Origin of the sequence: Prescottella equi, assembly GCF_020171745.1 — a bacterium.
Taxonomy (GTDB): domain Bacteria; phylum Actinomycetota; class Actinomycetes; order Mycobacteriales; family Mycobacteriaceae; genus Prescottella; species Prescottella equi_A.
On the sequence record NZ_JAIVAH010000028.1, the window covers coordinates 56,649 to 171,388 of the forward strand.

General features: G+C 69.0%; 116 protein-coding genes and 1 riboswitch (2 of these 117 cut by a window edge). Of the genes, 47 read left to right on the forward strand and 69 right to left on the reverse strand.

Annotated features, from left to right (window positions below):
* A protein-coding gene (locus tag LCL87_RS26000; protein WP_225023662.1) for a LuxR C-terminal-related transcriptional regulator crosses the window boundary here: on the reverse strand, positions 1-813 show its beginning. It extends 1,578 nt beyond the left edge of the window; the window shows 813 of its 2,391 coding nt (coding positions 1-813); its start codon is at positions 811-813; its stop codon lies beyond the left edge, outside the window.
* 447 nt (positions 814-1,260) lie between these two features.
* On the opposite strand from LCL87_RS26000, the gene kstD reads away from it, so the two are divergent.
* The 4 genes from kstD to LCL87_RS22480 all read left to right on the forward strand — a co-directional run bounded on the left by kstD (position 1,261) and on the right by LCL87_RS22480 (position 6,288).
* Positions 1,261-2,952, forward strand: coding sequence for a 3-oxosteroid 1-dehydrogenase (gene kstD / locus LCL87_RS22465; RefSeq protein WP_225023663.1), 1,692 nt, complete (start codon positions 1,261-1,263; stop codon positions 2,950-2,952).
* Positions 2,953-2,964: 12 nt separating this feature from the next.
* Positions 2,965-3,825, forward strand: coding sequence for an enoyl-CoA hydratase ChsH3 (gene chsH3, locus LCL87_RS22470; protein ID WP_225023664.1), 861 nt, complete (start codon positions 2,965-2,967; stop codon positions 3,823-3,825).
* 105 nt (positions 3,826-3,930) lie between these two features.
* Positions 3,931-5,784, forward strand: a complete 1,854-nt coding sequence (locus LCL87_RS22475; RefSeq protein WP_225023665.1) for a cholesterol oxidase substrate-binding domain-containing protein — start codon at positions 3,931-3,933, stop codon at positions 5,782-5,784.
* Positions 5,785-5,916: 132 nt separating this feature from the next.
* Positions 5,917-6,288: a CD225/dispanin family protein gene (locus LCL87_RS22480; RefSeq protein ID WP_225023666.1), complete on the forward strand. Its 372-nt coding sequence runs from the start codon at positions 5,917-5,919 to the stop codon at positions 6,286-6,288.
* 6 nt (positions 6,289-6,294) lie between these two features.
* Here the strand turns inward: LCL87_RS22480 and LCL87_RS22485 are convergent, their stop codons facing one another.
* The 7 genes from LCL87_RS22485 to LCL87_RS22515 all read right to left on the reverse strand — a co-directional run bounded on the left by LCL87_RS22485 (position 6,295) and on the right by LCL87_RS22515 (position 12,499).
* Positions 6,295-7,752: an MFS transporter gene (locus LCL87_RS22485; RefSeq protein WP_225023667.1), complete on the reverse strand. Its 1,458-nt coding sequence runs from the start codon at positions 7,750-7,752 to the stop codon at positions 6,295-6,297.
* Positions 7,749-8,585 carry a mycofactocin-coupled SDR family oxidoreductase gene (locus tag LCL87_RS22490; RefSeq protein ID WP_225023668.1) on the reverse strand — a complete coding sequence of 279 codons (837 nt, stop codon included), beginning with the start codon at positions 8,583-8,585 and terminating at the stop codon, positions 7,749-7,751. The genes LCL87_RS22485 and LCL87_RS22490 overlap by 4 nt, the downstream gene beginning before the upstream one ends.
* 166 nt (positions 8,586-8,751) lie before the next feature.
* On the reverse strand, positions 8,752-9,087 hold the full coding sequence (locus LCL87_RS22495) for a DUF202 domain-containing protein (RefSeq protein ID WP_225023669.1): 336 nt from the start codon (positions 9,085-9,087) through the stop codon (positions 8,752-8,754).
* On the reverse strand, positions 9,084-9,446 hold the full coding sequence (locus LCL87_RS22500) for a DUF202 domain-containing protein (protein ID WP_225023670.1): 363 nt from the start codon (positions 9,444-9,446) through the stop codon (positions 9,084-9,086). Before LCL87_RS22500 ends, LCL87_RS22495 begins: the two co-directional genes overlap by 4 nt.
* Before the next feature lie 34 nt (positions 9,447-9,480).
* Positions 9,481-10,746, reverse strand: a complete 1,266-nt coding sequence (locus tag LCL87_RS22505) for a DUF1214 domain-containing protein (RefSeq protein WP_225023671.1) — start codon at positions 10,744-10,746, stop codon at positions 9,481-9,483.
* A 10-nt stretch (positions 10,747-10,756) separates the two neighbouring features.
* Positions 10,757-11,674 carry a TauD/TfdA family dioxygenase gene (locus LCL87_RS22510; protein WP_225023672.1) on the reverse strand — a complete coding sequence of 306 codons (918 nt, stop codon included), beginning with the start codon at positions 11,672-11,674 and terminating at the stop codon, positions 10,757-10,759.
* Positions 11,675-11,860: 186 nt separating this feature from the next.
* Positions 11,861-12,499: a TetR/AcrR family transcriptional regulator gene (locus LCL87_RS22515; RefSeq protein WP_225023673.1), complete on the reverse strand. Its 639-nt coding sequence runs from the start codon at positions 12,497-12,499 to the stop codon at positions 11,861-11,863.
* A 179-nt stretch (positions 12,500-12,678) separates the two neighbouring features.
* On the opposite strand from LCL87_RS22515, the gene LCL87_RS22520 reads away from it, so the two are divergent.
* The 3 genes from LCL87_RS22520 to LCL87_RS22530 all read left to right on the forward strand — a co-directional run bounded on the left by LCL87_RS22520 (position 12,679) and on the right by LCL87_RS22530 (position 17,590).
* Positions 12,679-15,018 (forward strand): arylsulfatase, encoded by a 2,340-nt coding sequence (locus LCL87_RS22520; RefSeq protein ID WP_225023674.1) that lies wholly within the window; start codon positions 12,679-12,681, stop codon positions 15,016-15,018.
* 176 nt (positions 15,019-15,194) lie between these two features.
* Positions 15,195-16,400: a hypothetical protein gene (locus tag LCL87_RS22525; RefSeq protein WP_225023675.1), complete on the forward strand. Its 1,206-nt coding sequence runs from the start codon at positions 15,195-15,197 to the stop codon at positions 16,398-16,400.
* A gap of 398 nt (positions 16,401-16,798) precedes the next feature.
* A complete protein-coding gene (locus tag LCL87_RS22530) occupies positions 16,799-17,590 on the forward strand; it encodes a mycofactocin-coupled SDR family oxidoreductase (RefSeq protein WP_225023676.1) in 792 nt (263 codons plus the stop codon).
* Positions 17,591-17,657: 67 nt separating this feature from the next.
* Here the strand turns inward: LCL87_RS22530 and LCL87_RS22535 are convergent, their stop codons facing one another.
* The gene (locus LCL87_RS22535) at positions 17,658-18,560 is read right to left on the reverse strand and encodes an alpha/beta hydrolase (RefSeq protein WP_225023677.1); all 903 of its coding nucleotides are present in this window, start codon (positions 18,558-18,560) and stop codon (positions 17,658-17,660) included.
* Between the two features lie 338 nt (positions 18,561-18,898).
* Here LCL87_RS22535 and LCL87_RS22540 point away from each other — a divergent pair, with 338 nt between their 5' ends.
* Positions 18,899-19,786 carry an SDR family NAD(P)-dependent oxidoreductase gene (locus LCL87_RS22540; RefSeq protein WP_225023678.1) on the forward strand — a complete coding sequence of 296 codons (888 nt, stop codon included), beginning with the start codon at positions 18,899-18,901 and terminating at the stop codon, positions 19,784-19,786.
* Positions 19,787-19,849: 63 nt separating this feature from the next.
* On the opposite strand, the gene LCL87_RS22545 is transcribed toward LCL87_RS22540, so the two are convergent.
* From LCL87_RS22545 to LCL87_RS22570, 6 genes are all read right to left on the reverse strand, one after another.
* Positions 19,850-21,019, reverse strand: coding sequence for a lipid-transfer protein (locus tag LCL87_RS22545; protein ID WP_225023679.1), 1,170 nt, complete (start codon positions 21,017-21,019; stop codon positions 19,850-19,852).
* A complete protein-coding gene (locus LCL87_RS22550; RefSeq protein ID WP_225023680.1) occupies positions 21,016-21,426 on the reverse strand; it encodes a MaoC family dehydratase in 411 nt (136 codons plus the stop codon). The genes LCL87_RS22545 and LCL87_RS22550 overlap by 4 nt, the downstream gene beginning before the upstream one ends.
* Before the next feature lies 1 nt (position 21,427).
* Positions 21,428-22,420 (reverse strand): bifunctional MaoC family dehydratase N-terminal/OB-fold nucleic acid binding domain-containing protein, encoded by a 993-nt coding sequence (locus LCL87_RS22555; RefSeq protein WP_225023681.1) that lies wholly within the window; start codon positions 22,418-22,420, stop codon positions 21,428-21,430.
* The gene (locus tag LCL87_RS22560; protein WP_225023682.1) at positions 22,417-23,565 is read right to left on the reverse strand and encodes an acyl-CoA dehydrogenase family protein; all 1,149 of its coding nucleotides are present in this window, start codon (positions 23,563-23,565) and stop codon (positions 22,417-22,419) included. Before LCL87_RS22560 ends, LCL87_RS22555 begins: the two co-directional genes overlap by 4 nt.
* Positions 23,550-24,623: an acyl-CoA dehydrogenase family protein gene (locus LCL87_RS22565; RefSeq protein WP_225023683.1), complete on the reverse strand. Its 1,074-nt coding sequence runs from the start codon at positions 24,621-24,623 to the stop codon at positions 23,550-23,552. Before LCL87_RS22565 ends, LCL87_RS22560 begins: the two co-directional genes overlap by 16 nt.
* Before the next feature lie 312 nt (positions 24,624-24,935).
* Positions 24,936-27,116 (reverse strand): acyl-CoA dehydrogenase family protein, encoded by a 2,181-nt coding sequence (locus tag LCL87_RS22570; RefSeq protein ID WP_225023684.1) that lies wholly within the window; start codon positions 27,114-27,116, stop codon positions 24,936-24,938.
* 93 nt (positions 27,117-27,209) lie between these two features.
* On the opposite strand from LCL87_RS22570, the gene kstR reads away from it, so the two are divergent.
* Together kstR and otsB are read left to right on the forward strand one after the other, a co-directional pair.
* Positions 27,210-27,848, forward strand: coding sequence for a cholesterol catabolism transcriptional regulator KstR (gene kstR, locus LCL87_RS22575; protein WP_225023685.1), 639 nt, complete (start codon positions 27,210-27,212; stop codon positions 27,846-27,848).
* Between the two features lie 68 nt (positions 27,849-27,916).
* The gene (gene otsB, locus LCL87_RS22580; RefSeq protein WP_225023686.1) at positions 27,917-30,481 is read left to right on the forward strand and encodes a trehalose-phosphatase; all 2,565 of its coding nucleotides are present in this window, start codon (positions 27,917-27,919) and stop codon (positions 30,479-30,481) included.
* Here the strand turns inward: otsB and LCL87_RS22585 are convergent.
* The gene (locus LCL87_RS22585) at positions 30,478-31,569 is read right to left on the reverse strand and encodes a LacI family DNA-binding transcriptional regulator (RefSeq protein ID WP_225023687.1); all 1,092 of its coding nucleotides are present in this window, start codon (positions 31,567-31,569) and stop codon (positions 30,478-30,480) included. The two genes, otsB and LCL87_RS22585, sit on opposite strands and share 4 nt — an antisense overlap.
* A 169-nt stretch (positions 31,570-31,738) precedes the next feature.
* Here LCL87_RS22585 and LCL87_RS22590 point away from each other — a divergent pair, with 169 nt between their 5' ends.
* The 6 genes from LCL87_RS22590 to LCL87_RS22615 all read left to right on the forward strand — a co-directional run bounded on the left by LCL87_RS22590 (position 31,739) and on the right by LCL87_RS22615 (position 36,746).
* Entirely contained in the window at positions 31,739-32,692 is a 954-nt protein-coding gene (locus LCL87_RS22590; RefSeq protein WP_225023688.1) for a metal ABC transporter solute-binding protein, Zn/Mn family, read from the forward strand.
* Positions 32,689-33,534 (forward strand): metal ABC transporter ATP-binding protein, encoded by an 846-nt coding sequence (locus LCL87_RS22595; protein ID WP_225023689.1) that lies wholly within the window; start codon positions 32,689-32,691, stop codon positions 33,532-33,534. Before LCL87_RS22590 ends, LCL87_RS22595 begins: the two co-directional genes overlap by 4 nt.
* Positions 33,531-34,430 (forward strand): metal ABC transporter permease, encoded by a 900-nt coding sequence (locus tag LCL87_RS22600; RefSeq protein ID WP_225023690.1) that lies wholly within the window; start codon positions 33,531-33,533, stop codon positions 34,428-34,430. The genes LCL87_RS22595 and LCL87_RS22600 overlap by 4 nt, the downstream gene beginning before the upstream one ends.
* Positions 34,431-34,550: 120 nt before the next feature.
* Positions 34,551-35,327 (forward strand): thioesterase family protein, encoded by a 777-nt coding sequence (locus LCL87_RS22605; protein WP_225023776.1) that lies wholly within the window; start codon positions 34,551-34,553, stop codon positions 35,325-35,327.
* 55 nt (positions 35,328-35,382) lie between these two features.
* Positions 35,383-36,141, forward strand: a complete 759-nt coding sequence (locus tag LCL87_RS22610) for a 5-oxoprolinase subunit PxpA (protein ID WP_225023691.1) — start codon at positions 35,383-35,385, stop codon at positions 36,139-36,141.
* Positions 36,141-36,746 carry a 5-oxoprolinase subunit B family protein gene (locus LCL87_RS22615; protein ID WP_225023692.1) on the forward strand — a complete coding sequence of 202 codons (606 nt, stop codon included), beginning with the start codon at positions 36,141-36,143 and terminating at the stop codon, positions 36,744-36,746. Before LCL87_RS22610 ends, LCL87_RS22615 begins: the two co-directional genes overlap by 1 nt.
* 123 nt (positions 36,747-36,869) lie before the next feature.
* Here LCL87_RS22615 and LCL87_RS22620 read toward each other — a convergent pair whose 3' ends face one another.
* The gene (locus LCL87_RS22620; RefSeq protein ID WP_225023693.1) at positions 36,870-37,559 is read right to left on the reverse strand and encodes a ZIP family metal transporter; all 690 of its coding nucleotides are present in this window, start codon (positions 37,557-37,559) and stop codon (positions 36,870-36,872) included.
* Positions 37,560-37,605: 46 nt separating this feature from the next.
* On the opposite strand from LCL87_RS22620, the gene LCL87_RS22625 reads away from it, so the two are divergent.
* Positions 37,606-38,469, forward strand: a complete 864-nt coding sequence (locus LCL87_RS22625) for a 5-oxoprolinase subunit C family protein (RefSeq protein ID WP_225023694.1) — start codon at positions 37,606-37,608, stop codon at positions 38,467-38,469.
* Between the two features lie 3 nt (positions 38,470-38,472).
* Here the strand turns inward: LCL87_RS22625 and rlmB are convergent, their stop codons facing one another.
* From rlmB to carD, 5 genes are read right to left on the reverse strand one after another with little or no spacing between them, the layout of a single operon-like run.
* The gene (gene rlmB / locus LCL87_RS22630; RefSeq protein WP_225023695.1) at positions 38,473-39,471 is read right to left on the reverse strand and encodes a 23S rRNA (guanosine(2251)-2'-O)-methyltransferase RlmB; all 999 of its coding nucleotides are present in this window, start codon (positions 39,469-39,471) and stop codon (positions 38,473-38,475) included.
* Complete coding sequence (cysS, locus tag LCL87_RS22635; RefSeq protein WP_225023696.1) at positions 39,471-40,877, reverse strand: cysteine--tRNA ligase; 1,407 nt, start codon at positions 40,875-40,877, stop codon at positions 39,471-39,473. The genes rlmB and cysS overlap by 1 nt, the downstream gene beginning before the upstream one ends.
* 11 nt (positions 40,878-40,888) lie before the next feature.
* Entirely contained in the window at positions 40,889-41,365 is a 477-nt protein-coding gene (gene ispF / locus LCL87_RS22640; RefSeq protein WP_225023697.1) for a 2-C-methyl-D-erythritol 2,4-cyclodiphosphate synthase, read from the reverse strand.
* 13 nt (positions 41,366-41,378) lie between these two features.
* A complete protein-coding gene (ispD, locus tag LCL87_RS22645; RefSeq protein WP_225023698.1) occupies positions 41,379-42,062 on the reverse strand; it encodes a 2-C-methyl-D-erythritol 4-phosphate cytidylyltransferase in 684 nt (227 codons plus the stop codon).
* Between the two features lie 2 nt (positions 42,063-42,064).
* On the reverse strand, positions 42,065-42,553 hold the full coding sequence (carD, locus tag LCL87_RS22650) for an RNA polymerase-binding transcription factor CarD (RefSeq protein ID WP_005515676.1): 489 nt from the start codon (positions 42,551-42,553) through the stop codon (positions 42,065-42,067).
* A 320-nt stretch (positions 42,554-42,873) separates the two neighbouring features.
* Between carD and LCL87_RS22655 the strand changes: the two genes are divergently transcribed.
* Together LCL87_RS22655 and radA are read left to right on the forward strand one after the other, a co-directional pair.
* Positions 42,874-43,473: a copper chaperone PCu(A)C domain-containing protein gene (locus LCL87_RS22655; protein WP_225023699.1), complete on the forward strand. Its 600-nt coding sequence runs from the start codon at positions 42,874-42,876 to the stop codon at positions 43,471-43,473.
* 77 nt (positions 43,474-43,550) lie between these two features.
* Positions 43,551-44,939 carry a DNA repair protein RadA gene (gene radA / locus LCL87_RS22660; protein WP_225023700.1) on the forward strand — a complete coding sequence of 463 codons (1,389 nt, stop codon included), beginning with the start codon at positions 43,551-43,553 and terminating at the stop codon, positions 44,937-44,939.
* 3 nt (positions 44,940-44,942) lie between these two features.
* Here the strand turns inward: radA and LCL87_RS22665 are convergent, their stop codons facing one another.
* Positions 44,943-45,503, reverse strand: a complete 561-nt coding sequence (locus LCL87_RS22665; protein WP_225023701.1) for a PaaI family thioesterase — start codon at positions 45,501-45,503, stop codon at positions 44,943-44,945.
* Positions 45,504-45,588: 85 nt separating this feature from the next.
* Here LCL87_RS22665 and disA point away from each other — a divergent pair, with 85 nt between their 5' ends.
* The gene (gene disA, locus LCL87_RS22670) at positions 45,589-46,683 is read left to right on the forward strand and encodes a DNA integrity scanning diadenylate cyclase DisA (protein ID WP_225023702.1); all 1,095 of its coding nucleotides are present in this window, start codon (positions 45,589-45,591) and stop codon (positions 46,681-46,683) included.
* A gap of 22 nt (positions 46,684-46,705) precedes the next feature.
* Here the strand turns inward: disA and LCL87_RS22675 are convergent, their stop codons facing one another.
* Positions 46,706-47,380: a hypothetical protein gene (locus LCL87_RS22675; protein ID WP_225023703.1), complete on the reverse strand. Its 675-nt coding sequence runs from the start codon at positions 47,378-47,380 to the stop codon at positions 46,706-46,708.
* Between the two features lie 175 nt (positions 47,381-47,555).
* On the reverse strand, positions 47,556-48,182 hold the full coding sequence (locus tag LCL87_RS22680) for a carbonic anhydrase (RefSeq protein WP_225023704.1): 627 nt from the start codon (positions 48,180-48,182) through the stop codon (positions 47,556-47,558).
* 89 nt (positions 48,183-48,271) lie between these two features.
* On the opposite strand from LCL87_RS22680, the gene LCL87_RS22685 reads away from it, so the two are divergent.
* The gene (locus tag LCL87_RS22685) at positions 48,272-49,162 is read left to right on the forward strand and encodes an HhH-GPD family protein (RefSeq protein ID WP_510850841.1); all 891 of its coding nucleotides are present in this window, start codon (positions 48,272-48,274) and stop codon (positions 49,160-49,162) included.
* Between the two features lie 6 nt (positions 49,163-49,168).
* Here the strand turns inward: LCL87_RS22685 and LCL87_RS22690 are convergent, their stop codons facing one another.
* Positions 49,169-49,915: an alpha/beta fold hydrolase gene (locus LCL87_RS22690; RefSeq protein ID WP_225023706.1), complete on the reverse strand. Its 747-nt coding sequence runs from the start codon at positions 49,913-49,915 to the stop codon at positions 49,169-49,171.
* Positions 49,916-49,985: 70 nt separating this feature from the next.
* Between LCL87_RS22690 and mhuD the strand changes: the two genes are divergently transcribed.
* From mhuD to LCL87_RS22705, 3 genes are all read left to right on the forward strand, one after another.
* Complete coding sequence (gene mhuD, locus LCL87_RS22695; protein WP_225023707.1) at positions 49,986-50,300, forward strand: mycobilin-forming heme oxygenase MhuD; 315 nt, start codon at positions 49,986-49,988, stop codon at positions 50,298-50,300.
* A 244-nt stretch (positions 50,301-50,544) separates the two neighbouring features.
* The gene (locus tag LCL87_RS22700; protein ID WP_225023708.1) at positions 50,545-50,739 is read left to right on the forward strand and encodes a CbtB domain-containing protein; all 195 of its coding nucleotides are present in this window, start codon (positions 50,545-50,547) and stop codon (positions 50,737-50,739) included.
* Positions 50,730-51,533, forward strand: a complete 804-nt coding sequence (locus tag LCL87_RS22705) for a CbtA family protein (protein ID WP_225023709.1) — start codon at positions 50,730-50,732, stop codon at positions 51,531-51,533. The genes LCL87_RS22700 and LCL87_RS22705 overlap by 10 nt, the downstream gene beginning before the upstream one ends.
* A 1-nt stretch (position 51,534) precedes the next feature.
* On the opposite strand, the gene LCL87_RS22710 is transcribed toward LCL87_RS22705, so the two are convergent.
* From LCL87_RS22710 to LCL87_RS22725, 4 genes are all read right to left on the reverse strand, one after another.
* Positions 51,535-52,293: a DsbA family oxidoreductase gene (locus LCL87_RS22710; protein ID WP_225023777.1), complete on the reverse strand. Its 759-nt coding sequence runs from the start codon at positions 52,291-52,293 to the stop codon at positions 51,535-51,537.
* Between the two features lie 61 nt (positions 52,294-52,354).
* Positions 52,355-54,037 carry a class I adenylate-forming enzyme family protein gene (locus tag LCL87_RS22715; RefSeq protein WP_225023710.1) on the reverse strand — a complete coding sequence of 561 codons (1,683 nt, stop codon included), beginning with the start codon at positions 54,035-54,037 and terminating at the stop codon, positions 52,355-52,357.
* A 242-nt stretch (positions 54,038-54,279) separates the two neighbouring features.
* Positions 54,280-54,942, reverse strand: a complete 663-nt coding sequence (locus LCL87_RS22720; protein WP_225023711.1) for a response regulator transcription factor — start codon at positions 54,940-54,942, stop codon at positions 54,280-54,282.
* A gap of 42 nt (positions 54,943-54,984) precedes the next feature.
* A complete protein-coding gene (locus tag LCL87_RS22725) occupies positions 54,985-56,199 on the reverse strand; it encodes a sensor histidine kinase (RefSeq protein ID WP_510850842.1) in 1,215 nt (404 codons plus the stop codon).
* A 197-nt stretch (positions 56,200-56,396) separates the two neighbouring features.
* Between LCL87_RS22725 and LCL87_RS26005 the strand changes: the two genes are divergently transcribed.
* From LCL87_RS26005 to LCL87_RS22755, 7 genes are all read left to right on the forward strand, one after another.
* Positions 56,397-57,005 carry a DUF4352 domain-containing protein gene (locus LCL87_RS26005; protein WP_225023713.1) on the forward strand — a complete coding sequence of 203 codons (609 nt, stop codon included), beginning with the start codon at positions 56,397-56,399 and terminating at the stop codon, positions 57,003-57,005.
* A gap of 377 nt (positions 57,006-57,382) precedes the next feature.
* Positions 57,383-57,577, forward strand: coding sequence for a CbtB domain-containing protein (locus LCL87_RS22735; protein ID WP_107984711.1), 195 nt, complete (start codon positions 57,383-57,385; stop codon positions 57,575-57,577).
* A complete protein-coding gene (locus LCL87_RS22740) occupies positions 57,568-58,389 on the forward strand; it encodes a CbtA family protein (RefSeq protein ID WP_225023714.1) in 822 nt (273 codons plus the stop codon). Before LCL87_RS22735 ends, LCL87_RS22740 begins: the two co-directional genes overlap by 10 nt.
* 67 nt (positions 58,390-58,456) lie before the next feature.
* Entirely contained in the window at positions 58,457-58,888 is a 432-nt protein-coding gene (locus LCL87_RS26010) for a hypothetical protein (RefSeq protein ID WP_510850843.1), read from the forward strand.
* Positions 58,885-59,184 carry an SH3-like domain-containing protein gene (locus LCL87_RS26015; RefSeq protein ID WP_510850844.1) on the forward strand — a complete coding sequence of 100 codons (300 nt, stop codon included), beginning with the start codon at positions 58,885-58,887 and terminating at the stop codon, positions 59,182-59,184. The genes LCL87_RS26010 and LCL87_RS26015 overlap by 4 nt, the downstream gene beginning before the upstream one ends.
* A 9-nt stretch (positions 59,185-59,193) precedes the next feature.
* Entirely contained in the window at positions 59,194-59,868 is a 675-nt protein-coding gene (scnC, locus tag LCL87_RS22750) for a thiocyanate hydrolase subunit gamma (protein WP_225023715.1), read from the forward strand.
* A complete protein-coding gene (locus LCL87_RS22755; RefSeq protein WP_225023716.1) occupies positions 59,865-60,197 on the forward strand; it encodes an SH3-like domain-containing protein in 333 nt (110 codons plus the stop codon). Before scnC ends, LCL87_RS22755 begins: the two co-directional genes overlap by 4 nt.
* A 50-nt stretch (positions 60,198-60,247) precedes the next feature.
* Here LCL87_RS22755 and LCL87_RS22760 read toward each other — a convergent pair whose 3' ends face one another.
* Entirely contained in the window at positions 60,248-60,682 is a 435-nt protein-coding gene (locus LCL87_RS22760) for an OsmC family protein (RefSeq protein ID WP_225023717.1), read from the reverse strand.
* Positions 60,683-60,762: 80 nt separating this feature from the next.
* Between LCL87_RS22760 and LCL87_RS22765 the strand changes: the two genes are divergently transcribed.
* The gene (locus LCL87_RS22765) at positions 60,763-61,410 is read left to right on the forward strand and encodes a hypothetical protein (protein ID WP_225023718.1); all 648 of its coding nucleotides are present in this window, start codon (positions 60,763-60,765) and stop codon (positions 61,408-61,410) included.
* 12 nt (positions 61,411-61,422) lie between these two features.
* Here the strand turns inward: LCL87_RS22765 and LCL87_RS22770 are convergent, their stop codons facing one another.
* Positions 61,423-63,015 carry an MFS transporter gene (locus LCL87_RS22770; protein ID WP_225023719.1) on the reverse strand — a complete coding sequence of 531 codons (1,593 nt, stop codon included), beginning with the start codon at positions 63,013-63,015 and terminating at the stop codon, positions 61,423-61,425.
* Between the two features lie 90 nt (positions 63,016-63,105).
* On the opposite strand from LCL87_RS22770, the gene LCL87_RS22775 reads away from it, so the two are divergent.
* Positions 63,106-63,759, forward strand: coding sequence for a nucleoside/nucleotide kinase family protein (locus tag LCL87_RS22775; RefSeq protein WP_225023720.1), 654 nt, complete (start codon positions 63,106-63,108; stop codon positions 63,757-63,759).
* Here LCL87_RS22775 and LCL87_RS22780 read toward each other — a convergent pair.
* Positions 63,689-64,663 carry a WYL domain-containing protein gene (locus LCL87_RS22780; RefSeq protein WP_225023721.1) on the reverse strand — a complete coding sequence of 325 codons (975 nt, stop codon included), beginning with the start codon at positions 64,661-64,663 and terminating at the stop codon, positions 63,689-63,691. The two genes, LCL87_RS22775 and LCL87_RS22780, sit on opposite strands and share 71 nt — an antisense overlap.
* Before the next feature lie 97 nt (positions 64,664-64,760).
* Here LCL87_RS22780 and LCL87_RS22785 point away from each other — a divergent pair, with 97 nt between their 5' ends.
* Complete coding sequence (locus LCL87_RS22785; protein WP_225023722.1) at positions 64,761-65,354, forward strand: TIGR03086 family metal-binding protein; 594 nt, start codon at positions 64,761-64,763, stop codon at positions 65,352-65,354.
* Positions 65,355-65,419: 65 nt separating this feature from the next.
* Here the strand turns inward: LCL87_RS22785 and LCL87_RS22790 are convergent, their stop codons facing one another.
* The 22 genes from LCL87_RS22790 to LCL87_RS22895 form a co-directional block, all read right to left on the reverse strand.
* On the reverse strand, positions 65,420-67,975 hold the full coding sequence (locus LCL87_RS22790; RefSeq protein WP_225023723.1) for an ATP-dependent Clp protease ATP-binding subunit: 2,556 nt from the start codon (positions 67,973-67,975) through the stop codon (positions 65,420-65,422).
* Between the two features lie 267 nt (positions 67,976-68,242).
* Positions 68,243-69,106, reverse strand: a complete 864-nt coding sequence (locus tag LCL87_RS22795; protein WP_225023724.1) for an RNA polymerase sigma-70 factor — start codon at positions 69,104-69,106, stop codon at positions 68,243-68,245.
* A complete protein-coding gene (locus LCL87_RS22800; RefSeq protein WP_225023725.1) occupies positions 69,103-69,681 on the reverse strand; it encodes a carboxymuconolactone decarboxylase family protein in 579 nt (192 codons plus the stop codon). Before LCL87_RS22800 ends, LCL87_RS22795 begins: the two co-directional genes overlap by 4 nt.
* 85 nt (positions 69,682-69,766) lie before the next feature.
* Positions 69,767-70,948 carry an acyltransferase family protein gene (locus tag LCL87_RS22805; protein WP_225023726.1) on the reverse strand — a complete coding sequence of 394 codons (1,182 nt, stop codon included), beginning with the start codon at positions 70,946-70,948 and terminating at the stop codon, positions 69,767-69,769.
* Positions 70,945-72,795 carry a hypothetical protein gene (locus LCL87_RS22810; protein ID WP_225023727.1) on the reverse strand — a complete coding sequence of 617 codons (1,851 nt, stop codon included), beginning with the start codon at positions 72,793-72,795 and terminating at the stop codon, positions 70,945-70,947. The genes LCL87_RS22805 and LCL87_RS22810 overlap by 4 nt, the downstream gene beginning before the upstream one ends.
* A 55-nt stretch (positions 72,796-72,850) precedes the next feature.
* Positions 72,851-73,597, reverse strand: a complete 747-nt coding sequence (locus LCL87_RS22815; protein WP_225023728.1) for a lipase family protein — start codon at positions 73,595-73,597, stop codon at positions 72,851-72,853.
* Positions 73,598-73,664: 67 nt separating this feature from the next.
* The gene (locus LCL87_RS22820) at positions 73,665-74,018 is read right to left on the reverse strand and encodes a histone-like nucleoid-structuring protein Lsr2 (RefSeq protein ID WP_225023729.1); all 354 of its coding nucleotides are present in this window, start codon (positions 74,016-74,018) and stop codon (positions 73,665-73,667) included.
* A gap of 128 nt (positions 74,019-74,146) precedes the next feature.
* The gene (gene lysS, locus LCL87_RS22825) at positions 74,147-75,658 is read right to left on the reverse strand and encodes a lysine--tRNA ligase (protein WP_225023730.1); all 1,512 of its coding nucleotides are present in this window, start codon (positions 75,656-75,658) and stop codon (positions 74,147-74,149) included.
* Between the two features lie 194 nt (positions 75,659-75,852).
* Positions 75,853-76,275 carry a rhodanese-like domain-containing protein gene (locus LCL87_RS22830; RefSeq protein ID WP_225023731.1) on the reverse strand — a complete coding sequence of 141 codons (423 nt, stop codon included), beginning with the start codon at positions 76,273-76,275 and terminating at the stop codon, positions 75,853-75,855.
* Positions 76,272-76,859: a cysteine dioxygenase gene (locus LCL87_RS22835; RefSeq protein ID WP_225023732.1), complete on the reverse strand. Its 588-nt coding sequence runs from the start codon at positions 76,857-76,859 to the stop codon at positions 76,272-76,274. Before LCL87_RS22835 ends, LCL87_RS22830 begins: the two co-directional genes overlap by 4 nt.
* A 152-nt stretch (positions 76,860-77,011) precedes the next feature.
* A complete protein-coding gene (locus tag LCL87_RS22840) occupies positions 77,012-77,824 on the reverse strand; it encodes a type III pantothenate kinase (protein ID WP_225023733.1) in 813 nt (270 codons plus the stop codon).
* A gap of 4 nt (positions 77,825-77,828) precedes the next feature.
* Positions 77,829-78,251 carry an aspartate 1-decarboxylase gene (panD, locus tag LCL87_RS22845; protein ID WP_107984728.1) on the reverse strand — a complete coding sequence of 141 codons (423 nt, stop codon included), beginning with the start codon at positions 78,249-78,251 and terminating at the stop codon, positions 77,829-77,831.
* Between the two features lie 34 nt (positions 78,252-78,285).
* The gene (gene panC, locus LCL87_RS22850) at positions 78,286-79,230 is read right to left on the reverse strand and encodes a pantoate--beta-alanine ligase (RefSeq protein ID WP_510850845.1); all 945 of its coding nucleotides are present in this window, start codon (positions 79,228-79,230) and stop codon (positions 78,286-78,288) included.
* Positions 79,227-80,153, reverse strand: coding sequence for a DUF2520 domain-containing protein (locus LCL87_RS22855; RefSeq protein ID WP_225023735.1), 927 nt, complete (start codon positions 80,151-80,153; stop codon positions 79,227-79,229). Before LCL87_RS22855 ends, panC begins: the two co-directional genes overlap by 4 nt.
* A gap of 135 nt (positions 80,154-80,288) precedes the next feature.
* Entirely contained in the window at positions 80,289-81,269 is a 981-nt protein-coding gene (locus LCL87_RS22860) for a DUF6779 domain-containing protein (RefSeq protein WP_225023736.1), read from the reverse strand.
* A gap of 93 nt (positions 81,270-81,362) precedes the next feature.
* Positions 81,363-81,830 carry a DUF3180 domain-containing protein gene (locus tag LCL87_RS22865; protein ID WP_225023737.1) on the reverse strand — a complete coding sequence of 156 codons (468 nt, stop codon included), beginning with the start codon at positions 81,828-81,830 and terminating at the stop codon, positions 81,363-81,365.
* A 5-nt stretch (positions 81,831-81,835) separates the two neighbouring features.
* The gene (folK, locus tag LCL87_RS22870) at positions 81,836-82,342 is read right to left on the reverse strand and encodes a 2-amino-4-hydroxy-6-hydroxymethyldihydropteridine diphosphokinase (protein WP_225023738.1); all 507 of its coding nucleotides are present in this window, start codon (positions 82,340-82,342) and stop codon (positions 81,836-81,838) included.
* Positions 82,339-82,740: a dihydroneopterin aldolase gene (gene folB, locus LCL87_RS22875; RefSeq protein WP_225023739.1), complete on the reverse strand. Its 402-nt coding sequence runs from the start codon at positions 82,738-82,740 to the stop codon at positions 82,339-82,341. The genes folK and folB overlap by 4 nt, the downstream gene beginning before the upstream one ends.
* A 25-nt stretch (positions 82,741-82,765) precedes the next feature.
* Entirely contained in the window at positions 82,766-83,575 is an 810-nt protein-coding gene (gene folP, locus LCL87_RS22880) for a dihydropteroate synthase (protein ID WP_225023778.1), read from the reverse strand.
* 32 nt (positions 83,576-83,607) lie between these two features.
* Positions 83,608-84,225 carry a GTP cyclohydrolase I FolE gene (gene folE / locus LCL87_RS22885; protein ID WP_225023740.1) on the reverse strand — a complete coding sequence of 206 codons (618 nt, stop codon included), beginning with the start codon at positions 84,223-84,225 and terminating at the stop codon, positions 83,608-83,610.
* Positions 84,226-84,309: 84 nt separating this feature from the next.
* Positions 84,310-86,640, reverse strand: coding sequence for an ATP-dependent zinc metalloprotease FtsH (gene ftsH / locus LCL87_RS22890; protein ID WP_225023741.1), 2,331 nt, complete (start codon positions 86,638-86,640; stop codon positions 84,310-84,312).
* A gap of 261 nt (positions 86,641-86,901) precedes the next feature.
* Positions 86,902-88,254: an amidase family protein gene (locus LCL87_RS22895; RefSeq protein ID WP_225023742.1), complete on the reverse strand. Its 1,353-nt coding sequence runs from the start codon at positions 88,252-88,254 to the stop codon at positions 86,902-86,904.
* A 99-nt stretch (positions 88,255-88,353) separates the two neighbouring features.
* On the opposite strand from LCL87_RS22895, the gene LCL87_RS22900 reads away from it, so the two are divergent.
* The gene (locus tag LCL87_RS22900) at positions 88,354-90,696 is read left to right on the forward strand and encodes a serine/threonine-protein kinase (protein ID WP_225023743.1); all 2,343 of its coding nucleotides are present in this window, start codon (positions 88,354-88,356) and stop codon (positions 90,694-90,696) included.
* Here the strand turns inward: LCL87_RS22900 and hpt are convergent.
* Genes hpt through dacB form a run of 4 tightly spaced genes read right to left on the reverse strand, consistent with a single transcriptional unit; the run spans position 90,657 to position 94,696 of the window.
* Complete coding sequence (hpt, locus tag LCL87_RS22905) at positions 90,657-91,211, reverse strand: hypoxanthine phosphoribosyltransferase (RefSeq protein WP_225023744.1); 555 nt, start codon at positions 91,209-91,211, stop codon at positions 90,657-90,659. The genes LCL87_RS22900 and hpt overlap by 40 nt on opposite strands.
* A 12-nt stretch (positions 91,212-91,223) precedes the next feature.
* On the reverse strand, positions 91,224-92,207 hold the full coding sequence (gene tilS / locus LCL87_RS22910) for a tRNA lysidine(34) synthetase TilS (protein WP_225023745.1): 984 nt from the start codon (positions 92,205-92,207) through the stop codon (positions 91,224-91,226).
* Positions 92,204-93,253, reverse strand: coding sequence for an Rv3626c family coenzyme F420 biosynthesis-associated protein (locus LCL87_RS22915; protein ID WP_225023746.1), 1,050 nt, complete (start codon positions 93,251-93,253; stop codon positions 92,204-92,206). The genes tilS and LCL87_RS22915 overlap by 4 nt, the downstream gene beginning before the upstream one ends.
* A 33-nt stretch (positions 93,254-93,286) precedes the next feature.
* Positions 93,287-94,696 (reverse strand): D-alanyl-D-alanine carboxypeptidase/D-alanyl-D-alanine endopeptidase, encoded by a 1,410-nt coding sequence (dacB, locus tag LCL87_RS22920; RefSeq protein WP_225023747.1) that lies wholly within the window; start codon positions 94,694-94,696, stop codon positions 93,287-93,289.
* Between the two features lie 179 nt (positions 94,697-94,875).
* Here dacB and LCL87_RS22925 point away from each other — a divergent pair, with 179 nt between their 5' ends.
* The 3 genes from LCL87_RS22925 to LCL87_RS22935 all read left to right on the forward strand — a co-directional run bounded on the left by LCL87_RS22925 (position 94,876) and on the right by LCL87_RS22935 (position 97,092).
* A complete protein-coding gene (locus LCL87_RS22925; protein ID WP_005515761.1) occupies positions 94,876-95,367 on the forward strand; it encodes an inorganic diphosphatase in 492 nt (163 codons plus the stop codon).
* A gap of 134 nt (positions 95,368-95,501) precedes the next feature.
* Positions 95,502-96,164 carry a transcriptional repressor LexA gene (gene lexA, locus LCL87_RS22930; protein ID WP_225023748.1) on the forward strand — a complete coding sequence of 221 codons (663 nt, stop codon included), beginning with the start codon at positions 95,502-95,504 and terminating at the stop codon, positions 96,162-96,164.
* Between the two features lie 49 nt (positions 96,165-96,213).
* Positions 96,214-97,092 carry a hypothetical protein gene (locus LCL87_RS22935; protein WP_225023749.1) on the forward strand — a complete coding sequence of 293 codons (879 nt, stop codon included), beginning with the start codon at positions 96,214-96,216 and terminating at the stop codon, positions 97,090-97,092.
* A 24-nt stretch (positions 97,093-97,116) separates the two neighbouring features.
* On the opposite strand, the gene LCL87_RS22940 is transcribed toward LCL87_RS22935, so the two are convergent.
* The 4 genes from LCL87_RS22940 to LCL87_RS22955 are packed head-to-tail and all read right to left on the reverse strand — an operon-like array spanning position 97,117 to position 100,509.
* Positions 97,117-98,793 carry an MDR family MFS transporter gene (locus LCL87_RS22940; RefSeq protein ID WP_225023750.1) on the reverse strand — a complete coding sequence of 559 codons (1,677 nt, stop codon included), beginning with the start codon at positions 98,791-98,793 and terminating at the stop codon, positions 97,117-97,119.
* A 32-nt stretch (positions 98,794-98,825) separates the two neighbouring features.
* Positions 98,826-99,656: a crotonase/enoyl-CoA hydratase family protein gene (locus tag LCL87_RS22945; RefSeq protein ID WP_225023751.1), complete on the reverse strand. Its 831-nt coding sequence runs from the start codon at positions 99,654-99,656 to the stop codon at positions 98,826-98,828.
* A 42-nt stretch (positions 99,657-99,698) separates the two neighbouring features.
* Positions 99,699-100,136, reverse strand: a complete 438-nt coding sequence (locus LCL87_RS22950) for a carboxymuconolactone decarboxylase family protein (RefSeq protein ID WP_225023752.1) — start codon at positions 100,134-100,136, stop codon at positions 99,699-99,701.
* Between the two features lie 19 nt (positions 100,137-100,155).
* Positions 100,156-100,509 carry a VOC family protein gene (locus LCL87_RS22955; RefSeq protein WP_225023753.1) on the reverse strand — a complete coding sequence of 118 codons (354 nt, stop codon included), beginning with the start codon at positions 100,507-100,509 and terminating at the stop codon, positions 100,156-100,158.
* A gap of 221 nt (positions 100,510-100,730) precedes the next feature.
* On the opposite strand from LCL87_RS22955, the gene LCL87_RS22960 reads away from it, so the two are divergent.
* Positions 100,731-101,252, forward strand: a complete 522-nt coding sequence (locus tag LCL87_RS22960) for a 2-oxo-4-hydroxy-4-carboxy-5-ureidoimidazoline decarboxylase (protein ID WP_225023754.1) — start codon at positions 100,731-100,733, stop codon at positions 101,250-101,252.
* Here the strand turns inward: LCL87_RS22960 and LCL87_RS22965 are convergent.
* The gene (locus tag LCL87_RS22965) at positions 101,246-101,878 is read right to left on the reverse strand and encodes a TetR family transcriptional regulator (protein ID WP_225023755.1); all 633 of its coding nucleotides are present in this window, start codon (positions 101,876-101,878) and stop codon (positions 101,246-101,248) included. The two genes, LCL87_RS22960 and LCL87_RS22965, sit on opposite strands and share 7 nt — an antisense overlap.
* Before the next feature lie 72 nt (positions 101,879-101,950).
* Between LCL87_RS22965 and LCL87_RS22970 the strand changes: the two genes are divergently transcribed.
* From LCL87_RS22970 to LCL87_RS23000, 7 genes are all read left to right on the forward strand, one after another.
* Entirely contained in the window at positions 101,951-103,051 is a 1,101-nt protein-coding gene (locus LCL87_RS22970; RefSeq protein ID WP_510850846.1) for a hypothetical protein, read from the forward strand.
* Positions 103,052-103,066: 15 nt separating this feature from the next.
* A complete protein-coding gene (locus LCL87_RS22975; protein WP_225023756.1) occupies positions 103,067-103,540 on the forward strand; it encodes a YbaK/EbsC family protein in 474 nt (157 codons plus the stop codon).
* A 122-nt stretch (positions 103,541-103,662) separates the two neighbouring features.
* Positions 103,663-104,217: a flavin reductase family protein gene (locus LCL87_RS22980; RefSeq protein WP_225023757.1), complete on the forward strand. Its 555-nt coding sequence runs from the start codon at positions 103,663-103,665 to the stop codon at positions 104,215-104,217.
* 79 nt (positions 104,218-104,296) lie between these two features.
* Positions 104,297-105,082, forward strand: a complete 786-nt coding sequence (locus tag LCL87_RS22985) for an alpha/beta fold hydrolase (protein ID WP_225023758.1) — start codon at positions 104,297-104,299, stop codon at positions 105,080-105,082.
* A gap of 92 nt (positions 105,083-105,174) precedes the next feature.
* Positions 105,175-106,203, forward strand: coding sequence for a serine hydrolase domain-containing protein (locus tag LCL87_RS22990; RefSeq protein WP_225023759.1), 1,029 nt, complete (start codon positions 105,175-105,177; stop codon positions 106,201-106,203).
* A gap of 64 nt (positions 106,204-106,267) precedes the next feature.
* Positions 106,268-107,053: an oxidoreductase gene (locus LCL87_RS22995; protein ID WP_225023760.1), complete on the forward strand. Its 786-nt coding sequence runs from the start codon at positions 106,268-106,270 to the stop codon at positions 107,051-107,053.
* A gap of 20 nt (positions 107,054-107,073) precedes the next feature.
* Entirely contained in the window at positions 107,074-107,832 is a 759-nt protein-coding gene (locus LCL87_RS23000) for a methyltransferase domain-containing protein (protein ID WP_225023761.1), read from the forward strand.
* A 9-nt stretch (positions 107,833-107,841) separates the two neighbouring features.
* Here the strand turns inward: LCL87_RS23000 and LCL87_RS23005 are convergent, their stop codons facing one another.
* From LCL87_RS23005 to LCL87_RS23020, 5 genes are all read right to left on the reverse strand, one after another.
* The gene (locus LCL87_RS23005) at positions 107,842-108,477 is read right to left on the reverse strand and encodes an LLM class flavin-dependent oxidoreductase (RefSeq protein ID WP_225023762.1); all 636 of its coding nucleotides are present in this window, start codon (positions 108,475-108,477) and stop codon (positions 107,842-107,844) included.
* 43 nt (positions 108,478-108,520) lie between these two features.
* On the reverse strand, positions 108,521-108,604 hold the full coding sequence (locus LCL87_RS26020; protein WP_510850847.1) for a putative leader peptide: 84 nt from the start codon (positions 108,602-108,604) through the stop codon (positions 108,521-108,523).
* 65 nt (positions 108,605-108,669) lie between these two features.
* Entirely contained in the window at positions 108,670-109,986 is a 1,317-nt protein-coding gene (locus LCL87_RS23010) for an aminotransferase class V-fold PLP-dependent enzyme (protein WP_225023763.1), read from the reverse strand.
* A 53-nt stretch (positions 109,987-110,039) separates the two neighbouring features.
* A riboswitch (SAM riboswitch) is annotated at positions 110,040-110,154 on the reverse strand.
* Between the two features lie 71 nt (positions 110,155-110,225).
* On the reverse strand, positions 110,226-111,440 hold the full coding sequence (locus tag LCL87_RS23015; RefSeq protein WP_225023764.1) for an RNA polymerase sigma factor: 1,215 nt from the start codon (positions 111,438-111,440) through the stop codon (positions 110,226-110,228).
* A gap of 28 nt (positions 111,441-111,468) precedes the next feature.
* A complete protein-coding gene (locus LCL87_RS23020) occupies positions 111,469-112,173 on the reverse strand; it encodes a YciI family protein (protein WP_225023765.1) in 705 nt (234 codons plus the stop codon).
* 202 nt (positions 112,174-112,375) lie between these two features.
* On the opposite strand from LCL87_RS23020, the gene LCL87_RS23025 reads away from it, so the two are divergent.
* Positions 112,376-114,740 carry the 5' portion of a Pls/PosA family non-ribosomal peptide synthetase gene (locus LCL87_RS23025; protein ID WP_225023766.1) on the forward strand. 1,556 nt of this gene lie beyond the right edge of the window, so 2,365 of the gene's 3,921 nt are visible here — the first part of the coding sequence; its start codon is at positions 112,376-112,378; its stop codon lies beyond the right edge, outside the window.

Sequence of the window (114,740 nt, forward strand, 5' to 3'; positions counted from 1 at the left end):
CAGGGGGCGAATCGGAGTCGTCTTCCTGACTCGCCGCATCAGAGACTCCCTCAGCGCCGGCACCATCCGCCATTCCCGCGTGCCGGGCGAGGTCGCACGGGAGATCACGCCCGCATACTCGAGATCGATCAGGCGAGCTTCCGAGACCGAATCCCCCGTGAGCACCGACAGCACTTCCGGAGTGAGATCTACTGCCGTCGAACAGATCACGACGAGCTCCGACACCCCTTCGAGCATCGGGTCCGCAAGAATCGCGTCCTCGACATACGCATCCACGGCGCGCTCGACCGCATCCGCGGCCACACCCCGGCTGGACCCGAACTCCCCGCCGAACAGGCGAGCCACCGACACCGCCATGCGCGCCAGAACCGACCAGCCCCCGACGAGTTCATGGATCGCGTCGGTGGTCGCTCGATCTGCCGAAAGTCCGGCCAGGGCGAACACCTGCGCCGTCTCGTCCGTGGTGAACTCCAGGTCGAGCGGAGTGATCACCTGGCAGTCGAGTTCCAGATCTGCCATCCCCCGGAAACACTCGGACGTGCGCACACACAGGACAACCCGGACGTGGTCCAGATCAACCACCAGGTCGGCGAGATGCGCGTACAGGAGTCGGTCGGCGACCCGATCGGGGTGATCGAGAACCAGCACGACGGGGGAATCGACCGTCCCGAGAATTCTGTGGACGCGCGCTCGCGACGCCTCGTCCGGCGAGTCCGCGGCGAGAACGTCACCTACCCCCGACGCCGAAACGACGGCCGCCGCCACGGACCGCCAGTATCTGTCGGGCGCGCATCCGCGGGACGGCGCAGCCACGCGAACGATCGTTCGTCCTTCGGCACGCTCGAGCCATTGGGAGACGAGGACACTCTTCCCGGAGCCGCGCGGGCCGCGGACGACCGTGACCGCAGCGTCCCTATCGAGCATCTCGCGCAGTCGTGGCCGATCGAGCAAGGTGCGGCGCGAACGCGGCGACGACGGCACGCCACGGGTCCCAGTCCCCTCGTCCATGCTGCTCCGCGCAACCCTTCCACCCCGTGATCGACGTCTCGAGTCTAGCCAGGGCAGGCGCGGGCAGGCGCTCCATGTGCGCCCCGACCTCGGCATCTTCGGCAATTCCGGCGGTGTCTGGACTGCAGTCCCACCGAGCTGTCGACACTGAAACGCGTGTTCGTTTGCCACCCGCCCGGGAGCGGGGCCCCGGGAATACTTCCTGGCAGAAAGCATGGACTGGCACGCACCTAGTTCTATAACGTGTTCTACATGAGCAAGCAGGAATACGACATCGTCGTCGTCGGCAGCGGTGCTGCAGGCATGACCGCAGCCCTGACCGCGGCGCACAAGGGGCTGAGTGTGGTCGTGGTCGAGAAGGCCGCCCACTACGGCGGCTCGTCCGCACGGTCGGGCGGAGGTGTCTGGATCCCGAACAACGAGGTGCTGAAGCGGGACGGCGTCACCGACACGGTCGACGCCGCGCGCACCTACCTCCACAACATCATCGGCGACGTCGTCGATCCCGCGAAGATCGACACCTACATCGACCGCGGCCCCGAGATGCTCTCGTTCGTCATGGAGAACAGCGCGCTCGAGCTGCAGTGGGTGCCCGACTACTCCGACTACTACCCGGAGGCCCCGGGCGGGCGACTCGGCGGCCGCTCCGTCGAGCCGGTCCCGTTCGACGGCAACCGCCTCGGCGACGACCGCAAGAACCTCGAGCCCGACTACGTCAAGGCGCCGCGGAACTTCGTCATCACGCAGGCCGACTACCGCTGGCTCAACCTGCTCATGCGCAACCGCCGCGGCCCGCTGCGCGCGATGAAGGTCGGCATGCGATTCCTGGCGGCCAAGGCCCGCGGCAAGGACCTCCTCGTCCGCGGCCAGGCCCTGATGGCCGGCATGCGAATCGGCCTGCGCGACGCCGGGGTCCCGATCCTGCTGAACACCCCCCTCACCGAGCTGTACACCGAGGACGGCGCGGTCCGCGGCGTGAAGGTGCTCGTCGACGGTGAGGAGCAGATCATCCGCGCCCGCCACGGCGTCGTCCTCGGCGCGGGCGGATTCGAGCACAACGACGAGATGCGTAAGAAGTACCAGCGCGGCCCGATCGGCACCGAGTGGACCGTCGGAGCCAAGGCCAATACCGGTGACGGCATCGCCGCCGGCCAGAAGCTGGGTGCGGCAGTCGAGTTCATGGAGGACTCGTGGTGGGGTCCGTCGATCCCGCTCACCGGCGGTCCGTGGTTCGCACTGTCCGAGCGCACACTGCCGGGCTCCATGATGGTCAACACGCGCGGCAAGCGCTTCGGTAACGAGGCCGCGCCGTACGTCGAGGCGACGCACATGATGTACGGCGGCAAGTACGGCCACGGCGAGGGCCCGGGCGAGAACATCCCCACCTGGATGATCCTCGACCAGCGCTACCGCAACCGGTACACGTTCGCAGGTATCACGCCGCGCTCGCCGTTCCCCGGACGCTGGCTCAAGGCCGGGATCATCGTCAAGGCGAACACGATCGCCGAACTGGCCGAGAAGACCGGCCTTCCGGCCGACACCCTCGCCGAGACCGTGGCGCGATTCAACGGCTTCGCCCGCAACGGCAAGGACGAGGACTTCGGTCGCGGCGACAGCGGCTACGACCGCTACTACGGCGATCCCCGTCTGAAGAACCCGAGCCTCGCCGAGATCGACAAGGCGCCGTTCTACGCGATCAAGATGGTGCCCGGCGACCTCGGCACCAAGGGCGGCATCCGCACCGACGTCGACGGGCGCGCGCTGCGCGAGGACGGCTCGGTCATCGAGGGCCTGTACGCGGCCGGTAACTGCAGCTCGCCGGTCATGGGCCACACGTACGCCGGCCCCGGCGCGACCATCGGTCCCGCGATGACCTTCGCGTACCTCGCGGTACTCGACATCGCCGACCGTGCCCGCGCCGCAGCGCCGTCCGTGACGAACTGACAGGAGACGCCAGTGCCCATCGATCCGTCGATCGCGATCGGAGCCGAGTTGCCGGCCCAGGAGTTCTCCTGGACGCCCTCGGACGTCCAGCTCTACCACCTCGGAATCGGTGCCGGCGCACGCCCGCTCGACCCGCGGGAGCTCGCCTACCTCGACGACGCAAAGCCGCAGGTGCTGCCGACGTTCGCGACGGTCGTCGCGAACATCCACGCGACCGAGGCGCCGCGGGTCTCGTTCCCGGGCGTCGAGATCGACCTCGCGAAGGTCGTCCACGGCAGCCAGGAGGTCACCGTCCACGCACCGATCCCCGCCAGCGGGTCGGCGCGGACCACGACTCGGATCGTCGAGGTGTGGGACAAGGGCAAGGCGGCGGTGATCGTGCAGGAATCCGCGACGGTCGCGCTCGACGGGTCGCCACTGTGGACGGCGCGCTCGTCCATCTTCGCGCGCGGCGAGGGTGGATTCGGGGGTGAACGCGGACCGTCCGAGTCCGTCGTACTCCCCGACAGGGCACCGGATTTCGAGTCGATCTCGCAGGTCCTGCCGCAGCAGGCGCTGCTGTACCGGATGTGCGGCGACCGGAACCCGTTGCACTCAGATCCGGCATTTGCGACCGCGGCGGGCTTCCCGGCGCCTATTCTGCATGGACTGTGCACCTACGGGATCGTCTGCAAGGCTGCCACCGACACCGTCCTCGACGGTGATGCCAGCCGCGTCAAGGGATTTCGCGCTCGTTTCGCCGGGGTAGTCTTTCCCGGTGAAAATCTTCGGACGCGAATGTGGCGCGACGGTGACCAGCTGCTGATCTCTGCAACCGTTCCCGAGCGCGACGACTCACCGGCGCTGGCCGACGTCGTACTCACTGTCGCCTAGCGACGTCCGCACACAGCTGTACCGGTCGGGTCGGCCCTGACACCGACCCGACCGGGAATATCGCACCCGTACTTCTTTCCCCCTCACACACCTTGGAGTACACGTATGACGCTCAACGACGAGCAGTTGCGGCTGTCCCGGCGAGGATTCCTCACCGCGGGTGCCGCCGGCGCAGGCGTGCTGGCGGCCGGCGCTCTCGGCGGCTGGACCCCGGCCTTCGCCGTTCCGGCCGGTTCCGCAGGCTCCCTCGGGTCGCTCGGATCGACCGGCCCGGTGGCACCGCTCCCGACGCCGCCGAACTTCCCGCAGGGCATCGCTCTCTTCCAGCAGGCGTACCAGAACTGGTCCAAGGAGATCATGCTGGACGCCACCTGGGTGTGCTCGCCCAAGACGGCGGATGACGTGGTCACCATTGCCAACTGGGCGCACGCCAACCAGTACAAGGTTCGTCCGCGCGGCGCGATGCACGGCTGGACCCCGCTCACCGTCGAGAAGGGCGCCAACGTCGACAAGGTGATCCTCGTCGACACGATGACCCACCTGAACGCCATCACGGTGAACCCGGGCGGCACCGTCGCCACCGTCACCGCGGGCACCGGCGCGAGCATCGAAGCGATCGTCACCGAACTGCAGAAGCACAACCTCGGCTGGGCCAACCTGCCCGCGCCGGGTGTGCTGTCGATCGGCGGCGCCCTCGCGGTCAACGCCCACGGCGCCGCGCTCCCCGCGGAGGGTGAGACGACGCTGCCGGGCCACACCTACGGGTCGCTCAGCAACCTGGTCACCGCACTGACCGCGGTGGTGTGGAACGCGAACACGAACGCGTACGAGCTGAAGACGTACCAGCGCAACGATCCCAAGATCTCCCCGATGCTCACCAACCTCGGACGCTGCTTCCTGACGTCGGTGACGATGCAGGCCGGCCCCAACCTCCGGCAGCGCTGCCAGAGCTACACCGACATCCCGTGGCAGGAGCTCTTCGCCGCGAAGGGTGCCAGCGGCCGGACGTTCGAGAAGTTCGTCGCCGAGTGCGGTGGCGCCGAGGCGATCTGGTACCCGTTCACCGACAAGCCGTGGATGAAGACCTGGACCAACACGCCGGTCAAGCCGGAATCGGCGAACGGAAGCCTCGGCTCGCTCGGCTCGCTGGGCTCGCTCGCGGGCATGCCCCCGCAGTCGCGTGAGGTCACGGGCCCGTACAACTACATCTTCTCCGACAACCTGCCGGAGCCCATCACCGACATGATCGGTGCGATCAACGCCGGGAACCCCGGTATCGCACCGCTGTTCGGCCCCGCGATGTACGGCATCACCGTCGCCGGCCTGGCCGCGACGAATGCCAACGACATCTGGGGCTGGTCGAAGGACGTCCAGTTCTACATCAAGGCCACGACGCTGCGGCTCACCGAAGGCGGCGGCGCCGTCGTCACGCGACGCGACAACATCGCGACCGTGATCCACGACTTCACGCAGTGGTTCAACCAGCGCATCGAGTACTACCGCGCGAAGGGCGAGTTCCCGCTCAACGGTCCGGTCGAGATCCGCTGCTGCGGACTCGATAAGGCGTCCGACGTCCTGGTGGACTCGGCCGGCCCGTCGACCATCTCCGCGACCCGTCCGCGTCCCGACCATCCGGACTGGGACGTCGCCATCTGGCTGAACGTTCTCGGCGTCCCGGGCACCCCCGGCATGTTCGAGTTCTATCAGGAGATGGAGCAGTGGATGCGGGGACACTACAACAACAACGACGCCACGTTCCGTCCCGAGTGGTCGAAGGGCTGGGCCTTCGGTCCGGACCCGTACACCGATGACGACATCGTCGAGAACAAGATGCGGGCCACCTACATGGAAGGCGTCGCGAACGTCCCCAACTGGGACACCGCCAACGCTCGGTACAACGAGATCGACCCGCACCGCGTGTTCTCCAACGGATTCATGGACAAGCTGCTCCCGTCATAAGGGACTGCAGAATCCACACGCCGACGCCGGTGGTGCCGCTCAGGCACCGCCGGCGTCGGCGTCTGCCGGGCACCCGCAGTCGGCGTACCGTCGAAAGTGATCGGTGACAGTCGCGAACGAGGGAGTGCTGTCATGACATCGACGAATCCGGATCCCGTTCCTCCCCAGCCGCCGTCCGGCCCGACGCAGCCGCAGCAACCCCAACAGCCCCCGGCGCCGCCTCCGGCCAACGCCGGCTGGGCGGTCGCGGCCCTGGTCGCGTTCTGGCCCCTCGCGTTCGCGGCGTTCAGCAACGCGTTCGAGGTGTATCCCAGGTGGGCGCGCGGCGACTACGCGGGCGCGCAGTACGCGTCCGATCGGGTGCGCAAACTCGGCCAGCTGTCGCTGTGGATCCTCGGTGGAATCCTCGTGCTGCTCGCGATCGCCTACATCGTCATCGCCGCGGTGTGGATCTCACACGGTGGGTACGACGACAACTGGCACCGCGGCCGGATGGACTGGTAGCCGGGCTCAGCCCGCGGGGACCGCATCACGCCCCGGATCGACGACGCCCGGGCGCGGCGGATTCCGATCTTCCCGGATCGGAATCGACGCCACGAGCAGCGCGACGGCGGACACCGCGGCGCCCAACCAGAACAACCTGTCGAGACTGTCGAGTGCCGGTACCGTCACGGTCCCGACCACGACGGCGGACGCCGCGAGGACCGCCGACCCCACCGCGCTCGCACCCGACGTCCCGATCGCACGAACCAGGCTGTTGACGCTGTTCGCCGACGCAGTCTGATCGAGCGGGACCGCGGTCGTGATCAGCACTGGCATCGCGGCGAGGGCGAACGCGACGCCCATCGACACGACGAAGGCGCTGACGCCGACAACGAGGACACTGCTGCCGAGCACACCTCGCTCGACGAATCCGAGACAGATCGCACCCGCACCGATCGCCAGGACCACCCGCGCTCCCCAATTCCGGATCATCGCCGCCGACACCGGGGCCAGGACGATCATCACCACCCCACCCGGCAACATCACGAGCCCGGCGGCCGTCGCACTCAAGCCCAGACCGTGACCAGCCGATGCCGGTACCTGGAGTTCCTGGGTGGAGGAGTACGAGCTGAGGAACATCGCGAAACCGAGGAGCAACGCACACAGATTCGACACCAGCACCGGACGCCGGACCGAGGTGCGGAGGTCGACGAGAGGATGGGCGACCTTCAGCTGCAGGGGAACCCACACCATCAGACCGATCAGGCCGGCGGCCGCGAGCCCGAGCGTCGACACGCTCCCCCACCCCCACGCGCCGCCCTTCGAGATCGCGAGCAGCACGGCGGTCAACGCGGATGTCAGCAGCACAGCACCCGCGTAGTCGAATCGTCCCGCGGCACGGGTGTCAGACTCGGGCACCACGAACGGCAACAGCACCGCCATCGCGACGGCGAATCCGGCCGGCACCCAGAACAACGCCTGCCAGCCGAGGCGGTCGTGGAGGACGCCGGCGAGCGGCATCCCCATCACGCTGCCGACACCGATCGTCGCGCTCATCAGCGCGACACCGCTGCCGAGTCGCTCGGGCGGCAGGACGTCGCGCATCATGCTGATCCCGACCGGCATCAGTGCCATCGCGAAGCCCTGTAACCCTCGTCCGGCGACCACCGACGCGAATCCGGGCCCGAGGGCCGCGAGCAGCGAGCCCGCCACCACCAGTCCGAGGCACAGCAGCATCATCGCCCGCTTGCCGAACATGTCGGCGAGCTTGCCGATCAGGGGTGTACCCACCGCACCGGTGAGCAAGGTGATCGTCACCAACCACGATGCGCTGGTCGGAGGAACACCCAGATCGGCGGCGAATGCCGGGAGGACCGGCACCATGAGTGTCTGGAGAAGTGCGACCAGGATCCCGCTGAGGCTCAGGACCCCGATGACGAGCCCGCTCCGCGCAGTGCGCGGAGCGGGCTGCGAATCGACTGTCACCCCGTCACGCGGGCGGCATTACCGGCATCGATCGGAAGGACGGTTCCGCTGATGTGGGCACTGCCCTCGGCGGCGAAGAAGAGCACGGCGCGGGTGATCTCGAACGGGTCGAGCCACGGCACGGGCTGCGCGTGCAGCGACTGGAAGACCGGCGCGACGTCGTCCATCGTCGGCTCTTCCAGGTCCGGACGCATCATCGAGTACAGGGCCTTGTTGTGGATCATCCCGGTCGAGATGTTGCCCGGTGCGATCGCGTTGACCGTGATGCCCTTCTGGGCGAGATCCAGTGCGGCGCTCTTGGTCATGCCGATCACGCCCCACTTCGACGCGGCGTAGGCGACCATGTTGGTGTTGCCGGCACGGCCGAGCATCGAGGAGATCGTGACGATGCGGCCGTAGCCACGTTCGATCATGCCGGGCGAGACGGCGCCGATCGTGTTGAAGACGCCGGTGAGGTTGGAACCGATGGCCTCGTCCCACTGCGCCGACGACATCGACTGCACCGGAGCGGCGACCGAGACGCCCGCGTTCGCGACCGCGATGTCGACGCGCCCGAGCTCGGACTCGGCGCGCGCGACGAGGGCGTCCATCGCGGCGCGATCGGCGGTGTCGGCCTTGACGGCAATGCACTTGCGGCCGGTCGCCTCGACGAGGCGCACGGTCTCGGCCATGTCCTCCTCGGTACCCAGCGGGTAGAACACCGAGTCGCTGTCCTCGCACCGGTCACAGATGACGATGTCGGCACCGCGCTCGGCGAACGCCACGGCATGCGACCGGCCCTGTCCCCGGGCTCCACCGGTGATCAGTGCGACCTTGCCTTCGAACTCCTCCATGCTGCTGCTCTCCTCGAGATCGGGGACCGTGACGACACACGGGTCCGCAACTATCACTACCCGCCCGGGATGTGACTACAGCCACAAGTCCCGCCCAGCGGGAGCCATCTGCACGTCTCCCACCGAAGCACATTCGGCGTCCCGATCGGGAAATGCGACGCGATCGTCACCGCCCCTCGACGAGAATTACGACCGCAGACACCGCGGCGAGTCCGACGACGGTGACGGCCAGCCCGAGCATCAACACGAACGGGTACACGACGCGACCTGCGTCGAAGTGACCGCTGACTCGCTCGTACCGGCGCCGGGCCGTCACCACGACGACGGACGCCGACACGATCGCCCACGTCCCGAGCACCTGGATCACCACCGACGAGCCCGGCACGTAGCGCAGGCAGAGGAAGGCGACCGCGGCGAGGCTCGCGGCCGTGCGCACCCACGCGAGCGTCGTGCGCTCGGGTTGCAGGCCGGGATCCCGGTTCGCCGCGGCCGCGGTGCTCACCGCAGCACCACGATGAGCAGGGTGATGCCCGCGCCGGCGATCACGCCCGCCAGGACGGCCGCGATGGCGGGCACCGGGAGGCTGCGACCGGTGCGCATCGCCGCCTCCACCCCCATCCACCGGAGGAAGGCGAAGACGACCAGCAGCACCGCGCCGACGAGGAGTCCGACCACGAGGACGGTGTGCATGGTGGGGCCCACGACGTCGGTCCCGAAGGCCTCGAGGCCGACCGCGGCAGCGATCAGTCCGAGGCCCGTCCGCACCCACGCGAGATAGGTGCGTTCGTTCGCGAGCGTGAAGCGCGGGTCCGGATCGTCCCCTTCCCGAAAGGCCTTGGGCCGCCACCCACGCGATGTCATCGAGATGACTCCTCCTCCCGCACCGGCGAGCACGTCACCGGACGTAGCGCTTCAGCACAGCCGCCCGCCTGCGCGCCAGCGTGGCGCGGCGCTCGGCCGCACCGATTCGCTGCGTCGCCGCCGGCAGTTCGGCCAGGACCTCGTCGAACCTCACCTTACGCACCGTGGGCGTCGGCAGATCGGTATCGGTGGCGAGCCACCACCGGTACACGCACCGGGTGAACTCGTTGCCCGCGGTGTCCAGCCAGTTCGCGACGCCGGGATCACGGTGCGCCACCACGGCGCGGAACACGCCGTCGGCGTCGAGCACCGCCTGGTGCCCGTTGAGCGACGTCTGCCGGTAGGTGTAGTCGAGCGACTGTCCCCAGTAGTCGCCGAGGTGGATGTTCCAGAAGTGGCAGTCCGGCGGCGTCACCTCGAGAATCAGCGCCTCGTCGGCGGCGATCTCGAAATTGCCACCGCCGTAGGCGATGTGCCCGCCGTCGCTCGCGTACGACGAACTCACCGTCGGCTGGGTGCGAAGCACGTTGCGGTCACCGTCGCGCAGGCTGTACATCGCGGCCCAGTACTCGGCGAAGCCGTCGACGAAACGTCCGACGGACTCCACCTGCGCGGTCACGGCCACCGGTTCGGTGACCGGGCCGGGGCCGTCGACGTCGATCCGCTCGATCGACAGATGGTACGGATCCTCGGCGTCCCAGTCGTAGAAGTACTGGCGAGTGATGATGTCCTTCGTGGTCGGCGGCATCGGCAGCCAGTTGCCGTCGTGCGGTTCGGCGCTGATGATCACCTCGAAATCACCGTTGTCACGCAACGTGATTCCGCCGGGGTTGGAGATCGCCCCGAGCGTCGATCCGGTGGCCGCCTTGAACGCGGCCCGGAAGTCCTTCGGCCGGTCGTCGTCGGACTGCGCCTTCTCGTACAGACTCACGGTGTCGTACAGCGTGAGCCCGATGTACCGGGCGCGTCCGCCGGTTCCGGTGAGTCGGTACGTCCCGGCCGGATCGAGGACCGCGTGACCGAACAGGCAGTCCGGCGACTCCGTCGCGTACCGCTTGGTGTTGTCCTGCAGGTGCCCCACCTCCGGATAGTCCGGGTCGGCACTGAACACCACCTGTTCGAGGCCCGCGTTGAGCAGGTTGAGCAGGTAGCGGTATCCGGCAGCCCGCATCGCGGGATCGTCCGACCGCGGATCACCCGCGATCACCTTCGAGGCACGGGACAGGTTGTCGCACAAGCCCTGCCACGCGGCGTCGAGATCGTCGTTGCGCTGCCGACGGTCGTCGGAGGGATGCATCATCGCTGCCCCCTCAGGCCGGCACGTCACCGAGGATGGCGACGCGTTCCATCACGCGGCGGTGCGGGAAGTAGTCACTGGCCGCGTAGTGCTGCGTGGCACGGTTGTCCCAGAACGCGATCGAGTTGGGCTGCCACCGGAACCGGCACTGGAAGTCCGGCACCTTGGCCTGGTCGAAGAGGTGGCGCAGCAGCACCTCGCCCTCGGCCGGATCCATGTCCGGGATGTGCGTGGTGAACAGGCTGTTGACGAACAGCGTCCGGCGCCCGGTCTCGGGGTGGATCCGGACGATCGGATGCTCCACCGGTGGGAACTGCTCCTTCATCGCCGCAAGCTTCTCCGGCCCCATCGACCGACCGAACGACGGCACGAAGTCGTGGATCGCGACGCGACCCTCGATCTGCGCCTTGACCTCGTCGGACAGGCAGTCGTAGGCATTGCCCATGTCGGCCCACAGCGTGTCGCCACCGGCCGGCGGCACGTCCAGCGCGCGCAGGACGGACCCGAGCGGCGGACGCTTCTGCCAGGTCACGTCGACGTGCCAGATGTTCTCGGTGCCAGGGCTGTCCTCGCCGCGCTCGAAGTGCACCACCTCGGGTACCTCACCCTGCGGCAGCAGCGGATGCACCTCGAGTTCACCCCAGTGGCGGGCGAAGTCGCGGTGCTGAGCTCCGGTGATCTGCTGGTCGCGGAAGAACACGACCTTCCATTCGAGGAGGGCCCGACGCAGTTCCTCGATCGCCTCCGGACTCGGGTCCCGCAGATCCACCCCGTGGATCTCCGCGCCGATGAACGGCGTCACCGGCCGCACCTCGAACTGCGTGTAGGGCTCCGGTTCGAATCCGTCAGCGCACCTGCGCATTCCGCGCGGCCCGAACTCGATCGAATGACCGCCGATCTCGACGGTTCGACTACTGGTCAGCGTTGCCATGCAAGCCTCCTGCTTCAGGGGATCCAGCTCCGAACACACCACCACCGACGCATCTCCCGCTCGACCGAGCGGGAGAGAGCGCCTCCGGCAAGCTATCAGTCAGTGACTTAAACCGTCAAGACACTGACTTAATCGACGAAAACAGCTGCCCTGAAGGGGTGTTGACGAAGCCGGAACCGCCTGGAGCTAGGGCCGGTTCGACGTCGAGTCGGGAGCCTCGAGCGCCCCCACCGACATGTCGATCAGATGACGCACGGTCTCGTCGAAGTCGGCATCGACGACCGGATTCCCGGTGTTGCGCCGCTGCTCGTAGACCGCGAGCGCGGACACCGCCATGTTGAGCATCAGGTCGACGCGGATCACCGCGACGCGACGCGACAGGTGCCCGAGCGCCCGCATCAACCGTGTCGACACTTCACGACTGGCCTGCGTGACCTCGGAGAGGTCGGCGTTCAGGATGTCGACCGACGGGGACACGCGAGCGATGAACTGCGCGTAGTACGAATCGGCCCCGGACGTGCGCAGATAGTCGGCGAGCGGCAGCACGACCGCCTCGACGAGTCCGCGGACGTCGCCGCCACGCCCCTCCTCGTCGAGCCGTTCGAGGAAGGCGGCGCGACTGAGGTTGATCTCCTTCATTCGCCGCCGGAACACCTCGAGCACCAGACCGTCACGCCCACCGAAGTGGTACTGCACGGCCGAGTTGTTCTTCTGGCCCGCCGCGGCCGCGACGTCGCGCATGGAGACGCCGTCGATGCCACGCTCGGCGAACATCCGCTCGGCGACCTCGATCATGGCGCTCTTCGCGTTTCCGGGATTCGACACGCCGAAAGCGTAGTAAGGCGGCGCTTTAATGGTCAAGGCACAGCGGGTACGCTCCCCCGCAGATCCGGCGACGTCGAATCCTTCCGCTGGAAGGCCCGTCGACCGTGCGCTCCCAAACGAACTCCGCCGCAATGGAAACGAACGAGTCGTACCCGCCCCATCACCCAGAGAGGTGCACCATGAACCGTCATTCGATCCCGATCGTCCGGACCGATCCCCCGGTCTCCGCCGCGGTCGACTACCGCAACCAGACGGAGCCGTTCAACCGGCCTCAGCCCGTGCGTCCGCCGGCGGGCGCGCCCAACGTGCTGCTGGTGATGCTCGACGACGTCGGCTTCGGCGCCCCGTCCGCGTTCGGCGGACCGTGCCGCACCCCCACCGCGGAACGACTGGCCGCCGACGGCGTCAAGTACACCCGCTTCCACACCACCGCGCTGTGCTCGCCGACCCGGGCCGCAACGCTCACCGGACGCAACCACCACAGCGTCGGATTCGGCGTCATCGCCGAACAGGCCACGGCAGCACCGGGCTACAACGGCACCCGGCCCGACTCCGCGGCCACGGTGGCCCGGATCCTGCAGGGCAACGGGTATGCGACAGGTGCGTTCGGCAAGATGCACCAGACGCCGACGTGGGAGATCAGCGAGGCCGGCCCGTTCGACCGCTGGCCCACCAGGGAAGGCTTCGACCGCTTCTACGGTTTCCTCGGCGCCGAGTCGGATCAGTTCGCTCCGGTGCTGTACCGCGATTTCACCGTCGTCGATCCGCCGTGCACGCCCGAGGAGGGCTACCACATGTCGGAGGACCTGGTGGACCGCGCGATCGAGTGGATCGAGTCCGTCGGGACGATGGATCCGGACAAGCCGTGGTTCTGCTACCTGCCGTTCGGCGCGTGCCATGCGCCGCTGCAGGTTCCGGACAGCTATCTCGACAAGTACCGCGGCGAGTTCGACCACGGCTGGGACCGGCAGCGGGAGATCACGCTCGAACGTCAGAAGCAGCTGGGCGTGGTCGCACCGGAGACCGAACTGGCGCCGTGGTCCGGCGATCTGCCGCACTGGGACGAGCTGGACGACGACCAGAAGAAGGTCTCCGCCCGGCTGATGGAGCTGTACGCGGCGTTCCTCGAGCACACCGACGACCAGGTCGGCCGGCTCGTCGATCGACTGCAGGAACTGGGCGCGCTCGACAACACGCTCGTGCTCTACATGCTCGGTGACAACGGCGCCTCCGCCGAGGGCGGCATGGAGGGTTCGTTCAACTACCTCGCCGGGCTCAACGGCTACAAGCAGACCACCGCGGAGGTGCTCGAGCGCTTCGACGAGCTGGGTACCCCGACGAGCTACCCGCACTACCCGGCGTCGTGGGCGCTGGCGCTCGACACGCCCTACCAGTGGGCCAAGCAGGCCGCGTCGCACTACGGCGGCACCCGCAACGGCCTGATCGCGCACTGGCCCAACGGAATCAGCGACGCCGGGCTCCGCCACCAGTGGCATCACTGCGTGGACATCACCCCGACGATCCTCGCGGCCGCCGGCGTTCCCGCGCCGGACACCGTCGACGGGGTGCCGCAGAAGCCGATGGAGGGTGTCGCGATGAACTACACGTTCACCGACGCGGAGGCCGCGGACCAGCACACCACGCAGTACTTCGAGATCTACGGCAACCGCGGCATCTACGATCACGGCTGGACGGCGGTAACCCTGCACCGCGCGCCGTGGTTGATGGCGACGTACGGGCTGAAACTGCCGACGTTCGACGAGGATCGGTGGGAGTTGTACGACACGAGCGTCGACTGGTCGCAGGCCCGCGACCTCGCCGACGAGTTCCCCGAGAAGCTCGCGGAACTGAAGCAGAAGTTCCTCGTCGAGGCAGCTCGCTACCAGGTGCTGCCGCTCGACGACCGCACCGTGACCCGCAACGCCGCGCCCAAGGACCGGCCGCCACACCCGCTGCGCGGTCGAACGAGCATCACGCTGTACCCCCACATGAACGGGCTACCGGAGAAGGCGGCGCCACCGTTCTTCAACCGGTCCTACGTCATCACGGCGTCCCTCGAGACCGGTGGCGAGCCGTGCGAAGGTGTGCTGGCGAGCGTCGGCGGCAGCTTCGGTGGCCTCGCCCTGTACGTCGCCGACTCGAAGCCGGTGTTCTGCTACAACTTCAGCGGCGGCGGCACGACGTTCGTCCGGCCCGACGTCGAACTGACCGCGGACACCCGCGAAGTGCGCCTCGAATTCGATTACGACGGGGGCGGTATCGGACTGGGCGGAGTGGCGCGACTGTTCGTCGACGACGTCGAGGTGGGCAGCGGCCGCATCGAGCAGACGACCCGCGCGATCTTCAGCATGAACGAGCAGCTCGACATCGGCGCCAACCGCGGCAGCCCGGTGTGCGACGACATCGTGGGCCGCTTCGCCTTCACCGGACGCCTGCACCACGTCCGCGTCGACCTGCCGGGCGAGGGCCGGCCGGAGACCGCCACGGAGCGGCAGCGGGTGGCGCTGGCGACGCACTAGGCGCTCCGCGCCCGTGCGCCTTTTCGGTAGTTCCCGCTACCGGAAAGGCGCACGGCGCCGGGATGCTGTCACCCGTACGACCGATACCCGTCCCGGCTGTTGCGGCATAGGTTACAACCGTTTTCCCCGACTTCACCGGGGGAGATTTCGACCGCTGCCCGACCGAGGAGGTTTCGATGACCAACGACACCCCGAACCCAGTCAGTCCGACCTCCGACGATCCGTACCAGGGGACAATCAACCGGACCCGACCCGCTCCGGTCCAGTCTCCGGTGGTCGTGGATCTCCAGCCGCCCGTCGCTCTCGGTGCACTGGCACTGCTGTCGTTGATCGCCACGATCGTCTCCGACAACCATCTGGGATGGTTCCTCACCGCGGTCGCCTTCGCTTACGGCGCATGGTTCGTCCGTCAGCGCGGAGTTCAGTGGCCGAACGACGTCCAGTCGCTGCTCGCAGCTGTGAGATTGGGCCCGCGTCCGGGTACACGGCACTCGAGCGATCCCGACGCGACCGGAACACGATCAGAGGATCGTCCTTCACGATCCCTGATCCCTCTGCGGCCCTTGACGTTCCCCGAGCTGTTCACTTCGGCAGCGAAAGTCGTGGTCCGGAACTGGCCGTCGCTCATCGGAATCCCGGTCCTCGTCTGTATCGGGTTCTTCGTCGTGCTCCTCATGGTGTTGGCGGCCGCCCTGGCGGCGGTCACAACGGTTCCATCCGAGGTAGTCGGCGGATTCATGCTCTCCACGATCTCCAGTCCGGCAGCATTCCTGGCATCGATAGTCGCGACGGTGCTGGTGATAGCGCTCATCGGACTTCCTGCCGATGCACTCCTCATCGGTCTATCCGTCACCGCAACCGATCGAGCCGTCAGAGGCGAACCGGTACGACTGTCCGCACTCGTGTCCCACACAGCCCGCCGATTGTTCGCGATCTGCCGCCTGACCGGCTTGTACTATCTCCTGTCCTTCGCACCGCCACTGCTGTTCTGGGTCATCGTGGTCGCGACAGGATTCGAGGGCGTCGCCGTGGCGGCAGTCGTGATGTTGCCGATCTACGTCGCTCTCTTCATCGCCGGCATCATGTTCAGCCTCGCGCCGGTTGTGATGATCGTGGAGGAACGTGGTGCGATCGATTCCTTCCGACGTGCCGCGCAGCTCGCCCGGCCGGCCTTCGGGCGGCTGTTCGCCATCCACGCACTGTGGGTGGCCGGCATTCTCGGACTGTCCATTCCAGCCGGCATTCTCGGCATGCTCGGGCTTCCGTCCGTCTTCTACTTGATCCTGCTGGGAGGCCTGGTCGCCATGTTCCGGGCACTGCAGATGCTCATCTACATCGACCTGCGAATGCGCCAGGAGAACTACACGCCCGATCTGGGTTGATCGAGATCGGGGGAAGGGACGAACGGGAGTTCACGGCACGGGTTCACGAACGAACCGTGCCGTGAACTCCCGTTCGGCGCTGCGGTGGCGAACGGCGAAGTTCCGAGAACGCCGTATTGAACCTTCATTCGATGAAGTCGACGATGCTATTGCAGACCTCCATCGGTGCAACTCGCGCAACTCGTACTTGAACTTTTCCAGACTTTGAACGATCATTCATTTCGGCATTGCCGCACCCGGAGCACTAGCCATGGAACCCTCGATCGAGCAACACCGCACGGCAGAACAGGACCCTGACCACGCGGATTGCTAGCGCGATAGCGGGCGATCAAACATTTCAATACGCCTACGCCCACCCAGTGGGACGAAATCAGTTCAGCTTGGAGGAATTAATGAAGATGCAAGGGAAAGTTGTACTTGTTACCGGGGCTGCCCAGAGTCAAGGACGCAATCACGCGGTGGCGATGGCAGCCGCGGGCGCAGACATCATTGCGATCGACATCTGCCGTCAGATCGATCTCGTCCCCTCCCCGATGGGAACCCCCGAGGGACTGGCCGAGACCGCGCGCCTGGTCGAGGCGACGGGGCGGCGCGTGTATGCCGCCGAGGTCGACGTCCGGGACCGGGCCGCCCTCGAGCGGTGCATCGCGAAGGGCGTCGAGGAACTGGGGCGGCTCGACGTCGTCGTCGCCAACGCCGCGATCTGCACGGTACAGCGACACGAGGATGTGACCGACGAGATCTGGCGGACGACACTCGACGTCAACCTCACCGGAGTGTGGAACACCTGCGCCGCGTCCATTCCGCACATGGAGGCGGCCGGCGGGAACATCGTCATCACCGGTTCGACGGCGAGCACGGTCGGGCTGCCGTTCTACACACCGTATGTGGCGGCCAAGCATGCACTCACCGGCCTGTGCCGTTCCCTGGCGCTCGAGCTGTCCGATCGGAACATCCGGGTGAACATGATCAACCCCACCGGCGTCGACACGCCCCAGGGTCATTCGCAGGTGCTTCCCGCCCTCCTCGCGGAGCGGCCCGATCTCGCGCCCGTCTTCCTCAACTCGCTGCCGGTCGAGCGAATCGATGCGTCGGATGTCACCAACGCGTTGATGTACCTCGCGTCCGACGACGCACGGTACGTCACCGGCATCGCGCTCCCGGTCGACGCCGGCTCGACCATTCGCTGAATCCCCCGTCTGCCTGCCCTCCGACACGGGCAGGCAGACGACGGGCGTCGCTACAGCTCGACTGCGGCTAACCGACCTTCAGCACGTCGCGGATCATCTGCCACAGCTCGAGACGTGCCGGACCGGTGAGCGACAGCTTCGGAAAGGTGAGGAAGCCGTGGAACAGACCGTCGAAGCGGTGCGCGACGACCGGCACCCCGTCACCTGCCAGACGTTCCGCGTAGGCTTCGCCGGCCGAGCACGGCGGATCGAGTTCGGCCGTCACGACGAGCGTCGGAGGCAGCCCCGCGAGCGTCGTGGCGCGGGTGGGGACCACGAACGGGCTCGTCCGGTCCTCGGGCGCGTACTGGTCCCAGTACCAGCGCATCGCGTCGGTGGTGTTGTAGTAGCCCACACCGTATTTCGTGTAGGACTCGGTCGTGAAGTCGTCGTCGATCACCGGATAGACGAGGATCTGCGCCGCAACCTGCGGAGCACCCCGATCCCGCGCGGCCAGCGCCACCGTGGCAGCCAGGTTTCCGCCCGCGCTGTCGCCGGCGAGAGCGATCCGGTTCGGGTCGCCTCGGTACTCGCCGACATTGTCCGCGGCCCACAGCAGGGCGGCGTAGACGTCCTCCATCGCGGCGGGCGCCTGGTGCTCCGGCGCCAGCCGGTAGTCGACCGACACGACCACGGAGTCGACCGCATCCGCCATCGAGCGACAGAACTCGTCATGGGAATCCAGGTCGCAGAAGACGAAACCGCCGCCGTGCGCGAAGACGATCACGGGCAGCGGATCGTTCGACTCCGAATGCGGGACATACACGCGCAGCGCCAGATCCCCACCCGGGCCGTCGATCACGATGTCGCGGGCAATCGCCATGTCCGGCTGGTGAGCGAGCGGTGCCCGACGAGAGGCGATCACCTCACGAAGCTCCGCCGCAGGGAACTTCGTGACGTCCGGAAATCCTGCCTCGAGAACAGCAAGCATCGACTCCACGTCCGGGTGCAAGTCAGCTCGGCGATCCACTGCCACGTCACAGTTCCTCTCTCGTACCGAATACGGTCCGACTCGGCGGCAGTCGCACAGGCCCCTGGCCCCGGCTGAACCGAGTCGTCGCGACGCCACCTTGCAGGAGGCCGTCGACTGCCGCAATACCGTCGTCCCAGCGTGCGGGAGGTTTTCCCGAGTGCACCGATCGGGGTACGCGGCCTCCGTCCATTCAGTGGGCAGACTGGATGACCTGCGGAACGGCGTTGGTAATACTGCGGGACAACGTATTTCGATTCACACCTATCCCAGCCGATAGTTCAGGAGGACAGCACACGATGGCGAACAGACTGACCGGTAAAACGGCATTGGTGACGGGAAGCAGCCGGGGAATCGGTCGCGCGGTCGCGCAGCGGCTCGCGGCGGAGGGAGCCACCGTCGTGGTGACCGCCAGATCCCGGCAGGCATCCGAGTCGATCCGCAACGGGCGGGCGTCGACCATTCCCGGAAGCCTCGACGAGACCGTCGAATTGATCGAGGCCGCCGGCGGGCACGCGATCGCGATCCCCGCCGACATCGACGACCCCCAGGATCTGGATCGGCTCGTCGGCGAAGCCGTCGAGCACACGGGACGCCTCGACATCCTGGTCAACAATGCGGGCTTCGCCGACTACGCCCCGATCGAGCAGATGCCCGCGACCACCTTCGACCGCACGGTCAACCACTATCTCCGAGTCCCTTTCCTACTGTCGCAGATGGCAATTCCGCACATGCGCAAGCAGGGGCGCGGGTGGATCGTCAACATCGGATCGTCGACGGGGATGTCGCCCATCCGCCCGTTCCGGGAGTACAACAAGACCTCCGGCGACGTCGTGTATGCGTCGATGAAGGCGGCGCTGCATCGCTTCACGCAAGGCCTCGCCGCCGAGACCCTCGACGACGACATCGCGGTCAACGCCGTGGGGCCGTCCACCGCGATCATGACGCCCGGAGCCGCCGAGCTCCTTCCCGACGGCTACGAGACCGAACCGGTGGAGTATCTGGCGGAAACGGTTCTGGCGATGTGCCACCTGCCCGCCGCGGACCGAACCGGGCATGTCGCGTTCAGCCTCCACTACCCGTGGAGCACCGGGCTGCCGGTCATGACGCTGGACGGCGGGACGGAGTTGCCGCGGCGACAGCCCCCGGAGTGGGCGAACCCCAACATTCGGCCCGAAGGCCTCTGACGCAAAACCTGGGAGCCCCGACCGGTTCGGTCGGGGCTCCCAGGGATTCGACACTCGCGCGTACTACGCCGTCAGCACCAGTCCCGAAGTCGGAACACCGGTTCCGGCGGTGACGAGGACGTTCTCGACGTCCGGCACCTGGTTGACGGAGGTGCCGCGGATCTGGCGGACGCCCTCGGCGATGCCGTTCATGCCGTGGATGTACGCCTCACCGAGCTGCCCGCCGTGCGTGTTGATCGGTAGCCGGCCACCCAGCTCGATCGCGCCGTCGGCGATGAAGTCGCGGGCCTCACCGCGGCCGCAGAAGCCGAGTTCTTCCAGCTGCATCAGCACGTACGGCGTGAAGTGGTCGTAGAGCACCGCGGTCTGCATGTCCGACGGCCGCAGCCCCGACTGCTCCCACAGCTGATCGCCGACCAGCCCCATCTCGGGCAGACCCGTCAGGCCGTCGCGGTAGTAGCTGGTCATGATGTACTGATCCGGCCCACTCCCCTGCGCCGCGGCCGCGATGATCGCCGGCCTGTTCGGCAGATCCTTGGCCCGCTCCGGCGAGGTGACGACGATCGCGATGCCGCCGTCGGTCTCCTGGCAGCAGTCCAGCAGGTGCAGCGGTTCGGCGATGAACCGCGAATTCTGGTGATCCTCGAGCGTGATCGGCTTGCCGTAGAAGAAGGCGTTGGGGTTCACCGCCGCATGCTTGCGGTCGGCGACCGCGACGCGGCCGAAATCCTCACTCGTGGCGCCGTACACGTGCATGTACCGCTGCGCGACCATCGCCACGAACGACGCCGGCGTCCCCAGCCCGTGCGGGTAGGAGAACGCGTTGTCCGTGCCCGACGAGTTCACCTGCTGCACCAGACCGGTGTTGACCTGACCGAAACGGGCACCCGAACGCTCGTTGAACGCGCGGTACGCCACCACGACGTCCGCGACACCGGTCGCCACAGCCATCGCGGCCTGCTGGATGGTGGCGCACGCCGCACCGCCGCCGTAGTGGATCCGGCTGAAGAACTTCAGGTTCGGAATCCCCACCGAACGAGCCACGGCCGCTTCGGTGTTGGTGTCCATCGTGAACGACGTCAGCCCGTCCACGTCGGACGGCTTCAGTCCCGCGTCGTCCAGTGCAGCCTGGACCGCCTCGGCGGCCAGACGCAGTTCGCTGCGGCCCGAGTCCTTGGAGAAGTCGGTGGCACCGATGCCGACGATCGCAGCCTTGCCGGACAGCCCGCTCATGCGTCGTCTCCGTTCATGACGAGGGTTACCGTGGACGTGATGTGGTCGCCGAGGCTGTCCTTGCCGACCACCTTGACCGTGACCAGCCCGTCCTCCGCCGCGACGACCTCGCCGGACAGGTGCAACGTGTCGTACGCGTACCACGGCACGCCCAGGCGCAGCTTGATCGACGTGAGCCGGGCTCGCGGCCCCGCCCAGTCGGTGACGAACCGCTGCACCAGACCGGTGTCGGTGAGGATATTGACGAAGATGTCCTTGGACCCGCGCTGCTGCGCCTTGTCCCGGTCGTGGTGCACGTCCTGGAAGTCCCTGGTGGCCAACGCCGTCGAGACGATGAACGTGGGATCACCGTGGATCGAGAGGCCCGGCAGCTGGTCGCCGACGCTGATGTCGAGTGCGCTGGTCATCTCACGACTCCTTCACCGGACGCCACGCGTACAGCGTCCAGGGCTCGTTACCGGTCTCGTCATCCCCAGGGAAGTCCAGGAACTGGGCCTGCACCGGCATGCCGACCGCGACCTCGGACGGGTCGACATCGCGCAACTCGCCGAGCATGCGCACGCCCTCTTCGAGTTCGACGAGCGCCACCACGAACGGCAGCGAACGGCCCGGCACCTTGGGGGCGTGGTGGACGACGAAACTGAACACCGTGCCGCGGCCGGACGCCACGACGTAGTCGGTGGTCTCGGTCTTGTCCTTCCACAGCGCCGGCACCGGCGGGTGCTGCAGCGAGCCGTCCGGCCGCTGCTGGATCCGCAGCTCGTGCGCGGCCACACCGTCCCAGAAGAACTGGGTGTCGCGAGACGGCGTCGGCCGCATCATCCGTGTCGGATCGAGATCCTCCGGGACCGAGCCTGTTTCGGCGGCGGGCGCGACCTTCGCAGGCGGCATGAACTTGAGGATCCGGAACATCATCTCGGCGACGATCTCGTCGCCGACCTTCCAGAAGTTGCGGGTCGTGAAGAACCAGCCCTCACCGAGTCCGGTCTTCTTGGGGCCGACGACCTCCTCGAGCGTCGACTCGATCGTCACCTCCTCGCCGGGCCGCAGGTAGCGGTGGTAGATCTGGTCGCAGTTGGTGGCGACCACCGACGTGTAACCGGCGTCGTCGAGGATCTGGGTCATCCGGCCCAGCGGATCGTCCTCCTCGCGGACCGCACCGAGACCGCGCATGGTCCACACCTGCGCCATCGCGGGCGGCGCGACGATACCGCCGTGGCCCGCCGCGACAGCGGCATCGTCGTCAACGTAGATCGGGTTCTCGTCACCGATAGCCTCGAGCCAGTTGCGGATCATCGGCATGTTGATCGGGTCGCGGCCGGCGCGGGCCTTGCTCGCCCCACCAGCCTTGATCTGCTCCGCGCCCGCGAGAATCTGCGCGGTCGTATCTTTTTCGGTCATCGCGGCACCTTCGGCAGTCCCAGTCCGGCCACCGCGATCAGTTCGCGCATGACCTCGTTGACGCCACCACCGAAGGTGATGACGACGTTGCGCTTGACCTGGACGTCGAGCCAGCGCATGAGCGCTGCCGTCTCGGGATCGCCCGGGTCGCCGTGCGCGCCGACGATCTCGTCCGCGATCCGGCCCACCCGCTGAATGCGTTCGGTCGCAAAGACCTTGGTGGCCGACGCGTCCGCGATGTCGACGTCACCGGTGGCGGCCGCGACCTGCCAGTTGAGCAGTTCGTTGAGCCGGTAGGTGGCGTGGATCTCGCCGAGGCCGCGACGAACGTCGTCCAGCCCCAGCAGGTCCCGCTTCGCGGCCCAGTCGTACACCTTCTCGTACAGGCCGGCGACGCGGCCGGCCGGGCCGAGCATGACGCGCTCGTGGTTGAGCTGCGTGGTGATGAGCCGCCAGCCCTTGTTCTCCTCGCCGACGAGCATGCTCGCCGGCACCCGGACGTCGGTGTAGTACGTGGCGTTGACGTGGTGCGCGCCGTCGGCGGTGATGATCGGGGTCCACGAGAAGCCCGGATCCTTGGTGTCCACGATCAGGATCGAGATGCCGCGGTGCCGGGACTCGGCGTCGCCGGTGCGGACCGCGAGCCAGATGTAGTCGGCGTCGTGCCCGCCGGTGGTGAAGATCTTCTGTCCGTTGATCACATACTCGTCGCCGTCGCGAACGGCGGTGGTGCGAAGCGCCGCCAGATCGGTGCCGGCGTCGGGCTCGGAGTAGCCGATTGCGAAGTGCACCTCGCCGGCGAGGATCGCGGGCAGGAACTTGCGCTTCTGCTCCTCGGTTCCGTACGTCTGCAGCGTCGGGCCGACGGTCTGCAGCGTCACCGACGGCAGCGGAACATCCGCGCGCACAGCCTCGTTGACGAAGATCTGCTGCTCGATCTCGCCGAAGCCGCGGCCGCCGAACTCGACCGGCCAGCCGACGCCGAGCCAGCCGTCCTTACCCATCCGGCGGATGACCTCGCGGTAGGTGGGGCCGTGCCGCTCGGTGAGCATGATCTCGGCCTCGGCCGGCGAGATCAGCCCGGAGAAGTAGCGGCGCAGTTCCGCCTGCAGCTCACGCTGCTCGGGTGTCAGATCGATGAACACCGGGCCCCCACGAGGTCGAGTCGGTACGAGGCGCCGCCGACGAGGCGCGCCAGGTCTTTGGCAATGGAGAAGTAGCGGTGCATCGGGTACGTGACGTCCACGCCGATGCCACCGTGCAGGTGGTGCAGCGTGCGCATCGCCGCCGGGATCTCGGTCGCGATCCAGTACGCCAGCACGTCGAGATCGTCTGCGGCGTCGAGACCTTCGGTCACCCGCCACGCGGACGCGAGCGCCGAGACGTGCAGCGTCCGCGACGTGACGTAGACGTCGGCGATCTGCTGCGCAACGGCCTGGAACGCCGCGAGCGGCTTGCCGAACTGTTCACGCGTGGTGAGGTGGTCGGCGGCAAGGGCGGTGGCGCCCGCCAGCAGACCGTCGGCGTACGCACCGATGCTCGCGAGCGCGATCCGGTACAGCGTCGCGACGCCGTCGAGGCCGCCACCGAGGACGTCGCCGGCGGGGACGCGGACCGCGTCCAACTGGACCGAGAATTCCGGTGCCCCCGACGAAGTCGCGCTCTTGGTGAGCGTGACGCCCGGCGCGTCCGGCGCCACGAGCACCACGCCGGCGTCGGTCGGCACCAGGATGCGGTACGCGATGTCCGCGAACGGCACCGCGACCTTGCGGCCGGTCACGACGACGTCGGAGCCCTCCGCGACCGCGGTGGTCGACGGCAGCGCCGGGAACGCCGATCCCTGCTCCGCGAGGGCCGCGGTGAGCACCCGTCCGCCGGCGATGCCGTCGAGCAGCGCGTCCTGCTGCTCGACCGAGCCGAGCGCGAGCACCGGGAGCACGCCGAAGCCGAGCGTCGCGAGCGCCGGGACCGGCGCGGCACCGCGTCCGACCTCGGTGAGCATGGTCGCGACCTCGAGCACGCCGAGTCCGTCGCCGCCGAGCCGCTCGGGCACCGCGAGCGAGAGCAGGTCCGCCTTCGCGAGTGCCTGCCACAACTCGGGGCTGAAGCCGCCGGTGTCGGCGGGATCGGTGTGCTCGCGGGCCAGCAGGCCCACGACGATCTCCGCCACCGTTTCTTGAGTCTGATCCAGAGAGAAGTCCACGTTGCCGATCCCGCCTGTGTTTTAGAACGTGTTCCTGTTCTATCACCTGCAGGATAACGATGAAAGTCCCGCAAGATCGAGAACATGTTCACCTACCTAACCGTGCTGCGGTCAACTACCTTCGCGGCGCGCACCCGAGAAGTCCGCCGCGCCGGGCTGGAGCCGCCCCCGACAGCACTGGTTCGGAGCCGCTGCCGCATCGGGACGGGCCGATGTGACCGAGACGACAGGAACACGAACGCGCGCGTCCAGCCGATACGAGAACACCCGCCCGGAACGATCCGGGCGGGTGTTCGAAATCTCAGCCTTCCGTCAGCCGCGCGGCAACCCCAGGAGCTGCTCGGCGGCGACGGTGAGCAGGATCTGCGTCGTGCCGCCCGCGATGGACAGGCAACGGGTGTTGAGGAATTCGCGCGTGAGCGGACCCTCGACCCAGCCGGCCTCCCCCGCGAGTTCGACGGCGAACTCCGCGACGCCCTGACGGTTCCGGACGCCGACGAGCTTGCGCACGCTCGACGCCGGACCGGGGTCCTGGCCGTCGAGCTGACGCAGCGTCGTGCGGAGCTCGAGCAGCGATCCGCCGAGCGCCTCGGAGATCAATGCGCCCAGGTGGTCGGCGGTGACCGCGTCGGGCTCGCCCGCCAGCTCGAGCAGTTCCTCGACGGCCTTGCCGAGCGACGACCCGCCGCTCATCGCGACGCGCTCGTTCGCGAGCGTCGTACGGGCGAGCTTCCAGCCGCCGTCGACCTCTCCGACGACGCACTCGTCCGGGATGAACACGTCGTCGAGGAACACCTCGTTGAACAGCGCGTCGCCGGTGATCTCTCGCAGCGGCGAGATCCGGATGCCCGGGGTGCGCATGTCGAGCAGGAAGTACGTGATGCCCTTGTGCTTCGGCGCGTCCTTGTCGGTGCGGGCCAGGCAGATGCCCCAGTCCGCCTCGCGGGCGAGCGACGTCCAGACCTTCTGCCCGTTGAGCTTCCAGCCGCCGTCGACCTTCTCCGCGACGGTCCGCAGCGACGCCAGGTCCGAACCCGCACCGGGCTCGGAGAACAGCTGGCACCACGTGATCTCGCCGCGCAGCGTCGGCAGCGCGAACCGCTCGATCTGCTCGGGGCGGCCGTGCTCGAGGACGGTGGGGACGGCCCACCAGCCGATGACGAGATCCGGGCGCTCGACGCCGGCCGCCGCCATCTCCTCGGCGATGAGGATCTGTTCGGCGGCGCTCGCACCGCGGCCGTAGGGGCGCGGCCAGTGCGGCGCGGCGTACCCCGACTCGGCGACCGCGACGCGACGCTCGGCCTCCGGCACCGCGGCGAGCGCGGCGACCTCGTCGCGGATCGCGGTCCGCTCCGATTCGAGTTCGGACAGGTCGATCGTCAGGTGCCGGCGAGCACCCGCGCGGGTCAGCTCCGTCACCCGGGCGCGCCAGACGTTGCTGCCGCCCAGGAACTGCTTGTTCGAGACCGCGCGACGCAGGTAGAAGTGCGCGTCGTGCTCCCACGTGAAGCCGATGCCGCCGAGGACCTGGATGCAGTCCTTGGCGTTCTGGACGGCCGCGTCCAGCGCGACGGCCGCGGCGACGGCCGCGGCGATCGGCAGCTCGGAGGTGCCGGCATGACCGGTGTCGGGGTCAGGGAGCGCATCCTCGGCCGCGACGGCCGCGTCCCACGCGACGGCGCGCGTCTGTTCGACGCGGCACAGCATCTCGGCGCACAGGTGCTTGATCGCCTGGAACGAGCCGATCGGCTTGCCGAACTGCTCGCGGATCTTGGCGTACTCGACCGCGGTCCGCAGGCTCCAGCCCGCCACACCGGCCGCCTCCGCGGCGACGAGCGTGGCGGCCAGGTCGCGCACCAGCTCCGGCGCGACGCCGGTGACGATCCGATCCGACGCCACCGCGACGCCGTCGAAGCGGACTCGGGCGACGCCTCGGCTCTTGTCGAGGATGTCGAGCGATTCGACCGTCAGGCCCGCCGCCGCACCGTCCACGAGGCACCACACGACATCGGAACCGGAGCGGGCGGGCACCAGCACCGCGACGCCGGGCTCACCGCCGAGCGCGTTGCCCGCGTCGCCGGAGAGGACAAGCCCCCCGTCCGCGTCGCTGGTCACGTCCAGCGCCGGGACGTCGAGCACCACCGACACCGGCAGTTCGCCCTCCGCGATCTGCCCGGCCCACGCCTTCGCGGCGGCACCGTCGCAGCGCCCGAGCACGAGGCCCGCGAGCGCCGTCGGTAGAACAGGACCGCCGACGAGTTCGACGGCCGACTGTTCCAACATCGCGGCCAGGTCCACGACCTGTCCGCCGACCCCGCCGACCGACTCCGGAACACCCACCGCGAACAGCCCCAGCTGCGCCACCGACGGCCATGTCTGGCGCCAGAAGTCCGCAGGTCCCTCGCGTAAAATGGCAATAGGGGCCGCGGAGCGCGCCCACGCCTGAATCGACTCCTGGACGGCCTTCTGCTCGTCACTCGTGGCGATTGTCACAACGGCTACCCACCTTTCGTGGATGACATATTCATTTAGAACGTGTTCTAATATGCTCGGCCGTCAAGAGTCAAGGCGTGAAGGAAACAGTCGATGACCACCTCATCTCGATCCCGCTCCACCGGGGGTACGGTCTCGACCCTCAGCGAGGACGATCTCAGCTCGAACGCTCAGCGCGAGCGCCGCAAGAGGATCCTCGACGCGACCCTGACGCTCGCATCCAAGGGCGGCTACGAGGCCGTGCAGATGCGTGCGGTCGCCGAGCGCGCCGACGTCGCCGTCGGCACCCTCTACCGCTACTTTCCGTCGAAGGTGCACCTGCTGGTGTCGGCCCTCGCCCGCGAGTTCGAGCGCATCGAGTCCAAGGGCAAGATCCCTCCGGGCCACAGCCCGCTCGAGCGGATGCAGCTCATCCTGGGCCAGATCACCAAGGCCATGCAGCGGGACCCCCTCCTCACCGAGGCCATGACCCGCGCCTTCATGTTCGCGGACGCGTCCGCGGCGGCCGAGGTGGACCAGGTCGGCAAGCTCATGGACACCCTGTTCGCGCGGGCCATCACCGACGGTGAGCCCACCGAGGACCAGCTCGCGGTCGCCCGCGTCATCAGCGACGTGTGGCTCTCGAACCTGGTGGCGTGGCTCACCCGTCGCTCCTCGGCCACCGACGTCGCCAAGCGTCTCGAACTGACCGTCGAATTGCTCCTCGGAGACGGGTCGAAGACTCCCTTCTGACCGGATCCGGTGCCCCGTACCCGGAACGCGACGCGCCAGCCCGTCCGCAATCGCTTAGGTTTGAACCTGTGAGCGCTCTGGATCTGCCGATCGAACTCCGCCGGGCCCTGTCCACCGTGGCCCGGACTCCTCGTCTGCTCGTCGCGTCCGACTACGACGGCACCATGGCGCCGATCGTCAACGACCCCGAGAAGGCCTATCCGCACGCGGAGTCGGTGCGCGCGCTGCGCGCACTGGCCGGCCTGGCGGCCACCACCGCCGCCGTCATCTCGGGTCGTGCGCTCAAGGACCTGGCCACGCTGTCCCGGCTGCCCGCCGAGGTGCAGCTGGTGGGCAGCCACGGGTCCGAGTTCGACGTCGGATTCGTGCACGCGATCGACGCCAACGCCCGCAAGCTGCTGAACGAGGTCACGTCGGAGCTGTCCCGGATCGCCGACCTGCACCCCGGCGTCACCGTGGAGACCAAGCCGGCCAGTGCCGCCCTGCACGTGCGCAACGCGAGCCCCGAGGCGGGCGCCAAGGCACTCGCCGCCGTCCACGCGGAGGCCGCGCTGTGGACCGGCGTGCAGGTCACCGAGGGCAAGGCCGTCGTCGAACTCGCGGTCATCGCGACCGACAAGGGCAACGCCCTCGACATCCTGCGCCACCAGGAGGGCTCCACCGCCGCCGTCTTCTTCGGCGACGACGTCACCGACGAGAAGGCGTTCGGACGCCTGCAGGGCCCCGATCTCGGCATCAAGGTCGGTGAGGGCGACACCCTCGCCGAGTACCGGGTCGACTCCACCGAGGACGTCGCGGCCGCGCTGGCATTCCTGCTCGAGGAGCGGCGCACCTGGCTCTCCGGCGCCGACGCGCCGCCCATCGAGCGGCTGACGATGCTCGCGAGCCCGCGCTCGGTCGCCCTGATCACCCCCGACGCGAACATGACGTGGCTGTGCCATCCCGAACCGGACTCGGCCGCGGTGTTCGCGCACCTGCTCGGCGGCACCGAGGCCGGCCACTTCAGCGTGGGCCCGCAGCGCGAGGCGCTGCCGCTGAGTCAGCAGTACCTCGACGGCACCATGACGGTGCAGACCCGGTGGGCCAGCCTCACGGTCACCGACTACCTGCCGCACGACGTCCAGCCGAGCCGCACCGACCTCACCCGCGTCATCACGGGCCGCGCGAAGGCGGTCGTCAGCTTCGCGCCGCGACCTGAGTTCGGTCAGGTCACGGTGCAGCTGGAGCCGGACACCGACGGTCTCCGGGTCTCCGGTACGAGCGAGCCGATGGTGCTGCGCTCCCCCGGTGTGCGCTGGGACATCACCACCGACGGCACCCAGCAGACCGCGCACGCGGTCGTCGACCCCTCTCAGGGTCCGATCGTTCTCGAACTTCGTTGCGGCACCGAGGATCTGGGCCCCTCATTGCTGTCGGAGCCGGAGCGCCGGGAGATCGCCGAATCGTACTGGCGGGACTGGGCGAACACGCTCGACCTGCCGCCGCTCAAGCCGGACCTGATGAAGCGGTCGGCCCTCACGCTGCGCGGCCTGGTGCACGCCCCGAGCGGATCGATCCTCGCGGCGGCCACGACGTCGCTGCCCGAAGAGATCGGCGGCGTCCGCAACTGGGACTACCGCTACTGCTGGCTGCGCGACGCGGCACTGACCGCGTCCGCGCTGGTGAGCCTCGGCTCCCTCGGGGAGGCCGAGAACTACCTCGAGTGGGTACACCGCGTGCTCGAGACGTTGCACGGCCCGGAGCGGTTGCATCCGCTGTACACGCTGTACGGCACCGGCCTGCCGCCCGAGGCGGTGATCGACTCGCTGCCCGGGTACGCGGGATCGCGTCCCGTGCGCGTCGGCAACGCCGCGAACCAGCAGGTCCAACTGGACGTGTTCGGTCCCATCGTCGACCTGATCTCGAATCTGGCCCTGGCCCGCCAGAAGAAGGGCATCACCGGCTCGGACGCACTCACCGACCGCGACTGGGAACTCGTGTCCGCGATGGTCGAGGCGGTCGAGCGGCGTTGGAGCGAACCGGATCACGGCATCTGGGAGATCCGTGACAACCCGCGGCACCACGTGTACTCGAAGGTGATGGGCTGGCTCACCGTCGACCGCGCCCTCACGCTGGCCGAGAGCTTCGGCCGCCAGGCGGGCGATACGTGGACGGCGCTGCGCGACGAGATCTCCGAGGAGGTGACCGAGAAGGGGTGGAACGCGGACGTCGAGTCGTACACCGCCGCCTACGACGGCACCGACCTCGATGCCGCGACGCTGCACATCGGGCTGTCCGGGCTGATCGATCCGAAGGACGAGCGGTTCGCCGCCACGGTGGTCGCGACGGAGGCCGAACTGCGCAGCGGTTCCACCGTGTACCGGTACCACCACGACGACGGCCTGCCGGGCACCGAGGGTGGTTTCCACCTGTGTGCGGCGTGGCTGGTGGAGGCGTACCTGCTGATCGGCCAGCGGTCCGACGCCGAAGCGTTGTTCAAGCAGCTCGTGAACGCGGCGGGCCCGACCGGCCTACTGGCCGAGGAGTACGACCCGGTCGCGGAGCGTTCGTTGGGCAATCACCCCCAGGCGTACAGCCACCTCGGTCTGCTGCGCTGCGCGCAGCTGCTGAGCGGGGACGCGCCGATCCGCTAGGGCTCGGGCGGGGAGGCCGCCGTGTGTCCGCGCACCAGTTCGGTCTCGAGCATCTCGACCGTCGTGACACCGGAGTCCGACCGCGACATCAGCAGCGCACCGGCCCGCCGGCCCTTGTCCTCCTGCGGCTGACGGACCGTGGTCAAGCCCTCGCGCAGGGCATCCTCGATCCCGTCGAAGCCGGTGATCGACACCCGACCCGGGACGTCGAGGCCCTCGCAGCGCGCCCAGTCGAGCGCGCCGAGCGCGAGCACGTCGGTGGTGCACACGAGCGCCGTGATGCCCGGGTTCACCGCGAACGCCTGTGCGGCCGCGGAGTGCCCGGCCTGCGCGTTGTGCTCGTAGCGTTCGACGACCGTGAGCGACGACGGGTCCAGGCCGGCGTCGGACATCGCGTCCCGGACACCGGCGATCCGCTCGCGCTGGACGTGAAAGTTGGGAGCGTGCAAGCGCTCGCCCTGGACGACACCGTCCACGCGATCCCGGCCGAGACGCATGCAGAGGACACCGATCTCCCTGTGCCCCAGCGAGATCAGGTAGTCGGCCACCTTCCGCATCGCGCTGCGGTCGTCGATGCCGACGAGCGAGGCGCCCGGCAGTTCGCGGGGCTGGTCGCAGATCACGGTCGGCAGGTGCCGCTCCCTCACCGCGGCGAGGTAGGGGTCGTCGTCGGCGACGGAGTACACGACGAAGCCGTCGACGCCGGCCTGCTGCACGACAGCGGCGGCCTCGACGTCGTCACGTCCCGGTCCGGCCGGAATGAGGAGCAGGCCCTGCCCCGCCGCCTCGCACGATTCGGTGAGGCCCGCGAGGAAACTCATCGCGGCGGGATCGCGGAACGAGTAACTGAGAGCCTCGGTCAGTAGCAGCCCCACCGCACCCGCGCGCCGAGTGCGCAGCGACCGGGCGACCGGATCGGGTCCCGGGTAGCCGCGCCGCTTCGCGGCCTGGAGCACACGCTCGCGCAGTTCCGCCGAAAGCTGATCGGGGCGGTTGTACGCATTGGAGACGGTCGTCCGCGAGACCTTCAACTCGGCGGCGAGCGACGCCAGAGTGGCTTGGCGACGTGGCTGTCGAGACCTTGGCATAACGGGACGGTAGCGGTTCGGAGGCCCCAGGGCGAACTGGAACCCGCCCCGGACCGACACGACCTGCACGGTTTCCGCTAAAGTGAAACGGAAACGATTACCAATAACGTTTGGACCCGGCACCGGGTCGACGCTCATCCGAGTCGTGATCAGGAGAGACGAAGTGCGCATGCCCCGAAGGTTCCGTGCCTCACGAACCGCAGCGGCGGCCCTGGGTGCTGCCCTGGCAGCCCTGGCCCTCACGGCGTGCGGCACCTCCCCCGGGTCCGACGGCGAGATCCGCGTCGTCGCGTCCACCAACGTGTGGGGCAGCGTCGCGCAGGCCGTCGCCGGTGACCGCCTCGAGGTCACCTCGATCGTCAGCGAACCGTCGGCCGACCCACACTCCTACGAGGCCAGCCCCGCGGACGCCGCGAAGATCACCGACGCCTCCCTCGTGGTCCTCAACGGCGGCGGCTACGACCAGTTCGTCGAGGACGTCCTGAATTCCACCGGCGACAAGCCGACCGTCGACGCGTTCGATCTGTACGAGGAGCGCACCGGCACGCACGCCACCGAGTCCACCGAGGAGCACGCCGGCCACTCGCACGGGTCGGTCAACGAACACGTCTGGTACGACATCCCGACCGTCGACGCCACCGCCACCGCTATCGCCGTCGAACTCGGCAAGCTCGACCCCGAAGGCGCCGACGTCTACACCCGCAACGCCGAGGCGTTCCGCAGCGAGCTGCGTCAGGTGTCCGAGACGACGGCCGGCATCGCGGCTGCCCATCGCGACGCGCCCATCGCGCAGACCGAACCCATCGCGCACTACCTGCTGCAGGCCGCGTCACTGAAGGACGTCACCCCCGAGGCGTTCACGAGCGCGATCGAGAACGGCACCGACCCGTCGCCCGCGTCGATCGCCGCGACGCGGGAGCTGCTGGCCGACAAGAAGGTCCGCGTCCTCGTCTACAACTCGCAGACCGTGGACAAGGTCACCGAGAACGTCCGCGAGAACGCCGAGAAGACCGGTATCCCGGTCGTCGAGGTCACCGAGACCCTGCCCGAGGGCATGGACTTCGTGCAGTGGCAGACCGCCACGGCGCAGTCGCTCGCCGACGCCCTGAACGGTGCATCGTGAGCGCCGCCCCCGCCGTCGAACTGCGCGACGCCTGCCTGTCGTTCGGTGAGCGCACGCTCTGGTCCGAACTGAACCTGGCCGTCGAGCAGGGCGAGTTCATCGCCGTCCTGGGTCCCAACGGCTCCGGCAAGACGTCGCTGCTCAAGGTCCTGCTCGGTCAGCTCGCACCGACGTCCGGCACCGTCCGGATCGCCGGCACCCCGGCCAAGGCCGGCAACGCCCACGTCGGGTACGTACCGCAGCAGAAGTCCCTCGACGAGGGGCTGCCGCTGCGCGGACGCGACCTCGTCGGGCTCGGCGTCGACGGGCACCGCTGGGGCACCGGGCTGTTCGGACGGGCCAAGCGGCGCGAGATCGTCGACTCCGCCATCGCGCAGGTGGGCGCCCAGGCGTACGCCGACGCGCCGATCGGGTCGATGTCGGGCGGCGAGCAGCAGCGACTGCGGATCGCGCAGGCGCTCGTCGGCGACCCCAAGGTGCTGCTGTGCGACGAGCCGCTGCTCAGCCTCGACATCGCCAACCAGCACCGCGTGTCCGAGCTGATCGACCGCCGGCGCCGCGACCACGACACCGCGGTCCTGTTCGTCACCCACGAGATCAACCCGATCCTGCCGCTCGTCGACCGCGTCCTCTACCTGGTCGACGGCAAGTTCCAGATCGGGACGCCCGAGGAGGTCATGACCTCCGAGGTGCTGTCCGACCTGTACCGCACCGACGTCGAGGTGCTGCACGTGCGCGGCCGCCTCGTGGTCGTCGGCACCGGCGACGCCATCGACGCGCTCGGCAGCGGCGGCGGCCCCCGCCCCGGCGAGGGCGTCCACCACACCGAGGACCACGCATGAGCAACAAGTTCACCGACGCGATGTCGCACCTGTTCGACTTCTCCGCGACCGCCGACCTGCTGCGCTACGACTTCGTCCAGCAGGCGCTGATCGCGGGCGCGATCCTCGGCCTGCTCGCCGGCGTCATCGGTCCGCTCATCGTGAGCCGGCAGATGTCGTTCGCGGTGCACGGGACGTCGGAGTTGTCGCTGACCGGCGCCTCGGCCGCACTGCTCATCGGCGTCGGGGTCGGCATCGGCGCCGTCGTCGGATCCGTCGTCGCCGCCGTCCTGTTCGGGCTGCTGGGAACCAAGGCGCGCGAACGCGATTCGGTGATCGGCGTGATCATGGCGTTCGGCCTGGGCCTGTCGGTGCTGTTCCTGTGGGCGTACGACGGCCGCACCGGCACCAGTTTCTCGCTGCTGGTGGGCCAGATCGTCGCGCCCGGCAATTCGGGCCTGGCGCTGCTGCTGGGCTGCGCGGTCGTCGTCCTCGGCACGCTGTCGGTGATCTACCGGCCGCTGCTGTTCGCGAGCACCGACCCCGACGTCGCCGCCGCCCGTGGCGTGCCGGTGCGCGGCCTGTCCATCGTGTTCGCGGTCCTCGTCGGCATCACCGCCGCACTGGGCGTGCAGATCGTCGGCGCCCTGCTCGTCATGGCGCTGCTGATCACCCCGGCCGCCGCGGCCGGGCACGTCACCGCGAACCCACTCAAGGCGACCGTGCTCGCGGTGCTGTTCGCGGAACTGGCCGCCGTCGGCGGCATCCTGCTCTCGCTCGCCCCGGGCGTTCCGGTGTCGACGTTCGTCACCACGATCTCGTTCGTGATCTACCTGGTGTGCCGCGCGATCGGCGCGTCCCGACGACGGTCCGAGGGACGCGCGGTCATCCCGGCCGGGGAGCACGTCCACGCCTGACCGTTTCCACACGCCGTAGACGCGCAGTCCACCCCCGATCGGGGGTGACCGAACCGTAGGTCGTCGCCCTAGATTCGGTGTCGAATCATTTGCAGGCACCGAGTTCGCAGGGAGAGAAAGATCCACTACTTCGAACGAGTTTCCGAGACAGCGTTCCTCGCGAGCAGCCATACCGGCGGCGCCTGGAACACCGAGGAACAGCACATCGCACCCGCGCTCGGCCTGCTCGCGCACGTCATCGAAACCGACCGTGATCGGCGCCGCGACGACCGTCCGGCCATCGGCCGACTGTCCTACGACATCCTCGGCACGCTCCCGATCGGTGTCGTGGACGCCTCGGTCCGGACGCTGCGCGCCGGGCGCACGATCGAACTGGTCGAGGCCACGCTCAGCCACGACGGCCGCCCCGCGGTGGTGGCGCGGGCCTGGCTGATGCGGTCCTTCGAGACCCAACCGTTCGGCGGCACCCCGTTCCCCACCATCGCGGCGCCCGACGACATGCCGGCGTGGGACGCGACGACGGTCTGGCCGGGCGGGTTCATCGAGTCCGTCGACGTGCGCCGTGACCACGTCGAGCCCGGCCGCGCCTCGTTCTGGGTCCGCACCCCGATCCCGCTCGTCGCGGACGAACAGGTCAGCGCCGTCGCCCGAACCGCCGGGCTGCTCGACATCGCCAACGGCATGGCCACCCGGGTCAGCCCGGCCGAGGTGGCGTTCCCCAACCTCGACCTCACCCTGCACCTGTTCGCCGAACCGGACGGCGAGTGGGTCGGATTCGACACGTCCGTCAGCTTCGGTTCCTCCGGGATCGGGCTGACCCACAGCACCATCAGTGGCGTGCGCGGCCCGGTCGGAACGTCGTCGCAGATCCTCACGGTGCGGCCCACCGCGCGATAGCGGGCGTACGAGCGTGCACGGCCGGGGCGGCGCCGCACGGAACTAGGATCGAAGCGTGGTGATGATCGATCTCAACAGCGACCTCGGCGAGAGCTTCGGGACGTGGACCCTCGGCGACGACGCGGCGATGCTCGATCTCGTCACGAGTGCGAACGTCGCGGCCGGCTTCCACGCCGGTGACCCGTCAACGCTGCTGCGCACGTGCCGGGACGCCGCGGCGCGGGACGTGAGGATCGGCGCCCAGGTCGGCTACCACGATCTGGCCGGGTTCGGACGCCGGTTCATCGACGTGTCCGCCGACGACCTGACCGCCGACGTGATCTACCAGATCGGCGCACTCGACGCCCTCGCCCGCACCGCGGGATCCGGCGTCACCTACGTGAAACCGCACGGCGCGCTGTACAACGCGATCGTCCACCACCGCGACCAGGCGCGGGCGGTCGTCGACGCGGTGCGTGCGGTGAACCCGTCGCTGCCGGTACTCGGGCTGCCCGGGTCGGTGTTCCTCGCGGAGGCGGAGAAGGCCGGACTGCGCGTCGTCACCGAGGCGTTCGCCGACCGCGCCTACACCCCCGAGGGCACGCTCGTCCCGCGCACCGAACCGGGCGCCGTCGTACACGACCCGGACGTCGTCGCGCAGCGGGTGCTGCAGCTGGTCACCACCGGCACGATCGAGGCGATCGACGGCACCCCGATCGTCGTGTCCGCGGAGACGATCTGCGTCCACGGCGACACCCCCGCCGCGGTCGCGATGGCCGCGGCGATCCGAAAGCTGCTCGACACCGAGAAGATTCACGTGAAACCGTTCGTGTGATGCACATTCTCCCCATGGGCGATCGGGCGCTGCTGGTCGAGTTCGACGGACTCGACGCGACGCTCGCGCACTACCGCGGAATGGCCGCGGACCGGCATCCGGCCGTCACCGATCTGGTGCCCGCGGCGCGCACCGTCCTCGTCCGGTTCCACGGCGCCCGCCCCGATCGCGTTGCGGCGTGGGCGCGTTCGACCGCCCCGATCACCGCCGACGCGCTGCCGCCCACCGCGCCCATCGAGATCCCCGTCCGCTACGACGGCCCGGACCTGGCGGAGGTCGGCGAGATCACGGGCCTCGGGGCAGACGGCGTGATCGCCGCCCACACCGGGCAGACCTGGACGGTGGCGTTCGTCGGCTTCAGCCCCGGCTTCGGCTACCTCGTCGGCGAGGACGCCCGCCTGCACGTCCCCCGCCGGTCGTCGCCCCGCACCACCGTCCCGGCCGGCGCCGTCGGACTGGCAGGGGAATTCTCGGGCATCTACCCGCGTAGTTCACCCGGCGGCTGGCAGTTGATCGGCAGCACCACCGAACGCATGTGGGACGTCGACCGCGACCCGCCGGCGCTGCTCCAACCGGGCACCGTCGTCACCTTCGTCGCCGTCTGAGCCCCACCCGCGCCCCCGCGTTTTGCGCACTTATCGCGCCTCACGCACCCGGAATCTCGCGATAAGTGCGCGAAACGCGGGGGTGGGCGCAGGAATTTCTACGACAAGTGCGCAAAACGCGAGTCAGGCGCCGAGGGCGAAGGCGACGAGAAAGCCGAGGGCCGTGGACAGCCCGACCCACCAACCACCCTCGCGGTAGGCCTCGGGCATGAGCGAATCGGCGAGCACCGCGATGGTCGCGCCGCCCGCGAAGGCCTGGATGACGGCGATGTCGCCGTCGGAGATGTTGTCGGAGATCGCATTCGCGCCGATCACCACCAGCACGAGAACGGCCGCGGTGATCGACCACACCCCGAACGCCCGACGCGAATCGAACCCGGGTTGCTTACGCATCGACGCCGCGCCCGCGACGGATTCGGGGACGTTGCCGACCGCGACTGCCACCAGCAGCACCACTCCCCCACCCTCCATGAGCGAGACACCGAGCGCGGTGTTCTCGGGGATGCCGTCGAGCAGCGCGCCGAGCATCAACGCCCAGCCGAGCGCCGCGGGTCCGAGTTTGTTCTCCACGAGATGGTCGGCCACGACGTACACCAACGCACCGGCCAGCAACGCCGTGCCGGCGATCCACACCCCCTCGATCGCGAACGCGGGTGCGAACAGTTCCGACGACACCGCCGCCACCATCGTGCCCGCGCCGAACGCCATGAGCGCGGCCAACAGCGGCCTCGGGAGGTTGTAGCGCAGCCCGATCCACGCACCGAACAACAACGGCAGAGCCGTTCCCAGACCGTACAGCGCGGCTGTCAGCATCGATCGATCGTAATGAGCGCCGAACCCGATGGGCGACAATCGACGCATGGCATGGCTCGAAGTCCTGCGCGCCGGCGCACGCACCACCGTCCAGGACCGCGGCCGGCCCGGGCACGCCGCCCTCGGCGTCGGGACCTCCGGCGCCGCCGACGTCGTCGCCCACGACGGCGCGAACCGGCTCGTCGGCAACGATCCCGGTGCCGCGACCCTCGAGGCGACGCTCGGCGGCCTACGGGTGCGCGTGCACGGGGCCACCACCGTCGCCGTCACCGGCGCGCCCACTCCGATCACCGTGAACGGCAAAACCCGACCGCTCTACTCGACGCTGCATCTGCGGGACGGCGACGAGATCGCGCTCGGGATCGCGACCACCGGACTGCGCGCCTACCTCGCGGTGCGTGGCGGCATCGACGTCGCCCCCGTCCTCGGCAGCCGCGCGACCGACACCCTGTCCGGGATCGGCCCGGCGCCCGTCCGGGACGGGGACCGTCTGCCCGTCGGCGAGCCCCGAGGCGAGTTGCCCGCCGAGGACCTCATCCCGCCGCCCGCACCGGCCGCCGACCCCGTCGAACTGCGCGTCCGGATGGGGCCGCGCGAAAACTGGTTCACGCCGGCCTCGCACGCAGCGCTGGTGCAGCGGCTGTGGACGGTCGGCACGGACACCGACCGGGTCGGGGCCCGCCTGGACGGCCCGGGCCCGCTGCACCGCGCCCACCACGGCGAACTGCCCAGCGAGGGCATGGTCGCCGGTGCGCTGCAGGTGCCGCCGAACGGGATGCCGGTGCTCTTCCTCGCCGACCACCCGGTGACCGGCGGGTACCCGGTGATCGCCGTGGTCCTCGAAGACGACATCCCGGCCGCAGCTCAGCTGCGACCGGGATGTCGGATCAGGTTCCGGAGGGTGCTGTGAGAATCAGCCCCGCCGCTGGCGCGCGATCTCGGAGAGCACGACGCCCGCCGCGACGGACGCGTTGAGCGACTCGACGTCGCCGGCCATCGGGATGCTGAGGATCGAGTCGCAGGTCTCGCGGACCAGACGCGAGAGGCCCTTGCCCTCGGAGCCGACGACGATGACGACGGGGCCGGTGCCCTGGTAGGTGTCGAGGCTCGTGTCGCCGCCCGCGTCGAGGCCGACGACCTGGACACCCTTCGCCTGCCAATCCTTCAGCGTACGAGTCAGATTCGTTGCACGAGCGACGGGCAGCCGAGCGGCGGCACCGGCACTGGTGCGCCATGCGACCGCCGTGACACTGGCGCTGCGACGCTGCGGGATGACGACGCCGTGGCCACCGAACGCGGCCACCGAACGCACCACCGCACCGAGGTTGCGCGGATCGGTGATGTTGTCGAGCGCCACCAGCAGCGCGGGCTCCTGACGGGTGCGGGCCGCGGTGAGCAGATCGTCCGGATGCGCGTACTTGTACGGCGGCACCTGCAGGCCGATGCCCTGGTGCAGTCCGTTGGCGCTCATGCGGTCCAGGTCGGTGCGCGGAACCTCGAGGATCGAGATGCCCGCGTCGGCCGCGCGCTGCACGGACTCCTTCAGGCGGTCGTCGGACTCGGCGCCCACCGCGACGTACAGCGCGGTCGCCGGCACACCGGCACGCAGGCACTCGACGACCGGGTTACGGCCGAGCACCATCTCCGGACCGTCCTCGGTCTTGCGGGTGACCGGTCCACGACCGCCGGGGCGGCCGCCACCGGAACGCCCACCACCGGTCGAGCGCTGCTCCGCGGCCTTGGCCGCGGCCCGGGCGCGCTTCGCGGCGGGATGCTTGGTGCGCTCCTCGGCGGGGGGCGTCGCGCCACGGCCCGCGAGACCCCGGCGGTGCTTGCCACCGGATCCGCTGACCTGGCCCTTCTTGGTGCCTTCCTTGCGGACCGCGCCGCGCCTGCTCGAATTACCAGCCATCACTGTCCCGATTCGTTAGAAGCTTGCTCGAGCGACCACTCAGGTCCACTCGGAGTGTCGGTCACGGCGATACCCGCCGCAGCCAACCGGTCGCGAACCTCGTCGGCAACCGCCCAGTTCTTGTCGGCCCGCGCCTGCTGGCGCCGGTCGAGTTCGGCCTGCACCAGCACGTCGAGCGCGCCCATTGCCGCCGTGTTGTCCGACGCGGCGGTCCACTGCTCGTCCAGCGGATCCACCCCCAGGATTCCGAGCATCGCCCGGACCTGTCCCGCGAGCGCCCGTGCACCGTCGGAGTCCCCGGACTCGAGCGCGATGTTGCCCTCGCGCACCCGACCGTGGATTTCCGCAAGCGCCGCGGGCACGTTGAGATCGTCATCGAGAGCGGCAGCGAACTCCTCGGTCCACTTGCCGACCTGAACGTCGCCGGCCCGCTCGACCGTGCGCAGCACGAACGACTCGCATCGCCGGTATCCGGCTGCGGCCTCCTGCAGCGCCTCCTCGGAGTACTCGAGCATCGACCGGTAGTGGGCGCTGCCGAGGTAGTACCGAAGTTCCTGCGGGCGAACGAGTTTGAGCACATTCGGCACCGAGAGCACGTTGCCGAGCGACTTCGACATCTTCTCGCCCGACTTGGTGACCCAGCCGTTGTGCAGCCAGTACTGCGCGAAGTCGTCGCCGGCGCACTTGGCCTGCGCGATCTCGTTCTCGTGATGCGGGAAAACCAGATCCAGTCCGCCGCAATGAATGTCGAATGCCTGGCCGAGGTAGAACACGGCCATCGCGGAGCACTCGAGGTGCCAGCCCGGGCGACCCGGGCCCCACGGGGTGGGCCACGACGGCTCGCCCGGCTTCGCGGCCTTCCACAGCGTGAAGTCCCGCGGATCCCGCTTGCCCGCACCGACGCTCTCGCCCTGGTGGACGTCGTCGAGCTTGTGCCCGGACAGCCGCCCGTACTCGGGGAAACTCCGGACGTCGAAGTAGACGTCGCCGGCGGACGCGTACGCGTGGCCGTTGTCGATGAGCCGCTGCATCATGTCGACCATCTGCGTGACGTGACCGGTCGCGCGCGGCTCCACCGAGGGCGGCAGCACACCGAGCTGCTGGTACGCCCAGTCGAACGAACGCTCGAACGTCGCGGCCCACTCCCACCACGGGCGGCCCGCCTCGGCGGCCTTGTTCAGGATCTTGTCGTCGATGTCGGTGACGTTCCGCACGAACGCGACGTCGTAGTCGTGCGCGAGCAGCCAGCGGCGCAGCACGTCGAACGCGACGCCGCTGCGGACGTGGCCGATGTGGGGTTCGCCCTGGACGGTGGCGCCACACAGGTACACCGAGGCATGTCCGGGGGTCAGCGGGACGAAGTCACGCGGAGCCCGTGTCACGGTGTCGTATAGGCGCAGGGTCACGACGAGCGATTCTACCGGGCGCTATCAGCGGGGATGATCAGCGCGGTCGCCACTGCGGCGATGCCCTCACCGCGGCCGGTGAGCCCGAGCCCGTCGGTGGTCGTCGCCGACACCGAGACCGGCGCGCCGAGGACGTCACCGAGCACCCGCTGGGCCTCCTCGCGGCGCGGACCGATCTTCGGCCGATTGCCGATGACCTGCACGGACGCGTTGCCGACGGTGTAGCCGGCGTCGCCCAGCAGACGCCGAACCTCTGTGAGCATTCGCACGCCGGACACCCCGTCCCACTCGGGTCGCCCGGTGCCGAACACCGAGCCGAGATCGCCGAGACCAGCCGCCGACAGGAGCGCGTCACACAGGGCGTGGGCCGCGACGTCGCCGTCCGAGTGCCCGGCGCAGCCGTCGGCGTCCTCGAACAGCAGCCCTGCCATCCAGCACGGACGGCCCTTCTCGATCGGATGGACATCGGTGCCGATTCCGACTCGCACGCTCTCGAGCTCCTTACTCGGATCCGGCCTGCCCGAGCAGTACCCGGGCCAGCGCGAGATCCCACGGTGTCGTGATCTTGAATGCTTCGGGTTCGCCGACGATGGTGCGAACCTGCTCCCCGAGCCGCTCGACGAGTCCGGCGTCGTCCGTCGCGTCGCCGTTGACGTCCTGGTACGCGCGACGCAGGAGGTTGGCGTCGAAGCCTTGCGGGGTCTGTACCGCCCGCAGCTCCGAACGCGGCGGAGTACCCGTCACCGTGCCCAGCACGTCGACGGTCTTGATGGTGTCGCTCACCGGCAGCACCGGTACGACGGCGGTACGCCCGGCCTGCAGTTCCGCGACCACGCGGGCGATCAGCGACGGCGGGGTCAGTGCCCGCGCGGCGTCGTGCACCAGCACCAGACCCGCATCGGGCGCCGCGGCGAGGCCCGCCCGGACCGAATCCGCGCGCTCCTCACCGCCGACGACGACGAGAACCCCGTCGGGCAGGTCTGCCCGAGCAGCCTCGACGAGCTCGTCCGGCACGATCACGACGACCGTGTCGACGACGCCCGAACCGAGGAGCCCGTCGACGGCGCGGCGCAGCATGCTGCGCCCGCCGAGTTCGACGAACGCCTTCGGTACGGGCTCACCCAGCCGGACTCCACGTCCGGCCGCAGGGACCAGTGCGACGACCGGTCCCCTGTTGTCACTCACTGTCAGGACGCTGCGGCCAGGACCTCGTCGAGGATGATCTCGGCCTTGGCGTCGTCGGTACCTTCCGCCAGGGCCAGCTCACCCACGAGGATCTGACGCGCCTTGGCCAGCATCCGCTTCTCGCCGGCCGACAGGCCGCGATCCTGCTCACGCCGCCACAGGTCACGCACGACCTCGGCCACCTTGTTCACGTCACCCGAGGCCAGCTTCTCCAGGTTCGCCTTGTAGCGGCGAGACCAGTTCGTCGGCTCCTCGGTGTGCGGCGCACGAAGCACCTGGAACACCTTGTCGAGACCCTCCTGGCCGACCACGTCACGCACGCCCACGTACTCGGCGTTCTCCGCGGGAACGCGGACGGTGAGATCACCCTGCGCGACCTTCAGAACGAGGTATTCCTTCTGTTCACCCTTGATGGTGCGGGTTTCGATCGCCTCGATCAACGCCGCTCCGTGATGGGGGTATACGACGGTGTCTCCGACCTTGAAAATCATCTGTCCCGTGCCCCTTTCGATCTTTCGAGTTTAACACGTGACCAAACGATCGTCCCATCAACAGCGCAGGTCAGGGGCGTCGTTACCTGATCTTAGGGCTTGACAGAGTGCTCCAACCGTGCATTTCGACCCCCCTCGACGGCCCCTCCCGAGGACCCCCGGCGCCCCCTCCCGAGCGCCCCCACGGATGCCCGATCCTGTACTCCGCCAACCGTTGCGCGTCCGACACGACCTCGTAACGAGTACCCAGCGTGCGGCGCCTCGAGGCTGACTACTACTCTGCCTAGTGGATTGTGAACCTGACCCATGGAGGACAACCCGTGACTGCTCTCACTGCGTCGCCGACTCGCCGAGTCATGGCGGCCGTTGCTCTCGCCGCCGGCGCGACGCTCTTGCTGTCCGCGTGCGGGGCGGGTCAGATCTCGCAGACCGCGACCCAGGTCGCTGCCATCAACGGCAACCAGGCCACGAGCGGCGACATCGCGCTGCGCAACGTGCACGTCGTCTACCCGAACTCCGAGGAGTACAGCATCGAGCCCGGCGGCGACGCCCAGCTCGCCTTCAGCGCTGTCAACCTCAGCGAGTCGAAGACGGACCGTCTGAAGGACATCAAGACGGACTTCGCCGGCTCGGTGAAGATCGACGAGAAGGACGGCACCCTCGAGATCAAGCCGCAGTCGGCCCTCGGCGCCGGCAACCCGGACGTCTCGGTGCCCGAGCAGGCTCCCGAGCACCTCAGCCTGATCGACGTCACCCTGGTGGACATCCGTGAGGGCGTCCGCCCGGGCCTGACCTTCCCGGTCATCTTCACGTTCGAGAAGGCCGGCGACATCGTCGTCCAGGTCCCGGTCGACGCCGGCCCGACGACCGAGCGCCACGAGTCGGAGAAGTCTCCCGACGTGGCCGAGGGTCATCACTGATCCACAGCACTCGAGGAAGGCCCGGGCGACACTGTCGCCCGGGCCTTCCTGTCTGTGGCAGCCACTAGGATTCCCGCGTGGCCAAACCCAAGTCCAGCTTCAGGTGTTCGTCGTGCCAGCACACGGTGGCCAAGTGGGTCGGCCGCTGCCCCGAGTGCGGGACCTGGGGTTCGATGGACGAGGCCCCGGTCCTGGCCGCGGTGGCATCCCGCCCCGGCGCCTCCCTGGCCCGCGCCGGCGCGGCCGCACTGCTCCCGTCCACCCCCGCGACGCCCATCACCCAGATCGACGGCACGATCACGCGAGCCAAGGCGACCGGCGTCGACGAACTCGACCGTGTTCTCGGCGGGGGCGTCGTGCCCGGATCGGTGGTCCTGCTGGCCGGTGAACCCGGCGTCGGCAAGTCGACTCTGCTGCTCGAGGTCGTGCACAAGTGGGCGACCCGCAGCGCCGACGACCGCTCCCTGTACGTCACCGGCGAGGAATCGGCGGGACAGGTGCGCCTGCGCGCGGACCGCACCGGCGCCGTGCACGAACGGGTGTACCTCGCCGCGGAGTCCGATCTCGCGACGGTCCTCGGGCACGTCGAGCAGGTCCGGCCCACACTGCTGATCGTCGACTCGGTGCAGACCATGCTCGCCGCGGACGTCGACGGCGTCGTCGGCGGCGTCACCCAGGTGCGGGCGATCACGAGCGCGCTGACGTCGCTCGCCAAGGCCAGCGGGGTGCCGGTGCTGCTGATCGGTCACGTCACCAAGGACGGCGCGGTCGCCGGGCCGCGATCGCTCGAGCACCTGGTCGACGTCGTCCTGCACTTCGAGGGCGACAAGCACTCGAGCCTGCGCATGATCCGCGGCATCAAGAACCGGTTCGGAGCGGCCGACGAGGTGGGCTGCTTCGAGCTGCGCGAGGACGGCATCGTCGGCGTCAGCGACCCGTCCGGGCTGTTCCTGCACCACCGGACGGACGAGGTGCCCGGCACCGCCGTCACCGTCACGATGGACGGCAAGCGGCCGCTGCTCGGCGAGGTGCAGGCGCTCGTGGCGCCCACCCAGAACCCGTCGCCGCGTCGGGCCGTGAGCGGCCTCGACTCGGCGCGCGTGTCGATGGTGCTGGCCGTCCTCGAGCGACGGCACTCGATCAAGCTCTCCGACAAGGAGGTCTACGCCGCGACGGTCGGCGGCATGCGGATGACGGACCCGGCCTGCGACCTCGCGCTCGCGATCGCGGTCGCGTCGGGCCACAAGGACCGCCCGATCCCGGCCGGAACCGTCGTCCTGGGTGAGGTCGGCCTGGCCGGCGAGGTCCGCAGGGTGAGCGGGGTCGCCCGCCGGGTCGCCGAGGCCGCGCGCCTGGGATTCACGCGCGCGGTGGTCCCGGTCGACTCCGGCGAACTACCCAAGGGCATCCGCGCGATCGAGGTCGCGAACGTCGGAGATGCCTTGCGGGCGTTGAGTCTTCGCTGAGCGTCAGACCGCGGAGGTGCCGAACGGCGACGACGGCTCGCCGTCGACGAAGGCCGCGGTGGGCGCGAAGTGCTCCGGATTGACGGTGAGGAACAGTCCCCGCGACGTCGCGACCGGGGTGTTCGGATCGGCTCCCGGTCCCTCGACGATGAACGCCTCGGACGTCGTGTACGCCTTGCGGCGGACGGTGCCCTCGATCCGCGCACGGAACTCGAGAACCGAGCTGAGCGGGATCGGCCGGGCGAAGTCGATCTCGAGGTGCGCCGTGACGACGGGGCCGCCGAGCACCATGCACGCCATGCCCTGGACCTCGTCGAATGCGGTCGACAGAATGCCGCCGTGGATCACACCCGGGCCACCCTGGTAGCGGTTGGCCACCTCGAGCCGGCCGGTGACGGTGAGGTTCTCACCCGCCTGGAAGGTCATCGCCATACCGGCGGGCTGATCGTCGCCGCAGCCGAAGCACTTGGACCAGTGCTGCGGGAGCGGTTCCCCGGGAGCGGGGTACCAGTCCGGCACCTCCGGAAGAACGAGGTCATCGGGCAAGGTCCAAGTACTGCTCACAACTAGGTAATGTAGATGCGGCCCGACCGCGGCCCGTATGCGGCACGGCAAGATGTGACGTCGACCGCACCTGGGGGGAATCGCGATGAACGATGTGCCGGCGTCGACGGTTGCGCGCGACACCCGCGAAACCCTCGCCCGTCTCGCTCCCGGAACGGCCCTGCGCGACGGCCTCGAACGGATCCTGCGCGGACGCACCGGCGCGCTGATCGTGCTCGGCTACGACGACCAGGTCGAGGAACTCTGCGACGGCGGCTTCGAAATCGACATCGACTTCGTGCCCACCAGGCTGCGCGAGCTCTCGAAGATGGACGGCGCCGTCGTGCTGTCCACCGACGGCACCCGCATCCTGCGCGCCAACGTGCAGCTGGTCCCGGACCACCGGATCCCCACCGTCGAGTCCGGCACGCGGCACCGCGCGGCCGAGCGCACGGCGATCCAGACCGGATACCCGGTGGTGTCGGTGAGCCAGTCGATGAGCATCGTCAGCGTGTACGTCGGCGGGATCCGGCACGTCATCAACGCGTCGGAGACGATCCTCTCGCGCGCGAACCAGGCCGTCGCGACGCTCGAGCGGTACAAGTCCCGTCTCGACGAGGTCACCCGGCAGCTGTCGGTGGTCGAGATCGAGGACTTCGTGACGCTGCGCGACGCGCTGACCGTGGTCCAGCGGCTCGAGATGGTGCGCCGCGTCTCGGTCGAGATCGAGCAGGACGTCCTCGAACTGGGCACCGACGGCAGGCAGCTCGCGCTGCAGCTCGAGGAACTCGTCGGCGACAACGACGCCGTGCGGCAGCTCATGGTCCGCGACTACCTGGCGGGCACCGAGCCCGCCTCGACGACGGCGGTGGACAGCACCCTCGCTGCGCTGGACAAGCTCACCGACGTGGACCTGCTCGACCTCACGACGCTCGCCCGCGCGTTCGGTTACCCGGGCACGATCGAGGCCCTCGACGCGCCGATGAGCCCCCGCGGCTACCGCGTGCTCACCCGGGTGCCGCGCCTGCAGTTCATGCAGATCCATCGTCTCGTCAGCTCGTTCGGGACGCTGCAGGGACTGCTGGCCGCCACGGCCGCGGACCTGCAGTCGGTGGACGGCATCGGCGGCCTGTGGGCCCGGCACATCCGGGAGGGCCTGTCCCGGCTCGCGGAGGCGTCGATCAACGGGCCGTACGACTAGAGCCCGACCGATCGCCGTCAGCTCAGGCGATGTTGAACGGCTCCGGGTTGCTCTTCAGGGAACCCAGCTGCCCGACCACGGTGTAACCGCCGGGCGCCACCGCCTCGCGCGGCGCGGTGCAACCGGGCGCCGAGGTCTTCGCCGACCACTTGACGGTGAACCGCGCCTGCCCGCCGGGCTCCAGCGTCCGGATCTCCGGCGTCGAGGACGGGAAGCAGTCGACGTTGGACCACAGGCGATTCGCGCCGTCGAGCGAGTAGACGAGCACCTGCTGCAGTCCCGACCCGAGGTCGCGCTCGCACGCGTTGGTACCGATGTTCGTGATGGCGATCGTGAAGCCCGGCTCGTCGCCCGCCTTGTACTGCGGCTGGTCCGGAGTCACCTTGAGCGCGAGCGACTGGTCGGCGCAGTCCTTCGACGGGTTGACCGCCGTGGTGCTGCTCGACGCCGTCGTCGTGGAGGACGAATCGGCGCTCGAGGTTTCCGACTGGTCCGCGGACGCCGACGTCGTGGGCGCCTCGCTCGAGTCCGTCAACTCGGACGTGCCGGCGGCGGCGGCCGACTCGGAGTCGTCGCCACCACCGATGGACAGGGCGATCCAGACGATCAGCACGAGCACAACGACGGCGGCGCCGATGGCCAGCGCCCGCCGACGCACGTAGATCTCCCGGGGCAACGGTCCGTTCGGTTCAAGCACGAGTCAACCGTAATTGCCCCCGCCCGGTCCCCGCCTCAGCAGCCCCGGCGTGTCGCTCCACCGGGGCTGCCGGACCGTGTATTAGAGGGCGTCCTTCACCACTCCGGCGAGGTCCCGAAACGCGAACAACCCCCGGAGCAGACGAGCTGATCCGGGGGTTGTCTCGACGGAAGTGTCAGTCGACGGATTCGCCGACGTCGCCGACGACGCTCTGCAGCTTGATGTCGCCCTCGGCGAGCTTGTAGGTGACGCCGACGATGGCGCACTTGCCGGCCTCGACGGCCTCGGAGATGATCCGCGACCGCTGCATCAGCAGCGACCCGGTCTCGACGACGTGGCGGCCCTCGAGCTCGTCGACGGTGGTCAGGCCCTCGCGGCGGCCCATCAGGATCGACGGCGAGACGCGCTCGACGACGTCCCGGATGAAGCCGGCGGGGATGGCACCGTTGTCGAGGGCGTCGAGGGTGGCCTTGACGGCACCGCAGCTGTCGTGACCGAACACGACTACCAGCGGGACGCCCAGGACCGCGACGGCGTACTCGATCGAGCCGAGGACGGCGCTGTCGATCACGTGACCGGCGGTGCGGACGACGAACGTGTCACCGAGCCCCTGGTCGAAGATGATCTCGGCGGCGACACGGGAGTCGCCACAGCCGAAGATCACGGCAGTCGGATGCTGGGCGTCGACCAACTTCGCACGGTCGGCAATACCCTGGCTCGGATGCAGCGGGGTACCGCTGACGAAACGCTCGTTACCCTGCTTGAGGGCTTTCCAAGCGGAGATCGGGTTGGAATTGGGCATGGGGCAATTGTGCACCCTCTGCCGCCTGCCGTCTCGGTTGGACCGATGACGAATGCCCGCGTGGTGAACGGAGAAGGGTGAGAGATTCGGTGTCATCGGCCTCGGTGGACAGTGCAGCACTGCTTCGGTGGTACGACGAACAGGCCCGGGATCTGCCGTGGCGACGTGACGGCGTCACCGCGTGGCACATCCTCATGAGCGAGATCATGCTGCAGCAGACGCCGGTGGTCCGCGTCGCCCCGATCTGGGAGGAGTGGGTACGCCGGTGGCCGGTGCCGTCGCTGATGGCGGCGTCGAGCCAGGCCGACGTCCTGCGCGCGTGGGGCAAACTCGGGTACCCACGACGGGCGCTGCGCCTGCACGAGTGCGCCGGGGTACTCGCGGGCGAGCACGGCGACGTGGTTCCGACCGACGTCGACGTGCTGTTGAGCCTGCCCGGGATCGGCGACTACACCGCCCGCGCGGTCGCGTGCTTCGCTTACGGACAGCGGGTTCCGGTGGTGGACACCAATGTTCGACGCGTCGTCGCCCGCGCCGTGCACGGCCGGGCGGATCAGGGCAACCCGTCGGCCAAGCGCGACATGGCCGACGTGGACGCGCTGCTGCCCCGCACCCGCGACCGCGCCGCCCGGTTCTCCGCCGCGCTGATGGAACTCGGCGCGACGGTGTGCACCGCCCGCACTCCGGACTGCGACGCCTGCCCACTGCCGCGCTGCGCGTGGGTGGAGGCCGGGCGCCCCGCATACACGGGAGAGCCCCGCAAGGTGCAGAAGTTCGCCGGCACCGACCGTCAGGTCCGCGGAAAACTGATGGACGTGCTGCGCGGCACCGCGCACCCTGTCGAACGCGCGCAACTCGATCTGGTGTGGCTCAGCGATCCGGGACAGCGCGACCGCGCGCTGCACTCCCTGCTCGTGGACGGGCTGATCGAGCAGACCGAGGACGGACTGTTCGCGCTGGCCGGCGAGGGCAGTCGCTGACCGCTGTCAGCCGAGCGAGTTCAGGAACTCCTCGACGGCGTCCCGATACCGCTCGGGCTGATCGTCGTGGACGAGGTGGCCCGCCTGAGCCACCCACACATACCGGGCGTCGTGGCCCTCGAGCATGCGGCGCATCTGCCCCTCGGGCGTGATCGTGAACTCGCCCTCGATGAGCAGCGAGGGGACGCGGACGGCGTCCCACTGCGTCCAGAAGTCGCGGGTGCCCCACTCCTCCGAGATGTCCCGGAACGTCTCGACACTGCCGTGCAGGTACCAGCCGTCGGGGCGCCGGTCGAACGAGTCGAGGAAGTAGCGACCCGCGACCTCGCCGAAGTACTCGAGCACCGACTCCTCGGTGGGGAACGGCTGCGGCCACGCGGAAACCATTGCCGCCCAATCCTGTGCGGTGCGCCCGCGGAAGTCCGGGGCCATGTCCTCGAGGACCAGGGCGCGGACCCGATCGGGATGCGCGGCCGCGAAACACCACGCATGCAGCGCGCCCATCGAGTGCCCGATCACGGTGAGCGGCTCGTCCAGCCCGTCGAGATCACCGAGGGCGCGGGCGAGGTCCTCGACGAACAGTTCCGTCGTCGGGGCGCCGTCGATCGGACGTCCGTGCCCGGCCGCGTCGAACGTGTAGACGTGACCGTGCTCGCGCAGCCACGACACGTGCCGCGACCACGTCCGCGAACTACCCATCAGCCCGTGCAGGAGCAGTATCGGCCGCCCCGTCCCACCCTCGTCGTGCAACACGGGTCCGACGGTAGCCGAACCCTCGCCGACCGGGGGAGAACACGCGCGCGCCCGGAGTACCCTCGCGTGCATGGCAGTCGTGAAGATCAATGCAATCGAGGTCCCCGAGGGCGCCGGCCCCGAGCTGGAGAAGCGGTTCGCCAACCGCGCCCACGCGGTCGAGAACTCCCCCGGCTTCCTCGGGTTCCAGCTCCTGCGGCCGACCAAGGGCGACAACCGCTACTTCGTGGTGACGCAGTGGGAGTCGGACGAGGCGTTCCAGGCGTGGGCGAGCGGCCCGGCCCGCGAGGCGCACGCCGGCGAGCGCGCGAAGCCCGTCGCGACCGGCGCCTCGCTGCTCGAGTTCGAGGTGGTCCTCGACGTGGCGGCGAAGCCCGAATCCTGATCCACCCCATCCGATTCGACCGCAGACAGCGCCGATACCGGACATTTCGGTCACGGTGTCGATCATCCCGATTGACACCGTGACCTGCGGGGTGCCACAGTTCGCTCGACAGAGCGATGGGTCGACGGTAATCCGGTGTCATTCCGGAGCGGTCGCGCCACTGTGATCGAGGGTCCACCCTCGAGAGCCAGACACCTCGGCCATCGCATGGACCTAGCGGGACGCGAAATCCCAGGAGGCACCGATGGCAATCGCCTATTCACCCGACAAGTCGGCCGAGTCGGCCACTGTCGCACTCATCGCGGCGGCAGTCGTACTGCTCGCCATGCTCGCGCTCTACCTGGTCGGGTTCGACCAGGGCGCAATCTCCCGCAGTGGCATGTACATGCACGAACTGATGCATGACGGTCGGCACCTGCTGGGTCTGCCGTGCCATTGAAGACACTGACGACGATCACCGAAAGCCTCAAGACTCTTCTGCTGCGCGGACTGCTGGCCGGCCTGATCGCCGGTCTGCTGGGCGGCGTGGTCGCCTTCGCGCTGGGTGAACCCCATGTGCAGGCCGCGATCGAGATCGAGGAGTCCGCCGGCGCACCGGACCACCACGCGGGCGAGGCCGCCCCGAACGATCACGGGACGGAAGCGGCTGAGCCGGAAGGCCACTCACACGGCGACGACGCCCTCGTCAGCCGTACCGGGCAACGCTTCGGCCTGTTCCTCGCGACGACGCTCGCCGGCCTGGCGCTGGGAGCGATCTTCGCGGTAGTCGTGCACTACGCACGCCGGTTCACCACGATGGCGGGCACCCCCCTCGCCATCGTGGTGGCTGGATCCGCTTGGCTTGCAATCGAAGCCGTGCCGTTCTTCAAGTACCCCGCCAACCCGCCGGCGGTCGGCGACCCGGACACGATCAACGAGCGGACCCTGTTGTGGCTCGCATCGGTGGCCCTGGGCCTGCTCGCCGTCGCGGCGGCCGTGTACGTGGGGCGCCTGCTGAAGAATCAGGACCTGGTGACCGTCCGGATGATCGGACAGATCGCCGCGTTCCTCGCGGTGGTCACGGTCGGCTACCTTGCGCTGCCCGGAATCAACGAGGTGGGCGAGGACTTCCCCGCCACCCTGCTGTGGCAGTTCCGCGTCTCGTCGCTCGCGACCCAGGCAGCGCTGTGGCTGGCGCTCGGTCTCGCGTTCGCATTCCTGACCGAACGCGCCGCCCGGCGCGCGATCCGTTAGCTCAGACCGCGCACGAATCGTCGGTGCAGCCCTCGGCATTCCCGCCGGGGGCTGCACCGCTGTCCGCACCTTCGGCGTCGGCGTCCTCGACCGCGCGGCGCAACAGCTCCGCGAAGACGTCCTGCGGCTGCGCCCCCGACACCGCGAGGCGTCGGTTCGCTACGAAGAACGGCACCCCCGACACCCCCAGCTGCCCGGCCGCCGCGAGATCCGCGCGCACCAGGTCGGCGCCGGCATCACCGTCGAGTGCCGCGGCCGCCTCGTCGGCGTCCATCCCGACGCTCGCCGCGACCTCGACCAGCACGGCGCGGTCGTCGATCACCTTCCCGTCGGTGAAGTGGGCGCGGAACAGCGCCTCCAGCAGCGCGTCCCGCCGCGGCCCCGCCAGGTGCAGCAGCCGGTGCGCGTCGAACGTGTTGGCGGCGATCACGGTGTCGAAGTCCATCGCCAGCCCGTCGGCCGCCGCCGTCGCGGCGACGTGCTGAAACATCTGCCGGACCTGGTCGGCAGGCATGCCCTTGTGCTCGACCAGTGCCTCGAGCTCGCCGCGGCGCGCACCCACCGGGGTGTCCGGTGCGAGCTGGTACGACCGCCACACCACAGACACCCGGTCCCGGTTCGGGAACCGGTCCAGCGCCTCGGTGAAGCGGCGCTTCCCGATGTAGCACCACGGGCAGGCGATGTCCGACCACACCTCGATCAGGGCGGTCGGCGCGGCGGACTCGGATTCGGCGGTCACTGCGCCGACATTGGTCTCGATGGTCACGAGGCATTCGAACACACGGCGGACGCGTCTTGTTCCGCGCCCGCCGCCGGACCGGTCAGCCTCGCTCGAGCTCCTGCCGCAGGACGCGCTTGAGGACCTTCCCGGTACTGCTGCGCGGCAACCCCGCGGGCCCCTTCGCGATGACGAGGCGCTGCGGCGTCTCGCCCGGATCGATGCCGCGATCCTCGAGGAGTCGCGCGATCTCCTCGAGGCTGATGGTGGCGCCGGGCCGGCACGCCACGACCGCGACCACCTGCTCACCCAACCGACCGTCGGGGCACCCGACCACCGCCACATCCGAGACGGCCGGATGCTCGGCGATCAGCGCCTCGAGATCGACGGATCCGATTCGCACCCCGCCCCGCCGGATGATGTCCGACGCCCGGTCGACGAACCGCAGGTAGGCATCCTCGGGACCATCGATCACGAACAGGTCGCCGGTCATCAGGAAACCGTCCGCGTCGAACGGGTCGCGGTCACGCGCGGGATTGAGGTAGCCGGCGAACACCGTCGGCCCCTTGACGCGCAGTTCACCCAGCACGCCGGGCTCGGTGATCTCGGCACCGGTCTGCCGATCCACCAACTTCAGCACGGTTCCGCGCCCGTCGCCCGAGCGCGGGTAGAGCAGCGAGTGCGGCCGCTCCACCGAACGCGCCGACGGGTCGGACCGGAGGCTCACACCCTCGATGGTGCCGAAGAAGTTCACCAGTTCGACGCCGTGCCGCTCCCGCCACCGCCCGACCGTCTCCGGGGTCAGATGCCCCGCCCCCACACCGACGCGGGTGAGTGTGGACAGGTCGACGGCCTGCCCTTCCTGGAGTTCGACCGCCGCCAGCATCGACGGGCGTCCGGCGGTGTACGTGACCTTCTCCTCCGCGATCTGCCGCAGGAACACGTCCAACCGGAACGGCTGGTGCTGCACCAGGACACATCCGGTCGCCAGCCACGGCAGCATCGTCCCGACGATCCCCGCCGCGGTCATCATCGGGAACGGATTGAGGATCACGTCGTCGGCAGTGAGGTCGGCCGCCTCGACGACGCCGCGCGCGTGGGCGAGGGACTCGCAGTGGGCGTGCGGCACGCCCTTGGGCCGGCCCTCGGTGCCGGAGGTCCAGCAGATCGCGATGCAGTCGTCGGCCGCGGGACTGCCGGTCGCGACGTGCGCCGCGACCTCGGCCGCGTCCGCGGCGGTCGCGACGCCGTGGCCGATCCGGACGACACCGTCCGGGACGCCGACGCCGTACGCGAGCACCGTCCGCAGCGTCGGAATCTGCGCTCGTACCGAAACCACCCGTTCGGCAACGCGATTGGACCCGATCCTCGATGCGGTGACGAAGGCGCTCACACACGACTCGTTGCAGACCTCGACGATCTCGGGTTCCGTCGAGTGGATGGCGAGCAGGGAGACTATCGTGCCGATCCGCCAGGCGGCCAGGACGACGACGATCTGCTCGATCGTGTTGGGCAGCTGCACCCCGATCACCTCGCCGGCGCCGACCCCGGACCGCAGCAGGGTCGCCGCGAGCCGGTCGACCTCCCGGTCCAGCTCCGCCCAGGTGATCCGGCCGGGAACCCCGTCCACGTAGTCGGCCTTGTCCACCGGGTCCACGACGGCGAGCTGGGTACCCCGTTCGCGCACCCTGTCGCTCAGTAACTGCTGGACGGTGTCCGAGGTCCAGACACCGGACTTGGTGTACTCGTCGATGCGGATCTGAGGGTGAATCTTCAGGCTCCCCATGTGCCCTCCCTTGTCTCGCGATCCGACGTCCCCGACAGCCGTCACTCCACTGGATGTGTGATCTAGGTCACTAGATGTATCACGGTCCGGTTACTTGCGCGAGTTGCAATCCATCCGATAGGGCACGACCTGCGGAAATCAGACGAACGCCTCGTTCGGGAGCCGCGTCGACGGCACGATCACACCCCGACGCGGGCGTATTCATCAAGACGGCGAACAGGTTTTCGAGCGGAGTGTCCAGGTCAGACGACCAGGCCCGCCCGATAGGCATGCAGGGCGGCTTCGACGCGGTTCCGGACGCCGAGCTTCTCGAAGATCGCCGACACGTGCGACTTCACCGTCGTCTCTCCCAGGAAGAGCCGGCGACCGATGTCCGCGTTGGATTCCCCCTCCGCCAGAACGGTGAGGACTTCACGCTCGCGTTCGGTGAGACGGCTCAGATCGGCGCCGTCCACCCGCGTCACACCACCCGAGCGGACGCCCTCGGAAACGATGCGCCGCAAGGCTTCCGGACTGAACAGCGTGTGACCGGACGCCACCACGCGCACCGACTGGTGGAACGTGAGCGGCGACTCGTCCTTACTCAGGAAGCTGTGCGCGCCGGCCGCGACCGCCTGCACGACGAGGTCGTCGACATCCATCGCGGTCATCGCGATGACCTTCGGCGGCGACTCCAGTTCCATCAGGCTGCGGGTGGCATCGAGGCCGCCCGTCCGGCGCATCTTCAGATCCATCAACACCACGTGCGGCCGCAGCGACGCGACAGCGGCCGGAACCTCGTCGCCGTCGCTCACGCACCCCACCACCACGATGTCCCGTGCAGGCTCGAGAATGTCTGCTACCCCCCGTCGAACGAACGGATCGTCATCGACGATCAGAACGGTGATTCCCCCAAGGTCTTCCATAGTGCCGACAGATTAGCCGCCTACACCGACAAAACCGGCCGGTCAGGCGGTCCACGGCACCCAGCAACGCACGACGAACTCCGCACCCAGGCGCCCCGCCTCGAGAGACCCGCCGATCTCCTGCGCCTGCTCCGCCAGCCCCCGCAGCCCTGTCCGCGACCCGACACCGACTCCGTTGACACTGTGGCTCAACGGGTTCCGTACCAGGATCTGGATTCCACGCTCGGGCGCACCGTCCAGCGAGATCGCGACGACCTGATCCGACGCATGCTTCTGAGCGTTCGTCAGCGACTCCCGCACCACGCGGAAGCACACATGCCCCGACAGCACGCCGACGTCACCCGGCGCGAGGTCGGTGGACAGGGTGCAGTGCATCCCCGCGGCACGGGCCGCCTGGACCAGCTGGGGCACGGCGTCGATCCCCTGGTGTCGTGCCGAGTCCTGAGGAGCACCGGTGCCGCGGAGGACCCCCACGATGCTCTTGAGGTCGTCGAGCGACTCGTGCGCGGTAGCCCGGATCTGCGCCGCCGAGTTGACAACCTTCTCCGGGTTGCCGGCGGCATTGACCTGCAGCGCACCCGCGAACAACGAGATGCGGCTCAGGCCGGCGGCCAGGGTGTCGTGCATGTCGCGCGCGATGCGGGTGCGTTCTTCCGCCCGGATCATCTCGTCGCGCATCACGTCGCTCCGTTCCGTTGCCTCGTCCCGCACCTGCTCTGCCTCCACCAGCGCGCTACGCGTCTGGAGCACCGTCGCCGATGCCAGCACCAGGCCGACGAGGACGGCCGCCACCAGTAACGGGATCCACGCGGCCACCACGTACTGGTGTATTGGGCTGCCGTCCGCGGGCTTCTCCGACGCGATGGTGAGGACGGAGTAGTCGCGCAGGCGGTGCGCGTCCCACAGGAGCGACACCGCGCACGCCAACCAGACCGCGACCGCCGCACCGGCCAACCGGTATCCCCGGGCGACGCGAGCGACCGCGAAGAGCGCGACAAGGGCTGCGGTGGCGTCGGTCTCGAACGCGATCGGACCGACGAGCGCGACCGTCAGCACGAGCCACGGACGTTCGTGCCGCCACACCAGCGCCGCCGCGGCGACGAGATTGAGGAGGAGTCCGATTCCGTGGTTCCAGGCCGGCGTGTTCGCGGATGTCGACGCGAGCCCCACCGTCAGAAGCGAACAGAACGCGCTGAACGCGACCGCGAGCACGGTCCAGATTCGACGCCGGATCCTCACGGCGCTCTCGGAATTCACGAGGAGGACGGTACTCACCTTCCCCGACATCGCGGCATCCGACGGACGACGGATGTCGCGACCCGAACAGGTACGAAATGAGGAGGCGGTTCCTCCTCGGGGAGGGAGACATCGGGGGCGCTGCTGCGATGTGCTCGAAACAGATCAACGGTGCGCCGCCGCCCGGCGGCGTGCCACGAACATCGAAAGGAAGCTCGGTGAGCGCTCCGCAGCAGTTTCCCCACCAGCCGCAGCCCGGGTACGCACCCCCGGAAGCCCCCAAGAAGAACTGGTTCGGCCGGCACAAGGTGCTGACCGGATTCGGCGTGGTCGTCGTGGCGATCATCGCGATCGTGGCCGCGACCGGCGGATCCGGAGACGGACCCACGCAGGAGGCACGCGAGGCCGGCGCCGCCGTCGAGCAACCGTCCGATGCCCGGATCGGAATGCCCGTCCGCGACGGCAAGTTCGAGTTCGTAGTACACGGCGTGGAAGCCGGGGTTCCCACCGTCGGGACCAACGAGTACCTCACCGAGAAGGCCCAGGGACAGTTCGTCCTGGTGCGGATGACCGTTCGCAACATCGGTGACCGCGAACAGACCTTCACCACCTCCGCGCAGAAGCTGGTCGACGCGCAGGGCCGGCAGTATTCGGTGGACGACATGGCCACCTTCACCCTCGACCAGGGTCTGTCGTTCGAACAGATCAATCCTGGCAACTCCGTGGACGCCACGATCGTGTTCGACGTACCGTCCGGAATCGTCCCCGCAGTGCTCGAACTGCACGATTCAGTCTTCTCGGGCGGTGAATCGGTTCTGCTGCAGTAGTTGTCGGGAAGCACCGCGCACGGCGGGGTTCGGCGTCGAGGGGTCGCCGAGCCCCGCCGTTGTCGGGTTGTGGACCCAGCGTGCCCTCGAACGGCCCGGCCGATTGCGATACGCGCACGACGGCCCACCGATGTCCGGTCCGTCCCCACGGTTGTGTGATGGGCACAACTGCCCGCTGACGCCGAACCCCCGCGTGTAGCGTCGGGGTTGGCTTCCAATCGACGGGGAGCAGGCCACTCGTCCGCCGATCGGATCGCTGCCGCCCAAGGCTGTTCGCCGCCCCGGTTCCTGGGTCCGCTGCGCCGCTCGCGCGGTTCGGCTTCGGCGCCAGGCACGTCCTCCGACCCGGCTCTCCGGGGCGCACCCCAGGAGGAACCATGACTCTCGTCCACAGTCCAAACAGGGCAATCGAATCGCTCGGCATCGCGCTCGTCGCGGTCGGCGTCGTGCTCCTCGCCCTGCTCACCCTCTACCTCGTCGGATTCGACCAGGGCGCGATCTCCCGGACCGGGATGTACATGCACGAACTGATGCACGACGGTCGCCACCTCCTGGGGCTCCCATGCCACTAGCGGGGTCGCTGGGGAGCCTGCTGCTGCGCGGCCTCCTCGCAGGGCTGATCGCCGGCCTGCTGACCGGCGCGGTCGCCTTCGCGCTCGGTGAACCACACGTCGCCGCGGCCATCGCGATCGAGGAATCGGCACCCGCGGCCGACGACGCTGGATCACACGATCACGACGCCGGAACGGCGGCACACTCACACGACGACGACGCACTCGTCTCGAGGGACGGGCAACGCGCCGGATTGTTCCTGGCGACCACCCTCGCGGGGATCGCGATCGGAGCGATCTTCGGCGTCGTGGCGCACTATGCGCGACGGTTCACCACACTGACGGGTCCACTGCTGGCGCTGTGCCTGGCCGGGGGCGGATGGCTCGCCGTCGAGGCGGTGCCGTTCTTCAAGTACCCGGCGAATCCACCTGCAGTGGGCGACCCGGACACGATCAACCAGCGGACCTGGCTGTGGCTGGCAGCACTCGTGCTCGGACTGTTCGCGGTCTGCACGGCGGTGTATGTCGCGAAGATCCTTGTCTCACAGAAGTACTGGACGGTCCGGATCGGCGCCTCGGTCCTGACGTTCCTGGCGATCGTGACCGTGGGCTATCTGCTGCTGCCGACCGTGAACGAGGTCGGGGAAGACTTCCCCGCCACGCTGCTGTGGGAGTTCCGGATCTCGTCGCTCGCGACACAGGCGACGCTGTGGCTCGGCCTCGGACTGGTGTTCGCCTTCCTCACCGAACGGGCCCAGCGCACAGCGCAACCCGAGCGGATCACTCCCGGCACCGTGCACGACCAGACAATCACCGGGACAGCGCGACCGTAGGAGGAGCACTGGCGAGGATTCGGAACACCCGGAAAGCACACCGAACCCACATGGAAGGGAGACCTCCATGACCACCCAGCAAGCACGGTTCCAGACCCTCACCGACGGTCTGGCCAAGATCACCCCCGCAGAACACGACGTCCAGGACTCGCCGTACACGATCACCAACGGGCAGTACGACATTCTGCGTCACGTGCTGCACGACGTCGGCGGTCAGCCGGCCCTCTCGGTCCCCTACCTCGAAAAGGAGGAGGAGGCCTGGGAGATGAACACCTACGTCACCTGCGAGTGCCTCGGCTGGCGGGGCGCCTGGAACTCGGAAATGCGGCGCCGCGCCGAGGTGGACCTCGGCGAGACGCAGTACTTCGGCTACCCCTACTACGCCCGGTGGGCAACCGTGGCTGCCAAGGTGATGGTGGACAAGGGCCTCATCCCGCTCGACGAGCTGTGCGACCGGATCGACCAGGTGCGCGCTCGCCTCCAGGAGGAGAGGAAATGACCCCGAAGTTCAAGGTCGGCGACCGCGTGGTCGTGAAGGACCAGACGAGCATTTTCCACACCCGCACACAGGCTTTCGTGCGAAACCAGGAGGGAATAGTCGTCGAGCACCGCCCCGAGTGGGTGATTCCCGAGGACGAGGCGTTCGACAAGCTGGAGACCGGACGGAAACAACCGTTCTACGTCGTCCGCTTCAAGCAGACCGACCTGTGGCCGAGGTACACGGGATACGCCATCGACACCCTCGAGACCGAGTGCGCAGAGGGGTGGCTCCGAGCCGCCGGAAAGAACGAGTGAGGAGGAGAAGTGAGCGATCCACACAAGCCCATCCAGGCTTCCGAGGAGATCAGTGAGTTCGAGGTCCTCGAACTCGCCCTGCGGGAACTCGCGATCGAGAAGGGGCTCTTCTCGGCCGAGGACCACCGGCGCTTCTCCGAGTGGGCCGAATCGATCGGGCCGTCGAACGGCTCGAAGATGGTCGCCAAGGCCTGGACCGATCCCGCGTTCAAGAAGCGCCTGCTCGAGAACGGGACCGAAGCCAGCAAGGAGGTGGGCATCGACTGGACCGACCCGACGGGCACCGGTACGCCGAGCGACTACACCTTCTTCTACGTCCTCGAGAACACGCCCGAGGTGCACAACGTGATCGTCTGCACGCTGTGCTCCTGCTACCCGCGTCCCGTTCTCGGCATGTCACCCGACTGGTACCGGACACCGAACTACCGGCGGCGCATGGTCCGTCGCCCGCGGGAGGTTCTCGCCGAGTTCGGACTGCACTTCCCGTCCGATGTGGAAGTACGAGTGCATGACTCGAACCAGAAGTCCCGTTTCATGGTCATGCCGATGCGACCCGAGGGCACGGACGGCTGGACCGAGGAACAACTGGAGAAGATCGTCACCCGCGACACCATGATCGGCGTGGCGCTGCCCTCGGCGGACTGGGACGCGTCGAAGGCACCGTCGGCTGGAGGTGGCAAGTGACGGCAACACAGAGCTACGAGGTCATTCTGCGGACCTTGCAGACCGCGGGTGAACGCGCCGGGGACCTCGACGACACCGACCGCAGACCGGACCCGTGGGAATCCGCGATGCAGGCCACGTGCGAGTGTCTCTCGTGGCGCGGATCGTGGGACAACCTCGAACGCCGGCACACCGAGGACGAACTCGGCGAGACCATCTACAGTCAGTTCCCCGTCCATTCACGGTCGGCGATCACCACGGCGCACACCTTCCTCGATCGCGGCATCGTCAGTCAGGACGAGTTGCGCGCGAAGATGGAGCAGGTCCGGGCGAGGCTCGAACGTAGCTGAGACCGGAACAGTCTCCGCCCCAGTACGTTCGAGCCCTCACAACCAGGGGGCTACTCGAGCGCGGCGTCGAGCGTGATGGCGACGCCGGTCAGAGCCTTGCTCACCGGGCAGGACTCCTTGGCGGCCTGGGCGACGCGGGCGAACCCCGCAGCGTCCAGGCCGTCGACCTCTGCCCGCACCGTGAGCACGATGCCGGTCAGCTTGAAACCCGGATCGTCCGGCCCGAGCGAGACGTCGGCGCGGATGTCGAGGCTCTGCGTCGTTCCGCCCGCCTCCCCGATCAGCGCCGACAACTGCATCGCATAGCAGGACGAGTGCGCCGCCGCGATCAGTTCCTCGGGGCTGGTGGTGCCGCCGGCGTCCTCCGCCGCCCGCTTCGGGAAGGACACTTCGAAGGTGCCGACTCCCGAACTGGTGAGTTCCACCTGACCCGAACCCTTTTCGAGCGTCCCGTTCCAGGCGGTGCGTGCGGTGCGTGTGGGCATGTGCAGATCCTCTCTCGTCGATAGGTCTACTTCCTCAGGTCTACTTCCTCCTCGCAAACTACCCCCTATCGTGTAATCGCATGGGGCAGCTGGAGAGGGTGGGGCTACGCCGCGAATCGCTCGGCTTCGCGATCGGCTCGACTCTGTTCGCGGTGGGCGCGCTCCCGGGGTACGCGACGACGGTGGGCGGGGAGGCGGACAACCTCACCTACTTCGCGGGCTCGCTGTTCTTCACCGTCGCCGCCTTCGTCCAACTGAGGTTGAGCGGGCGCGTGGTGCCCACCCCGTCGACGTCCCGCGTCGACCGGTACGACTGGTGGTCGGCGTTCGTGCAGTTCATCGGCACCCTGCTGTTCAACGTCAGCACCGGCGCCGCGCTCGTGCGCAGTCTCACCGCGCACGAGGAGCACGAATTCGTCTGGCAGCCGGACGCGTTCGGCTCGCTGTGCTTCCTGGCAGCCTCCGCGCTAGCCGTCGTCGCCACCACCGACGTCGACGGACTGTGGGATCCGCACGCGCGCAACTGGGGCAGCACGTGGCTCAACGCGATCGGCTCGGTGGCCTTCGGGGTGTCCGCGGTGGGCGCGCTGTTCGTCCCGGACACGCACCGGCCGGAGAGTGCGGCGGCCGCGAACCTCGGCACGCTGGTCGGCGCGCTGTGCTTCCTGACCGCGACGCTGTTGATGAAGCCGCCGGCACCCGGAGCGGTGACACGCCCCGGACGCTGACCCGGTCCTCCCTCAGGGCCGCCGGTCGGCCCGCTCGGGGGCTTCGTCGATCTCCCGGTAGTGCTCGAGCAACTCCCGCTCTGCGTCCCGGCGTGGGTAGGCGAAGAAGACGAGCGCCGCGCCGACCAGGACGATCGCGATCGCCGCGGCGTACGCCCGGGAATCCCCGTCGAGGAAGGCCGCGCGGGCGGCGGCGGTGATCGCGTCCGCGTACTGCGGATACCGCTCCGCGACGTTCTCGGCGCCGGCAAAGGACTTCTCCAACGCGGCCTCGGTCTGATCGCTGACGTCACCCGACTGCGGGCTGGATGCGATCGTAGCGGCGAAGGACGCCGCGTAGCCGGCGGTGAGCAGCGCACCGAGCACCGACTGCACGATCGCGCCGCCCAGGTCGCGCTGCAGGTCCGCGGTGCCCGACGCCATCCCCGCCCGCGACACCGGCACCGACCCGGTCAGCGAGTGCGAGGCCGGCGTGCCGGCCAGCCCGACTCCGGCGCCGAGCAACATGTAGCCGAGCGCGATCTTCCAGTACTGCGCGTCCTCCTTCCACAGCAGCAACGCCACCACCAGTCCCAGGACGATTGCCACGTATCCGAGCAACAGCGTGAATCGCGCGCCGTGCGATTCGACCAGCTTGGCGGACTGCGGGGCCACCACCACCATCACGGCTGCGGCGGGCAGACCGGCGGATCCCGCTGCCAGCGTCGAGTATCCGAGCACGTTCTGCATGAACTGCTGGCCGATGTACAGGGTTCCCATCAGCGTGCCGAACACCACGATGCCCGCGACGGCCGCGACCCAGAAGATGCGCCGGCGGGCCACCGTCAGGTCGTACAGCGGGTACTTCGCCCGCAGCTGCCGGATTCCGAAAACCACCCCCGCGGCGACCGCGATCAGCAGCATCGACAGCGCGGTCGTGCGCATGCCGGCGACCGGGGCGAAGTTGATGCCCAGCACCAACGCCGCCACCAGAATCACCGACACGATCCCGCCGAGATTGTCCACGGGATCGGTCGATTCGTTGACGTGGCTCGGCACGAAATACGCCGCGAAACCCAGCGCGACCAGCGCGAGCGGCACGGTCACCAGGAACACCGACCCCCAGTCGAACGACTGCAGCAGGGCGCCGGACACGAGCGGGCCGAGTGACGAGATACCGCCGCCGATCGCCGACCACAATGCGATCGCCTTGGTCCGGGCTGCTCCCGACCAGAGCGCTGTGATCAGTGCGAGCGTGGTCGGGAAGGCCATCCCGGCCGCGACACCACCGAGCAGTCGCGCGAGGACGAGCACCTCGACGCTCGGCGCGAAGGCGGCGATGACACACGCCGGCAGCGACAACGTCATGCCGAGTACCAGCATCATCTTCCGCCCGTGCCGGTCACCGAGGGCGCCGAGATAGAGCACCGAACCTGCGAGCCCGACGGAGTATCCGACGGCGACCAGATTCAGCTGCGTCTGACTCGCGTCGAAGGCCTTGCCGATGTCGGGCAGCGCGACATTGGCCACCGCCAGGTTCAGGTTCGCCACGGCGGCGACGAGGATCAGCGCCGTCAGCACGAGCGGGGCCCGGGCGGGACGGATCCCGGCCGCTGCGGATGTCATGCGGCCAGTCCACACCATCGTGGTCGGTCGCGTGGCCCGAAATGCCGATGCCGCTCACGCGAACCGGGTGACTCGCATAGCGTTCCGGTCATGACCATCGAGGACGATCGGACCCTCCCGGCGCTGGCCGAGAGCACAGCCCGGATCGTCGCGCTCGCGCACGCCGCGCATCGACGACATTTCGGGCACCGCCGCCGCGGACCGATCCTGATCGGCATCGACGGCCCCTCCGGCAGCGGCAAGTCGACGCTGGCCACACGGGTCGCCGCGGCACTGGACGACGCACCGATTCTCCGGATGGACGACGTGTACCCCGGCTGGGAAGGTCTCGCCGCCTCGGTTCCGCGACTCGTCCGGCAGGTCCTCTCCCCCGCCCGGCACGGCCGGATCCCGCGCTACCGCCGGTACGACTGGCATCTCTGCGACTACGCGGAGTGGCGGGCGATCCGCCGCCACCGATACCTGATCGTCGAAGGCGCCGGGGCGACGTGCGGCGTCGCACGCGAGTACTTCGCGGTCCGGGTGTTCGTCGACGCCGATCCCGACGAGCGAATGCGACGCGCACTGCAGCGCGACGGTGAGATGTTCCGGCCGCACTGGGACCGCTGGGCGCTCCAGGAGGCGGCACTGTTCGGGCCGGACCGGACACGCCGCGCCGCCCACGTCACGGTGATCACGAGTTCTGAGCCCGGGAGGCAGAGGCAGACCTGTGCCGTTCGGCCATGCCCGCCGCCCGGAGCCTGATCGATTCGCGCAGGCACTCCGGTCCGAGGAGTTCGGCGTCCTCGCCGAGCATCCACAGCACGCTCCCCGCGTGCGCCGCGTCGCCGAACTCGACCTCGGCCGTGATCCATCCGTCCGCCGGTACCTCCGCTGCGGTGGAGAGCGCCGAACCGAGAAGGTCGCCGCGACGCTCGGCCCGCACCCGAACGGTGGCCGTCAAACCTTCACGCAGCGAGCGGAACTCGGATCGGCGCTGGTCCCAGATCGCGGCCAGGTCGACGACAGCCTCGCGTCGTGCCCGCTCGTCGAGTTCATGGACGTCCTGGATCCGGGAGAGCCGGTACGTCCGCTCCGATCCGCGATGCGTCGCCACGAGGTACCACCGACCGGAGGCACAGACCAGACCGATCGGGTCGACTGTGCGCCAACGTGGTTCGCTACCGCGGGCGGCATACCGAATCCGAAGCCGGTTTCCGGCGAACACAACCCGTTGGATCAGGCCGAGACGCTCCTCCTGCGGCGGATCCGTGAGCCAACCGCCGTGCCGTACCAGCACCCGTTCCGCCACCCGGGTGGCGGCCTCCCGATGAGTGTCCGGCATCGCCGCCACCACCTTGCGCATCGCGGACGCAAATGCCGGCGCCATCCCCAACGCCTCGGGGGTGGCAGCGGCGCCCGCCGCGAGCAGCGCCTTCGCCTCGTCCACCGTCAAGCCGGTGAGATCGGTGGTGAACCCCGGCAGCAAAGCGAACCCGCCGTGGCGGCCACGTTCCGCATAGACGGGGATTCCGGCCGCCGACAACGCCTCGACATCGCGGAGCACCGTCCGCGTGGACACCTCCAACTCACGGGCGAGTGCCGTCGCGGACATCCGTCCCCTGTTCCGCAGCAACAGCACGAGTGAGAGCAAACGGTCGGCGCGCATTGCCGCAGTCTCCCAGAAATACATGACAGAAGATGTCGTGATCAGGCGCCAGAGTGGGCCGGGTCCGCAGACGTGCAACTCCATCGAAAGGCCCACGATGACCGACATCACCGACCCCCGGCCCCTGTACCGCGAAGCCCTGGCCTGGGTGACCGCCATGATGGGCGAGGTACGCCCGCATCAACTGACGAATCCGACACCGTGCGACGAGTTCGACGTCGCAACCCTGATGGGCCACCTGGTCGCGACTGTCGAGCGGGCCCGCGTCATCGGTGAGGGCGGCGACCCGGCTTCGGTGCCGCTGGTGGCGACCGGCGTCGGTGTCGACGGCGAGTGGTCCTCCGCATATCGGACGGCCGGCGAGAAGATGTGGGCCGTCTGGGACGACGACGGACTGCTCACCGCCACCGTCACCGCTCCGTGGGGTCAGGTTCCCGGGCACGCCGCGGTCTGGGCGTACCTGAACGAGACGCTGGTCCACGGCTGGGATCTGGCGGTGGCGACGGCGCAACCGACCGAGGCCGACCCCGCCCTCGCCGAAGCGGCACTGGTGGTGGCCCGCCGCGCCATCCCCGCGAGTCTCCGCGGCGGGCGGGTTCCCTTCGGCGCGGTGGTCGAGCCTACTGAGGGAGCCGGACCGACGGAACGCCTCGCCAACTGGTCCGGCCGAACAGCCCCCGCCGGTCGGTGATCTCCGCCCGAGACACGACGACGCCCCCGCGAGCTTTCGCTCGCGGGGGCGTCGTTCACGTGAACCTACTCGGCCGAACCGCCCTCGGACGGGGTCGTGTCGCTGGCACCGGCCAGCGCCTCGGCGGGCGAGTCCGGAACCTTGACCGGCTTCGGGGATCCGTGGAACGTGAACTTCGCGTTCTCGCCGGCGCCCTCGCCGTCCCAGCCCTCGACGTCGACCAGGACGATCTGGCCCGGGCCGAGCTCGTTGAAGAGGATCTTCTCCGACAGCTGGTCCTCGATCTCGCGCTGGATGGTGCGACGCAGCGGACGCGCACCCAGCACCGGATCGAAGCCGCGCTTCGCGAGCAGCGACTTGGCCTGCTCGGTCAGCTCGATGTCCATGTCCTTGTTCTTCAGCTGCGTCTCGACGCGACCGATCATCAGGTCCACCATCTGGATGATCTCGTCCTGAGACAGCTGGTGGAAGACGATGATGTCGTCGATACGGTTGAGGAACTCGGGGCGGAAGTGCTTCTTGAGCTCGTCGTGAACCTTGAGCTTCATGCGCTCGTAGTTCGACTCCGTACCGGTTCCCGAGGTGAAGCCCAGGCCGACGGCCTTCGAGATGTCCGAGGTACCGAGGTTCGAGGTGAAGATCAGCACGGTGTTCTTGAAGTCGACCGTACGACCCTGACCGTCGGTGAGACGGCCGTCCTCGAGCACCTGCAGGAGGGTGTTGTAGATCTCCTGGTGTGCCTTCTCGATCTCGTCGAACAGGACCACCGAGAACGGCTTGCGGCGCACCTTCTCGGTGAGCTGACCGCCCTCTTCGTAGCCGACGTATCCGGGAGGGGCACCGAACAGACGCGACGCGGTGAACCGGTCGTGGAACTCGCCCATGTCGATCTGGATGAGCGCGTCGTCGTCGCCGAACAGGAAGTTCGCGAGCGCCTTGGACAGCTCGGTCTTACCGACACCGGACGGGCCGGCGAAGATGAACGAGCCGGACGGACGCTTCGGATCCTTCAGGCCGGCACGGGTACGGCGGATCGCCTTGGAGACGGCCTTGACGGCATCCTCCTGGCCGATGATCCGCTTGTGCAGCTCCTCCTCCATGCGGAGCAGACGCGTGGTCTCCTCCTCGGTGAGCTTGAAGACCGGGATACCGGTCCAGTTGCCCAGCACCTCGGCGATCTGCTCGTCGTCGACCTCGGCGATGACGTCCAGGTCGCCCGAACGCCACTGCTTCTCGCGCTCGGCGCGCTGCGCGACGAGGGTCTTCTCCTTGTCGCGGAGGTTCGCGGCCTTCTCGAAGTCCTGCGCGTCGATCGCGGATTCCTTCTCGCGGCGGGCGTCGGCGATCTTGTCGTCGAACTCGCGCAGGTCCGGCGGTGCGGTCATGCGGCGGATGCGCATTCGGGCGCCGGCCTCGTCGATGAGGTCGATCGCCTTGTCCGGCAAGAAGCGGTCGTTGATGTAGCGGTCGGCCAGGGTGGCCGCCGCGACGAGTGCGCTGTCGGTGATCGAGACGCGGTGATGCGCCTCGTAGCGGTCGCGCAGACCCTTGAGGATCTCGATGGTGTGCTCGACCGTGGGCTCGCCGACCTGCACCGGCTGGAACCGGCGCTCGAGGGCGGCGTCCTTCTCGATGTACTTGCGGTACTCGTCGAGGGTGGTGGCACCGATGGTCTGCAGCTCGCCGCGGGCCAGCTTCGGCTTGAGGATCGAGGCCGCGTCGATCGCGCCCTCGGCCGCGCCCGCACCGACCAGCGTGTGCAGCTCGTCGATGAACAGGATGATGTCGCCGCGGGTGTTGATCTCCTTGAGGACCTTCTTCAGGCGCTCCTCGAAGTCACCGCGGTAGCGGCTGCCGGCGACCAGCGAACCCAGGTCCAGCGTGTAGAGCTGCTTGTCCTTGAGGGTCTCCGGGACCTCGCCGTTGACGATGGCCTGCGCGAGGCCCTCGACGACGGCGGTCTTGCCGACGCCCGGCTCACCGATGAGGACAGGGTTGTTCTTGGTGCGGCGGCTCAGCACCTGCATGACGCGCTCGATTTCCTTCGAGCGGCCGATGACCGGGTCGAGCTTGCCTTCGAGGGCGGCCTGGGTGAGGTTGCGGCCGAACTGGTCGAGAACCAGCGACGTCGACGGGGTGCCCGCCTCGCCACGGCTGCTGCCGGCCTCGGCCGGCTCCTTGCCCTGGTAGCCCGACAGCAGCTGGATGACCTGCTGGCGAACACGGTTGAGGTCGGCGCCCAGCTTCACGAGCACCTGGGCGGCGACGCCCTCGCCCTCGCGGATCAGGCCGAGCAGGATGTGCTCGGTGCCGATGTAGTTGTGGCCGAGCTGCAGCGCCTCACGGAGGCTGAGCTCGAGGACCTTCTTGGCACGCGGAGTGAAGGGGATGTGCCCGGACGGGGCCTGCTGGCCCTGGCCGATGATCTCCTCGACCTGGCTGCGGACACCTTCGAGGGAGATACCCAACGACTCCAGCGACTTCGCCGCCACGCCTTCACCCTCGTGGATGAGGCCCAGCAGGATGTGTTCCGTGCCGATGTAGTTGTGGTTGAGCATCCTGGCTTCTTCTTGGGCCAGGACGACGACGCGCCGCGCGCGATCGGTGAACCTCTCGAACATCGCTCTCCCTCACACTCTCCGGCAATCAGTTCCGAGACCTGCGTCTCGGCCCTCCCGCCGCGTTTCGCTCCGGCACAACAGGCTGACGGCCTCCGGAACCGATGAAGGTTCCACGACCCCACCTCATACTCTAGTGGGCTGCCTTCCGACCTGCCGCTCCTCCACCCGTCAAACGTGCGGAGCGGACCTGCATAAAGTCTTCAACGCCGCAGGTCGCGGAATCGTTTCCCGGAGGCTGTACGCCTGAAGCGAACATCACCGCGCGCGTCAGCGACGCAGATCTGCAACCTTGTCCAGCGATCCCAGCTTGTGAGGGTTGCGGATCGCGTAGACCCGCGTGATGCGGCCGTCCTCCACGACGACGCTCACCGCGGTGGCCTCGCCGCCGACGTCGATGCGGATGCCGGGCATGCCGTTGAGCCAGGTCGTGGTCGTCACGAAGTCCGGCAGCGTCGCCGCCTTGGACAGGAAGGCCGCCACCCGGCGGGCCCCGACGATCGGCTTGCGCGCCGCCGTCGCGATGCCGCCACCGTCGGCGACCACCACGACGTCGGGGGCGAGCACGTCGACCAGCGCCTGCACGTCGCCGGTGGAGACGGCGGCCAGGAACTTCTCGACCACCGCCTCCTGCTGAGCTCGGTCGACCTGCATCCGCGGTCGCCGCGCCCCGACGTGTTCGCGCGCCCGGTGCGCGATCTGCCGCACCGCGGCCGGCGTCTTGCCCACCGCCTCCGCGATCTCCGGGTACGGCGTCTCGAACACCTCGCGGAGCACGAACACCGCCCGCTCGACGGGACCGAGGGTCTCCAGCACCGTCAGCATCGCGATCGACACGCTCTCCGCGAGTTCGACGTCGTCGGCGACGTCCGGGGTGGTGAGCAGCGGTTCCGGCAGCCACTCACCGATGTAGTCCTCGCGGCGCCGCGACAGCGACCGCAGCCGGTTCAGGGACTGGCGGGTGACCGTGCGCACCAGGTAGGCGCGCGGATCGCGCACCTGCTCCTGGTCCACATCCGCCCACCGCAGCCAGGTCTCCTGCACGACGTCCTCCGCGTCGGCGGCCGAGCCGAGCATCTCGTAGGCGACCGTGAAGAGCAGGCTGCGGTGCGCGACGAACGGGTCGCCGGTCATGTCGTCGAGCGTACGGCGAGCGGCTGCAGCCCACACGACGCCGCGAAACCCTGCGATTCGATACCGAACGCGGTGTTGGTGCGCGTCATGAGGTTCGCGACGGCGACGAACGCCGTCAGCTCCACCAGTGCGGCCGGGCCGAGCGCGTCGAGCAGCCTCGCCGACAGTTCGTCGGTGACGGTCGGCGGCGTCACGGTCATCGCCTCGGCGTACTCCATCACGTCCCGCTCGAGCGGGGTGAACACGTCCGACTCGCGCCAGCGCGGCACCTCACGTGCCTTGACGAGATCGAGGCCCTCGTTGTGGGCGTGGAAGTAGCCGAAGTCGAGGCAGAAGCTGCAACCGACCAGGCTCGCGACCGCCATGTGGGCGAACGACTTGAGGTTCTCGTCGCACTTGTCCCACTTCTGGGTCTTGCGTCCGACGGTGAAGCTGAAGTTCAGCACCTTTCGGTTGTGCCACGTCACCTCCACCGGTTCGGCGACGTCGCCGAGCATCCTGCGTGACATCCGCTTGACCACCGCGCCGTAGAGGCCGGTCAACTCGGCCCTGGGGATCCGGGTATTGCTGGTCATGATTCCTCCTCCGATCACGTGCACTCGGCATGGAGACACCGGCCGCGCCGTAGATGTGACAGCGGCGCCGGATTCTGACCCGTCGTCAGTCGACCCGGACGGGAGCCGGCAGTGCAGTGGCGTCGTCGATGCCGTCGTCGCCCCGTCGCACCACCGTCATCGCCCGCCGCTCCACGCGCGGGCCGGAGGGGATCACGCGTTCGAGCGTCCGGTGCAGCGCCCACGCGATCGGGACGGAGAACGCGACGGTGACGACGAAGACGCCGACCGTCGAGCCCTGGAACGTCCGGTAGCCGAGCATGCCGACGACGAACTCCATCACCACGAGGTGCACGAGGAAGATCTCGTAGGAGATCTCGCCGAGCCACACCATCGGGGCCGACGAGCACAGCCGTCCCAGCGGGCCCGGACGATCCCCGATCACGAGCGGCGCGATCAGGGACATCGCGAAGGCCAGGTACAGCATCGATTTGGTGATTGCTTCGGTCGCATCGGCCGGAACGATCGTCGCCTCCCCGGCCAGCGGGGTGCAGGCGAGCAGCAGGAAGTAGAGCGCCAGCAGTCCCATCCCGTACGGGTTGCAGCGTTTGACCGTCACCGACGCCAGCGCGAGCAGCATCCCGCCCGCGAACCAGGCGACGAACCCGGGCAGCCACAGCCGGGCGGTGAAGGTGATGTCGGTGTGGTGGGTGACGAGCGTCCACAGCGGGGTGACCGCGACGAGGGCGAGCAGCGCGACCGCGAGCCGGATCGGACGCCATTCCCGCCGGCAGACGACGACCACGAGCAGCCAGCCGATGACCGGCAGCAGCAGGTAGAACGTGACCTCGACCGCGAGACTCCACATCTGGGTGAGACCGGTGTGCAGGTGCCCGGGCCCGTAGATCTGGGTGAGCGTCATGTTCCGCAGAAAGCCCGACCAGCCCAGCCCGGTCTCGCCCGCGTCGTCCCGGAACGCATAGATCACGTACGTCGCGACGACGGTGATCCAGTACGCCGGCAGGATGCGTCGGGCCCGATGCCACAGGTACGTCCGCGTCGACGGCAGTGACCGCTCCCCCGCCGCGGTCTGCAGCCACGGCCGGGACAGCAGGAACCCGGACAGGACGAAGAAGACCGAAACGCCGATCTCGAGCCGGGAGAACGCGCCACCGGCCAGGTCGGGGGTGTAGCGCCCCGTCCAGAACGCCGCGTGGGCACCGACGACGAGCAGCGCCGCAACGGCCCGCAGGCCCGTCAGCGACCGGATGTAGCCCGACGCGCTCACGACCCGGCCTTCGGCGCCCCTACGACGGAGCCGACAGGACCCGCACCCACGCACAGTTCCAGCCCGGGCGTCGCGGGCGTGATGCGCAGCGCCTCGCCCGCGCCGTAAAGACGCACGAACACCTGATTGAGTCCGGACTCGACGGGCACCGTGACGGTGTCGTCGCTGCGGTCGAGGCCCACCTCGACGACGCCGTCGGCGGTCGCGAAGTAGTTGAGCTGGGCCGTCCACTCCCAGTCGATGAGCGGACCGTCGAGCGGCAGTTCGGCGCCGCCGGGCCTGACCCGGTACCCGCAGCCCGGTTCCGGGCCCTGCCCGATGCTCCGGGTCGGGGTCACCGCGGCGGGGATCAGGCGTCCGGAGTCGTCGAGCAACTGCAGGAAGTCGGTGTGCCGGCCGAATTCGGGACGGTCCCGCAGCGGCGCGAACAGGTAGCTGGTGGTGTTGTGCGGGTAAGCGACCGGCAGCAGCACCCAGATCGAGACCGGCTGATCGAGCAGCGGGGTGTCCGGGTTCGCGGCCAACGACTGCTTCGCGTGCGCGAGATAGTCGACCGTCGGGTTGTCGCGCCAACGCTCGACGAACGTCACCGTCGACCACAGGCTGCTCGCGGCGAACAGCACGGCCAGTCCGATGACCGCGGCCGGTGGCACCGCCGGCAGCGGTCGGACGTGCTCTCGACGCGGTGCGCGCACGATCAGCGCCCAACCGATCACGAGCACGACGCCACTATCCGCGACGTACCGGAGCGTCTGCGCCAGTTCGTACGCGGTGTCCGGCCCGGAGCGGGTGAGCACCATCGCGGTCTCGGACGCCGCGACGTACGCGACCATCGCGAGCCACACCCAGCCGGTGCGTGCGCGGTAGCGGAGCGACCAGGCCAGTGCCGCCGCGATGGCCAGCCATCCGAGCACGACCAGCACCGTCGGCGGCGTCGCCCACGGCGGGCTCGGCGGCCAGCGATCCCACGCCCACGGACCGCCGAGCAGCGTCGGGACCAGGCCCAGCGACGTGCCGTGGTGGAACAGCCCGACGGTCTGTGTCGCGCTGGGCAGCACGAACCGCGATTCGGTGAACGCCAGGTAGGACGCCGCCCAGCACGCGACGACCGCGGCGAGCGGAATCCACAGCGCGCGGCCCTTCGTCAGCGCGGTCCGCACGGGCCGGTCGATCCCGTCGACGCGATACATCAGCACCACCACCGCGAACGCGACGAACGGCACCAGCACCGACTTCTCGAAGAACGCCAGCGACAGCGCGGCGACGACGGCGCCGGACACCGCGAACCGTGGCCGCCCGGTCCGGCACAACCGGATCGCGTCGCCCGCGACCCATGCGAGGCCGATCTGCATCGGCAGCGAGTTCAGGCCCGCCGCCCACCACGCGAACGACGGGAGCGTCAGCGGCGAGAAGAGGTAGAAGGTGAGCGGCAGCAACAGGACGGCCCGCGTGCCCAGCAGCAGGCGCAGCACCCGCAGCACCGCGAGCGAGGCACCGGCCTGCAGCACGACGAGCATGATCGCCGGCACCACCCAGTTCAGCGGCGCCAGCGTCGTCGCGATCCAGGCGGCCAGGAACGCTGCCGGCATGAAGTGCCCGTCGTGGTCGTAGAACAGGAACGCACCGGACGGCACCGGGTACTGCCCCGACCGGCTGACGAGGATCAGGTCGTCCCAGTAGAAGTCCCCCGAGAACGCGACGATGCCACGCACCACCAGTTGCAGCGCGACGAGCGCCGCGGCGAGCGTGAGGACGTGCCGAGACGAGAGCGGCCACCACCGGTTCCGTGGCGGCGCGTCCGACGACACCGTCGGATCGCCCGTGCCCGTCTCCGGAACAGCTCGCACTCGCTCACTCCTTCCCACCCGCCCGATCACCGCTGCGGAACCTTACCCACGCAAATTAATGCGTTTCTGAGGGTCCGGTGGGGGGCCGCTCGGGGCGGTCAGCCTCCCGCGATCGGCGCGACGAATACACACGGCGCCGGCGCGGATGGTTCCGATCCCATGCATTCATCACGTATGCCGCGGCGACCGGGTCCGCGGCAATCGCCGCGTGCTCGCCGAAGTTCGCGGCGCACCCGTCCTGCACCACGATGTCGGTGGCATTGCGCACCCCGAGTAACCCGCTCGTGTGAGGCACGATCAGTTCGTCGTAGCGGGTCATGATGTTGGTGTAGGTCACCTGTGGCGCGTGGAGATCGAACGCGTTCGTGCCGTTCCACAGCGGGACAGGCGACACATACTTGTCGACCCCGAAATCGCGCAACTGCTCGGCGCTCTGTCCGATCGGCATCATCGCGCCCATGGCGGAAATCGGCCGCGAACGATAGCCGAAAGTGCCCTGTGTCGACGCGAAGGCACAGTAATCCTCGTTCGCCGACAGCACAGCATAGGTGCCCCAATTGTTCTGCCGGTTTCCGCCCGTTCCGTGTACCACGACCAGCGGATTCGGATGGCCGGCCGACGGTTTACACGTCCGGTCGTTCGATCCCGGCGCCGATCCACCCGGATTGCCCATTTCCAGTGGTATTCCATCGAGGAAGTTATAGGAAACCGGGCGGTCCTCTTGTGCAGATGCCGGACCGGAAGCACAAACCAGCAGGAAAAACCCGAGCGCTACGCCCGTAAAGATTCGCCTCAGCTGCACAGCGCGGACGCTATCAGCGAGTCTTTACGGGCGGAACCGATTCGTCCGAGCCGTGCTCGGGCCGTAATCAGTGCGCCTTGTTGTACGCCTCGGTGATTTCGGCGGAGATGCGTCCACGCGAGGACACCGTGAACCCGTTACGGCGCGCCCATTCACGAATCGCCGCGCTCTGCTCACGATCCACCGACGGCCGCGACGACGTGGCAGCGGCGCCGGCGGCACCCTTTCCGCCACGACGGCGATTCGTCACCTTGCGCGCATGCGAAACCCACACCTCGAGCTGCTCGCGCAGTTTCGCGGCATTATCCGAGGACAGATCGATCTCGTAGACAACCCCATCAAGGCCGAACTCGACGGTTTCATCGGCAGTCGCGTTCTGATCGACGTCGTCGATGAGCGTTACGGTGACCTTCTTTGCCATGGGGTCAATTCCTTCCGAATCCCGCGCCTTACTCGGACGCCAAGCGCCTGACCGGCAACTCGAATGCAATAGTACCCCGCGTCATCGAATTAGATGACTTGGCATTCGAAATAATATGAAACCGCCGGTCAGCGCGCAGAAGGTCGGACAATTGGGAAGAGGATCGTTTCCCGGATTCCCAATCCGGTGAGCGCCATGAGTAGACGATCGATTCCCATACCCGTTCCCGTGGTCGGCGGCATACCCTGCTCCATCGCCGCCAGGAACTCCTCGTCGAGAACCATTGCCTCGTCGTCGCCGGCCGAAGCCAGACGCGCCTGATCCATGAAACGCTCGCGCTGAATGATCGGATCGACCAGCTCCGAGTAGCCGGTGGCCAGCTCGAATCCGCGGACGTACAGGTCCCACTTCTCCGTGACACCAGGCAGGCTGCGGTGCTGACGCGTCAGCGGAGACGTCTCGACCGGGAAATTGCGCACGAACGTCGGCTCGAACAGCTGATCACCGCACTGGTGCTCCCACAGCTCCTCGACGAGCTTGCCGTGGCCGTAACCCTTGTCCTTCGGAATCTCCAGACCCACCCGCTCGGCCAGCGCCAGCAGCTCCTCGACGGTGGTCTCCGGGGTGACCTCGACGCCGATCGCGGCGGACAGCGACGGATACATCTCCATCGTCTTCCACTCACCGCTCAGGTCGTACTCGGTGCCGTCGGCGAGGGTGACGACCTGCGTACCGAACGCCGCCTGCGCGACCTCCTGGATCAGCTCGCGGGTCATCTTCGCCGAGTCGTCGTACGTGCCGTAGGCCTCGTACGTCTCGAGCATCGCGAACTCCGGCGAGTGCGTCGAGTCGACGCCCTCGTTACGGAAGTTGCGGTTGATCTCGAAGACCTTCTCGATGCCGCCGACGACGCAGCGCTTGAGGAACAGCTCCGGTGCGATGCGCAGGAACAGATCGATGTCGAGCGCATTCGAGTGCGTGACGAACGGGCGGGCCGCGGCGCCGCCGTGCAGGGTCTGCAGCATCGGGGTCTCGACCTCGAGGAAGCCACGCCGCTCGAGCGCGTTGCGCAGCTCGCGCACCACGGCGACGCGCTTGCGCGCCATGTCGCGGGCCTCGGGCCGGATGATCAGGTCCGCGTAGCGCTGACGCACGCGGGACTCCTCGCTCATCTCCTTGTGCGCGACCGGCATCGGACGCAGCGACTTCGCCGCCATCTGCCACGCGTCGGCCATGACGCTGAGCTCACCGCGACGCGAGCTGATCACCTCGCCGTGGACGAACACGAAGTCGCCCAGGTCGACGTCGGACTTCCACGCCGCGAGCGCGTCCTCGCCGACGTTCGCCAGGCTCAGCATCGCCTGCAGCTGGGTGCCGTCGCCCTCCTGCAGCGTCGCGAAGCACAGCTTGCCGGTGTTCCGGACGAAGATGACGCGGCCGGCGACACCGACCTGCTCGCCGGTGCTCGAGTCGGGCTCGAGATCGGGGTACTTCGCGCGGATCTCCGCGAGGCTGTGAGTGCGCGGCACGGAGACCGGATACGGCTCCTGCCCCTGGGCGAGCAGCCGCTCCCGCTTCTCGCGGCGGATCCGGAGCTGCTCGGGGGTGTCGTCTACTGGCTGGGCGGGTGCTTCACTCACGGGGTCCAAGACTATAGGGCGGCATTCGCCGAGCGTGGCTCCGGTATCACGGCGACGCCCGGAACCCCCGGACCGGGCTCGGCTCCGGAGCATCCGGACGGTTTCGTTTCACTGGACCGCCGCTCCTGTTTCGGCCGAATGTCACACGCGTCCAGTCGAACTGAACCGATGTGACATTCGGCCACGGACGGACGTCAGTGCGCGGACACCGACGCCAGCTCGCGGGTGCAGTGCCGCTCCCCCATCAGCGCGCCGAGCAGACCGGCCGCCTTGATCGCCTTGTAGCCGCCGACCAGATCGGTCGCCTTGTGCAGTCCGAGCTGCCGCAGCGACGCCGCTGCCAGGCTCGAGGTGTAGCCCTCCGAGCACACGATCACCCACTCGACGTCGTGATCGACCGCGAGCGCGAGGTGCGCGTTGCTGGACGGATCGAGACGCCATTCGAGGACGTTGCGCTCGACCGCGAGCGCACCGGGCAGCGTGCCCTCGAGTGCGCGCTGCGCCTGCGGGCGGATGTCCACGAAGATCGCGCCGCGGCGGTGGGCCTCGACGAGTTCGAAGACGTACATGCGGTCGAGCTGGGAACGAGCGTCGTCGAGCATCTGGTCGATGGTCACTTGGAGCCCCCTTCGGGCAGATCGGTCAGCTCGGTACGGGTGCGGCGCAGCGCGCCGTGCTCGGCGACCTCGTAGTAGGACATGGCAGTGAGCGGCGGCGAGTACGCGTGCACGCTCAGCGTGGGTTCGGTGCTGTCGGTGACGGGTCCGGGCGCGCGCATCACGTCGTGCACCCATCCGAGCGGGAAGGCGGCCTGATCGCCCGCGTCGAGCGTGCGGCGACGCAGTTCGCCGTCCGTCCAGCGGTACTCGGCGAGGCTGCCGCTCAGTACGGTGAGCGCGCCGAAAGATCCTGCGTGGTCATGCAATTCGGTGGACTTGTCCGGCACCCAGCTGATCAGCCAGACGTCGACGTCGTCGTCGGAGTGCAGCCGCGTCGACCAGCGCTCGAGCGTCGGGAAGGCGGCGGGCAGCAGGTGATCGTGCCGGCCTTCGATGACGTCGGCAGCACCCTGATCGGTGATCCGCAGCAGGTCGGCGGGACGCAGACGCGTGGGCAACGACGAACCGAGACGACGGACGTCGGGGTGGGCGGAGAGGTCGAGCGCAGGCGTGGAAACGCCGAAAGAATAAGCAGAATGCATGAGCAAAGCTCCAGGAAGTGAAATTGGTCAAGGCAGCGTTCAGCCTCGACAACACTCCTGGGCGCTCATGCAACGGAACATGTCGAACAGTGTGACACAACATCGCCGTCGACGAAACCCCGAACACGCGGGGACGCCGGCAACCCGGATCGTCAGACCTCGGTACGACGGGCGCCGCGGCGCGCGAGATTGCGCTCGTAGACCAGGCGCAGGCCCTCGAGCGTCAGTTCGGGTTCGTGATGTTCGACGGTCTCGCACTCCGGCATGATCAGCGGCGCACTGTCGCCGGTCGCGATGACGGCGACGTCGGTACCGCCGAATGCCGTGAGCTCCGCGCGAACTCGGCGCACCAGTCCGTCGACCAGGCCGGCGAATCCGAACACGGCACCGGACTGCATGCACTCGACGGTGTTCTTCCCGACCACCGATCGGGGCCGGATCAGCTCGACCTTGCGCAGTGCCGCCGACTGCGACGCCAGGGCGTCCGTGGAGATCTCGAGGCCCGGCGCGATGGCGCCACCGAGGAACTCCCCCTTCGCCGAGACGACGTCGACACACGTCGACGTGCCGAAGTCCACGATGATGCAGGCGCTGTCGTAGAAGTGATGGGCCGCAAGACTGTTGACGATGCGGTCGGCGCCGACTTCCTTGGGATTGTCGACCAGCAGCGGCACCCCGGTGCGCACACCGGGCTCGACGACGACGTGTGGGACGTGGTCCCAGTAGCGGGCCAGCATCACCCGGATCTCCCGCAGCACCGACGGCACCGTGGACAGCGCCGACACACCGGTGACCTGCTCCGCGTTCACGCCCAGCAGACCCCGGAACTTGAGCGCCAACTCGTCGGCGGTCATCCGCGGATCGGTACGCATCCGCCAGTCCTGCACCAGCTTCGAGTGTGAACCGCTGCCGGTGAACAGTCCGAGAACGATGTTGGTGTTCCGGACGTCGACGGTGAGGAGCACCGCCCTACACCAGACTGGAAAGCATCCGGGGCGTGATCAGACCGGAACCCTCGGGCGCGTGCGCGGGGTCCGAACCGAGCTCGACCGGCTTGTTGTCGCCGTCCACGAACACGACACGCGGCGCGTACTCGCGGATCTCCTGCTCGTTCATCACGCCGTAGGCGATGAGGATGACGAGGTCGCCCGGGTTCACCAGATGCGCTGCGGCACCGTTGATCCCGATGACGCCCGAGCCGCGCTCGCCGGTGATCACGTACGTCTCGAGGCGAGCACCGTTGTCGATGTCGACGATCGTGACCTGCTCGCCCTCGAGCAGGTCGGCCGCCTCCATCAGATCCTGGTCGACGGTCACCGAACCCACGTAGTGCAGGTCGGCGTGCGTGACCGTCGCCCGGTGGATCTTCGACTTCATCATGGTGCGCAACATGTTCGGCCCTTCGGTATTTCTGTGGGAGAGGAGATCAGTAGATGTCCGCGACGGCCGGGTCACCCGGCTGTTCGTCGCGCTCGAGGAATCCGGTGCCGACCGCGACGCCGACGTTGTCGATCAGCCGGGTGGAGCCGATGCGGGCGGCGACCAGGAGGCGGCCGTCACCGCGCTCCGGGGCCGGGCCGAGATCCACGCCGCGGACCTCGAGGTAGTCCACCTCGATCTCGGGAACGGCGTCGAGCACCGAGCGCGCGGTGCCGAGGATCGCCTCCGCGCCGCCGGCCGCCGAGTGTGCGCCCGCGACGAGCGCCGCCGACAGCGTGGTGGCCAGCTGCCGTTGGTCGGCGTCGAGGTAGCGGTTGCGCGAGGACAGCGCCAGGCCGTCCTGCTCGCGCACCGTCGGCACCCCGACGATCCGGACGTCGAAGTTGAGGTCGCGGACCATCTGCCGGATCAGCGTGAGCTGCTGGTAGTCCTTCTCGCCGAAGAACGCGGCGTTGGGTGCGGCGATCTGCAGCAGCTTCGCGACGACGGTGAGCATGCCGGCGAAGTGCGTCGGACGGCTCCCGCCCTCGAGCTCGGCACCGAGCGGGCCGGGCAGCACCGTGGTGCGGGGTCCGTGCGGGTACATCGCGGCCGCCGTGGGCGCGAACACCAGCTCGACGCCCTCCGCACGCAGCAGTGCGAGGTCGGCGTCGAGGGTGCGCGGGTAGGCGTCGAGGTCCTCGCCCGCGCCGAACTGCAGCGGGTTGACGAAGATCGACACGACCACGACCGCACCGGTCAGCTTCGCCTGCCGCACCAGCTCGATGTGGCCGGCGTGCAGGGCGCCCATCGTCGGGACGAGCGCGACCTGGCGCCCGACACCGCGCAGCGCCTTCGACACCCGCGTCACGATCGCGGGGTCGTGGTGCACGGTCAGTTCGCCGCGCTTGTATCCGCCCTGCAGTGCAGAAGCTTCGGTCACAGTGCTCACCTTCGGTCCTCGAGTACTTCGATCAGTTCGGGCTTGGATCCGGTGCGCTGCGCGGTCCGCAGCGACAGGGCGCGATAGCCGGCGGCCAGTTGCGGGTCGACGTCCCCGAGAACCTCGAGGTGCTTCGCGACGGCCGCCGCGTCGCCGCGCGCCACCGGACCGGTCAGCGCGGCTTGTCCGCGGCGCAGGGCGTTGTCGAGTGCCGCCGACAGCAGCGGCTGCAGCACCCGCTCGGGCAGCCCGTTGGGATCGCTGCCGACGAGTTCCTGTCCCAGCAGTTCCTGGCCCTCGAGCGCGACGCGCAGCGCGGCGACCGCATCGACGACCAACGTCACCAGATGATTGCTGCCGTGCGCGAGCGCGGCGTGGTAGAGCGGGCGGACGTCCTCGCGGACCCGGACGGGCTCGCCGCCGATCTCGAGGACGAGGGACTGACCGATCGCGTAGCCGATGTCGTCGGCCGCGGTGATGCCGAAGCAGGCGTCGGACAGGCGCGCGGTGTCCTCGGCGTGTCCGGTGAAGGTCATGGCGGGATGAATTGCGAGCGGGACGATGCCCTGCACGGTGAGAGGTTCGAGGATTCCGATGCCGTTGGCGCCGGACGTGTGCACGACGATCGTGCCCGGGCGCACCGATTCGGTGGCCGCCAGCCCCTTGATCAGACCCTCGAGTTCGTCGTCGGGAACCGCGAGAACCAACAGTTCCGCACGGGCCGCGACCTCGGGAACGGGCAGGATCTCGCTGTCCGGCAGACGCGTCTCGGCGCGGTGGACGGAGGCGTCGGACACCGCGGAACATGCGACGACCAGATGCCCGACCCGCTCCAGCGCGGAGCCTACTGCTGTGCCGACCCGACCCGCGGAGACGATTCCTACCGTCAATCGCGCAGGCGCAGGCCCATTGGTGATCCCGAAAGAGGTCACACTTGTCCTCTCGTTCGTTCCAGTCCCGCTCGGCGGGTACCAGACGTCCTGCGGAGAGAATAGCGCCGCGCGAAGAGGCGCCGCCACGTGCTACCGACGTGATCTACAGCTCACTCTGCGAGCGGTGCGGCGTGGTCACTCCGCGCGTCGACGCCGCCGAGGTGCGCCGTCGCCCGCCTCGGCGGACTTCATGTTGGCCATGATCTCCGCGACCGACAGCCCGCTCGAGTGCGCGCCCGCGTTCTCGGAATCCTCCGAGAGCCGACGCGAGCGCCGCGAGGCGGGGCGCGACTCGTCGTCGAGCTCGAGTTCCGGCTCCGGCTCCGGCTCGGGCTCGGGCTCGGGCTCGGGCTCGGGCTCGGGTTCGGGTACCGGCTCAGGCTTCGGCTGCGGCGCGGGTTTCGGCTGCGGCGCGGGTTTCGGCTGCGGCGCCGGCTTCGACGCGGTCTTCTCGACCTCGTCGTCCACGGCCTCGACGTCGAGGGGCTCGGGCTGCACGATCGTCGTCTCCGCCGTCATCGGCTCGTCGTACGGCGTCGCGAAGGACGGACCCTGCGGGGCCGGGGGCTGGTTGTTGTTGTTGTTCCGAGCCGGCTGCTCCGCACCGGGAACGAACAGACCCGACGCAGCGGGCTGGTAGCCGCCGGCGAGCTCCTGGACGCGCATCGACTCCGCGCGCAGCGCCACCCGGTCCTCGGGTAGGTGGCCGTCGAACAGGACCTCGAGGTTCTTGCGCAGCGCCGCGAGCTCCTCGCGCAGCGCCGCGATGGTCTCGGCCTCCGCGCCCAGTTCACCGCGAACCCGCACCTCGACACCGAGTTCGTACTCGCGGCGTGCGGTGATCTCGCGCTCGAGCTGGAGTTCGTAGACCTTCTGCAGGTCCCGGACCTTGGCCTTGTCGAGCGCGGACTCGCGGCGATACTTCGTCATCGCGATCGCACCGAGCGTCGCCGCCCAGAGAGCGACGACCAGCCCCACACGCAGGAGCTGGACACTTTCACTGAAGATCAAGAGGAGCGACGCGACCACGGCGAGCACGACGAGGCCGGCGACGATCATCTGGCTCGCACTACGCCGGTTACGGCGTACTGACTTGGCGCGACCGGGAACCGTCATGCGATCAGGGTAGCCGGACCGGGAGGGATCCCAGGTCCGGACACAACGGTGGCAACAATCCGTTATGCCCGTTTGATCCGACGCGCTTCCGGGTCAGTGCGCGGGTTCGTCCGGCGGCGTGTCGGGCGTGCGGCAGCAGTGCTCGAGCCACAGAGCGGCAGCCACCAGCAAAACGGCCGCAATCAGACCGACGATGACGCCAGGACTGTCGGAGACCGCTGCACTCAAGTGCGATCTCTTCGGCCACAGGAACACCAGGAACCCCGCCCATACTCCCGCGCTCGCGGCGCCGACCAGCGCGGACGCTTTCGCGAGCGCAACCGCGCGGGCCGCGGTGATCGGGTGCAACTGGCGCGGTCCGTCACCGATCGCATGCTCGCGAACACGCGACCGGACGACGAAAGCGAGGATCGTCTCGATGAGCGCAACCGGGTACAGCGACGCCCCGGCATAGACCGGAATCGGGGGAATCGAGCCGTACGCGACCCGCAGCATCAGCCACGTCGCCACTGCCGCGAGCAGCGACAGTGACAACAGGTCCCAGATCCGGGTCGGCTTCATCACAGTTACCGTAGTTCCAGTCGCTGCGCCGTCCGCCGAACTCCGTCCCTTTCACCGGCGTCCAATCGCGCGAGCACCTGGTCCACCCGTACCTCGACCCCGTCGACGTCGAGCGTCGCATCGGGTTCGACTGCCAGCCACGGCACGAGGACGAAGGCCCGCTCGTGCGCCCGCGGATGCGGCAGTGTCAGTTCCGGGTCGTCGCTGCGGATGCCGTCGCACGTGACGACGTCGACGTCGAGAGTGCGCGGACCCCACCGCTCCTCGCGGATGCGATCGGCCGCCGCCTCGAGTTCCTGTCCGCGACGCAACCAGCCCCGCGCATCCGTGCCGGGATCGTCGACGACGACGATCGCGTTGAGGAAGTCCTGCTGTTCCACGCCGCCCCACGGGGCCGTCGCGTACACCGGGGAGACCGCCACCACGTGGTCCCGGAGACCGTCGACGACGCCCTGCAGGTGCGCCAGGCTGTCGCCGATGTTGGATCCGATGGACAGGACGGCCCGACTCATCGCGGGATCCCCGCGCCGGTGCGCGAGCGGGTCGCCACCACCGCGACGTCGGCGAAGGTCAGCGGGATCGGCGCGGACGGCTTGTGCAGCACCACCTCGACGCCGCGGACGCGGTCGTCGCGCATGACGTCGTCGGCGATCTCCGCCGCGACCGTCTCGATGAGGTCCCGCGCCGGACCGCCCACGATCGCGGCGGCGCGCTGCGCCAGATCGCCGTAGTCGAACGTGTCCTGCAGATCGTCCGACGCCGCCGCGGGCGCGAGATCCATCCACAGCGTCACATCGACGTAGAAATCCTGACCGTCCCGCTTCTCGTGGTCGAAGACACCGTGGTTGCCGCGGACCTTCAGGCCCCGCAACTCGATGCGATCGCCCGAGACGTCACTGCCACCGCTCACCGCCACCTCCTGGCACAAACGAGAATCAACGCTGGGAACCCCGCGACCACGCCGACGCGACCGCGATCGCGTCGAGCGATGCCTGCGCATCGTGCACTCGCACGCCCCACGCGCCGTGGGTGGCGGCGAGCGCCGAGATCACCGCGGTGGCCGTCTCGCGCCCGGCCGGCGGACGTACCGTGCCGTCCGCGTCGGCCAGCAGCGATCCCAGGAAACGCTTCCGCGAGGCCCCGATCAGTACCGGGAAGCCCAGTTCGACGAACTCCGGGAGCGCGTGCAGCAGCTGCCAGTTGTGGTCGGGGTCCTTGACGAAACCGAGTCCCGGATCGAGGACGAGGGCCGACGGGTCCACCCCCGCCGCGACCGCGGCGTCCACCTGGACCATCAGTTCGTCGCGGACGTCCCGGACCACGTCGTCGTAGTGGGTCGAACCGCCGGCGTGCACGAATCCGTCCGCAGGCCGCCAGTGCATCAGCACCCAGGGCACTCCGGCATCGGCGACGACGCGGGCCATGTCGGGGTCCGCGCGTCCGCCCGAGACGTCGTTGATGATGGTGACCCCGGCCTCGATCGCGGCCTGCGCGACCGAGGCCCGCATCGTGTCGACGCTGACGGTCACACCCTCGGCGGCGAGCGCCGCGATGACCGGCGCGACGCGCTCCGCTTCGATCTGTGGTTCGACCCGGGCGGCACCCGGCCGGGTGGACTCGCCGCCGACGTCGACGATGTCCACACCGAGCCGGTGCAGATGCACACCGTGCGCGACGGCCGCGTCCCGATCGAGGAACTGTCCACCGTCGGAGAACGAATCGGCGGTGACGTTGAGGACGCCCATCACGACGGGGCGGCCGGGGCGCGGTAAGGCGATCACTTGCGCAGGATCAGATCCAGCGCCTCGGCACGCGAAGCAGAGTTCGTTTGGAACAGTCCACGCACCGCCGACGTCGTCGTGCTGGCGCCGGGCTTGCGGATCCCCCGCATCGCCATGCACAGGTGCTCTGCCTCGACGACGACGATGGCGCCGCGCGGATCGAGCTTGGCCATCAACGCGTCGGCGATCTGGCTGGTGAGCCGTTCCTGCACCTGCGGGCGCTTGGCGTACAGATCGACCAGTCGAGCGAGCTTCGACAGGCCCGTCACGCGGCCCTCCGCACCCGGGATGTAGCCGACGTGCGCGACACCGTGGAACGACACCAGGTGGTGCTCGCACGTGGAGTACATCGGGATGTCGCGGACCAGGACGAGTTCCTGGTGCCCCTCGTCGAACGTCGTGTTCAGGACGTCGTCGGGGTTGGTGTACAGCCCCGCGAAGACCTCGCGGTACGCGCGCGCCACGCGGGCCGGCGTGTCCAGCAGACCCGGGCGGTCGGGGTCCTCGCCGACCGCGATCAGCAACTCACGAACAGCCGCTTCTGCACGCGCCTGATCGAAAGGCCTCCCCGTCACGAGCGCGACCGACTCGCTCCCCAGCTGATTAACCGACAACCGACCGCACCTCCAGAATCGGGGCTCAATGCCCTGGCTCACCCAGGTAGGGGTGAGCCAGGGCCAAGCCTAGTTGCGAGCCGACTACTGCGGGCCGCTCGGCCCCTCCCAGGCCTGCGTCCGAGCATCGTCATCAGACCGTCCGGTCCCTTCATTCCCAGGTCGGGCACCCTGCCCACCCGGATGCTGCTGCGGCGGCTCCCACTGCGGGTACTGCTGCCAGCCGCCGTGCTGAGGCCGATTCCGGTTCTCGGCGGTGTCCTTCGGCGGCCACCCCGGCGCCGACCATCCGGCCGGGGCACCGTAGTCGGGCATCGTGCCGTGCGGGGGCTGCTGCGGCTGCGGCTGCGCCGACGGGTACGGCTGCTCGGGCCGCGGGGCCCGGTTCGGATCCGGGGTGTCGTGCCCGTTCACGGGAGCCGTCGACTCCCGCTGCGCGAACGCGGGCTGCGGGATCGCCTGGGTCGGCTCGGCGGCCGGCGGCCACGTCTCGCCACGCTCGACGGCGAGTTCCCGCGGCGTCTTGATCGGCGGCTTGTCCGACGGCGTGCGGTCACCGAACTCGTTGAACGCGGTGATACGGGGACGCTTCTCGACGGACGTGAAGATCTTCTCCAGGTCCTTGCGGGTGAGCGTCTCGCGTTCGAGCAGCTCGCGGGCCAGGATGTCGAGGACGTCGCGGTATTCGTTGAGGATCGACCACGCCTCGGTGTGCGCGGCCTCGATCAGGTTGCGCACCTCCTCGTCGATCTCGCGGGCGATCTCGTGCGAGTAGTCGGAGTTCATGCCCATCGAGCGGCCCAGGAACGGGTCGCCCTGCTCCTGGCCGTAGCGGACCGCGCCGAGCTTGGCACTCATGCCGTACTCGGTCACCATCGCGCGAGCGATCTTGGTGGCCTGATCGATGTCCGACGACGCACCCGTCGTGGGCTCGTGGAAGACGAGTTCCTCGGCGGCACGGCCGCCCATCGCCATCACCAGGCGGGCGATCATCTCGGACCGGGTCATCAGACCCTTGTCGTCCTCGGGCACGGTCATGGCGTGGCCGCCGGTACGGCCGCGGGCCAGGATCGTGACCTTGTAGATCGGCTCGATGTCGGGCATCGCCCAGGCGGCGAGCGTGTGACCGCCTTCGTGGTACGCGGTGATCTTCTTCTCGTGCTCGGAGATGATCCGGCTCTTGCGGCGCGGGCCGCCGATCACGCGGTCGACGGACTCCTCGAGCGACGCCTCGGTGATCACCGTGCCGTTCTCGCGGGCGGTCAGCAGGGCTGCCTCGTTGATGACGTTCGCCAGGTCCGCGCCGGACATGCCGACGGTGCGCTTGGCGAGACCCTCGAGGTCCGCGTCCTGCGCGATCGGCTTGCCCTGCGAGTGCACCTTGAGGATCGCGCGGCGGCCGGCCAGGTCGGGGGCACCGACCGGGATCTGCCGGTCGAACCGGCCCGGACGCAGCAGCGCGGGATCGAGGATGTCGGGACGGTTGGTCGCGGCGATCAGGATGATGCCCTGACGGTCACCGAACCCGTCCATCTCGACGAGCAGCTGATTGAGGGTCTGCTCGCGCTCGTCGTGTCCACCGCCCAGTCCGGCGCCACGCTGGCGGCCGACGGCGTCGATCTCGTCGACGAAGATGATGCAGGGGCTGTTCTGCTTGGCCTGCTCGAACAGGTCGCGCACGCGCGATGCGCCGACACCGACGAACATCTCGACGAAGTCCGAACCGGAGATCGTGAAGAACGGCACGCCGGCCTCGCCGGCGACGGCGCGCGCCAGCAGCGTCTTGCCGGTGCCGGGCGGGCCGTACAGCAGCACGCCCTTGGGGATCTTGGCGCCGAGTGCCTGGTAGCGCGCGGGATTCTGCAGGAAGTCCTTGATCTCGTAGAGTTCCTCGACTGCCTCGTCGGCGCCCGCGACATCCGCGAACGTCGTCTTGGGCATGTCCTTCGACAGCTGCTTGGCCTTCGACTTGCCGAAGCCCATCATTCCGCCGCGACCGCCGCCCTGCATGCGCTGCATGACGAAGAAGAAGATGCCGAGCAGGATGATCATCGGCAGCACGAACAGCAGGATCGACGTCAGCCAGCTCTCCTGCGTCACGCTGGTGTTGTACTGCTCGGCCCCGGAGCCGGCGACCTTGTCGAAGACCTGCTCGGAGGCAGCGCTCGGGTACTTCGCGATGATCTCGGTCTTGCCGTCGGTGGCGTCGCCGTTCTTGAGCCACAGACGCACCTGCTGTTCGCGGTCGTCGATCTGCGCCTTGTCGACGTTCTTGGCGTCGAGTTGGGCGATCGCCACGGAGGTGTCGACCGATTTGAAGCCGCGCGTGTCGTTACCGAAGTAGCTGAAGGCGTAGATCACCAACAGGACACCGGCGACTATCGCCAGGTTGCGGAACACAGTCTTGCGGTTCATACAGGTTCGGCCACGGCGGCCGGTCCTTTCGGTAGTGCGGGCTACGCTCGTGCAGGTTCACGGGTCAAGAGTCCGGCGTACCGGACATATCGACTCCCGGCTGTCCGGACATCTCAGATTACCGCGAACGATGATGCTCGACGCCTGGTAGCAGCCATCCACTCCGAGAAGTGGCGTCAAAGCGTTCAACGCACGACGGTGCCGTCCCGGTTCCCGGTCCGCGCCGATCGATCGGCGTGTCCACCCGTTTCGTGCCGCATCTCACACGCCGGGGTGCTGCGACCATCCCTGACGACGCTCGATTTCGGCGGCCACCGCGAGGATCTTCGACTCGCCCCCGGGAGGCGCGGCGATCTGCACGGCGATCGGGGTTCCCGACCCGCTGTGCATACCGACCGGGACGCTCGCGGCCGGCCAGCCGAGGACGTTCCAGAGCGCGCTGAACGGGGCATATCGCACGTTGGCGACGACGTTGGACACCCACGACTTCTCGCTCCAGGCGACGGCGGGGAGCGGCGGCTGCGCGAGCGACGGCGTCAGGATCACGTCGTGGTCGGCGAAGAACCGCCGAATCCGCGCCTCCAGGCGCTGCACCTGGGACTCCCGGACCAGGCCCGCCCGCTCGATCACGCGGCCGATCGCGGCGTGACGTCGGGTCCGCGGCTGCAGCAGCGCCGGGTCCAGCCCGGCGGCATCCGCAGCGGTGCCGGCGAACCAGCGCACGAACGCTGCCGTCATGTTCGGCGGATACGGCACCTTCGTGGAGACAGTGTGGTGTCCGCACTCGCCGAGCAGTGCGGCCGTCGCCGCGGTCCCCCGCGCCCATTCGGCGTCCAACCGCACGATCGGCGACGGCGTATTGGTCGCGACCCCGATCCGCAGCGGCCGCGGCGCGGGCACCTGCGCCAGATCCGGCCGGCCGGCCAGCACCGACAGCATCAGGGCCGCGTCCTGCACGGTCGACGCGATGGGGCCGTTCTCCGACATCCCGAACCACGAGTGCACGCCGAGTTCGGCCGGGACGAGTCCCCGGCCCGGCTTGATACCGAAGACACCGCACGAGGCCGACGGGATCCGGATCGACCCCATGCCGTCGGCGGCGAGCGCGACAGGCACCATCGCGTCGGCGACCGCTGCCGCGGAGCCGCCCGACGAACCACCCGGGCCGAACGCGGGATTCCACGGGTTGCGGGTGATCCGCCCCGGGGAGTCGACAGCACCCCACACGCACAGTTCCGGGACGGCGGTCAGGCCCACTGGGATCGCGCCCGCGGCCCGCAGCCGGGCCACGGTCGGATGATCGTGGGTCGAGGGCGCCGGATCCGTGGCCAGCGAGCCGTCTCGCATCGGCTCCCCGGACACCTCGACGTTGTCCTTGATCGCGACCGGCACTCCAGCGAGGGGAAGATCGGAAAGGTCCGGACGTTCCGCAAGCGCACGCGCCTCGGCGAGCGCCCGGTCCCGCATCACGCGCACGAACGCGTTGACCCGAGGGTCCCGATCCTCGATTCTGCGCAGCGCGTCCTCGACGGCGACGACGGGCGAAAGCTCACCCGAGCGGACCCGGGCTGCGATCGATGTGGCGGTGAATTCCTCGACCAGATGATCTCGCACCTGCCGAGTATCCGTCCGTCGGCGATAAGATTTCGAGTACCCCGAGGGGTGAGTCCTACCCACCCTGCTGCACTCCCCTTCTTCGGACGGTGACGAGTGATGGACGGTTCAGTCGAATCGACCGCCGGTGCCACGAGAGCCGCGGCGACGGTCACGAGCGCGTCTCCGGCCGAACCGGGGACGCAGACCGTGTCGTTCCTGGCCGACGTCGTGGCCCGCTTCGCGTCCGCGTGGGAATCGCCCGGGGACGGGACGCCCCCCGACCTGGAGTCGTTCCTGCCCGGTGGTCTCCCGGTCGGCGACGCCCTGCGTCGCGCCGTGCTCGTCGAGCTGATCAAGGTGGATCTCGAGTACCGTCTGCTGCACGCGGGCGAGCCACGATCGCTCGCGTCGTACTGCACGCAGTTCCCCGAACTGCAGTCGAGGCCCCTGCCGGCGGACCTGATCTACGAGGACTTCCATCTGCGGCGCCGTGGCGGGCACACCGTCGACGTCGCGGAGTACGCCCGGGAGTTCCCCGAGCACGCGGACCGGTTGACGGACCTGCTCGACGGTCCCGGCGACTACCGCAGCACCCTCGTCGCCCAGCCTGGCGCGCAGCACGCGCTCGACCAGGTGGACGTCGGCGACCACATCGACGACTTCGACCTGCTCACCGGACTGGGCCGCGGCTCGTTCGCCCGGGTCTTCCTGGCCCGGCAGCGGTCGATGCAGCGGCTGGTCGCTGTGAAGATCTCACACGATCACGGCACCGAGCCGCAGACGTTGGCGCAGCTCGACCACGACTACATCGTGCGGGTGTTCGACCAGCGCCTGCTCGCCGACCGCGAACTGAAGCTGCTGTACATGCAGTACGTCCCGGGCGGCACCCTGCTGGACGTGCTGCGGCGGGTGCGCGAGTATCCGGCCGATCCCGAGCACCCGCGGACGGGACGGCTGCTGCTCGATTCGATCGACGCGGTCCTCGAACGCAAGGGCGAGATCCGGCCGTCCGACTCGAGCGTCCGCGACGAGATCGCGGCGCTGACGTGGCCCGAGACGGTGGCGTGGCTGGGCCGACGTCTGGCCGACGCCCTCGACTACGCCTACGAGCACGGCGTGCTGCACCGCGACATCAAACCCGCGAACGTGCTGTTGACGTCGGAGGGCGTGCCGAAGCTCGCGGACTTCAACATCAGCTTCAGCGATCGCGTCGCGGGCACCAGCCCGGTCGCGTACTTCGGTGGGTCGCTGGCCTACATGTCCCCCGAACAGCTCGAGGCTTGTCACCCGGAGATGTCGGGGTCGGCCGCCGACCTGGACGCGCGCAGCGACATCTACGCGCTCGGGGTGATGCTGTGGGAACTGCTCACCGGCCGTCGGCCGTTCGAGGACGAGAGCACCGCCGGCGAGTCGGCGACGTCCCTGGAGCGGATGCTCGCACTGCGCCGCCGCGAGATCGACCCGCAGTTCCGGAATGATCTGCCCGACGACTGTCCGGCCGCGCTGCGCCGAGTCCTGCTCACGTGCCTGGCGCCGGACCCGGGCGACCGGTGGGCCACCGGAGCGGAGCTCGCGCAGCAGTTCGACCTGTGCCTCGACGCACGGGCACGGGACCTCGTCGACCCGCCACCGAGCAGCTGGCGCTACCGGCTGCGCCCGTGGATGATCCCGATCGTCGCGCTGGGTGTGGGGGTGCCGAACGCGCTGGCGGCGATGTACAACTACCACCACAACCAGACGCTGATCATCAGCGAACTGTCCCCGGAGGCGCAGCAGCGGTTCGTCGAGGTCTCGCAGGTGATCAACAGTGTGCTGTTCCCGCTGGGGTTCCTGCTGATCGTGTACTTCTGCCGCTACGTCATCACCGTGCCGCGGGGTCTGCGCAAGGGCCGGACCTACGACGCCGCGACGCTCGCCCGGGCCCGCGCCGACACCCTGCTGATGGGCGACCGGATCGTCGCGGTGGTGTTCGCGCTGTGGCTGGTCGCGGGCATCGTGTTCCCGGTGTCGCTGCAGATCGCGTCCGGGAGCATTCCGCAGGGCGCGTACGTGCACTTCCTGGGTTCCCAGATCGTGTGCGGCGCGATCGCCCTCGCGTACCCGTTCTTCCTGGTCACGTTCTACGCGGTGCGCTGCCTGTACCCGTCACTGCTGCCGCACGGCATCACCAGCAGCAGCGACGAGCGGCGTCTGCGCGGGCTGGACCGGCGCAGCACCATGTATCTGGCGGTGGCCGCGTCGGTGCCGCTGGTCGGGGTCGCCGGGGTGACGTTCCTGTCGCCCGACGAGATCTCCGTCGTGGTCTACGCCGTCCGGGTGCTGTGCGTCGGCGGCGTCATCGCGTTCGTCTTCGCGTACTGGCTGTTCCGCCTGCTCGAGGAGGACCTGCGGGCACTCGAACGCGTGGTGTCCCAGGGGACCTATCCGCCGTACACCTTGGGGTCGAGGGTGCCGATGTAGGGCAGGTCGCGGTAGCGCTCGGCGTAGTCGAGGCCGTAGCCGACCACGAACTCGTTCGGGATGTCGAAGCCCACGTGCGCGACGTCGACGTCGACCTTGCACGCCTCCGGCTTACGCAGCAGCGTGACGACCTCGAGCGAAGCCGGGTTACGGGTCTTGAGGTTGCGCATCAGCCACGACAGGGTCAGGCCCGAGTCGATGATGTCCTCGACGATCAGCACGTGGCGGCCGGCGATGTCCTTGTCGAGGTCCTTGAGGATCCGCACCACACCGGACGACGACGTCGACGAACCGTACGAGCTGACGGCCATGAACTCCATCTGGGTGGGGATCGGCAGGGCCCGCGCGAAGTCGGTCATGAAGAAGATCGCGCCCTTGAGGACACCCACGAGCAGCAGGTCGTCCTGCATCGTTTCGTCGGCGTAGCGCGCCGCGACAGCCTCGGCCAGTTCGGCCGTGCGCTCCTTGATCTGCTCCTCGGAGATCAGTACCGATGCGATGTCGCCCTCGTACACGGAGCATTCCCTTCAGTCGTTCACGAACCCCGCCGACAGCCTGCCACGCCGCCGGGATGCAACCAACCTGACTCCCACTCTTCCGCCGCCGAGCGCGACGCCGCCCTGCCCCCGCCAGCGGCCGACGAGGTCGTCGACGGCGCGTAACTGCCTGTCGGTCAACGCCTTCGCCCCCAGGTCGAGGAGCCACAGCCGCAGGGCGCGCCGCCGCACCGCGACGGGGACGTCGGTCAGGTACTCGATCAGGAGGTCGTCTCCGTCACGTGCGGACGCGACGGTCCGTTCCGCGAGGGAATCGAGCACCTCGCCGTCCTCACGGAGATGCTCGGCGGTCCGGGCGAGCGCCGCCGCGACGCCGCCACCGAGGGTGTCCTCGAGCAGCGGCAGCACTTCGGTGCGCAGCCGGACGCGGGTGAAGGCGGGGTTCGAATTGTGCGGGTCCTCGTGCGGGGCGAGGCCCAGTTCGGTGCACGCCCGGCGGGTCACGTCCCGCCGCACACCCAGCAGCGGGCGTCCCCACGGCGCGTCGCGGCCGGCCATCCCGCGGATCGACCGGCCACCGGATCCGCGCGCCAGACCCAGCAGCACGGTCTCGGCCTGGTCGTCGAGGGTGTGACCGAGCAGCACCGGGTGCCCGGCGCGGGCGGCGTCGAGCGCCGCGTACCGGGCGGCGCGGGCGGCCGCCTCGAGCCCCCCTGGTCCGGTGACGTCGACGGCCACGACGTCGGCGCCGGCGCATCCGAGGTCGAGGGCGCGGGCGGCCGCGACGGCGGCGACCTCGGCAGACCCGTCCTGCAGGCGATGGTCGACGACGACGGCCCGCACCGACGGCGCCTCGGCGACCGCGGCCGCGGTGAGCGCGAGGGAGTCGGCACCACCGGAGAGCGCCACGACGACGCCACCGGCCGGGTGATGCCGGGCCAGCCAGGCACGCACCGCGTGCCGGACCTCGAGGATCGCGGGCGCCTCCGGGAGCAGCGGGGACGGTGCGCTCACCCCAGGACCCGCGCGATCCACGCGTCCGGATCCTCGATCTCGGTGGTGACGGGCAGCGCGTCGGGGCCGGACCAGATCGCGTTGAACTGCTCCATCCCGACCTTCGCGACGACGGCGTCGACGAACACCTTGCCGCGCACGTATTGAGCCATCTTGGCGTCCATCCCGAGCAGCGCGCGGACGACGCGCTGGACGGGGTTGCTCTTCCGGTGGCGACGGGCGTCGAACGCCTTGCGGATGCGGACCACGGACGGCACCACGTCGGGGCCGACGGCATCCATCACGTGGTCGGCGTGGCCCTCGAGCACGGTGCCGAGCATCAGCATCCGGTCCAGGGCCTGCCGCTGCGGTTCGGCCTGCGTCGCGCGCAGCAGTCCGACGATGCCACGCTGGTCGGCAGGCAGGTCGTCCCGGCGCCGTTCGCGCAGCGCACCCGAGAGTCGAGTCACCATCTCGGTCATCGGTTCGTCGGCGGCCTCCCCGAGGGTCGCGACGGACCGTCGCATGTAGTCGCCCATCCACGGCGCCGACGAGAACTGAACCCGGTGCGTGACCTCGTGCAGGCACACCCACAGCCGGAAGTCGCTCGGCGGGACCTTCAGCGTCCGCTCGACCTGCAGCACGTTGGGGGCGACGAGGAGCAGCGCGCCGTGCTCGCCGGTGAACGGGTCGTACTGGCCGAGGATCGCCGACGACAGGTACGCCAGCATCGCGCCGGCCTGCAGCCCGCCGGGCTTGCCGGCCAGCAGCGTCTTCTGCCCGGCCTCGACGTCGGAGCCGGTGAGCTGTGCCATCGACTGCGCGGCGGCGCGGATCCAGCCGGCCCGGTCCAGCACCTGGGCCGCGGGGATCGGCAACCCGTCGGCCAGTCGAGTGACGTCCCGGACGGGTCCCTCCGCGCGGATCGACGCCTGCGCGAGTTCGGCGACGACGTTCTCCGCGGTGTAGCGGGACGTGGCCGGTCCGGCCGGGGCCAGCCGGGCGCCGGCGCGCGCGGCGACACTCCAGTCCACCGCGTTCGCGAATCCGTGTTCCGGCTCCGTCACGTCTCGACCCACTTCCGGTTGCTACCCGCTACCTCACCTGCAGCCACACAGCCGCAGCGCGCCGGCTACCGCATCGAGTGCGGGACGGCTCACCTCCGGCGGACGATCGTTGGACATCAGCGCGAACGTCAGCACCCGGCCGTCCACGTCGACGACGTATCCGGTCAACGCGCTGGCGACCGAGAGCGTTCCCGTCTTGGCGCGCACCCAGCCGGCGCCGGTGCGGTCGCCCGACGCGTACCGGTCGGACAGCGTGCCGGTGGCGCCCGCGACGGGCAGGTCGTCGAGCATCGGGCGCAGCTGCGGCTTCGTCTCGCCGGCCGCCGCGGTGAGGATGTCGGCCTGGAGCCGGGCGGGGACCCGATCGTCGACGGACAGGCCGCTGCCGTCGTGCAGGGTGAGCCCGTCGGTCTTGAATCCGGCCTCGTACAGCACCTTCGTGATCGACGCCGTCGCCCCGGCGAACGAGGCTTCGGCGTTCTTCGCGGCGGCCACCTCGCGGGCGATCGCCTCCGCGAGCACGTTGTCGGACCGGCGCATCATCACGGCGAGCCGGTCGCGCAGCGGCGCGGACAGCACGCTCGCGACGGGCGCGGCACCCGACTCGGCCTTGCCCGCGGTGACCCGGGCCGGGTCGATACCGAGGGCCTGCGCGAGGACGCGTCCGGCGTCGAGGGCGGGGGTGGGGCTGCGCGGCGACTCGTCGGCGAACGGGTCGATCCGCGCTCCGTCGATCATGAGCGACTCGGTGGGGGCGATGTAGCCGGCGGCGACGTCGTCGGGCATCCAGCCCTGCGCCATCGTCGGGCCCGCGTACGCGCTGGTGTCGACGACGATGCTGTCGACCTCGGCACCGGCACGGCGGATCTGTTCGACGAGGTCCGCGATGCGCGGCGCGCCCGGGTAGTAGCTCGGCTGCCCGATCGGCTGCGCGGTGAGCGTCGGGTCCCCGCCGCCGACCAGGACGAGTTCGCCCGGTCGCGAGCCCTGCACGACGCGCGTCTCGACGCGGTGATCCGGCGAGAGGGAGAGCATCGCGGCGGCCGCGGTGAGGATCTTCGCCGTGGAGGCGGGTGTCATCGGGGTGTCGGGGTTCTGGCTCCACAGCGTGGTGCCGGTCCGGGCGTCGGCGACGACGCCGGTGAACGTGCCGAGCGCGGGGTTCGCGATCAGCGGCGCGAGGACCGCACCGAGCGCCGCGGGCGTGGGCATCGGGGCGTCGTCCGGAACCGGCGCCACCTGCGGGGTCGCGGTGACGGGCGACGGCTCGGCCGACGTGGTGGCGGTGCTGCCCGACGCGGTGGAGGTGTCCTTCTGGACGAGGACGATCGCAAACGCTGCGACAGCGACGATCAGCACGGCCGCGAGCGACAACAGGATCCGGACATTTCGACGGCGGCGTCCGGCAAGTGCGCCGATCTTCTTCTTCCCGTCGCCCGCCAACGTCCCTCCGAAATCTCTCGCCGCTGATTCCGCGGACCACCCAGACCGCCTCGAGCAAGGTCCCACCAGCTTGCGGCACCCGCATCACACAGTATCGCCGACCGGCTACCCTTTTCCCGAACCGTCGATCCAGGCGGGCTAGGCAGACAGCCAGTAGACCCAGACAGTGAGGACATGACGTGGAGTTCGACGTCACCATCGAAATCCCCAAGGGCCAGCGCAACAAGTACGAGGTCGATCACGAGACCGGCCGCGTGAAGCTGGACCGCTACCTCTACACCTCCTTCGGCTACCCGGCCGACTACGGCTACATCGAGAACACCCTCGGCGAGGACGGCGATCCGCTGGACGCGATGGTGCTGCTGCCCGAGTCGGTCTTCCCCGGCGTCATCGTCGAGGCCCGCCCGGTCGGCATGTTCAAGATGGTCGACGAGGCCGGTGGCGACGACAAGGTGCTGTGCGTTCCCGCGGGCGACCCGCGCTGGGATCACATCCAGGATCTGGCGGACGTCGCCCAGTTCGAGCTGGACGCCATCAAGCACTTCTTCGTGCACTACAAGGACCTCGAGCCCAACAAGCACGTCACGGGCGCCGACTGGGTCGGTCGCGCCGAGGCCGAGAAGGTCATCACGGAGGCCGTCGAGCGCCTGAAGGCGAACGGCGGACACTGAGCCGAAGGCGACCGAGGTCGCTGACGACGAAGGCGACCGCGTCGCTGACACTCTTCCGGTGAAGGGGTGGGACCACTGGTCCCACCCCTTCACTGTTTCCGGGACGCGAACCGGGTCCCACTACGATTCGCCGGGTGACCGGTTACGACGATCTCGACATGTTCGGTGGCCTCGACGCCTCCACCCTGCCGCCCCGCCAGCAGCGGATCCTGCTGACGATCCGGGACTGGGTGGACGGGCACGGTTGCCCGCCTAGCACCCGTGAGATCGCGGACGCCGTGGGCCTGCGATCCACGTCGTCGGTGTCGAAGCATCTGAAGGCATTGGAGGACAAGGGCTTCCTGCGCCGCGGCGGGTCGATGACCCGGCAGCTGGACGTGCGCCCGTTCCTGGCCGGTTCGGCGCCGGGGCGGTCCGCGGAGAACACCGTGACGGTGCCGGTCGTCGGCGACATCGCCGCCGGCGCCCCGATCCTCGCGGAGGAGCATGCCGACGAGATGCTGTCGCTGCCGCGTGAGCTGGTCGGCTCGGGCACCGTGTTCGCGCTGCGGGTGCGCGGCGAGTCGATGGTCGACGCCGCGATCTGCGACGGCGACACCGTGGTGGTGCGCCGCCAGGACGAGGCCCACTCGGGCGAGATCGTGGCCGCGATGATCGACGACGAGGCCACCGTGAAGGTGCTGCGCCGCCGCAACGGGCACGTCTACCTCGAGCCCCGCAATCCCGCGTACGACGTCATCGACGGCGACCGGGCCGTCATCCTCGGCAAGGTGGTCTCGGTGATGCGGCGGATCTGACGCCGACAGTTCTCGCCGCGGGACCCGGCGTCGGTGGGATCCTGTGGAGGTGAGTTCCGGGGGCCCGGCCGCCGCCTGGGCCGAGCGGCAGACCGCCTCGGTCCGGGACGATCCGGCGGGTCGGCTCGCGCTGATGCAACGCTGCTACTACGGCCCGTACGGCGAGGCACCCCGGCATCTGCCGTTCCGCCGGGCGGCGATGTCGTTCATGCAGTGGCAACTCCGGCGCGGTCTGTTGCAGTCACCGTCGAGCGACCGTCCGGGCAGTCCGTGGTGGCGCGCGGTGAACGAACGCATCCTGCGGGACGGATGCGAGGCCGTGGCCCTGAGCGGAGACCTCACCGGGCCGACGTCCTCGCGGACCGTCGACTTCTGGATGTCGTTCGCCGACTACCCGACCGCCCGGACCTGGTACCGGGCGCACAACGGAAGCGTGGTCGCTGCCTACCTCGGGCATCGCGCTCTGGCCGAGGCGGAGAACGAGGCCGAGCGCTTCTTCATGAACGTCGTGCTCTGTCGTGTGCTGTACGCCCATGCCCTCGTCGCCGCGCCCCGGATCGCGCTCGGCTGGTCGAGCCCGCTCGCCCCGTTGCTCGGTGATCCGAGGCTGGGGATGACCGGGATCTTCATGCAGCTCTCCCGGGTGCTCCCGGACGAGTACCCGCTTCGTGAGCGCGCACGGTCCTACCTCGCTGCCGAGCACGGATTCGGGCGAATTCTCGATTACGGAGTGATCGTCCCGAGGCTCCAGCAGCTCTACGAGTGGTCCGCGCACGACCTCGCGGCGCCGGGACTGCTCGACTGCATCCGCGACGGGGCCCTCACCTACGCATGGTCGTTCGACGACCGCGACGTCTGGCAGGCGCCGAGGTCGTTTCTCGTCGAAGCTGCCAGGCGGGTGCTCCCACCGGAGCGTCGGCGCCCGTGAACTGTCCCCTGACGTGGAACGCCCTCAGGTGTCGTCGGATCCGTCGGCATCGACGCCCGATTTCTGCCGCAGCGGCACTTCCCGCCAGATGAGGATCAGCACCAGCGACACGACGGCGAGGATCACGATCGGCGGGTAGACGGCCTCGAAGGCGATCGCGAATCCGTCCTTGAACGGTGCCGCGAGGGTGGGATTCAACTGCTCGATGAAGGACGTGTCGTTCATCGCGGCGCTCGCAGCGCTGGGGTCCCCGCTCATCAGGCCGCGCGCGATCTCGGCCTCCACCGGGTTCGGGCTGCTCGCACCGGCCGCGACGGCCTGCTGGAACTCGGGCGACTTGGCGGCGTCCTGCAGTTGGGAAGTGATCGACGGCGTCAGCTGCGCGAACAGGATGGACAGGAACAGCGCGACGCCGAGGGTTCCGCCGATCTGCCGGAAGAACGTGGCGGACGCGGTGGAAACACCCATGTCCTTGGGCGGCAACGCGTTCTGGATCGCCAGCGTCAACGGTTGCAGCAGGTTTCCCAGGCCCAGCCCGAGCACGAAGATGAAGACCATGAAGACGTACAGGCTGGTGTGCGCCGTGACCGAGTGCAGCAGCAGCGCGGCCACCGCGATGAGAATGGCGCCGACGATCGTGAAGATCCGGTAGCGGCCGGTCTTGGCGATCAATTGGCCGGAGACGACCGAGCCGATCGCGATGCCGAGCACCGCCGGCAGCATCTGGAAGCCCGCGAGTGTCGGACTCGAGCCCTGCACCACCTGGAGGTACTGCGGGATGACGGTGATGGCACCGAACATCACCGCACCCACCAGGAAGCTGATGAGCACGCCCAGCGCGAACGTCTGGCCGCGGAAGAAGTGCAGCGGGAACAATGCCGCGTCCTTCATGAAGTATTCGACGACGACGAACCCGAGCACACCCACGACGCCGATCGCGTAGCAGGTCAACGATTTCGGGCTGGTCCATCCCCAGGTCCGGCCCTGCTCGGCGACCACGAGGATCGGCACCAGCCCGACCGCGAGGATCAGCGCACCCCACCAGTCGATCCGCATCGGCCGGTGCACCGGTGGCAGGTGCAGCACCCGCCACACGACGGCCAGCGCGACCAGTCCGATCGGGACGTTGACCAGGAACACCCACCGCCAGCCGGCGATCCCCAGGATCGACGGCTGCCCGGACAGCAGGCCGCCGATCACCGGGCCGAGGACGCTCGACGTGCCGAACACCGCCAGGAAGTAGCCCTGGTAGCGGGCCCTCTCGCGGGGCGAGACGATGTCGCCGACGATCGCGAGCGCGAGGGAGAACAGGCCGCCGGCACCCAGGCCCTGGATCGCCCGGAACACGGCCAGCATGTACATCGACTGCGCGAAGGTGCACAGCACCGAACCGAGCACGAACAGGACGATCGCCGCCATGAAGAACTGTTTGCGGCCGTAGATGTCGGAGAGTTTCCCGTACAGCGGGGTGACGAGGGTCGCGGTGATCAGGTACGCGGTGGTCACCCATGCCTGGAGTGCGTAGCCGTCGAGGTCGTCGGCGATGGTGCGCATCGCGGTCGCGACGATCGTCTGATCGAGCGCGGCCAGGAACATGCCGAGCATGAGGCCGCTGAGGATCGCCAGGATCTGGCGGTGGCTGAAGGTGGCCTGCGGCCCGGACGCGACGGCGGGATCGGTGTCTCGAGGTTCCTCGGTCATGTCCGGCCCCGCCGTCGCTCGTCACATCGTGGTCAGCGTCCCTGGAACTCGGGCGGACGCTTCTGGAACACCGCCGTGATGGCCTCGGTGAGGTCCTCCGACGGCAGGAAGGCCGCATTCCACGCGGCCACGTAACGCAGGCTGTCGTTCACCGCCGCGGATCGGCTGTGGTCGAGCACGTCCTTGACGCCCTGCACCACGAGCGGCGGGTTGGCCGCGATCTCGGCGGCGGTCGCGTGCGCCGCGGCGAGCACCGCGTCGGCGTCCTCGAACACGTCATTGACCAGTCCGATCTTCTCCGCGCGGGCGGCGTCGGTGTCCTTGCCGGTCAGCGCGAGTTCACGCAGATGCCCGTCGCCGATGATCGCCGGCAGGCGGGCGAAGCTGCCCATGTCGGCGACGATAGCAACCTTGACCTCGCGGATGCTGAACTTCGCGTCGGCGCTCGCGTAACGGATGTCGGCGGCCGAGATCAGGTCGACGCCGCCGCCGATGCACCAGCCCTGGATCGCCGCGACGACGGGCTTGCGGCAGTCCGCGACCGCATTGATCCCGGACTGCATGCGCTTGATGAGGTTGTGGAAGTCGGTGCGCGGCCCGGCCTGGGCCTTGTCGGCGAGCACGGCGCCGAAGCCGCCGCTCATCGCGGGCAGGTCCAGGCCGAACGAGAAGTGCTTGCCGGATCCGGCGAGCACGACGGCCCGCACCTCGGGGTCGGCGTCGAGTTCGGCGAAGATTCCGGGCAGTTCCTCCCAGAAGTCCGGCCCCATCGCGTTGCCCTTGCCGGGGCCGATCAGCGTCACCTGCGCGACGTGGTCCTTGCGCTCGACTGTGAACGCTTTCCAGCTCTGCTGTTCCGTCATTACTCGACAGTAACCTTGCGTCTGCGGCAAGAGAAGACCTGGTCAGGGCGCGACGGGATAGTGGCTGGTGATCGCGACGCGGTTCCACGCGTTCATCACGATCGCGAGCCAACTCACCGCCGACACCTGCTGATCGGTCAGCGATCCGTCGTCCCAGGTCCGCGGGTCCGGGACCGCCAGCCGGGTCACCTGCTCGGCCAGGGCGAGCGCCGCCCGCTCCTGCGGCGTGAAGTACTGCGACTCCCACCAGGCCGCGACGACGGCAACCCGGTCGCTCGTCTCGCCCTTCGCGAGGGCGTCGCGGGTGTGCATCCGGAGACAGAAGGCGCAGCCGTTGAGCTGCGAGATCCTGATCTTGACCAGGTCGCCCACCAGCGGGCCGAGACCCGACGCCTCGACGGCGGCGTCGGCCTCTCCGTTCAGGGCGATCAACTGCTTGTACGCGTCCGGATGCTGCTTGCCGAGATTCACGGAACCCATGTGCACTCCTCCCAGCGGCTCATTCGCGATGCCGCACGATGTTGAGAACGTTGCCGTCCGGCGCCCGGACGAAGAATCTGCGCACTCCCCACGGTTCGGTGGTCAACGGGTAGACGATCTCGTACCCGGCCGCCCGGGCCTCCGCGTACGCGGCGTCGACGTCGTCGGTATGCACCGACATGACCGAATCCTCGGGAGCGGAAGCGTCTTTCGTGACGAGTTGGACGCTCACCCCGGTCTGGGGCGACGTGTAGCGCGCGACCCAGCCCATGTCGAACTCCTCGGTACTCAACCCGAGGTAGTCCGTGTAGAACCGTTTGGCCGCATCGATTTCGGGGACAGGGAGATTGGCCGTGATGCGTGTGACGCGCATGGCGTCCTCCTGTCTCGCCATTGACGGGCGCCTTCGATGTTCCCAGTTCCGAGAGGTCGGTGCTCCCGACTCGCGTTTCCGATTGTCGGCGGAGGCCTCTCCGATCTCCCTCGACTCGTTAAATGTGTGAAAAATCGTCATCTCCGAGCCCACACCGCGCCGCAACGCGCGCATGATCGAACTGCCCGCACGAGGCAGCGACGTCGAGAGAGGTTGCGCGCATGCTCATGCACCAGGGAATCGGCCTCGACCGGTTCAACGATCTCCCCCGCCGGCGGGCGGTGCACGCGCTGTTCGAGTGCTGCTGCTGCCTGCCGTGGTCCGCGCGCATCGCCGACGGCCGCGAGTACGCGTCGCACACCGAACTCCTCGATGTCGCGGACGCCGAGTTGCACGCGTTGCCCGAATCCGAGATCGAGCAGGCGCTGCAGGGGCATCCCCGCATCGGATCGCGGGCGCGCAGCGCGTCCTCGTTCCGTGAGCAGTGCGCGGTGTGGGTCGAGGACGCCGCCGTGATGCGCACCCTCGACGACGCCGCCGCGGCATACGAGGAGCGATTCGGCTTCCGGTACGTGTGGTTCTCGGACGGCCGCGACGGGCGGGCACTGCTGGCGGACCTGAGGGCCCGGATGACCAACGACCTCGACACCGAACGAAAGGTCCGGACAACGGAACTCGCGCAGATCACGCGTACCCGGCTCGAGCGGATGCTGGGCCCGGAGGGCGGGTTTCCGGACTACTGAGACCGGGTGGCCCGTGCGACGGCCCCGGCGAACAGGGTGGTCACCACTTCACCCATCGCGTGTTCGTCCACTTCCTCGGGATCGACGGAATGCTCGAGGACCAGCCCCGAGATGAGCGCCATCAACGAGATCGCGGTTGTGCGGACGTCGAGATCGACGCCCCACTCGCGCGCACGGTCACCGATCAGTTCGACGAGTTTGCCACGCAGATAGCGACGTTCGCGCAGGTAGGCCTGTTTCACGATCGGGTCGCGTCCGGCCTGGACCCCGAACTCCAGCACGAGCAGCGACCATCCCGGATCGGCGGTGAGCGCCGACGCGATCTCGGCGCCGCCGCGGCCCACCGCGTGGGCCAGGTCGAGGCCGGAGATCTCGGCGAGGACGCGGCCCGCGAGCTCGAGGGAGCGCTGCGCGAACAGTTCCGCGAACAGATCTTGTTTCGACTCGAAGTTCGAGTAGACGGCGCCCTTGGTGAACCCGGCGCGGCGGGCGATCTCGGCGAGCTTGGCGCCGGCGAAGCCCTGTTCGGCGAACTCGTCGGCCGCGGCCTCGAGGATCCGGGCCCGCACCACGTCCCGCCCAGGCCGCGCCGTCGCGGAGAACTCGTCTTGACGACCACCAGTCACGATACCTAGGGTATTCAATACCCACGGTATCGACAAGACCGCGCGGAACCACTCCAGACACCGAGGACACCCGTGACCGCACCGACCACCGACGCCCCGAACCCCGCCATCGCCCCCTCCGTCCCCCAAGCGCACGCCGGCCCGCTCGAGCGCTTCGGCTCCCGCAAGGTGATGGCTGCGCTGGTCGTCGGCGTGCTCGCGCTGCAACTCGGGTTCATCCTCAGCTACGTCGCGGCGTTCCATCAGCCGACGCCGCGGGACATCTCCGTTGCCGTCGTGGCCGGACCGGGACTGCCCGCGGGCATCCCCCAGCAGTCGGTGGACAAGCTCAACGCGCTCGATGGGCATCCCGTCGACGCCCGCGTCGCCACCGACACGGCCGAGGTGCGGCGCCTGCTCCGCGATCGGGAGATCCAGGGCGCGTACGTGATCGAACCGAACGGCACGGACACTCTGATCACCGCGAGCGCGGGCGGCAGTTCGATCGCGTCGGCGCTCGAGTCGATCTTCGAGAAGGTCGCCGACAGCCAGCATCGGCAGATCGTGGTGCGCGACGAGATCCCGGTCGGCGCGCACGACAACCGCGGACTGTCAGGTTTCTACCTGTCGATCGGCTGGGTCGTCGGCGGCTACCTGCTGGCGGCGGCGATCGGACTGATCATCGGGGCGCCGGCGACGCTGCGGCAGGCGTGGGCGCAGGTCGCGGTGATGTTCGGTTACTCCGTCGTGTCGGGCGCGCTCGGCGCGCTCATCACGACGCACGGCCTGGGAACGTTTGCCGGACATTGGTTCCCGCTGTGGATCCTGGGCACGGGGGTGGTGTTCGCGACCGGACTGTTCACCCTCGGGCTGCGCGCGGCGGTCGGCATCCTCGCGGTGCCGCTCGCGATCGCGGTGTTCGTGGTGCTCGGCAATCCGAGTGCGGGTGGCGCGTTCGGTGCCAACGTCATCCCGAGCTTCTACGCGGCCATCGGCAAGTGGATCACTCCCGGAGCCGGAACCGAGGGTGTGCGCAGCATCGTGTACTTCGACAATGTCGGGCTGGGGCAGCCGGCGGCGGCGCTGGCGCTGTACACGGCGGTCGGTGCCGTCCTGCTGATCGGATTCACCGCGCGCCGGGCACGGAAGATCGGCAGTTCGAGCGCCGATACGGCTGCCCCCGCCGCGAAGTAGTCCTACTCTGAATCCATGCCCAGGCTGCTGCATCCCAATGCGGCGCACGTCGCCGATACCTTGATCGCGCGCGGGCACCACGGCGTCATCGTCACGCAGCCGGCACCGACGCGCAGCGCCACGGAGGCGGCCGAGGCGCTGGGCGCCGATCCGGGCGCGATCGTGAAGTCGCTGATCTTCCTGCTCGACGACGAACCGGTGTTGCTGCTGGTCTCGGGCGCCCACGAGGTGAACGCGGTCGCTACCGGCGCCCGCCTCCAGGGCATCCTCACGCGCGCCTCGCTCGACGTCACGCGGGAGGTGACGGGCCAGCCGATCGGCGGAGTGGCTCCACTCGGACATCCCACGAATCTGCCGACGTACCTCGACACCGCGCTCGCCGCGCATGCCGAGTTGTGGGCGGCCGCCGGGCACCCCGACACGGTCTTCCGCAGCACCTTCCCCGAACTCCTGCGGGTGACGGCAGGTCTGGCCGTCGATATGGACTGATCGGTCCGAGGCCGCGCGACGTCCCGGAAAGTAGTTGCCCGCTCAGTGAACGAGAACCTGGTTGCCCGGTGAGCCTGGCCTTATAGTGGCGACAGTCCACCAGGTTCGAATCGGAGAATGCCTTGTCACAGTCTGTCGAGAATGCGCCCGAACTCGCTGTCGTCCCCGCCGATGGCGCGGAGGGCATCAGCAACGACGAGTACAAGGCCGCGATGCGCCGCCACCCGGCCGGTGTCACGATCGTGACCCTCGATTCGGAGAACGGTCCGGTCGGCTTCACCGCGACGTCGTTCGCGTCGCTGTCGATGAACCCGCCGCTAATCTCGTTCAACATCGCGCTGAACTCGTCGAGCATCAACGCGCTCCACGCCACCGACTCGGTCGTCGTGCACCTGCTCGGCGAGCACCAGCAGCACCTGTCGCAGCGGTTCTCGCGCAGCGCCGACCAGCGGTTCAGCGACGAGTCGCTGTGGTCTCCGCTCGAGACCGGCGAGCCCGTGCTGCACGGCACCCCGATCTGGATGCGCACCACTATCCAGCAGCTGATCCCGGCCGGCGATCACACCCTGGTCATCGGCCTCATCACGCGCCTGCACAACGAGAACGACGACGAGGCCTCCGCCGCTCCCCTGCTGTACCACGAGGGCCGCTACCACCGCGCGACGCCGATCGACTGATACTTCTGCACGTCCACCCGGCCCGGCCCGTCATCGACGGACCGGGCCGGGGGCGTTTCACGGGTGCACACTGAAACGGATGCTCGAGGTGATCGAACGGGGACGGACCACCAGTCGCAGCCCCTTTCCGATGCTGTGCGTCCACGGCGCATGGCACGGTGCGTGGTGCTGGGAGGAGCACTTCCTCGACTACTTCGCCGGCCAGGGTTATCACGCGATTGCCGTGAGTCTGCGCGGGCACGGCAGTAGCCGGACGTCCAAGCCGCTGCATTCGCTGTCGGTGGCCGACTACGTCGACGACGTCCACGACATCGCCGACCGACTGCCGTCCCCACCGATCCTCGTCGGACATTCGATGGGCGGGTTCGTCGTGCAGAAGTACCTGGAAGCGGCCACCGCACCCGCCGCGATTCTGCTCGCCTCGACACCGCCGCACGGCGCCTGGCGATCACTGGTGCGCCGGGCACGGCTGCACCCCTGGCTCTATGCGAAGGCCACCGTCACCGGCCGATCGCTGTACTCCGTGAACATCCCGGCCGTGGCGCGGGAGGCCTTCTTCCCGGCGGGAATGTCCGACGCCCTGGTCGCCCGCTACGCGTCCCGGCTCACCGAGGAGAGTCGACGGTCGGTGCTGGACACCCTCTTTCTCGATCTTCCGCGCCCGAGACGCGTCACGGCGCCCGTCCTGGTGATAGGCGGATCCCACGATCGGGTGTTCTCTCGATCCGAGATCCGGGCCACCGCACGCGCCTACCGGACCACCGCCGAGATACTTCCCGACACAACGCACAACATGATGCTGGGGACGCAGTGGCGGCCGGTTGCCGAACGGGTAGCGGAATGGCTCAGTGCGCGCGAACTGTGAAACTCGGTCGAAAAACCATCCGAAAACGTCGTCAAAGCCCACCATTTCGGACACTCGGTTGTGTTTTCGCGATATGCCCGGACAACCCGGCAGTGTCGATCACCACCACCTACTACCTCGGGGACGCCGACAAGGCGGACCGGATCCCGGTCGGTCCCCAGACCCAGTTCGAGATCGGCTCGCAGACCAAGACTTTCACCGCCGGCCTGCTGGCCAAGCAGATCCAGCAGGGCAATCTGGCACTGAACGACAACGCCCAGCGACTGGTTCCCGCCGGCTCCGACGTCACGCTGCCGAGTCTGAACGGAAAGCAGATCACCCTCCGAGAGCTGGCCGCGCATCGGTCCGGGCTGCGGCGTGATCCGACGAATCTCGGCACCGGTTGCGCCGCCGAGGCGAACTACGACGCGGCGAAGCTGCGTGAGGGGCTGAAGGACCCCGGCGCCATCAGCCACACCCCGGGCACCGACTGGCTGTACTCCAACTGGGGATTCGGCCTGCTCGGCTCGCTGCTGACCAATGCGTTCGAACCCGGCAAACCGTCCTACGGAGACGTGGTGAAGCGGGAACTCACCGGCCCGCTCGGCATGTCGCGCACCGAACTCGAGCCGGCGCCCAACCCGAACCTGGCCGTACCGTACAGCGGCGGCAACCCTGTCTGCTATCGCGACAACACCGGCACCATCGCGGGTTCGGGCGGACTGGTCAGCACCGTCGAGGACATGGCGATCTGGGCCCAGGCCACCATGGGTCGCGGGTCCAATCCCCTTGCCCCGACACTGAAGACGACGCTCGACCGCATCGCGTCGGGCCCATCCGATGGTGACATGCAGATGGGCATGGCCTGGCAGCTCTACCCGGCACTCCCGACGTCGCAGTTCCCGGCCTACGCGTACAAGGACGGCACGACGGCGGGTTCACAGAGTGTCACCGAACTGGTGCCGTCCGAAGGCTGGGCGGTCACGGTGCTCACCAATGAGCGAAATGCGAACCCCACCGCGGTCGCCGACCAGTTGCGGCAAGCGCTGGCAACCGCAGGCGAATCCGATCCCGGCCCCACCGGCTCGGTGGGCAACATCGGATCCAGTTGGAACCTGGGCCCCAACCCGTTCGGGAGCTGAGGAAGCCCCACGGTCGGCGGTAGCATGGGGTCCGACACCATCCGATCCACAGGATCGAGAAGTCATGGACCTACATCTTGCCGGCAAGACCGCCGTGGTCACCGGTGCGAGCAAGGGAATCGGCCTGGCGATCACCCGCGCACTCGTGGCCGAGGGCGCGCAGGTGGTCACCGGCTCTCGCACCCTCACCCCCGAACTCGAATCCCTTCTGCCCGACGGCAATGTGACATTCGTGCCGTGTGACCTGGCCACCGCTGAGGGTCCGGTGACGCTGGTCGAGGCCGCCGCCGAACGCGGTGGTGTAGACATCCTGGTCAACAACGCCGGGGCCGTCACTCCGCGGACCGGCGGCTTCACGAGCGTCTCCGACGAGGACTGGATCGCATCCCTGACCCTGACGTTCCTGTCCGCGGTACGGACCACCCGGGCCGCACTCCCCCAGATCGTCCGCCGGGGCGGCGGATCCGTCGTCACCGTCAGCTCGGTCAACGCGTTCCTCCCGGATCCCGGGGTGGTGGACTACTGCGCCGCGAAGGCCGCGCTCACCAACTTCTGCAAGTCCCTGTCCAAAGAGATTGCCGGTCAGAATATTCGGGTCAATACGGTCAGCCCGGGCCCGGTGACGACCGCCCTGTGGCTGGCCGACGACGGCGTCGCCTCCACGGTGGCGCGGGTGAGCGGCAGCACCGCGGAGTCGGTAGTCGAGGCCGCCGCGGCAGGCTCCGAGACGGGCCGCTTCACCCGCCCCGACGAGGTCGCCGACCTGGTGCTCTTCCTCGCGAGCGACCGCTGCGGCAACGTCACCGGCGCCGACTTCGTCATCGACGGCGGACTTATCAAAACCCTCTGATCGCTGGGAAAATCGTTGTCATGGATCGCACATTCGACGAACTGGTCGCGGAGGGCGAGGCCGCCCCGATGGAGGGCTGGGAGTTCTCGTGGCTCGACGGCCGCGCCACAGAGGAGCGCCCGTCGTGGGGCTATCAACGTCTGCTGGGCGAGCGCCTCGCACGCGCCTCGGTCGCACTCGACATCGAGACCGGCGGTGGGGAGGTCCTCGCGGGCGCCGGCGCGATTCCCCCGGCGATGGCCGCAACGGAGTCCTGGCCGCCCAATCTGGCGAAGGCCACCGAGGTGCTGCATCCGTTGGGCGTGGTGGTGGTCCATGCGTCGGACGATCCGCCACTACCGTTCGCGGACAACGCTTTCGATATGGTCAGCAGCCGCCACCCCAATGTCGTGTCGTGGCCGGACATCGCCCGGGTGCTCGCCCCCGGCGGAACGTACCTGGCGCAGCACGTGGGCCCCGCGAGTGCCTTCGAACTCGCCGAGTACTTCCTGGGTCCGCAGCCCGAGGCGCGAAAGCTGCGGCATCCGGACACGGCAGTGGCGGAGGCGCACGCCGCCGGGCTCGAAGTCGTGGATCTGCGGTTCGAGCGACTGCGCATGGAGTTCTTCGATATCGGGGCGGTGATCTACTTCCTGCGGAAGGTGATCTGGATCGTCCCCGGCTTCACCGTCGACGCCTACCGTGACCGGTTGCGGGACCTCGACGAACTCATCCGAGCGGACGGGTCGTTCGTCGCCCACTCCACCCGGTTCCTCATCGAGGCCCGCAAGCCGGACTGACCCGATTCGTCAGGACGCCCGGGCGGGTCGGGCCCGGCCGAACCGGGCGAGCGCCTCGTCGACGGTGTCGGACGCGGTGGCCAGCCCTCGCCGCTCCAGCCAGGGCAGTGTTCCGTCCACGATCCGCTCGAGCACCTTGGGGAGTGCGAGCGGCAACAGGGTGACACCGTCCGCGACGTCGGCAGCCCGGATGTCGGCAAGCAGGCTCGCGAGCCCCTCCGCGGTTCCGACGTACGACAGCGACGACGACTGGTGCGGCACGCCGAGCGTCTCGTCGAGCAGTGCCAGTTCGGAACGCGCGCTGCGGAAGTCGGCGGCGATCAGCACCTCGACGTCGACGAGCACGGTGACGCTGTCGGGATCGCGGCCCTCGGCGGCGACCTCCGCTCGGATGCGCTCACGGGCCTGTTGTGCGCCGCGCAGATCGGTGGCCTGGATGCGCTGCACGACGGCGGGCCGGGCGGCGAGGTCGAGAAGGTCGGGACCGACGGTCAGGTCGACCCAGTAGTCGGGCCCGGTGAGCGGGATGTTGCCGGCGATGCGCGACGCGGCGGGATGGTGTCCGGCACCGGTCAGTTCGACGGCCACTCGCAGCGGGCGCCGCGGGGTGATGGATGGGACGGAGGCAAAAACGGACTGGGACATGATGATTCCTCGGGAGAAGGCAGCTGGTGAAGGGCGCGGGTCGTCAGCGCGTACAGCCGTCCGAGGAGGTGCGGCACAGGTCGACATGCCGACGGGACCACTGTCCGTCCACGTGCGTCGATTCCATGCGCGTCACGTTATCCCCCGGTTCTCTCCCCCACCACGGTTCGAATCAGAACGATTCCGAGGCGATTACACGCACTCGGCGGCACCATCGGTGCTGCTGGAGAAGCCACGGGTCTCGGGGACCGGGTTCCACAGGCCGTCGGTCTTGCCGTAGTTCCAGGTCTGCTCGCCGGCCACCAGCTGACGGACGGCGGCGATCAGGCGCTCGACGTCGTCGGATCCGGTTCCCAGACCCAGGCTCGCGCGCACGGCGCCGCCGCCGTGGCCGATGCGGTTCAGCAGCGGGTGGGCGCAGAAGCGGCCGTCGCGCACGCCGATGCCGTGCTCGGCCGACAGGAACGCGGCGATCTGGCCGGGCTCGTAGCCGTCGATCGTGAAGGTGACGATGCCGACGCTGTCCGGGGCGTCCGACCACAGACGCAGCAGCTGCACGCCGTCGATCTCGGCGAGGCCCTCCGCGAGACGGGTGGCCAGGACCCGCTCGTGCTCGACGACCTTCTCGAAATCCAACGCGGCCAGCGCATCGCACGCGGCGGCGAGGGCCGCGACACCGAGGACGTTGGGGCTGCCGGCCTCGTGACGGGCCGGGGCCGGGGCCCAGCAGGTCTCGTCGACGGTCACCTCGCGCACGGCGCCACCGCCGGCGAGGTAGGGCTCCGCCTCGTCGAGCCAGTCGCGGCGGCCGACGAGCACGCCGGCTCCGAACGGCGCGTACAGCTTGTGGCCGGAGAAGGCCAGGTAGTCGACGCCGGTCTCGGCCAGGCTCACGCGGCGGTGCGGGGTGAGCTGCGCGCCGTCGACGAGGATCCGGGCGCCGCAGCGGTGCGCGATCTCGGCGAGTTCGGCGATCGGGAGGACCTCACCGGTGACGTTGGAGGCGCCGGTGATGGCGAGCAGAGCTGCGGGCTTGGCGCACAGCTCTGCGACGATTCGGCGGATGGTCTCGGCCACCGTGTCGGCGGCCTCGACGACGCGGGAGTTCTTCCACGGCAGGAAGTTTGCGTGGTGCTCGATGTCGAGGACCACGACGTCACCGGGGACGCAGCTCGCGAGGAGGTTGAGCGAGTCGGTGGTGTTGCGGGTGAAGACCACGACCTGGTCCGCATCGGTGTCGACGAAGCGCTCGACGGAGCCGCGGGCGTTCTCGTAGGCCTCGGTGCTCACTCGCGAGGCGTAGCCGGCACCGCGGTGGACGCTCGCGTAGAAGGGCAGCAACTCCTGAACGCGGTCGGTGACCTGCGACAACGCCGGGGCGCTCGCTGCGTAGTCGAAGTTTGCGTAAACGCAGGTTCCACCCCCGACGAGCGGAACCTGCAAGTCACAGCCGGACACCCGAGCGATCGGGGCGGTGGCACAGGCGTCGGCAGTCAATACAGCGGTCATCACAAATCCTTCGAGTCCTGGGACCCGTCGGCAGTGGAAGTCGACGCCATCGGAGTCCGCGCTTGCCATGTCCTTGTGGACCATGACCTGGTCGTCACCCGGAGCACCCCACCGCGGTTGGAGGGTTGCCGACCAGCTAGCCGGGGCTTGACGCTGGTACTCGTGACCTGGCAACGAGAATGGCAGAGGCGTCCGCGCGGTGTCAACCCATCGTCAACCCTTCGGCGATGAGACGGTCGTCACACCTCGGCGAGCTCCGCGAGGCGCCGCTCGAGGAACAGCCGAGACGACGCATTGCGGGTCAGCGCCACAGCCCGGCGGTACTCGCCGGCAGCCTCCGACGTGCGCCCCGCCCGTCGCAAGAGATCTGCGCGAACCGCGGCCACCACATGCCCGAGCCTCACCGCATCGCGGGAATCCAACTCGTCGACCACCCGCAGCCCGACGTCGGGTCCGTCCCGAAAACTCACCGCCACAGCACGATTGATACGAACCGCGGGAGACTCCCGCAGTGCGAGCAGTCGGTCGTACGCGCCGACGATGCCGACCCAGTCGGTGTCCGCGAAGGTCGGCGCGACGGCGTGCGCGGCGGCGATCGACGCCTCGAGCGCATACCGTCCGCCGCCACTCTCACCGGCAAAGGTCAAGCACGCCAAGCCTTCCGAGATCCGCTCGCGGTTCCATCGACCGCGGTTCTGCTCGTCGAGCGGCACCGCCCGTCCGGTCGCGTCGACCCGGGTGCCGCGCCGGCTGTCCTGCAGGCACATCAGGGCCGACAGGCCCCACACCTCCGGCTCTGTGGGTACGAGCTCGCACAGCAGACGCCCGAGGCGCAGCGCCTCGTCACACAGCTCGGCACGGACCGCGGATTCCCCCGCCGTCGCCGAATAGCCCTCGGTGAAAACGAGATACACGCACGCGAGGACGACGGGCAGTCGCTCGGGGAACTGCTCGTCGGACGGTAGCCGCAGCGGGATCCCCGCGTTCCGGATCTTCGACTTGGCGCGGCTGAGTCGCTGTCCCACCGTGGATTCGGGCTGTAGGAACGCGCGCGCGATCTCGGCGGTGGTGAGTCCGCAGACGAGACGCAGCGTCAACGCCACCTGCGACTCCGCGGACAGCGCCGGGTGGCAGCACGTGAAGATCAGCCGCAGCTGGTCGTCCGCGACGGACGGCACCTCCTCGTCGACCTCCTCGGACTTCTGCCGGAACGCGTCCACCTCGCGGTCGCCGCGCAGCCGTTCACGACGCAGCCTGTCGATCGCGCGATTCCGGGCGACGGTGGTGATCCAGGCGCCCGGCCGGCGGGGTGTGCCGTCGACGGGCCACGTCCGCAGGGCCTCCGTGAAGGCGTCCTGCACCGCATCCTCGGCGATCGCGATGTCGCCGACCAGGCCGGCGACGGTGGCCAGCGCGCGGCCGGACTCCTCGCGGAACACGCGCGTCAGATCCACCGTCGCCGCCTCGGCCGTCGTGCCTCGGTCAGCCGGCAACGATCTGCCGGAGTTCGACGCACCCCTTGGATCCGACCGGAATCTGCGAGGCGAGCGCAACCGCCGCGTCCCGGTCGGGCGCCGACAGCACGTAGATTCCGTTCGCAATCTCGTTGGCCTCGGTGAACGGCCCGTCCGTCAGCAGCATCTCCCCGCCACGCAGCCGCACGGTCGTCGCCGACGCCGGCGGGAACAGCGCCCCGGAACCCTTGATCCGGTCGCCCGCGACCTCACCGAACCCCATGTGTTCGGCCACCCGGGAATCCCACTCCGCCGATCCCGGTTCGTTCGCGGACCCCAGCGGTTCGCGCAGCAGCGCCGCCCACCACGTGTCCATCGGCTCGTCCGCGGAGTTCCAGAACACCATCGGCCACAGTTCCACGTGCCCCGTAGACACCTCGGGAATCTGCCGCACCAGGCTCAACGCGGCGTCCAGGTCGGCGGCGTCGAACACGTAGTAGCCGCCGACCACCTCCGCGACCTCGGCGAACGGCCCGTCCGTCACCACCGCGTTCCCGCCGTCGTGCCGGATGGTCGCGGCCTCCGAACTCGGATACAGCCCGCCACCTGCGACGGCCTCCTGCGCCCTCGTCCAGAACTCCTGATGCCGCTGCATCGACGCGGCGTACTCGTCGGTCCCGGGTACCGACGCGGGGCCGCCCTCCTCGGCGGCGAGCAGTGCCAAGTAGTACATGTCGTCATCCTCCCTCCGACGCGGGGCCGATTACCCCGCTTTCGTCAACACGACGTGCGGGGGACGCCGATTTCGACACATCCGGTGGAGAATCGTCGAGAAGAAGCGATTCGCCTCGCCGGGCGGGTGTTCATCCTCCGGACACCTGGACGTGAGACAACCTGATGTCCGCCCGACCAGGCACAGAGAGGGACGTCCCGGATTGTCTGCCCAACCAGCAACAGACCAGTCGGACCAGCGGTTGTCGCACCGGATACCCGCCGAGTTCCTGCGGTCCGGCCTCGCGCCCGCACCCCGCACCCTCGTCGACATCCTCGAGGCGACCGCCGCGCAGTTCCCGGAGGCGACCGCGATCGACGACGGCGCCACGCCCCTCACCTACCGCGAGTTGCTCACCGAGATCGAGACCGGCGCCCGCTGGCTCGCCGACGCCGGTGTCGGTGCCGGCGACCGGGTGGGCGTGCGGATGCCCTCGGGTTCACGCGACCTGTACGTCGCGATCCTGTCGGTCCTCGCAGCCGGCGCGGCGTATGTGCCGGTGGACGCCGACGACCCGGACGAACGCGCCGAACTGGTGTTCGGCGAGGCCCAGGTGGCGGCGATCCTCACCGCCGACGGCGTGCAACCCGGCACCGCCCCGCGGCGCACCGGGGCCCCGGACGTCCGTCGCCCCACCCCCGACGACGACGCCTGGATCATCTTCACCTCCGGGTCCACCGGCACCCCGAAGGGCGTCGCGGTCACGCACCGCAGTGCGGCCGCCTTCGTCGATGCGGAAGCACGAATGTTCCTGCAGGGCAATCCGATCAACCCGCGGGACAGGGTGCTGGCCGGCCTCTCGGTGGCGTTCGACGCGTCGTGTGAGGAGATGTGGCTGGCGTGGCGGCACGGCGCCGCCCTGGTGCCCGCACCGCGCTCGCTCGTGCGCAGCGGCATGGACCTCGGGCCGTGGCTGGTCTCGCGCGACGTCACGGTCGTCTCGACCGTCCCGACACTCGCCGCGCTGTGGCCCGCGGAGGCGCTGGAAGCGGTGCGGCTGTTGATCTTCGGCGGCGAGGCCTGTCCCCCGGAACTCGCCGAACGCCTCGCGATCCCCGGACGCGAGGTGTGGAACACGTACGGTCCCACCGAGGCCACCGTCGTCGCGTGCGGCGCACGGATGGGCGGCGCCGGCCCGGTGCGGATCGGGTTGCCCCTCGACGGCTGGGATCTCGCGGTGGTCGATGCGTCCGGAGAACCGGTTGCCGAGGGCGAGGTCGGCGAACTCGTCATCGGCGGCGTCGGGCTCGCCCGCTATCTCGATCCGGCGAAGGACGCCGAGAAGTACGCGCCGATGCCGACGCTCGGCTGGGACCGCGCGTACCGCAGCGGCGACCTGGTCCGGCTCGACACCGCCGGACTGCTCTTCCAGGGCCGCGCCGACGACCAGGTGAAGCTGGGCGGACGGCGCATCGAACTCGGCGAGGTCGACAACGCGCTGCAGAACCTGCCCGGGGTGAGCGGCGCCGCGGCCGCGGTCCGCAAGACGGCGGCCGGCACGTCGATCCTCGTCGGCTACCTCGCGAGCACCGACCCGGGCTTCGATCTGAAGGCCGCCCGCGACCATCTGGCCGAACAGCTGCCCGCCGCCCTGGTGCCGCGACTGGCGCTGGTCGACGAACTGCCCACCCGCACGTCGGGCAAGGTCGACCGCAACGCGCTGCCGTGGCCGCTGCCCGGGGCGGCGGAGGATCCGGCCGAGGCGCTGGGGCTGGAAGGCACCGCCGCCTGGGTCGCCGGGCTGTGGGCGTCGATCCTCGGCGCGAGCATCACCGGACCCGACGACGACTTCTTCGAACTCGGCGGCGGGTCACTGTCCGCGGCCCAGTTGGTGACGGCGCTGCGCGAACGCTTCCCCGAGGTGACCGTCGCGCAGTTGTACGACCATCCGCGGCTCGGCTCCCTCGCCGGCTTCCTCGACGAACTCTCCCCCGCCGCGACCACCGCACCCCGCCACGTCGCCCCGATGTCCCGGCGCGCCCAGGCCGCGCAGATCGCGGTCACCGTGCCGCTCATGACGCTCACCGGCCTGCAGTGGGTGACGTGGGTGGCGATCACCGGGAACGTGCTGGCGTGGTTCGACGTGGACTGGGCGCCGACGCTGTCGTGGTGGTGGGTCGCGCTGGCCTTCCTCCTCTTCATCACCCCGCTCGGACGCATGGCGATCGCGGTCGCCGGAGCCCGCCTGCTGCTGCGGGGCCTGAAACCGGGCACCTACCGGCGCGGCGGTCCCGAACACCTGCGGTTGTGGATCGCGTTGCGCCTCGTCGAGGCCAGCGGCGCCGACAATCTGTCCGGTGCCCCGTGGATGCTGTACTTCGCCCGCGCCCTCGGCGCCAGGGTGGGCAGCGGCGTCGACCTGCACACCCTGCCGCCGGTCACCGGCATGCTCGTGCTCGGTGACGGGTGCTCGGTGGAACCCGAGGTGGATCTGTCCGGGCACTGGATCGACGGCGACGTCGTGCACATCGGCGAGATCCGGATCGGCGACGGCGCCGCGATCGGCGCGCGGTCGACGCTGCTGCCGG

Coding starts and splice junctions, on each gene's coding strand:
- kstD (WP_225023663.1), top strand. CDS start 1,261: ATGAGCAAGCAGGAATACGACATCGTCGTCGTCGGCAGCGGTGCTGCA.
- LCL87_RS22475 (WP_225023665.1), top strand. CDS start 3,931: ATGACGCTCAACGACGAGCAGTTGCGGCTGTCCCGGCGAGGATTCCTC.
- LCL87_RS22480 (WP_225023666.1), top strand. CDS start 5,917: ATGACATCGACGAATCCGGATCCCGTTCCTCCCCAGCCGCCGTCCGGC.
- LCL87_RS22490 (WP_225023668.1), bottom strand. CDS start 8,585: ATGGAGGAGTTCGAAGGCAAGGTCGCACTGATCACCGGTGGAGCCCGG.
- LCL87_RS22500 (WP_225023670.1), bottom strand. CDS start 9,446: ATGACATCGCGTGGGTGGCGGCCCAAGGCCTTTCGGGAAGGGGACGAT.
- LCL87_RS22505 (WP_225023671.1), bottom strand. CDS start 10,746: ATGATGCATCCCTCCGACGACCGTCGGCAGCGCAACGACGATCTCGAC.
- LCL87_RS22510 (WP_225023672.1), bottom strand. CDS start 11,674: ATGGCAACGCTGACCAGTAGTCGAACCGTCGAGATCGGCGGTCATTCG.
- LCL87_RS22520 (WP_225023674.1), top strand. CDS start 12,679: ATGAACCGTCATTCGATCCCGATCGTCCGGACCGATCCCCCGGTCTCC.
- LCL87_RS22525 (WP_225023675.1), top strand. CDS start 15,195: ATGACCAACGACACCCCGAACCCAGTCAGTCCGACCTCCGACGATCCG.
- LCL87_RS22530 (WP_225023676.1), top strand. CDS start 16,799: ATGCAAGGGAAAGTTGTACTTGTTACCGGGGCTGCCCAGAGTCAAGGA.
- LCL87_RS22535 (WP_225023677.1), bottom strand. CDS start 18,560: ATGCTTGCTGTTCTCGAGGCAGGATTTCCGGACGTCACGAAGTTCCCT.
- LCL87_RS22540 (WP_225023678.1), top strand. CDS start 18,899: ATGGCGAACAGACTGACCGGTAAAACGGCATTGGTGACGGGAAGCAGC.
- LCL87_RS22545 (WP_225023679.1), bottom strand. CDS start 21,019: ATGAGCGGGCTGTCCGGCAAGGCTGCGATCGTCGGCATCGGTGCCACC.
- LCL87_RS22550 (WP_225023680.1), bottom strand. CDS start 21,426: ATGACCAGCGCACTCGACATCAGCGTCGGCGACCAGCTGCCGGGCCTC.
- LCL87_RS22555 (WP_225023681.1), bottom strand. CDS start 22,420: ATGACCGAAAAAGATACGACCGCGCAGATTCTCGCGGGCGCGGAGCAG.
- kstR (WP_225023685.1), top strand. CDS start 27,210: ATGACCACCTCATCTCGATCCCGCTCCACCGGGGGTACGGTCTCGACC.
- LCL87_RS22585 (WP_225023687.1), bottom strand. CDS start 31,569: ATGCCAAGGTCTCGACAGCCACGTCGCCAAGCCACTCTGGCGTCGCTC.
- LCL87_RS22590 (WP_225023688.1), top strand. CDS start 31,739: ATGCCCCGAAGGTTCCGTGCCTCACGAACCGCAGCGGCGGCCCTGGGT.
- LCL87_RS22600 (WP_225023690.1), top strand. CDS start 33,531: ATGAGCAACAAGTTCACCGACGCGATGTCGCACCTGTTCGACTTCTCC.
- LCL87_RS22615 (WP_225023692.1), top strand. CDS start 36,141: ATGCACATTCTCCCCATGGGCGATCGGGCGCTGCTGGTCGAGTTCGAC.
- LCL87_RS22620 (WP_225023693.1), bottom strand. CDS start 37,559: ATGCTGACAGCCGCGCTGTACGGTCTGGGAACGGCTCTGCCGTTGTTG.
- LCL87_RS22625 (WP_225023694.1), top strand. CDS start 37,606: ATGGCATGGCTCGAAGTCCTGCGCGCCGGCGCACGCACCACCGTCCAG.
- rlmB (WP_225023695.1), bottom strand. CDS start 39,471: ATGGCTGGTAATTCGAGCAGGCGCGGCGCGGTCCGCAAGGAAGGCACC.
- carD (WP_005515676.1), bottom strand. CDS start 42,553: ATGATTTTCAAGGTCGGAGACACCGTCGTATACCCCCATCACGGAGCG.
- disA (WP_225023702.1), top strand. CDS start 45,589: ATGAACGATGTGCCGGCGTCGACGGTTGCGCGCGACACCCGCGAAACC.
- LCL87_RS22680 (WP_225023704.1), bottom strand. CDS start 48,182: ATGCCCAATTCCAACCCGATCTCCGCTTGGAAAGCCCTCAAGCAGGGT.
- mhuD (WP_225023707.1), top strand. CDS start 49,986: ATGGCAGTCGTGAAGATCAATGCAATCGAGGTCCCCGAGGGCGCCGGC.
- LCL87_RS22700 (WP_225023708.1), top strand. CDS start 50,545: ATGGCAATCGCCTATTCACCCGACAAGTCGGCCGAGTCGGCCACTGTC.
- LCL87_RS22715 (WP_225023710.1), bottom strand. CDS start 54,037: ATGGGGAGCCTGAAGATTCACCCTCAGATCCGCATCGACGAGTACACC.
- LCL87_RS22720 (WP_225023711.1), bottom strand. CDS start 54,942: ATGGAAGACCTTGGGGGAATCACCGTTCTGATCGTCGATGACGATCCG.
- LCL87_RS22735 (WP_107984711.1), top strand. CDS start 57,383: ATGACTCTCGTCCACAGTCCAAACAGGGCAATCGAATCGCTCGGCATC.
- LCL87_RS22740 (WP_225023714.1), top strand. CDS start 57,568: ATGCCACTAGCGGGGTCGCTGGGGAGCCTGCTGCTGCGCGGCCTCCTC.
- LCL87_RS26010 (WP_510850843.1), top strand. CDS start 58,457: ATGACCACCCAGCAAGCACGGTTCCAGACCCTCACCGACGGTCTGGCC.
- LCL87_RS26015 (WP_510850844.1), top strand. CDS start 58,885: ATGACCCCGAAGTTCAAGGTCGGCGACCGCGTGGTCGTGAAGGACCAG.
- LCL87_RS22760 (WP_225023717.1), bottom strand. CDS start 60,682: ATGCCCACACGCACCGCACGCACCGCCTGGAACGGGACGCTCGAAAAG.
- LCL87_RS22765 (WP_225023718.1), top strand. CDS start 60,763: ATGGGGCAGCTGGAGAGGGTGGGGCTACGCCGCGAATCGCTCGGCTTC.
- LCL87_RS22770 (WP_225023719.1), bottom strand. CDS start 63,015: ATGACATCCGCAGCGGCCGGGATCCGTCCCGCCCGGGCCCCGCTCGTG.
- LCL87_RS22775 (WP_225023720.1), top strand. CDS start 63,106: ATGACCATCGAGGACGATCGGACCCTCCCGGCGCTGGCCGAGAGCACA.
- LCL87_RS22780 (WP_225023721.1), bottom strand. CDS start 64,663: ATGCGCGCCGACCGTTTGCTCTCACTCGTGCTGTTGCTGCGGAACAGG.
- LCL87_RS22785 (WP_225023722.1), top strand. CDS start 64,761: ATGACCGACATCACCGACCCCCGGCCCCTGTACCGCGAAGCCCTGGCC.
- LCL87_RS22790 (WP_225023723.1), bottom strand. CDS start 67,975: ATGTTCGAGAGGTTCACCGATCGCGCGCGGCGCGTCGTCGTCCTGGCC.
- LCL87_RS22795 (WP_225023724.1), bottom strand. CDS start 69,106: ATGACCGGCGACCCGTTCGTCGCGCACCGCAGCCTGCTCTTCACGGTC.
- LCL87_RS22800 (WP_225023725.1), bottom strand. CDS start 69,681: ATGACCAGCAATACCCGGATCCCCAGGGCCGAGTTGACCGGCCTCTAC.
- LCL87_RS22820 (WP_225023729.1), bottom strand. CDS start 74,018: ATGGCAAAGAAGGTCACCGTAACGCTCATCGACGACGTCGATCAGAAC.
- LCL87_RS22835 (WP_225023732.1), bottom strand. CDS start 76,859: ATGCATTCTGCTTATTCTTTCGGCGTTTCCACGCCTGCGCTCGACCTC.
- panD (WP_107984728.1), bottom strand. CDS start 78,251: ATGTTGCGCACCATGATGAAGTCGAAGATCCACCGGGCGACGGTCACG.
- LCL87_RS22860 (WP_225023736.1), bottom strand. CDS start 81,269: ATGACGGTTCCCGGTCGCGCCAAGTCAGTACGCCGTAACCGGCGTAGT.
- LCL87_RS22865 (WP_225023737.1), bottom strand. CDS start 81,830: ATGAAGCCGACCCGGATCTGGGACCTGTTGTCACTGTCGCTGCTCGCG.
- folK (WP_225023738.1), bottom strand. CDS start 82,342: ATGAGTCGGGCCGTCCTGTCCATCGGATCCAACATCGGCGACAGCCTG.
- folP (WP_225023778.1), bottom strand. CDS start 83,575: ATGGGCGTCCTCAACGTCACCGCCGATTCGTTCTCCGACGGTGGACAG.
- ftsH (WP_225023741.1), bottom strand. CDS start 86,640: ATGAACCGCAAGACTGTGTTCCGCAACCTGGCGATAGTCGCCGGTGTC.
- LCL87_RS22900 (WP_225023743.1), top strand. CDS start 88,354: ATGGACGGTTCAGTCGAATCGACCGCCGGTGCCACGAGAGCCGCGGCG.
- LCL87_RS22940 (WP_225023750.1), bottom strand. CDS start 98,793: ATGACCGAGGAACCTCGAGACACCGATCCCGCCGTCGCGTCCGGGCCG.
- LCL87_RS22945 (WP_225023751.1), bottom strand. CDS start 99,656: ATGACGGAACAGCAGAGCTGGAAAGCGTTCACAGTCGAGCGCAAGGAC.
- LCL87_RS22950 (WP_225023752.1), bottom strand. CDS start 100,136: ATGGGTTCCGTGAATCTCGGCAAGCAGCATCCGGACGCGTACAAGCAG.
- LCL87_RS22955 (WP_225023753.1), bottom strand. CDS start 100,509: ATGCGCGTCACACGCATCACGGCCAATCTCCCTGTCCCCGAAATCGAT.
- LCL87_RS22960 (WP_225023754.1), top strand. CDS start 100,731: ATGCTCATGCACCAGGGAATCGGCCTCGACCGGTTCAACGATCTCCCC.
- LCL87_RS22975 (WP_225023756.1), top strand. CDS start 103,067: ATGCCCAGGCTGCTGCATCCCAATGCGGCGCACGTCGCCGATACCTTG.
- LCL87_RS22985 (WP_225023758.1), top strand. CDS start 104,297: ATGCTCGAGGTGATCGAACGGGGACGGACCACCAGTCGCAGCCCCTTT.
- LCL87_RS22995 (WP_225023760.1), top strand. CDS start 106,268: ATGGACCTACATCTTGCCGGCAAGACCGCCGTGGTCACCGGTGCGAGC.
- LCL87_RS23000 (WP_225023761.1), top strand. CDS start 107,074: ATGGATCGCACATTCGACGAACTGGTCGCGGAGGGCGAGGCCGCCCCG.
- LCL87_RS23005 (WP_225023762.1), bottom strand. CDS start 108,477: ATGTCCCAGTCCGTTTTTGCCTCCGTCCCATCCATCACCCCGCGGCGC.
- LCL87_RS26020 (WP_510850847.1), bottom strand. CDS start 108,604: ATGGAATCGACGCACGTGGACGGACAGTGGTCCCGTCGGCATGTCGAC.
- LCL87_RS23010 (WP_225023763.1), bottom strand. CDS start 109,986: ATGACCGCTGTATTGACTGCCGACGCCTGTGCCACCGCCCCGATCGCT.
- LCL87_RS23020 (WP_225023765.1), bottom strand. CDS start 112,173: ATGTACTACTTGGCACTGCTCGCCGCCGAGGAGGGCGGCCCCGCGTCG.